104 protein-coding genes, 5 tRNA genes, 1 pseudogene and 1 riboswitch (2 of these 111 only partly in view) are annotated in these 112,611 nt (G+C 71.0%); of the genes and pseudogenes, 75 read left to right on the forward strand and 35 right to left on the reverse strand.

The window, feature by feature from the left end:
* From QFZ74_RS22090 to QFZ74_RS22115, 6 genes are all read left to right on the forward strand, one after another.
* Window positions 1-966, forward strand: the 3' portion of a protein-coding gene (locus tag QFZ74_RS22090) for an Ig-like domain-containing protein (RefSeq protein ID WP_373462426.1). 270 nt of this gene lie to the left of the window's left edge; the window shows 966 of its 1,236 coding nt (coding positions 271-1,236); its start codon lies beyond the left edge, outside the window; it ends in the stop codon at window positions 964-966.
* 77 nt (window positions 967-1,043) lie between these two features.
* Window positions 1,044-1,811 carry an enoyl-CoA hydratase/isomerase family protein gene (locus QFZ74_RS22095; RefSeq protein WP_307622542.1) on the forward strand — a complete coding sequence of 256 codons (768 nt, stop codon included), beginning with the start codon at window positions 1,044-1,046 and terminating at the stop codon, window positions 1,809-1,811.
* Window positions 1,812-2,126: 315 nt separating this feature from the next.
* Entirely contained in the window at window positions 2,127-2,630 is a 504-nt protein-coding gene (locus QFZ74_RS22100; RefSeq protein ID WP_307622543.1) for an ATP-binding protein, read from the forward strand.
* A gap of 305 nt (window positions 2,631-2,935) precedes the next feature.
* The gene (locus tag QFZ74_RS22105) at window positions 2,936-3,763 is read left to right on the forward strand and encodes a polysaccharide deacetylase family protein (RefSeq protein WP_307622544.1); all 828 of its coding nucleotides are present in this window, start codon (window positions 2,936-2,938) and stop codon (window positions 3,761-3,763) included.
* Complete coding sequence (locus QFZ74_RS22110; RefSeq protein WP_307622545.1) at window positions 3,763-4,974, forward strand: YncE family protein; 1,212 nt, start codon at window positions 3,763-3,765, stop codon at window positions 4,972-4,974. Before QFZ74_RS22105 ends, QFZ74_RS22110 begins: the two co-directional genes overlap by 1 nt.
* Window positions 4,975-5,051: 77 nt before the next feature.
* Window positions 5,052-5,657, forward strand: coding sequence for an ADP-ribosyltransferase (locus tag QFZ74_RS22115; RefSeq protein ID WP_307622546.1), 606 nt, complete (start codon window positions 5,052-5,054; stop codon window positions 5,655-5,657).
* On the opposite strand, the gene QFZ74_RS22120 is transcribed toward QFZ74_RS22115, so the two are convergent.
* Window positions 5,626-6,282: a GNAT family N-acetyltransferase gene (locus QFZ74_RS22120; RefSeq protein WP_307622547.1), complete on the reverse strand. Its 657-nt coding sequence runs from the start codon at window positions 6,280-6,282 to the stop codon at window positions 5,626-5,628. The genes QFZ74_RS22115 and QFZ74_RS22120 overlap by 32 nt on opposite strands.
* Before the next feature lie 186 nt (window positions 6,283-6,468).
* Between QFZ74_RS22120 and QFZ74_RS22125 the strand changes: the two genes are divergently transcribed.
* On the forward strand, window positions 6,469-6,681 hold the full coding sequence (locus QFZ74_RS22125; protein ID WP_307622548.1) for an EF-hand domain-containing protein: 213 nt from the start codon (window positions 6,469-6,471) through the stop codon (window positions 6,679-6,681).
* Window positions 6,682-6,845: 164 nt separating this feature from the next.
* Entirely contained in the window at window positions 6,846-7,508 is a 663-nt protein-coding gene (locus tag QFZ74_RS22130) for an NADPH-dependent F420 reductase (protein ID WP_307622549.1), read from the forward strand.
* 55 nt (window positions 7,509-7,563) lie between these two features.
* Here the strand turns inward: QFZ74_RS22130 and QFZ74_RS22135 are convergent, their stop codons facing one another.
* Window positions 7,564-8,121, reverse strand: coding sequence for a GH25 family lysozyme (locus QFZ74_RS22135; RefSeq protein ID WP_307622550.1), 558 nt, complete (start codon window positions 8,119-8,121; stop codon window positions 7,564-7,566).
* A 241-nt stretch (window positions 8,122-8,362) separates the two neighbouring features.
* Between QFZ74_RS22135 and QFZ74_RS22140 the strand changes: the two genes are divergently transcribed.
* A complete protein-coding gene (locus QFZ74_RS22140; protein WP_307622551.1) occupies window positions 8,363-9,361 on the forward strand; it encodes a mechanosensitive ion channel family protein in 999 nt (332 codons plus the stop codon).
* Between the two features lie 218 nt (window positions 9,362-9,579).
* A pseudogene (locus tag QFZ74_RS22145) lies at window positions 9,580-9,982 on the forward strand (cupin domain-containing protein).
* Window positions 9,983-10,010: 28 nt separating this feature from the next.
* Here QFZ74_RS22145 and QFZ74_RS22150 read toward each other — a convergent pair.
* The 3 genes from QFZ74_RS22150 to QFZ74_RS22160 all read right to left on the reverse strand — a co-directional run bounded on the left by QFZ74_RS22150 (window position 10,011) and on the right by QFZ74_RS22160 (window position 12,996).
* Window positions 10,011-10,862 carry an aldo/keto reductase gene (locus tag QFZ74_RS22150; RefSeq protein WP_307622552.1) on the reverse strand — a complete coding sequence of 284 codons (852 nt, stop codon included), beginning with the start codon at window positions 10,860-10,862 and terminating at the stop codon, window positions 10,011-10,013.
* Between the two features lie 58 nt (window positions 10,863-10,920).
* On the reverse strand, window positions 10,921-11,949 hold the full coding sequence (locus QFZ74_RS22155) for a zinc-binding dehydrogenase (protein ID WP_307622553.1): 1,029 nt from the start codon (window positions 11,947-11,949) through the stop codon (window positions 10,921-10,923).
* A 69-nt stretch (window positions 11,950-12,018) separates the two neighbouring features.
* On the reverse strand, window positions 12,019-12,996 hold the full coding sequence (locus QFZ74_RS22160) for an aldo/keto reductase (RefSeq protein WP_307622554.1): 978 nt from the start codon (window positions 12,994-12,996) through the stop codon (window positions 12,019-12,021).
* Between the two features lie 209 nt (window positions 12,997-13,205).
* Between QFZ74_RS22160 and QFZ74_RS22165 the strand changes: the two genes are divergently transcribed.
* Window positions 13,206-14,114: a helix-turn-helix transcriptional regulator gene (locus QFZ74_RS22165; RefSeq protein WP_307622555.1), complete on the forward strand. Its 909-nt coding sequence runs from the start codon at window positions 13,206-13,208 to the stop codon at window positions 14,112-14,114.
* A gap of 52 nt (window positions 14,115-14,166) precedes the next feature.
* Here the strand turns inward: QFZ74_RS22165 and QFZ74_RS22170 are convergent, their stop codons facing one another.
* The 6 genes from QFZ74_RS22170 to gcvT all read right to left on the reverse strand — a co-directional run bounded on the left by QFZ74_RS22170 (window position 14,167) and on the right by gcvT (window position 20,287).
* Complete coding sequence (locus tag QFZ74_RS22170; RefSeq protein ID WP_307622556.1) at window positions 14,167-15,075, reverse strand: nucleotidyl transferase AbiEii/AbiGii toxin family protein; 909 nt, start codon at window positions 15,073-15,075, stop codon at window positions 14,167-14,169.
* Complete coding sequence (locus tag QFZ74_RS22175; RefSeq protein ID WP_307622557.1) at window positions 15,075-15,689, reverse strand: type IV toxin-antitoxin system AbiEi family antitoxin domain-containing protein; 615 nt, start codon at window positions 15,687-15,689, stop codon at window positions 15,075-15,077. Before QFZ74_RS22175 ends, QFZ74_RS22170 begins: the two co-directional genes overlap by 1 nt.
* Window positions 15,690-15,834: 145 nt before the next feature.
* The gene (locus QFZ74_RS22180) at window positions 15,835-17,202 is read right to left on the reverse strand and encodes an L-serine ammonia-lyase (RefSeq protein WP_307622559.1); all 1,368 of its coding nucleotides are present in this window, start codon (window positions 17,200-17,202) and stop codon (window positions 15,835-15,837) included.
* A 91-nt stretch (window positions 17,203-17,293) separates the two neighbouring features.
* Window positions 17,294-18,556: a serine hydroxymethyltransferase gene (gene glyA, locus QFZ74_RS22185; RefSeq protein ID WP_307622560.1), complete on the reverse strand. Its 1,263-nt coding sequence runs from the start codon at window positions 18,554-18,556 to the stop codon at window positions 17,294-17,296.
* A gap of 14 nt (window positions 18,557-18,570) precedes the next feature.
* Entirely contained in the window at window positions 18,571-18,948 is a 378-nt protein-coding gene (gene gcvH / locus QFZ74_RS22190; protein ID WP_307622561.1) for a glycine cleavage system protein GcvH, read from the reverse strand.
* 166 nt (window positions 18,949-19,114) lie between these two features.
* Window positions 19,115-20,287 (reverse strand): glycine cleavage system aminomethyltransferase GcvT, encoded by a 1,173-nt coding sequence (gcvT, locus tag QFZ74_RS22195; protein WP_307622562.1) that lies wholly within the window; start codon window positions 20,285-20,287, stop codon window positions 19,115-19,117.
* Between the two features lie 153 nt (window positions 20,288-20,440).
* Window positions 20,441-20,541: riboswitch (glycine riboswitch) on the reverse strand.
* 185 nt (window positions 20,542-20,726) lie between these two features.
* Between gcvT and QFZ74_RS22200 the strand changes: the two genes are divergently transcribed.
* From QFZ74_RS22200 to QFZ74_RS22245, 10 genes are all read left to right on the forward strand, one after another.
* The gene (locus tag QFZ74_RS22200; RefSeq protein ID WP_307624242.1) at window positions 20,727-21,488 is read left to right on the forward strand and encodes an AAA family ATPase; all 762 of its coding nucleotides are present in this window, start codon (window positions 20,727-20,729) and stop codon (window positions 21,486-21,488) included.
* Window positions 21,489-21,619: 131 nt separating this feature from the next.
* Window positions 21,620-22,411, forward strand: coding sequence for an enhanced serine sensitivity protein SseB (locus QFZ74_RS22205; protein ID WP_307622563.1), 792 nt, complete (start codon window positions 21,620-21,622; stop codon window positions 22,409-22,411).
* Between the two features lie 119 nt (window positions 22,412-22,530).
* The gene (locus QFZ74_RS22210; protein ID WP_307624243.1) at window positions 22,531-23,328 is read left to right on the forward strand and encodes an enhanced serine sensitivity protein SseB C-terminal domain-containing protein; all 798 of its coding nucleotides are present in this window, start codon (window positions 22,531-22,533) and stop codon (window positions 23,326-23,328) included.
* Between the two features lie 317 nt (window positions 23,329-23,645).
* Complete coding sequence (locus tag QFZ74_RS22215) at window positions 23,646-24,653, forward strand: ABC transporter permease (protein ID WP_307622564.1); 1,008 nt, start codon at window positions 23,646-23,648, stop codon at window positions 24,651-24,653.
* A gap of 68 nt (window positions 24,654-24,721) precedes the next feature.
* Entirely contained in the window at window positions 24,722-26,512 is a 1,791-nt protein-coding gene (locus QFZ74_RS22220) for an ABC transporter substrate-binding protein (protein ID WP_307622565.1), read from the forward strand.
* A gap of 109 nt (window positions 26,513-26,621) precedes the next feature.
* Window positions 26,622-27,620: an ABC transporter permease gene (locus QFZ74_RS22225; RefSeq protein ID WP_307622566.1), complete on the forward strand. Its 999-nt coding sequence runs from the start codon at window positions 26,622-26,624 to the stop codon at window positions 27,618-27,620.
* On the forward strand, window positions 27,617-28,711 hold the full coding sequence (locus tag QFZ74_RS22230) for an ABC transporter ATP-binding protein (protein ID WP_307622567.1): 1,095 nt from the start codon (window positions 27,617-27,619) through the stop codon (window positions 28,709-28,711). The genes QFZ74_RS22225 and QFZ74_RS22230 overlap by 4 nt, the downstream gene beginning before the upstream one ends.
* A gap of 23 nt (window positions 28,712-28,734) precedes the next feature.
* Complete coding sequence (locus QFZ74_RS22235) at window positions 28,735-30,312, forward strand: ABC transporter ATP-binding protein (RefSeq protein WP_307622568.1); 1,578 nt, start codon at window positions 28,735-28,737, stop codon at window positions 30,310-30,312.
* Between the two features lie 116 nt (window positions 30,313-30,428).
* Window positions 30,429-31,082, forward strand: a complete 654-nt coding sequence (locus QFZ74_RS22240; protein ID WP_307622569.1) for a trimeric intracellular cation channel family protein — start codon at window positions 30,429-30,431, stop codon at window positions 31,080-31,082.
* Window positions 31,083-31,158: 76 nt separating this feature from the next.
* Window positions 31,159-32,019: a thioesterase family protein gene (locus tag QFZ74_RS22245; protein ID WP_307622570.1), complete on the forward strand. Its 861-nt coding sequence runs from the start codon at window positions 31,159-31,161 to the stop codon at window positions 32,017-32,019.
* Window positions 32,020-32,165: 146 nt separating this feature from the next.
* On the opposite strand, the gene QFZ74_RS22250 is transcribed toward QFZ74_RS22245, so the two are convergent.
* Window positions 32,166-32,804 (reverse strand): TetR family transcriptional regulator, encoded by a 639-nt coding sequence (locus QFZ74_RS22250; RefSeq protein ID WP_307622571.1) that lies wholly within the window; start codon window positions 32,802-32,804, stop codon window positions 32,166-32,168.
* Window positions 32,805-32,936: 132 nt separating this feature from the next.
* Here QFZ74_RS22250 and QFZ74_RS22255 point away from each other — a divergent pair, with 132 nt between their 5' ends.
* From QFZ74_RS22255 to QFZ74_RS22265, 3 genes are all read left to right on the forward strand, one after another.
* Window positions 32,937-33,116: a hypothetical protein gene (locus tag QFZ74_RS22255; protein WP_307622572.1), complete on the forward strand. Its 180-nt coding sequence runs from the start codon at window positions 32,937-32,939 to the stop codon at window positions 33,114-33,116.
* A 45-nt stretch (window positions 33,117-33,161) separates the two neighbouring features.
* Window positions 33,162-33,428 (forward strand): DUF4190 domain-containing protein, encoded by a 267-nt coding sequence (locus QFZ74_RS22260; RefSeq protein ID WP_307622573.1) that lies wholly within the window; start codon window positions 33,162-33,164, stop codon window positions 33,426-33,428.
* Window positions 33,429-33,511: 83 nt separating this feature from the next.
* Window positions 33,512-34,675 carry a cysteine desulfurase family protein gene (locus QFZ74_RS22265; protein ID WP_307622574.1) on the forward strand — a complete coding sequence of 388 codons (1,164 nt, stop codon included), beginning with the start codon at window positions 33,512-33,514 and terminating at the stop codon, window positions 34,673-34,675.
* 41 nt (window positions 34,676-34,716) lie between these two features.
* Here the strand turns inward: QFZ74_RS22265 and QFZ74_RS22270 are convergent, their stop codons facing one another.
* On the reverse strand, window positions 34,717-35,358 hold the full coding sequence (locus tag QFZ74_RS22270; protein ID WP_307622575.1) for an N-acetylmuramoyl-L-alanine amidase: 642 nt from the start codon (window positions 35,356-35,358) through the stop codon (window positions 34,717-34,719).
* Window positions 35,359-35,458: 100 nt separating this feature from the next.
* Here QFZ74_RS22270 and mnmA point away from each other — a divergent pair, with 100 nt between their 5' ends.
* Window positions 35,459-36,589 (forward strand): tRNA 2-thiouridine(34) synthase MnmA, encoded by a 1,131-nt coding sequence (gene mnmA / locus QFZ74_RS22275; RefSeq protein ID WP_307622576.1) that lies wholly within the window; start codon window positions 35,459-35,461, stop codon window positions 36,587-36,589.
* Between the two features lie 29 nt (window positions 36,590-36,618).
* Here mnmA and QFZ74_RS22280 read toward each other — a convergent pair whose 3' ends face one another.
* Both QFZ74_RS22280 and QFZ74_RS22285 read right to left on the reverse strand, forming a co-directional pair.
* The gene (locus tag QFZ74_RS22280; RefSeq protein WP_307622577.1) at window positions 36,619-37,398 is read right to left on the reverse strand and encodes an alpha/beta fold hydrolase; all 780 of its coding nucleotides are present in this window, start codon (window positions 37,396-37,398) and stop codon (window positions 36,619-36,621) included.
* A gap of 37 nt (window positions 37,399-37,435) precedes the next feature.
* Complete coding sequence (locus QFZ74_RS22285; RefSeq protein WP_307622578.1) at window positions 37,436-37,759, reverse strand: DUF427 domain-containing protein; 324 nt, start codon at window positions 37,757-37,759, stop codon at window positions 37,436-37,438.
* A gap of 51 nt (window positions 37,760-37,810) precedes the next feature.
* Between QFZ74_RS22285 and QFZ74_RS22290 the strand changes: the two genes are divergently transcribed.
* The 14 genes from QFZ74_RS22290 to QFZ74_RS22355 all read left to right on the forward strand — a co-directional run bounded on the left by QFZ74_RS22290 (window position 37,811) and on the right by QFZ74_RS22355 (window position 54,361).
* Complete coding sequence (locus QFZ74_RS22290; protein ID WP_307622579.1) at window positions 37,811-38,350, forward strand: TIGR00730 family Rossman fold protein; 540 nt, start codon at window positions 37,811-37,813, stop codon at window positions 38,348-38,350.
* An 18-nt stretch (window positions 38,351-38,368) separates the two neighbouring features.
* Window positions 38,369-39,067: an SDR family oxidoreductase gene (locus QFZ74_RS22295; RefSeq protein ID WP_307622580.1), complete on the forward strand. Its 699-nt coding sequence runs from the start codon at window positions 38,369-38,371 to the stop codon at window positions 39,065-39,067.
* Window positions 39,068-39,141: 74 nt separating this feature from the next.
* Entirely contained in the window at window positions 39,142-40,149 is a 1,008-nt protein-coding gene (locus tag QFZ74_RS22300) for a methionine synthase (RefSeq protein ID WP_307622581.1), read from the forward strand.
* A 15-nt stretch (window positions 40,150-40,164) separates the two neighbouring features.
* Window positions 40,165-42,357 carry an NAD-dependent DNA ligase LigA gene (ligA, locus tag QFZ74_RS22305; RefSeq protein ID WP_307622582.1) on the forward strand — a complete coding sequence of 731 codons (2,193 nt, stop codon included), beginning with the start codon at window positions 40,165-40,167 and terminating at the stop codon, window positions 42,355-42,357.
* Between the two features lie 268 nt (window positions 42,358-42,625).
* Window positions 42,626-44,890, forward strand: coding sequence for a bifunctional diguanylate cyclase/phosphodiesterase (locus QFZ74_RS22310; RefSeq protein ID WP_307622583.1), 2,265 nt, complete (start codon window positions 42,626-42,628; stop codon window positions 44,888-44,890).
* Between the two features lie 360 nt (window positions 44,891-45,250).
* The gene (gatC, locus tag QFZ74_RS22315) at window positions 45,251-45,547 is read left to right on the forward strand and encodes an Asp-tRNA(Asn)/Glu-tRNA(Gln) amidotransferase subunit GatC (protein WP_018531282.1); all 297 of its coding nucleotides are present in this window, start codon (window positions 45,251-45,253) and stop codon (window positions 45,545-45,547) included.
* 6 nt (window positions 45,548-45,553) lie between these two features.
* Window positions 45,554-47,047 carry an Asp-tRNA(Asn)/Glu-tRNA(Gln) amidotransferase subunit GatA gene (gene gatA / locus QFZ74_RS22320; protein WP_307622585.1) on the forward strand — a complete coding sequence of 498 codons (1,494 nt, stop codon included), beginning with the start codon at window positions 45,554-45,556 and terminating at the stop codon, window positions 47,045-47,047.
* Window positions 47,044-47,286, forward strand: a complete 243-nt coding sequence (locus QFZ74_RS22325; RefSeq protein WP_307622586.1) for a hypothetical protein — start codon at window positions 47,044-47,046, stop codon at window positions 47,284-47,286. Before gatA ends, QFZ74_RS22325 begins: the two co-directional genes overlap by 4 nt.
* Before the next feature lie 15 nt (window positions 47,287-47,301).
* Window positions 47,302-48,816 (forward strand): Asp-tRNA(Asn)/Glu-tRNA(Gln) amidotransferase subunit GatB, encoded by a 1,515-nt coding sequence (gene gatB / locus QFZ74_RS22330; protein ID WP_307622587.1) that lies wholly within the window; start codon window positions 47,302-47,304, stop codon window positions 48,814-48,816.
* A gap of 143 nt (window positions 48,817-48,959) precedes the next feature.
* On the forward strand, window positions 48,960-49,355 hold the full coding sequence (locus QFZ74_RS22335; protein ID WP_307624244.1) for a hypothetical protein: 396 nt from the start codon (window positions 48,960-48,962) through the stop codon (window positions 49,353-49,355).
* A 121-nt stretch (window positions 49,356-49,476) separates the two neighbouring features.
* Window positions 49,477-50,073, forward strand: coding sequence for a GNAT family N-acetyltransferase (locus QFZ74_RS22340; protein ID WP_307622588.1), 597 nt, complete (start codon window positions 49,477-49,479; stop codon window positions 50,071-50,073).
* A gap of 35 nt (window positions 50,074-50,108) precedes the next feature.
* On the forward strand, window positions 50,109-50,705 hold the full coding sequence (locus QFZ74_RS22345; RefSeq protein ID WP_307622589.1) for a hypothetical protein: 597 nt from the start codon (window positions 50,109-50,111) through the stop codon (window positions 50,703-50,705).
* 213 nt (window positions 50,706-50,918) lie between these two features.
* A complete protein-coding gene (locus QFZ74_RS22350; protein WP_307622590.1) occupies window positions 50,919-51,188 on the forward strand; it encodes a hypothetical protein in 270 nt (89 codons plus the stop codon).
* A gap of 131 nt (window positions 51,189-51,319) precedes the next feature.
* Window positions 51,320-54,361 carry an AAA family ATPase gene (locus QFZ74_RS22355; protein WP_307622591.1) on the forward strand — a complete coding sequence of 1,014 codons (3,042 nt, stop codon included), beginning with the start codon at window positions 51,320-51,322 and terminating at the stop codon, window positions 54,359-54,361.
* Between the two features lie 19 nt (window positions 54,362-54,380).
* On the opposite strand, the gene QFZ74_RS22360 is transcribed toward QFZ74_RS22355, so the two are convergent.
* Complete coding sequence (locus tag QFZ74_RS22360) at window positions 54,381-55,556, reverse strand: sorbosone dehydrogenase family protein (RefSeq protein ID WP_307622592.1); 1,176 nt, start codon at window positions 55,554-55,556, stop codon at window positions 54,381-54,383.
* Window positions 55,557-55,676: 120 nt separating this feature from the next.
* A complete protein-coding gene (locus tag QFZ74_RS22365; protein WP_307622593.1) occupies window positions 55,677-56,675 on the reverse strand; it encodes an aldo/keto reductase in 999 nt (332 codons plus the stop codon).
* A gap of 77 nt (window positions 56,676-56,752) precedes the next feature.
* Here QFZ74_RS22365 and QFZ74_RS22370 point away from each other — a divergent pair, with 77 nt between their 5' ends.
* The 6 genes from QFZ74_RS22370 to serA all read left to right on the forward strand — a co-directional run bounded on the left by QFZ74_RS22370 (window position 56,753) and on the right by serA (window position 66,832).
* A complete protein-coding gene (locus QFZ74_RS22370; protein ID WP_307622594.1) occupies window positions 56,753-57,724 on the forward strand; it encodes a 2-hydroxyacid dehydrogenase in 972 nt (323 codons plus the stop codon).
* 398 nt (window positions 57,725-58,122) lie between these two features.
* Complete coding sequence (locus QFZ74_RS22375; RefSeq protein WP_307622595.1) at window positions 58,123-61,197, forward strand: bifunctional diguanylate cyclase/phosphodiesterase; 3,075 nt, start codon at window positions 58,123-58,125, stop codon at window positions 61,195-61,197.
* A gap of 256 nt (window positions 61,198-61,453) precedes the next feature.
* Window positions 61,454-63,310, forward strand: a complete 1,857-nt coding sequence (locus QFZ74_RS22380; protein WP_307622596.1) for an acetolactate synthase large subunit — start codon at window positions 61,454-61,456, stop codon at window positions 63,308-63,310.
* Window positions 63,311-63,341: 31 nt separating this feature from the next.
* Complete coding sequence (gene ilvN / locus QFZ74_RS22385) at window positions 63,342-63,869, forward strand: acetolactate synthase small subunit (protein ID WP_307622597.1); 528 nt, start codon at window positions 63,342-63,344, stop codon at window positions 63,867-63,869.
* A 118-nt stretch (window positions 63,870-63,987) separates the two neighbouring features.
* On the forward strand, window positions 63,988-64,986 hold the full coding sequence (gene ilvC, locus QFZ74_RS22390) for a ketol-acid reductoisomerase (RefSeq protein ID WP_307622598.1): 999 nt from the start codon (window positions 63,988-63,990) through the stop codon (window positions 64,984-64,986).
* A 256-nt stretch (window positions 64,987-65,242) separates the two neighbouring features.
* On the forward strand, window positions 65,243-66,832 hold the full coding sequence (gene serA / locus QFZ74_RS22395; protein WP_307622599.1) for a phosphoglycerate dehydrogenase: 1,590 nt from the start codon (window positions 65,243-65,245) through the stop codon (window positions 66,830-66,832).
* 90 nt (window positions 66,833-66,922) lie between these two features.
* Here the strand turns inward: serA and QFZ74_RS22400 are convergent, their stop codons facing one another.
* On the reverse strand, window positions 66,923-68,140 hold the full coding sequence (locus tag QFZ74_RS22400) for a PucR family transcriptional regulator (RefSeq protein ID WP_373462427.1): 1,218 nt from the start codon (window positions 68,138-68,140) through the stop codon (window positions 66,923-66,925).
* Between the two features lie 142 nt (window positions 68,141-68,282).
* Between QFZ74_RS22400 and QFZ74_RS22405 the strand changes: the two genes are divergently transcribed.
* Both QFZ74_RS22405 and pruA read left to right on the forward strand, forming a co-directional pair.
* A complete protein-coding gene (locus QFZ74_RS22405) occupies window positions 68,283-69,263 on the forward strand; it encodes a proline dehydrogenase family protein (protein ID WP_307622601.1) in 981 nt (326 codons plus the stop codon).
* A gap of 55 nt (window positions 69,264-69,318) precedes the next feature.
* Entirely contained in the window at window positions 69,319-70,950 is a 1,632-nt protein-coding gene (gene pruA, locus QFZ74_RS22410; protein ID WP_307622602.1) for an L-glutamate gamma-semialdehyde dehydrogenase, read from the forward strand.
* A gap of 60 nt (window positions 70,951-71,010) precedes the next feature.
* On the opposite strand, the gene QFZ74_RS22415 is transcribed toward pruA, so the two are convergent.
* Complete coding sequence (locus tag QFZ74_RS22415; protein WP_307622603.1) at window positions 71,011-71,988, reverse strand: zinc-binding dehydrogenase; 978 nt, start codon at window positions 71,986-71,988, stop codon at window positions 71,011-71,013.
* Between the two features lie 115 nt (window positions 71,989-72,103).
* On the opposite strand from QFZ74_RS22415, the gene QFZ74_RS22420 reads away from it, so the two are divergent.
* Together QFZ74_RS22420 and QFZ74_RS22425 are read left to right on the forward strand one after the other, a co-directional pair.
* Window positions 72,104-72,463: a helix-turn-helix transcriptional regulator gene (locus QFZ74_RS22420; RefSeq protein ID WP_307622604.1), complete on the forward strand. Its 360-nt coding sequence runs from the start codon at window positions 72,104-72,106 to the stop codon at window positions 72,461-72,463.
* 215 nt (window positions 72,464-72,678) lie between these two features.
* Window positions 72,679-73,491 carry an alpha/beta fold hydrolase gene (locus QFZ74_RS22425; protein ID WP_307622606.1) on the forward strand — a complete coding sequence of 271 codons (813 nt, stop codon included), beginning with the start codon at window positions 72,679-72,681 and terminating at the stop codon, window positions 73,489-73,491.
* A 117-nt stretch (window positions 73,492-73,608) separates the two neighbouring features.
* On the opposite strand, the gene QFZ74_RS22430 is transcribed toward QFZ74_RS22425, so the two are convergent.
* A complete protein-coding gene (locus QFZ74_RS22430) occupies window positions 73,609-73,815 on the reverse strand; it encodes a DUF5988 family protein (protein ID WP_307622607.1) in 207 nt (68 codons plus the stop codon).
* Between the two features lie 74 nt (window positions 73,816-73,889).
* Complete coding sequence (locus tag QFZ74_RS22435) at window positions 73,890-74,918, reverse strand: NADP-dependent oxidoreductase (RefSeq protein ID WP_307622608.1); 1,029 nt, start codon at window positions 74,916-74,918, stop codon at window positions 73,890-73,892.
* Window positions 74,919-75,020: 102 nt separating this feature from the next.
* Between QFZ74_RS22435 and QFZ74_RS22440 the strand changes: the two genes are divergently transcribed.
* Together QFZ74_RS22440 and QFZ74_RS22445 are read left to right on the forward strand one after the other, a co-directional pair.
* Window positions 75,021-75,911 (forward strand): LysR family transcriptional regulator, encoded by an 891-nt coding sequence (locus tag QFZ74_RS22440; protein ID WP_307622609.1) that lies wholly within the window; start codon window positions 75,021-75,023, stop codon window positions 75,909-75,911.
* A gap of 294 nt (window positions 75,912-76,205) precedes the next feature.
* Window positions 76,206-76,337 (forward strand): hypothetical protein, encoded by a 132-nt coding sequence (locus tag QFZ74_RS22445; protein WP_283844273.1) that lies wholly within the window; start codon window positions 76,206-76,208, stop codon window positions 76,335-76,337.
* Window positions 76,338-76,398: 61 nt separating this feature from the next.
* On the opposite strand, the gene QFZ74_RS22450 is transcribed toward QFZ74_RS22445, so the two are convergent.
* Window positions 76,399-77,955: a metallophosphoesterase family protein gene (locus QFZ74_RS22450; RefSeq protein WP_307622610.1), complete on the reverse strand. Its 1,557-nt coding sequence runs from the start codon at window positions 77,953-77,955 to the stop codon at window positions 76,399-76,401.
* A gap of 175 nt (window positions 77,956-78,130) precedes the next feature.
* On the opposite strand from QFZ74_RS22450, the gene QFZ74_RS22455 reads away from it, so the two are divergent.
* The 5 genes from QFZ74_RS22455 to QFZ74_RS22475 all read left to right on the forward strand — a co-directional run bounded on the left by QFZ74_RS22455 (window position 78,131) and on the right by QFZ74_RS22475 (window position 85,387).
* Entirely contained in the window at window positions 78,131-79,174 is a 1,044-nt protein-coding gene (locus QFZ74_RS22455; protein ID WP_307622611.1) for a 3-isopropylmalate dehydrogenase, read from the forward strand.
* 251 nt (window positions 79,175-79,425) lie between these two features.
* Entirely contained in the window at window positions 79,426-80,514 is a 1,089-nt protein-coding gene (locus tag QFZ74_RS22460; protein ID WP_307622612.1) for a branched-chain amino acid aminotransferase, read from the forward strand.
* Window positions 80,515-80,734: 220 nt separating this feature from the next.
* Complete coding sequence (locus QFZ74_RS22465; protein WP_307622613.1) at window positions 80,735-82,036, forward strand: MFS transporter; 1,302 nt, start codon at window positions 80,735-80,737, stop codon at window positions 82,034-82,036.
* Between the two features lie 284 nt (window positions 82,037-82,320).
* Entirely contained in the window at window positions 82,321-83,931 is a 1,611-nt protein-coding gene (cimA, locus tag QFZ74_RS22470) for a citramalate synthase (RefSeq protein ID WP_307622614.1), read from the forward strand.
* Window positions 83,932-83,983: 52 nt separating this feature from the next.
* Window positions 83,984-85,387 carry a hypothetical protein gene (locus tag QFZ74_RS22475; RefSeq protein ID WP_307622615.1) on the forward strand — a complete coding sequence of 468 codons (1,404 nt, stop codon included), beginning with the start codon at window positions 83,984-83,986 and terminating at the stop codon, window positions 85,385-85,387.
* Window positions 85,388-85,504: 117 nt separating this feature from the next.
* Here the strand turns inward: QFZ74_RS22475 and QFZ74_RS22480 are convergent, their stop codons facing one another.
* Window positions 85,505-86,116, reverse strand: a complete 612-nt coding sequence (locus QFZ74_RS22480) for a YceI family protein (RefSeq protein ID WP_307622616.1) — start codon at window positions 86,114-86,116, stop codon at window positions 85,505-85,507.
* 369 nt (window positions 86,117-86,485) lie between these two features.
* Here QFZ74_RS22480 and QFZ74_RS22485 point away from each other — a divergent pair, with 369 nt between their 5' ends.
* Both QFZ74_RS22485 and QFZ74_RS22490 read left to right on the forward strand, forming a co-directional pair.
* Window positions 86,486-88,081 (forward strand): acyl-CoA carboxylase subunit beta, encoded by a 1,596-nt coding sequence (locus tag QFZ74_RS22485; RefSeq protein ID WP_307622617.1) that lies wholly within the window; start codon window positions 86,486-86,488, stop codon window positions 88,079-88,081.
* A gap of 58 nt (window positions 88,082-88,139) precedes the next feature.
* Window positions 88,140-88,337 carry an acyl-CoA carboxylase subunit epsilon gene (locus QFZ74_RS22490; protein ID WP_307622618.1) on the forward strand — a complete coding sequence of 66 codons (198 nt, stop codon included), beginning with the start codon at window positions 88,140-88,142 and terminating at the stop codon, window positions 88,335-88,337.
* A 204-nt stretch (window positions 88,338-88,541) separates the two neighbouring features.
* Here the strand turns inward: QFZ74_RS22490 and QFZ74_RS22495 are convergent, their stop codons facing one another.
* The 8 genes from QFZ74_RS22495 to QFZ74_RS22530 all read right to left on the reverse strand — a co-directional run bounded on the left by QFZ74_RS22495 (window position 88,542) and on the right by QFZ74_RS22530 (window position 98,867).
* The gene (locus tag QFZ74_RS22495; RefSeq protein ID WP_307622619.1) at window positions 88,542-89,123 is read right to left on the reverse strand and encodes an ATP/GTP-binding protein; all 582 of its coding nucleotides are present in this window, start codon (window positions 89,121-89,123) and stop codon (window positions 88,542-88,544) included.
* The gene (locus QFZ74_RS22500; RefSeq protein WP_307622620.1) at window positions 89,104-89,682 is read right to left on the reverse strand and encodes a DUF742 domain-containing protein; all 579 of its coding nucleotides are present in this window, start codon (window positions 89,680-89,682) and stop codon (window positions 89,104-89,106) included. Before QFZ74_RS22500 ends, QFZ74_RS22495 begins: the two co-directional genes overlap by 20 nt.
* A gap of 94 nt (window positions 89,683-89,776) precedes the next feature.
* Entirely contained in the window at window positions 89,777-90,190 is a 414-nt protein-coding gene (locus QFZ74_RS22505) for a roadblock/LC7 domain-containing protein (protein WP_005479603.1), read from the reverse strand.
* 10 nt (window positions 90,191-90,200) lie between these two features.
* Window positions 90,201-93,380: a nitrate- and nitrite sensing domain-containing protein gene (locus tag QFZ74_RS22510; RefSeq protein ID WP_307622621.1), complete on the reverse strand. Its 3,180-nt coding sequence runs from the start codon at window positions 93,378-93,380 to the stop codon at window positions 90,201-90,203.
* Between the two features lie 380 nt (window positions 93,381-93,760).
* Window positions 93,761-94,336 (reverse strand): ATP/GTP-binding protein, encoded by a 576-nt coding sequence (locus QFZ74_RS22515; protein WP_307622622.1) that lies wholly within the window; start codon window positions 94,334-94,336, stop codon window positions 93,761-93,763.
* The gene (locus QFZ74_RS22520) at window positions 94,317-94,715 is read right to left on the reverse strand and encodes a DUF742 domain-containing protein (protein WP_307622623.1); all 399 of its coding nucleotides are present in this window, start codon (window positions 94,713-94,715) and stop codon (window positions 94,317-94,319) included. Before QFZ74_RS22520 ends, QFZ74_RS22515 begins: the two co-directional genes overlap by 20 nt.
* 111 nt (window positions 94,716-94,826) lie before the next feature.
* On the reverse strand, window positions 94,827-95,240 hold the full coding sequence (locus tag QFZ74_RS22525; protein WP_307624245.1) for a roadblock/LC7 domain-containing protein: 414 nt from the start codon (window positions 95,238-95,240) through the stop codon (window positions 94,827-94,829).
* A 9-nt stretch (window positions 95,241-95,249) separates the two neighbouring features.
* Complete coding sequence (locus QFZ74_RS22530) at window positions 95,250-98,867, reverse strand: nitrate- and nitrite sensing domain-containing protein (protein WP_307622624.1); 3,618 nt, start codon at window positions 98,865-98,867, stop codon at window positions 95,250-95,252.
* A 573-nt stretch (window positions 98,868-99,440) separates the two neighbouring features.
* On the opposite strand from QFZ74_RS22530, the gene QFZ74_RS22535 reads away from it, so the two are divergent.
* The 9 genes from QFZ74_RS22535 to QFZ74_RS22575 all read left to right on the forward strand — a co-directional run bounded on the left by QFZ74_RS22535 (window position 99,441) and on the right by QFZ74_RS22575 (window position 103,484).
* Window positions 99,441-99,617, forward strand: coding sequence for a hypothetical protein (locus QFZ74_RS22535; RefSeq protein ID WP_307622625.1), 177 nt, complete (start codon window positions 99,441-99,443; stop codon window positions 99,615-99,617).
* 197 nt (window positions 99,618-99,814) lie between these two features.
* Window positions 99,815-100,600, forward strand: coding sequence for a fumarylacetoacetate hydrolase family protein (locus QFZ74_RS22540; RefSeq protein WP_307622626.1), 786 nt, complete (start codon window positions 99,815-99,817; stop codon window positions 100,598-100,600).
* The gene (gltX, locus tag QFZ74_RS22545; RefSeq protein ID WP_307622627.1) at window positions 100,593-102,068 is read left to right on the forward strand and encodes a glutamate--tRNA ligase; all 1,476 of its coding nucleotides are present in this window, start codon (window positions 100,593-100,595) and stop codon (window positions 102,066-102,068) included. The genes QFZ74_RS22540 and gltX overlap by 8 nt, the downstream gene beginning before the upstream one ends.
* A 116-nt stretch (window positions 102,069-102,184) precedes the next feature.
* Window positions 102,185-102,916, forward strand: a complete 732-nt coding sequence (locus QFZ74_RS22550; protein ID WP_307622628.1) for an HAD family hydrolase — start codon at window positions 102,185-102,187, stop codon at window positions 102,914-102,916.
* A 90-nt stretch (window positions 102,917-103,006) separates the two neighbouring features.
* Window positions 103,007-103,078 (forward strand) — tRNA-Gln (locus tag QFZ74_RS22555).
* Window positions 103,079-103,117: 39 nt separating this feature from the next.
* Window positions 103,118-103,190 (forward strand) — tRNA-Glu (locus QFZ74_RS22560).
* A 29-nt stretch (window positions 103,191-103,219) separates the two neighbouring features.
* Window positions 103,220-103,292 (forward strand) — tRNA-Glu (locus QFZ74_RS22565).
* A 19-nt stretch (window positions 103,293-103,311) separates the two neighbouring features.
* A tRNA-Gln gene (locus QFZ74_RS22570) sits at window positions 103,312-103,383 on the forward strand.
* Window positions 103,384-103,411: 28 nt separating this feature from the next.
* Window positions 103,412-103,484: transfer RNA gene (locus tag QFZ74_RS22575), tRNA-Glu, on the forward strand.
* Window positions 103,485-103,539: 55 nt separating this feature from the next.
* Here the strand turns inward: QFZ74_RS22575 and QFZ74_RS22580 are convergent.
* Complete coding sequence (locus QFZ74_RS22580; protein WP_307624246.1) at window positions 103,540-104,184, reverse strand: MerR family transcriptional regulator; 645 nt, start codon at window positions 104,182-104,184, stop codon at window positions 103,540-103,542.
* A gap of 133 nt (window positions 104,185-104,317) precedes the next feature.
* On the opposite strand from QFZ74_RS22580, the gene QFZ74_RS22585 reads away from it, so the two are divergent.
* Window positions 104,318-104,815: a DUF4188 domain-containing protein gene (locus tag QFZ74_RS22585; RefSeq protein WP_307622629.1), complete on the forward strand. Its 498-nt coding sequence runs from the start codon at window positions 104,318-104,320 to the stop codon at window positions 104,813-104,815.
* 73 nt (window positions 104,816-104,888) lie between these two features.
* Here the strand turns inward: QFZ74_RS22585 and ndgR are convergent, their stop codons facing one another.
* Window positions 104,889-105,605: an IclR family transcriptional regulator NdgR gene (gene ndgR, locus QFZ74_RS22590; protein ID WP_307622630.1), complete on the reverse strand. Its 717-nt coding sequence runs from the start codon at window positions 105,603-105,605 to the stop codon at window positions 104,889-104,891.
* Between the two features lie 182 nt (window positions 105,606-105,787).
* Between ndgR and leuC the strand changes: the two genes are divergently transcribed.
* The 4 genes from leuC to QFZ74_RS22610 all read left to right on the forward strand — a co-directional run bounded on the left by leuC (window position 105,788) and on the right by QFZ74_RS22610 (window position 109,108).
* Window positions 105,788-107,218, forward strand: a complete 1,431-nt coding sequence (leuC, locus tag QFZ74_RS22595; RefSeq protein WP_307622631.1) for a 3-isopropylmalate dehydratase large subunit — start codon at window positions 105,788-105,790, stop codon at window positions 107,216-107,218.
* 5 nt (window positions 107,219-107,223) lie between these two features.
* Window positions 107,224-107,817, forward strand: a complete 594-nt coding sequence (leuD, locus tag QFZ74_RS22600; RefSeq protein WP_307622632.1) for a 3-isopropylmalate dehydratase small subunit — start codon at window positions 107,224-107,226, stop codon at window positions 107,815-107,817.
* Between the two features lie 287 nt (window positions 107,818-108,104).
* Complete coding sequence (locus tag QFZ74_RS22605) at window positions 108,105-108,335, forward strand: hypothetical protein (RefSeq protein WP_307622633.1); 231 nt, start codon at window positions 108,105-108,107, stop codon at window positions 108,333-108,335.
* A 137-nt stretch (window positions 108,336-108,472) separates the two neighbouring features.
* Window positions 108,473-109,108, forward strand: a complete 636-nt coding sequence (locus QFZ74_RS22610; protein WP_307622634.1) for an HU family DNA-binding protein — start codon at window positions 108,473-108,475, stop codon at window positions 109,106-109,108.
* Between the two features lie 83 nt (window positions 109,109-109,191).
* On the opposite strand, the gene QFZ74_RS22615 is transcribed toward QFZ74_RS22610, so the two are convergent.
* A complete protein-coding gene (locus QFZ74_RS22615; protein WP_307622635.1) occupies window positions 109,192-109,395 on the reverse strand; it encodes a hypothetical protein in 204 nt (67 codons plus the stop codon).
* A 10-nt stretch (window positions 109,396-109,405) separates the two neighbouring features.
* Complete coding sequence (cofC, locus tag QFZ74_RS22620) at window positions 109,406-110,056, reverse strand: 2-phospho-L-lactate guanylyltransferase (protein ID WP_307622636.1); 651 nt, start codon at window positions 110,054-110,056, stop codon at window positions 109,406-109,408.
* 189 nt (window positions 110,057-110,245) lie between these two features.
* On the opposite strand from cofC, the gene QFZ74_RS22625 reads away from it, so the two are divergent.
* The 3 genes in view from QFZ74_RS22625 to QFZ74_RS22635 are tightly spaced (at most 59 nt apart) and all read left to right on the forward strand, a layout consistent with a single transcriptional unit that may run on beyond the window.
* Window positions 110,246-111,028, forward strand: a complete 783-nt coding sequence (locus QFZ74_RS22625) for a 1-acyl-sn-glycerol-3-phosphate acyltransferase (protein ID WP_307622637.1) — start codon at window positions 110,246-110,248, stop codon at window positions 111,026-111,028.
* Window positions 111,025-112,035 (forward strand): NAD(P)H-dependent glycerol-3-phosphate dehydrogenase, encoded by a 1,011-nt coding sequence (locus QFZ74_RS22630; RefSeq protein WP_307622638.1) that lies wholly within the window; start codon window positions 111,025-111,027, stop codon window positions 112,033-112,035. Before QFZ74_RS22625 ends, QFZ74_RS22630 begins: the two co-directional genes overlap by 4 nt.
* Before the next feature lie 59 nt (window positions 112,036-112,094).
* A protein-coding gene (locus QFZ74_RS22635; RefSeq protein ID WP_307622640.1) for a D-alanine--D-alanine ligase family protein crosses the window boundary here: on the forward strand, window positions 112,095-112,611 show its 5' portion. The gene runs 641 nt beyond the window's last position; only the first 517 of its 1,158 coding nucleotides appear in the window; its start codon is at window positions 112,095-112,097; its stop codon lies beyond the right edge, outside the window.

Below are 112,611 nucleotides of genomic sequence, written 5' to 3' on the forward strand. Positions count from 1 at the left end.
ACCGGCGTCGAGGTCAAGGACGACAACGGCGAGAAGGTCGACGGCGAGATCACCGACGGGGGGACCACCTGGACGCCCGCGTCCCATCTGGCCGCGTCCACCAAGTACACCGTGCACGCCGACGCCAAGGACTCCGCGGGCCGGTCGGCGGCCGAGGACTCCAGCTTCACCACCCTGACGCCGAAGAACACCTTCATCGGCAACTTCACCCCCGAGGACGGTTCCACCGTCGGCGTCGGCATGCCGTTCTCCCTCCGCTTCACCCGGGGCATCACGCACCCGGAGGACGTCGAGAAGGCGGTGAAGATCAAGACCGAGCCGGCCGTCGACGTCGAGGGCCACTGGTTCGGCAACGACCGCCTGGACTTCCGCCCCGAGAAGTACTGGGAGGCGGGCACGAAGGTCACGGTCACCCTGAACCTCGACGGAGTCGAGGGCCGCCCGGGGGTCTACGGCAAGCAGGCCAAGACCGTGAAGTTCACCATCGGCCGCAACCAGGTCTCGATCGTGGACGCCAAGAAGCACACCATGAAGGTCACCCAGGACGGCAAGGTCATCAGGACCATCCCGGTCACCACCGGCAAGCCCGGTTACGAGACCTGGAACGGCGAGATGGTCATGCGCGAGAAGCTCACCGTGACCCGCATGAACGGCGAGACGGTCGGCTACGGCGGCGAGTACGACATCAAGGACGTCCCGCACGCCATCCGCCTGACCGACTCCGGCACCTTCATCCACGGCAACTACTGGGGCGGCGGGGCGTTCGGCAACTTCAACGCCAGCCACGGCTGCGTGGGCCTGCGCGACGTGCGCGGCGGCTACAGCAGGTCCGTCCCGGCGGCCTGGTTCTTCAACCACTCGATGGTCGGCGACGTGGTGGTCGTCAAGCACTCCCACGACCGCACCGTGGACCCGGGCAACGGCCTCAACGGCTGGAACATGTCCTGGGAGAAGTGGAAGGCGTGAGCCTCGGTTGACGTACGGGCCCGGTGTGACCGACCACACCGGGCCCGTTGTCGTTAGTCCCCGTTAACCTGACGGGCATGACCGTACATCTCGAAGTAGCCGAGGGCGTCGGCACGCTGCGCCTGGACCGCCCGCCGATGAACGCGCTGGACATCGCCACGCAGGACCGGCTCAAGGAGCTCGCCGAGGAGGCCACGCGCCGCGACGACGTGCGCGCCGTGGTGGTCTACGGGGGCGAGAAGGTGTTCGCGGCCGGCGCGGACATCAAGGAGATGCAGGCCATGGACCACGCCGCGATGGTCCTGCGCGCCCGCGGCCTGCAGGACGCCTTCACCGCCGTGGCCCGCATCCCCAAGCCGGTCGTCGCCGCCGTCACCGGCTACGCGCTGGGCGGGGGCTGCGAGTTGGCGCTGTGCGCCGACTACCGCATCGCCGCCGACAACGCCAAGCTCGGCCAGCCGGAGATCCTGCTCGGCCTGATCCCGGGCGCCGGCGGCACCCAGCGGCTGCCTCGGCTGGTCGGCCCGTCCAAGGCCAAGGACCTCATCTTCACCGGCCGGATGGTGAAGGCCGACGAGGCGCTCTCCATCGGCCTGGTGGACCGCGTCGTCCCGGCCGGCGAGGTGTACGCCGAGGCGCACGCCTGGGCCGCGAAGCTCGCCCAGGGGCCGGCGATCGCCCTGCGCGCGGCCAAGGAGTCGATCGACACGGGCCTGGAGACGGACATCGACACCGGGCTCGCCGTCGAACGCAACTGGTTCGCGGGGCTGTTCGCCACCGAGGACCGGGAGCGCGGCATGCGCAGCTTCGTCGAGGAAGGGCCCGGCAAGGCCAAGTTCCTCTGATCCCGCAAGGAGCGTTTCGATGCTCGCCAAGTGGTTCCGGGTTCTGGCCCGGAACCGCTTGCAATTGACGCGATGTCTGACCCGCGTCCCCCGATGGGGCGGATTGTGGGAATCCTGGGGATCCCCTGAGTCTGTCGCGTCGAGGAGGCCCGTGGGTTGCCCGGAAGAGTTCCGTCTCCGCAGGTCAGAAGGCTGAAGCCGGGCCCTGAAATGACGTAGGCATATGCCGGTCGAATGTCCCGGAATAGGAGCTTCCGGGGGGCGTATTCCAGCGGAACGGCCCCGGAGGGCGCTCCGGGCGGCCATGATGGAGGCATGGCGGGGCTGGAGGGCATCGAACAGCCACGGGGACTCGGCCGTGCGACCGCGGCGCGCTGGTCTCCCGCGGTGGAGGACGAACGGGCGCTCAAGGCGTTCGAGTTGTGCGGCAATCCGACGGAGGCGGAAGTTCCGTTACCGTCCCGCCCCGAGTCCGCCGCCACCGCCCGCCGCCTCGCCCAGGTCGTCGTCCTGCGCCAGTGGCGGCTCAGCCCCAAGCTCACCGAGGACACCGTCCTCCTCGTCTCCGAGCTCGTCGGCAACGCCGTACGGCACACCGGAGCCCGCGTCTTCGGCCTCCGCATGCGCCGCCGCCCCGGCTGGATCCGCGTCGAGGTCCGCGACCCCTCCCGGGGGCTGCCCTGTCTGATGCCGGTTCAGGAGACGGACATCAGCGGGCGCGGACTGTTCCTGGTGGACAAGCTCTCCGACCGCTGGGGCGTCGACCTGCTGCCGAGAGGCAAGACGACCTGGTTCGAGATGCGGGTCACCGACCGCTAGGGGGTGTCTCGTCGATCATGCCGCAGACGCGGGGCCTGGCATGCCTGTCTGCGGCGCTGTCGTCGGTTGCCAACTCCCCGACGCTCGGCTCCGCTCGCGCGGGGGGACCCCCATCGCGTTGACGCCCTCCTCCGCCTTGCAGCTGCACGCACCAGACCCCGCTCGGGTCGGTCGAGAAGTACCGCACCTCACAGCCGGCCTGATCCAAACGACAGACCCTAGGCCGGCTACCCACCGCGGATGTCGCGACCCGACATAGCTCCTGATCGGCGCAATGGGCCGATTTCCGGCGTGCCGCCTCTTAAATGGGGGGCGTGACCACGACCAACCGCCGCGAGGTGCTCCGCGCGGGTGCCGCGCTCGTCGCCGGCGGCACGCTCGCCGCCGGTTGCTCCGCGGCCGACGCCTCCTCGCACGGCGCCACCGCCGCCCCGGCGGACTCCGCGTCCGGCCCCGCCGCCGATCCCGCACCGCACCGCGCCTCCGGCCCCCCGCCCCGCCCGGCCGCCCCCGCCCCGCGCGCCTTCCCCGGACAGCCCGGCCAGCTCACCCACGGCCCCCGCGACCGGCCCCGCCTCGCCCTCACCTTCCACGGCCAGGGCGATCCCGCCCTCGCCCGCGAGCTGCTGACCACCGTCGAGAAGCGCGGCGCCCGGATCACCGTGCTCGCCGTCGGCACCTGGCTCGACGAGCACCCCGACCTCGCCCACCGCATCCTCGACGGCGGCCACGACCTCGGCAACCACACCCAGCGGCACATCGCCGTCAACACCCTCGCCGAGGCCGACGCCCGCACCGAGATCACCGCCTGCGCGGACCGCCTCAAGCGCCTCACCGGCTCGATCGGCACCTGGTTCCGCCCGTCCCGGGCCCCCACCGCCTCCCCGCTCGTCGCCCGGCTCGCACACGCCGCGGGCTACCCGCACGTCCTGTCGTACGACGTCGACTCGCTCGACTACACCCGGCCCGGCGCCCCCGCCGTCACCCGCAAGGTGCTCGCCGAGGCCCGGGGCGGCTCGGTGGTGAGCCTGCACTTCGGTTATCCGGACACCGTCGCAGCCCTCCCCGCCGTCCTCAACGAACTCGACCGCCGCGGACTGCGCGCGGTCACCACCACGGAGCTGCTGAGCTGATGCACCCCCACCACGCCGTCCGTGCCCTGGCCTTCGGCGCCGCCCTGGCGGCCCTGAGCCTGCTCTCCGCCTGCGCCTCGGACGACTCGCAGCGCGCCGACGAGGCGCTGGCCAGCAGGTCGGCGGCCCAGTCCGCGCAGAGCCCGCGGCCCAAGCCGGAGCCCAGATCCGAGCAGACCGACGGCCTGCCCGGCATGCCGCCCGTGCTCGACCCCAAGGACGTCTACGCCGCCGACCGCCCGGGCAAGCTCTCCCCGGTCGTCAAGGACTTCCCGTCCCGGGTCTACGTCCCCAACACCAACTCCAACACCGTCACCGTGATCGACCCCAAGACGTACAAGGTCATCGAGACGATCCCGGTCGGCGCCCAGCCGCAGCACGTCGTCCCCTCCTGGGACCTGAAGACCCTGTGGGTCAACAACGACCGCGGCCACTCGCTCACGCCCATCGACCCGCGGACCGGCAAGGCGGGCAAGCCGGTCGCCGTGCACGACCCGTACAACCTCTACTTCACCCCCGACGGCAAGTACGCGGTCGTCATGGCCTCGCTCGACCGCGAACTCGTCTTCCGCGACGCGCACACCATGAAGCGCGTGAAGACCGTCCCGGTCAGCTGCTACGGCGTCAACCACGCCGACTTCTCCCTGGACGGGCGGTACTTCATCGTCTCCTGCGAGTTCAGCGGCGAACTGCTCAAGGTCGACACCGCGAAGATGAAGGTCGTCGGACAGGAGCGGCTCCCGCGCTCGGGCGCGATGCCGCAGGACGTCAAGGTCTCGCCGGACGGCAAGCGGTTCTACGTCGCCGACATGCAGGCGAGCGGGATGTGGATCCTCGACGGCGACAAGTTCTCCAAGCCGTCGTTCCTGCCCACCGGCGCCGGCGCTCACGGCCTGTACGTCAGCCGCGACTCCCGCGAGATGTACGTCTCCAACCGCGGCGAAGGCACCATCTCCGTCTTCGACTTCACCAAGAACCGGCTCACCAAGAAGTGGCGGCTGCCGGACGGCGGCAGCCCCGACATGGGCGGCGTCTCCTCGGACGGCAAGGTCCTGTGGCTGTCCGGCCGTTACAACTCCGAGGTGTACGCCATCGACACCCGCAGCGGCCGCCAGCTCGCCCGCATCAAGGTCGGCAGCGGCCCGCACGGCCTCGCCGTCTACCCCCAGCCCGGCCGCTACTCGCTCGGCCACACCGGCATCTTCCGCTGACGGGACGGAAGTTGGACACGCCGTCGGCCGGGTGACGATCCCCCACACCGCGCAGCCGAGACGCCATCGTGCTGCCCATGATCACCACTCGCGTTCGGCGGCGGGTCGCCGCCGCCGTCCTGTCCCTCGGTGCCGTCCTCTCGACCACGGCCGCCCTGCCCTCCGCCGCGCCGGCCCACGCCTCCGCCCAGGTGGCCCCCGCCTGCCCGCAGTTCGACGACCCGGTCAAGGCCGCAGCCGACCACCGCGTCGAGGTCGCCCGGATCACGCCGGCCCCGGTGTGGCGCAAGTCCTGCGGCACGCTGTACCGCAGCGACAGCCGCGGTCCGGCGGTCGTCTTCGAGCAGGGATTCCACCCGAGGGACGTTATCGACGGCCAGTACGACGTCGAGCAGTACGTCCTGGTCAACCAGCCCTCGCCGTACGTCTCGACGTCGTACGACCATGACCTGTACAAGACCTGGTACAAGTCCGGCTACAACTACTACGTCGACGCCCCCGGCGGCATCGACGTCAACAAGACCATCGGCGACACCCACAAGTGGGCCGACCAGGTCGAGGTCGCCTTCCCCGGCGGCATCGCGCGTCAGTACATCATCGGCGTCTGTCCGGTCGACAAGGCCACCAAGACCGAGGTCATGAACGACTGCGTCAGCAACCCGTACTACCACCCCTGGCACTGACCAGCAGCGCCTCGGAGCCCACGGGCCGGTAGCCGGCCGCCTGGAACGCCCGCAGACTGCGGGCGTTCCCCGCCGACACCTGGGCCCACACCGGCTCCCGCGCGAGCTGTCGCGCCGCCGTCACCAGGGCCCGGCCCAGCCCCCGGTGCCGTACCCCCTCGTCCACCTCGACGGCGACCTCCAGCCGACCCGCGACGCCGCAGCCCAGCACGAGCACGCCGCCGTCCGCCGTCCACACCCGGACCTCGTCGCGCCGCCGGTGCGCGCTGACCACGCGGGGATGAGCCGGATCGCCGATCTCCTTCAGGACCAACTCCGTCTCGCCCGGCAGCGGCGAGCCCACCAGGAGCACGTCGATCGTGTCGCACGGGCGGCCCGTGCGGTCCATCAGCGCGGCGAGGAACCGCGCGTTCATCGTCGCGGCCAGCGCGTCGCACTCGGTCGCCCGCAGCGTCTCGTGCACCCAGCGCGGGTCCTCGTCCGTGAAGACCACCGAGTGGGCGGTGAGCGCGAGCACGCCCGCGTCCCGCGGCGAGGGCTGCGCCAGCACGGTCGTACGTCCGTCCGCCGGAGGGAAGACGCCGCGCGCCGCCGCGTCGAGAATGTCCCGCAAGGTCTCCGCCACAACCCCGCCCCTTGAGTCCGCGCTTGAGTCTCCACCCACTGGAAGGCCCAGACTCCCAGACCCGGCATCGCCCCGAGGAGGAGTTCGGCTGGGTGGCCGCTGCACTCCAGGCGCACGCGGGCCGTTAATCTGACCAGCGAAAGAACGCCAACACGGCAGCGAAACACGAACAAAAGGGGCGGATCGGTGGCGGACATCGACGAGGCACGCAAGCAGTTCCAGCGGATCGATGCGGACGGCGACGGGTTCATCACCGCCGCCGAGTTCAAGACCGCCCTGGCGCAGGCGGGTGACTGGAACGTCACCGAGTCGGTCGCGGAGGCCCTCATCAAGGCCCGTGACATCAACAGCGACAAGGTTCTGTCGTTCGACGAGTTCTGGGCCTACCTGAGCAAGTGACCTCAGAGGAGAGGGGGCGTCCGCGCGGGCGCCCCCTTTTTTCCTGCCCTCTTTTTCCTGCCTTTTTTTCCCCTCACCCGTTCGGCCCGGAACAGCTCGCCCCGGTGCGGCGTTGATGGTGATCTGCACGAAGGGACACCGACCCGGGAGGCGTGAGGCGAGTCATGAAGATCGGCATCATCGGCGCGGGCAACATCGGCGGCAACCTCACCCGGCGGCTCAGCGCCCTCGGCCATGACGTGTCCGTGGCCAACTCCCGCGGCCCGCACACCCTCACCGCCCTGGGCGCGGAGACCGGCGCGACGCCCGTGCCCGTCGAGCAGGCCGCGCGCAACGCCGAGGTCGTCGTCGTCACGGTCCCCATGAAGGCGCTCCCCGACCTGCCGCAGGGCGTGCTGGACGAGGCGGCGGACGGTGTCGCGGTGATCGACACCTGCAACTACTACCCCAAGGAACGCGACGGCCGTATCCCGGGGATCGAGGACGAGGGCATCACCGAGAGCCGCTGGACCGAGCGGCAGATCGGCCACCCCGTGATCAAGGCCTTCAACGGCACCTTCGCCCAGGACATCGTGGACCGCCCCCGCCCGGCCGACGCCCCCGACCGCATGGCCCTGCCGGTCGCCGGGGACGACGAGGACGCCAAGCGCGTCGTCATGGAACTGATCGACGAACTCGGCTTTGACCCGGTCGACGCGGGCGGCATCGACGACTCCTGGCGTCAGCAGCCGGGCACCCCGGTGTACGGCCTGCGCGAGGGGCTCGAGCAGGTGAAGCAGGCCCTGACGGAGGCGACACCGGAGCGGCCGGCGGAGTTCCGCGGCTGACGCCCGGGCGGCCGGTGGAGTTCCGGCGCTGACGCCGGGGCCGGCCCGGCTCGCCTCACGCGTCCGTGGCCCACTTCCGCAGGGCGGCCTTGCTCTCGAAGGCGGCCACGTTCTTGTCGTGCGGCTCGCTGGTGTACTGGTGGAAGCGCCACTTGGCCTTGATGCGCGGGTGGCCGGCGCTGACGTAGTCGGCGATCCAGAGGCCGTCGCCGGCGTAGGACGTCGTGTCGACGTTCAGCCAGTAGTTCCGGTTGGTGTAGAGGACGACCTGGTGGTTCGGCCGCAGCTCCTTGACCTTGCGGATGAACAGGTCCTTCTCCGCGTTGCTGGCGTGCGTGCCGTCGCCGGTCGTCTCCCAGTCGACGGCGAGGATGTCGCCCGCCTTCTCCGGGGCGTGCTTGAGGAAGTACTCGGCCTGCGCGCCGATGTGGCCCGGCCACAGGAAGTGGTAGAAGCCGACGACCAGTTCGGCGTCACGGCCGGTCTTGGTCTGCGAGCTGAGCTTGGGGTTGACGTACGAACGTCCCTCCGTCGCCTTGATGAAGACGAAGGAGCTGCCGTCGGTGTCGTAGTTCGAGGACTGGAACGCGCTCACGTCGATGCCGTGCAGCATGCGGGGACTCCCTGAAGCGTCCGTGGGGTGACAGGAGTTGCGTGGCCGAGGGGTTGACTGTTGTATGCCCCACCTTGGCACGGGTGATCCCCCGACGTCCTTGAATCGTCCGGGTCGGCAGGGGCGTGCGGGGAGCACGCGCGGCGGCCGGGCCGTCCGCCGGACCCCGGCTGACCATGAGCTTCGCAAGCCGGGGTAGGCGGGGCGGGAACGCGCATCGCCCTCGGACATTGGAGCTCTCGTGCCGACAACGCACCTGCCCGTCCAGCCCGGTTCGGCCGCGCCCGTCACCCTGACCGCGTCCTGGCCGAGCTGGGTGGAGGACCACACCGCCGCGCTGGTGGAGACACCCCTGCGCATCGCCCTCATCGTCGTCGTGCTCGCGCTGGTCCGCTGGATCGCGAAGCGGGCCATCACCCGGGTCGTGCAGCACATCCTGGAACCCCCGCGGGGCGAGCGCGCGCAGCGGCGCTCCCACCAGGGCGCGCCCGTGCTGCACCGTGATCCGTCCAGCGCCCCGCGGCGCCGCGAGCAGCGGGCGCGCACCATCGGCTCGGTCCTCAGCAGCGCGGTGACGATCGTGCTGTTCCTGCTCGGTACCGCGATGATCCTCGACCAGGTCGGCATCGCGCTGGGGCCGCTGCTGGCCAGCGCCGGCGTGGTCGGCCTGGCGATCGGCTTCGGCGCCCAGAGCCTGGTCGCCGACTACCTCTCCGGGCTCCTCATCATGCTGGAGGACCAGTACGGCGTCGGTGACACCGTCGACCTCGGCGAGGCCGTGGGCGAGGTCGAGCACATCGGCCTGCGCCTGACCCACGTCCGCGACCTTAACGGCGGCCTGTGGCACATCCGCAACGGTGAGATCCTGCGCGTCCGCAACGACAGCCAGGACTGGGCGCGCGCCGTCCTGGACGTCGCCGTCGCCTACGACGCCGACCTGGACGCCGTCTACGACGTGCTGGAGTCCACCGGCCACGCCCTGCGTGAGGCCCCCGCCTTCGCCGGCCTGCTGCTCGAGGACCCGAGCGTGTGGGGCGTGCAGTCCCTGGACACCGACCGCGTGGTCGTCCGCATGGCCGTGCGCACCGCGCCCCTGCAGCAGTGGGCCGTGACCCGCGAGCTGCGCCGCCGGGTCAAGGAGGCCCTCGACGCCGCCGGCATCGACATCCCCTTCCCGCAGCGCACCGTCTGGCTCCGCGCGGAGGACGAGGCGGCGGTACCGGCCGCACGCCGGCGGTGACGTCCGCCCGCGTCGCACGGACCGGCCGTCAGCTGGTGGCGGACGGTTCCGTGGTGGCGGCTTCTTGGGTGGCGGCCCAGGAGGCGAGGAGGCGAGGAGGCGAGGAGGCGCAGGCCCTCTTCGGAGGGTGAGCCGGGTTCGGCGGGTGAGGATCGCCGACGAGCACGACGCCTGACACGGGCGTAGCCTCTCCCGACACTGCCGAGAAGGAAACTGCCATGGAACACATCACCGAGACGTCCACGATCAAGGCCCCGGCCGAACGCTTCACCGGCGACGTCTACCTCAACATGATCGAGACGCCCCGCCCGCCTCGCCTCCGCCCTGGTCCGCTTCACCCCCGGCGCCCGCACCAACTGGCACTCCCACGCCAACGGCCAGACCCTCTACGTCACCGACGGCGTGGGCCTGGTCGGCACCCGCGACGGCAACGTCGTACGTGTCAGCGCCGGCCAGACCGTCAAGTGCCCGGCCGGTGAGGAGCACTGGCACGGAGCCACCGACACCACCCTCATGGCCCACATCGCCATGGTCGTCGGCGACGGCGTCGGCGACGGCACCACCTGGCTCGAACCCGTCACCGCCGAGCAGTACGCCGACGCCCTGAACAGCACCAACTGATGTACAGCACCTGTCCTTCGATGGTGATTCAGGCGTCCAGGCGGCGCTTGGCGAGCCAGGTGACGATCTCCGGGTCGTGGTGGTCGAAGAACAGCGAGCTGCCGGTGTCGAGGGCGGCGATCCGGGCCATCTGCTCGTCGGTGAGCTGGAAGTCGAAGACGTCGAAGTTCTCCGCCATCCGCTCCGTGCGCACCGACTTCGGGATGGCGATGACGCCGCGCTGGGTCAGCCAGCGCAGCACGACCTGCGCCACCGACTTGCCGTACTCCTTGCCGATCTCAGCCAGCAGCGGGTTGCTGAACAGGTCGTTCTTGCCCTCGGCGAATCCGCCCCAGGACTGGATCTGTACGCCGTGCTCGCGCATGAGGTCCTGGTAGTCGGCGCGCTGGAAGAACGGGTGGGTCTCGATCTGGTTGACCGCGGGCACGATCTCGTTGTTGACGATCAGGTCGATCAGCCGGTCGGGGTAGAAGTTGGCGACACCGATCGCCCTGGCGCGGTCCTCGCGGTTGAGGGCTTCCATGGCGCGCCACTGGCCGTAGACGTCGCCGAAGGGCTGGTGCATCAGGTACAGGTCGAGGTGGTCCAGGCCCAGCTTGTTCAGGGACGTCTCGAAAGCGCGGCGCGTGTTCTCCTCGGCGGGGGCGTCCTGCACCCACAGCTTGGTGGTGACGAACAGATCCTCGCGGGCGATGCCGCTGGACTTGATCGCCCGGCCGACGGCCTCCTCGTTGCCGTAGGCGGCGGCGGTGTCCAGCAGGCGGTAGCCGACGGCAAGCGCCTCGGAGACGGCGCGCTCGGTGTCCTCGGCGGGGATCTGGTAGACGCCGAAGCCGAGCAGTGGCATCTCGACGCCGTTGTTCAGGGTGACGAACTGCATGGGTGGAAGTCCTTCGCGGCGGGTGGATGAGGGCAGGGGGAGGCGCAGGGCGTGGGGTTCAGGGGCGAATGAGGGCTTTGAGGACCTGGCGGTCGGCCATGGCCCGGTAGGCGTCCGGGGTCTGATCGAGGGAGAACGTCTGGTCGAAGACGCGACCTGGGGCGATCGTGCCGTCGAGGACGTCGGGCAGCAGCTGCTCGATGTAGGCGCGGGCCGGGCTGGCGCCGCCGGTCAGGGTGATGTTGCGCATGAACTCGGCCGGGCCGATCGGCCCCTGCTCGTACTGGGGGACGCCCAGGCGGCTGATGGTGCCGCCGTCCAGGACCGCGCCCAGGGCGGTGTCGAGGGCCTGGCGAGTGCCGACGGCCTCGATCACCTTCTCCACGCCGCCGGTCAGCTCGCGGATGCGGGCGACGCCTTCCTCGCCGCGCTCGGCGACGACGTCGGTGGCGCCGAACTCGCGGCCCAGGCCGGTGCGTGCCTCATGGCGGCCCGCGAGCACGATCCGCTCGGCGCCGAGCCGCTTGGCGGCGATCACCGCGCACAGGCCGACCGCGCCGTCCCCGACGACCAGCACCGCATCCCCGCGGCCGACGCCGGCGGTGACCGCGCCGTGGTGGCCGGTGGTCATCACGTCCGACAAGGCCAGCAGCGACGGAACCAGAGCGGAGTCGGCGGCCGCCGGCAACTTCACCAGGGTGCCGTCCGCGTACGGGACGCGGACGGCTTCGCCCTGCCCGCCGTCGACGCCGTCGAAGCCGTACCGGCCGCCGTTCCGGCACGAGATGTGCAGGCCCTTGGCACAGTAGTCGCAGGTGTCGTCGCTGTAGGTGAACGGGGCGACGACCAGGTCACCCGCCTTCAGACCGGTGACGTGCGCGCCGGTCTCCTCGACGACGCCGAGGAACTCGTGGCCCATGGGGCGCCCGGTGTCGGTCGCGGGCATCGACTGGTACGGCCACAGGTCACTGCCGCACACACACGCGGCCACCGTGCGCACCACGGCGTCGGTCGGCTTGACGATCTTCGGGTCGGGCCGGTCCTCGACGCGGATGTCTCCGGCTCCGTACATCACTGCTGCACGCATGACAGGGGTACTCCAAACAGGGAAAGGACTGCCGCACCGAGCGGCGGCGGGGGAAGGCGGGCGTAAGAATCAGCGTTCGAGCATCCGCGCCTGAGCCTCGGTGTGGGTGTCGCCCGCGGCGGGCTGCAGGCTGCTCAGCTTGTGGATCTGCTCGCGCGTCAGCGTGATCCCGTCGGCGGCGGTGTTCTCCTCCACGCGGCTGACCCGTTTGGTGCCGGGGATCGGTGCGATGTCGTCGCCCTGGGCGAGCAGCCAGGCCAGGGCCACCTGCGCGGGTGTGGCGCCGACCTCAGTGGCCAGTGCCTGCACCTCGTCGGCGATCGCGAGGTTGCGCTGGAAGTTCTCACCCGTGAAGCGCGGGTTGTCACGCCGGAAGTCGGATGCGTCGAACTGGTCGGTGGAGCGGACGGTGCCCGTCAGGAAGCCGCGTCCGAGGGGCGAGAACGGCACCAGGCCGATGTTCAGCTCCCGCAGGACAGGCAGGATGCGCTCCTCGATCCCGCGCGTCCACAGGGAGTACTCCGACTGCACCGCGGTGACCGGCTGGACGGCATGCGCACGGCGGATCGTGTCCGGTCCGGCCTCCGAGAGGCCGAAGGCGCGCACCTTGCCCTCGGCGATCAGCTCGGCGACGGCCCCGGCGGTCTCCTCGATCGGCGTGTTCGGATCCACCCGGTGCTGGTAGTACAGGTCGATGTGGTCGGTTCCCAGCCGTTTCAGGGAACCCTCGACCGCGGTACGGATGTTGGCCGGGCCGGAGTCCAGGTTCCAGGCGCCGTCTCCACCATGGGAGACCAGGCCGAACTTCGTGGCCAGCACGACCCGGTCCCGGTGCCCCTTCAGCGCCCGGCCCAGCAGCTCCTCGTTGGCGTAGGGGCCGTAGATCTCGGCCGTATCGATGAGTGTGACACCCAGGTCCAGAGCCCGGTGCACGGTCCTGACCGACTCCGCCTCGTCGGTGCCGGAGCCGGTGTAGCCGTGGGACATCCCCATCGCGCCGAGACCGATCCGGGAGACTTCCAGGTCACGCAGCTTGATGTACCGCATCGCTTCTCTCCACGTCGTGGCCTACCCCGGCACCCTCACTCTCGCCGGACCGTGCCTGTTGTGGCTCTGGCGGCCGGCCGGAGTACCGGCGTCCTGCTCATTCACCTTGGCCCGGATGGCGTCGGTGTGGCAGGGCGGGCTCTTCGGGGGTAACGACAGGGCCCCCCTCTCATCTGCCCAGCGGGTGCCCAGCGGGTGAGACTGGAGTCATGGCAACCGAGAGCGCGAACAGTGAGGGCGCCGAGCTGGGCCGCTACCTGCGTGCCCGCCGCACCCAGACCAGCCCCGAACACGTCGGCCTCACCGTGGGCGCCGGTATTCGCCGCACCCCCGGACTGCGCCGCGAGGAGCTGGCCACCCTCGCCGGCATCAGCATCGACTACTACGTGCGCCTGGAGCGCGGCAAGGAGACCCGCCCCAGCCCCGCCGTCCTGGACTCCCTCGCCCGCGCTCTGCACATGGACGACCAGGAGCACCAGCACCTGCGCGAGCTCGCCGCCCGGGCCGCCCGCTACACCCCCGAACCGCCACCCGCGCCCAGCCGCACCGTGCGCCCCCACCTCAAGCTGCTGCTCGAATCACTGCGCCCGAACCCGGCCTACGTCATCAGCCGCAGCATGGACATGCTCGCCTGGAACCCCGGCGGCCTCGCCCTGTACGCGGGCCTGGACGACTGGCCGGCAAAGCACCGCAACCTCGCCCGGTACCTGTTCCTGCATCCCGCAGCCCGCGATCTGTTCACCGATTGGGACCGGCAGATCACCGCCTGCGTCGCCCGCCTGCGCGCCATCGCCGGCACGGCTCCGGACGCCCCCGACCTGACCAACCTCGTCGGCGAACTCCTGCTCAGGAGCCCCGACTTCGCGGGCCTTTGGGAACGCTACGAGGTGACCGGACGCAAGCCCGTCCACAAGACCTTCCAGCACCCCCAGATCGGCACGGTCACCCTCACCTCGCAGTCACTGCACGTCGAAGGCACCCCCGGCCAGCGCATCGGCGTCTACACCGCCGAACCCGGCAGCCCCGACCACGACGCCCTGCTGCTCCTGGACATGGCCGCACCTCGACCGGCCCACGCTCCCGAGCCGGCCACCCCGAGAGCCGCCGGCCCGTCGTAAGACGTCAGAGCCTGCTTCCTAGCCTTGGCGCCCCGGAGGCCTGGCTGTCCGGTCAGGTCTGGTTCACGACCATGTAAGGGTCGCTGCATTCCATGTGAGTGTGACGGCGTCGCCGTTGAGAAGTTTGTCTCCGAAGACGGTGACCTGCCGGACGACGTCGATGAAGCGTTCGGGGTAGCCGGTTGCAGCGGCCTTGTCGGCGACGCCAGGCGGTATAGGAGGCCTGGCGGCGCTCGCCGAGGTCGGTGATGGTGGTGCTGAGGGGTTTCAGGGTGATGTCGCGGTGTGCGGCGGTGGCGGTCAGCGCCGTGGTGAGTTCTTGGCCGTCGAGGTCGTTGAGGGTGAGCAGACGGTAGAGGTCGCCGTAGTCGCGGTCGCGGGTGTTGAGATCGCCGAGTGAGATGGCGGTGGAGAGTTTTTCGGCGATGACGGTGGCGAGTGGGTAGCCGAGGATCTTGAAGCTCTCCGTTGTGAGCTGCTGCGGGTAGTCGACGATCTGGGGACCGGGGGTGACGGGGTCTCCGAAGCTGACATCCAGTTGGAGCTTGAGTCGCGCTCGGGCGATGGAGGCGGCCATGGACAGGCGCAGGCCGTGGTACTCGTCCTCCTCGCGGATGGGAACCGTCTTGAGCGTCGTGGGATCGAATACGACTCCGTCGTCGATCTCGGTGGCGGCGATGACTGCGATCCTGTGGATGATCTCGGTTTCGTCGCCTGGGAACGAGCGGCCGAGGATGTCGATGTCGCGGGTCGTTCGACGCGCGCCGAACTGGGCGAGCAGCAGGCCGCCCTTGAGGATGAAGTGTTCGCGGCCAAGGGGCGATGAGGCCAGGCGGTAGAGAAACCGTTCGAGGATGTACTCGACCATGACCTCGTCCGTGGACCGGCTGTTGCGGCGGGCCAAGTTGCGCAGGTCGTTGTAGACGCGGCCGGCGGTGGTGTCGCGAGTGGGGTTGGCCATTAGGCGAGCACCGCCTCTACGGCGGGGCGGACGACGGAGAGAGCGCCCAACTCGCGCGCGATTTGCTGGAGTTCGCTGACTCCGCCGCGTCCGCTCCGGCGCAGGTAGCGGCCGAGTGCGGACAGGGCGAGGGTCTCGCCGATGCGGCTGCGGTGTCGCATCGCGTCGACGACGCTGCGGGCCGCGTTGTACACGGGGATGGTCTCTCCCGGGGCTACTTCGAACCGCTCGGCGCCGAGGCTGAAGGTCTTCGAGGCGTACTGCGCCACCACGGTCGGAGGGTAGGCAATCGTGGGGCGCCGCGCACCGCGCGGCACGGCGATGTGGACTGCTGCGGGGATGTCGTCGATCAGCTCATGCAGGGCCAGGGCGGACTCGCCGCACACTACGGCGCGAGGGGCCCGCGCACACACGGCCAGCAGATCCCCGTGCGCGGTTTCCGGGGCGTCTGCCCGCCGGTACACCCCACGGGACAGTTCGTCTATCTCTCCTTCCGTGATCAAGTGCGCCAGATCGCGAGGGGAGAGCAGCGCTTGACGCGCCTGCGCCGTCGTGAACGTGGGGGAGAGGCCGGCCAGCCGCTGCTCCAAGCGCGAGTTTCCCGCAGCACTCATGTATCGAATAGTACCCCTCTAGCGCCCTCATGGGATCGATTTGATGCATGCCGGTGGCGACTCATGGTCAGGGTGGATCCGAACAGGGGTCGAGGGTGCCACGAAGGCCCTGACAGCGCCGAACACGCTGGCCAGGGCCTGTTCCCTAGCACTCGATGATGTTCACCGCGAGCCCGCCCCGGGCCGTCTCCTTGTACTTGACGCTCATGTCGGCGCCCGTCTCCTTCATGGTCTTGATGACCTTGTCCAGGGAGACCTTGTGGGAGCCGTCGCCGCGCATCGCCATCTTCGCCGCGGTGACCGCCTTCACCGCGGCCATGCCGTTACGCTCGATGCAGGGGATCTGCACCAGGCCGCCTACGGGATCGCAGGTGAGGCCGAGGTTGTGCTCCATGCCGATCTCGGCGGCGTTCTCGACCTGCTCGGGGGAGCCGCCGAGGACCTCGGCCAGCGCGCCCGCGGCCATGGAGCAGGCGGAGCCGACCTCGCCCTGGCAGCCGACCTCGGCGCCGGAGATGGAGGCGTTCTCCTTGAAGAGCATGCCGATGGCGCCCGCCGCCAGCAGAAACCTCACCACGCCGTCCTCGTCGGCGCCCGGGACGAAGTTGATGTAGTAGTGCAGGACGGCCGGGATGATGCCGGCCGCGCCGTTCGTCGGGGCGGTGACGACGCGGCCGCCCGCGGCGTTCTCCTCGTTGACCGCCATCGCGTAGAGCGTGATCCACTCCATCGCGTGGGCCAGCGGGTCACCGTCGGCGCGCAGCTGGCGGGCGGTGACGGCCGCGCGCCGGCGCACCTTGAGACCGCCCGGCAGGATGCCCTCGCGGGACATGCCGCGCGCGACGCACCCCTGCATCACGCCCCAGATGTCCAGCAGGCCCTCGCGTATCTCCTCCTCGGTGCGCCAGGCCCGCTCGTTCTCCAGCATCAGCGAGGAGATCGACAGGCCGGTCTCCTTCGTCAGGCGCAGCAGCTCGTCGCCCGTGCGGAAGGGGTGCTTCAGAACCGTGTCGTCCAGCACGATGCGGTCGGCGCCGACCGCGTCCTCGTCGACGACGAAGCCGCCGCCCACCGAGTAGTACGTCTTGGTGAGCAGCTCCGCCCCGGAGGCGTCGTACGCCCATATCGTCATGCCGTTCGCGTGGTACGGGAGCACCTCGCGACGGTGCAGGATCATGTCCGTGTCGTAGTCGAACGCGATCTCGTGGTCGCCGAGCAGCCGGAGCCGGCCCGTCGCCCGGATCTTCTCCACGCGCTCGTCGGCCGTCTCCACGTCCACGGTGCGCGGCGAGGAGCCTTCCAGGCCGAGCAGCACCGCCTTCGGGGTGCCGTGGCCGTGGCCGGTGGCGCCGAGCGAGCCGTACAGCTCGGAGCGGACGGAGGCGACGGACTCCAGCAGGCCCTCGTTGCGCAGCCGGCTGGCGAACATGCGGGCCGCGCGCATCGGGCCGACCGTGTGGGAGCTGGACGGGCCGATGCCGATCGAGAACAGGTCGAAGACCGAGATGGCCACGGAAACTCCTCAATACGGGTGGTGCATGGGGTGCGGGGTGTCGCGCCCACCTACGAGTGTGCGCGACACCCCGCGAAAAGGAACTACGGGACTACTGACCCAGACCGGGGTACAGCGGGTGCTTGTCGGCCAGGGCCGTGACCCGGGCCTTCAGAGCGTCCGCGTCGTACGACGGCTTCAGCGCCTCCGCGATCACGTCCGCGACCTCGGCGAAGTCCTCGGCGGTGAAGCCGCGGGTGGCCAGAGCCGGCGTACCGATGCGCAGGCCCGAGGTGACCATCGGCGGGCGCGGGTCGTTGGGGACCGCGTTGCGGTTGACCGTGATGCCGACCTCGTGAAGGCGGTCCTCGGCCTGCTGGCCGTCCAGCTCGGACTCGCGCAGGTCGACCAGGATCAGGTGCACGTCGGTGCCGCCCGACAGGACGTTCACGCCGGCCTCGCGGGCGTCCGGCGCGGTCAGCCGCTCGGCGAGGATGCGGGCGCCCTCGACCGTACGGCGCTGGCGCTCCTTGAAGTCCTCGCTCGCCGCGACCTTGAAGGAGACGGCCTTGGCCGCGATCACGTGCTCCAGGGGGCCGCCCTGGAAGCCCGGGAAGACGGACGAGTTCAGCTTCTTCGCGAAGTCCTTCTTCGCGAGGATGATGCCGCCGCGCGGACCGCCGAGCGTCTTGTGGGTCGTGGAGGTGACCACGTCGGCGTACTCGACCGGGTTCGGGTGCAGGCCCGCCGCGACCAGACCGGCGAAGTGCGCCATGTCCACCCACAGGTACGCCTCGACCTCGTCGGCGATCCGGCGGAACTCGGCGAAGTCCAGCTGGCGGGGGTACGCCGACCAGCCCGCGATGATCACCTTGGGGCGGTGCTCCTTGGCGAGCCGCTCGACCTCGGCCATGTCGACCAGGCCGGCCTCGTCCACGTGATACGCGACCACGTCGAACTGCTTGCCGGAGAAGTTCAGGCGCATCCCGTGGGTCAGGTGGCCGCCGTGGGCCAGGTCCAGACCGAGGATGGTGTCGCCGGGCTTGGCCAGCGCGAACAGGGCGGCCTGGTTGGCGGAGGCGCCCGAGTGCGGCTGTACGTTGGCGTACTCGGCGCCGAACAGCTCCTTGACCCGGTCGATGGCGATCTGCTCGGCGACGTCGACGTGCTCGCAGCCGCCGTAGTAGCGGCGGCCGGGGTAGCCCTCGGCGTACTTGTTGGTGAGGACCGAGCCCTGGGCCTCCATGACCGCGACCGGGGCGAAGTTCTCGGAGGCGATCATCTCCAGCGTGGACTGCTGGCGACGCAGCTCGGCGTCGACCGCGGCGGCCACGTCCGGGTCGAGCTCGTGCAGGGGCGTGTTCAGAAGCGACATGCGGTGATGACTCCTCAGCCAGCGATGAAGGCGTCGTACTCGTCGGCGGAGAGCAGCTCGGCCGGCTCGTCCGCGACGCGTACCTTGAACAGCCATCCGCCCTCGAACGGGGCGGAGTTCACCAGCGCCGGGTCGTCCACGACGTCCTCGTTGACCGCCGTGACCTCACCGCTGACGGGGGAGTAGAGGTCGCTGACCGACTTGGTCGACTCCAGCTCGCCGCAGGACTCGCCCGCGGTCACCGTGTCACCGACGTCCGGGAGCTGGACGAAGACGACATCGCCGAGCGCGTTGGCCGCGTGCTCCGTGATGCCGATCGTCGCCACGCCGCTCTCGGTGGCCGACAGCCACTCGTGCTCCTTGCTGTACCGCAGGTGCTGGGGGTTGCTCATGGGCTGAATTCTCCTGTATGCGGGGGAGTGCTGGTGACGGGGGTGCTGCTGAAACCGCAGGTGAGCAGGGGGGATGTGCCTGGCATCACAGCGGGAGGGGCCGGACGGGCCGGCGCGGCGGACCGGCGGGACACCGGGCGCGGGGCCGGCCGGCTCTCGTCAGTCTCTACTTCCGGCGCTTGTAGAAGGGCAGCGCCACGACCTCGTACGGCTCGTGGCTGCCCCGGATGTCCACGCCGACGCCCTCGGTGCCCGGCGCCGCGTGCGCCGCGTCGACGTACGCCATGGCGATGGGCTTGCCCAGCGTGGGGGAGGGGGCGCCCGAGGTGACCTCGCCGATCACCTCACCGCCGGCGACGACGGCGTACCCGGCGCGCGGGACGCGGCGGCCCTCGGCGATCAGGCCGACCAGGACGCGCGGCGGGCTGGACTCGGCGCGGGCGGCGGCCTCGGCGAGCGCCTCGCGGCCGACGAAGTCGCCCTCCTTCTCGAACTTCACCACCCGGCCGAGCCCGGCGTCGAACGGGGTCAGCGAGGTCGACAGCTCGTGCCCGTACAGCGGCATGCCCGCCTCCAGGCGCAGCGTGTCGCGACAGGACAGGCCGCAGGGGACCAGGCCGACGCCCTCGCCGGCCTTGGTCAGCGCCTGCCACAGCTCGACGGCGTGCTCGGGCGCGACGAACAGCTCGAAGCCGTCCTCGCCGGTGTAGCCGGTGCGCGCGATCAGGGCCGGGACGCCGGCGACGGTGCCGGGCAGACCGGCGTAGTACTTCAGGCCGTCGAGGTCGGCGTCGGTCAGGGACTTCAGGATGCCGGGGGACTCGGGGCCCTGGACGGCGATGAGCGCGTAGGCGTCGCGGTCGTCGCGGACCTCGGCGTCGAAGCCCGCGGCGCGCTCGGTCAGCGCGTCGAGGACGACCTGGGCGTTGGAGGCGTTGGCCACGACCATGTACTCGGTCTCGGCGAGCCGGTAGACGATCAGGTCGTCGAGGATGCCGCCGTCCGCCCGGCAGATCATGGTGTAGCGGGCGCGGCCGACGCCCACGGAGGCGATGTTGCCGACGAGGGCGTGATTCAGGAGCTCCGCCGCCTGCGGACCGGTGACGGTGATCTCGCCCATGTGGGAGAGGTCGAACAGACCGGCCTTCGTGCGCACGGCGTTGTGCTCGTCGCGCTCGGAGCCGTAGCGCAGGGGCATGTCCCAGCCGGCGAAGTCGGTCATCGTCGCGCCGAGCGAGCGGTGCAGGGCGTCGAGCGCGGTGTGCCGCGGCTGCGGGGACTGCGGGGACTGCGGGGACTGCGGGGACTCCGGAGACTGCGGGGAATCTGAACTGCTCATCGGTCGTACTCCCAGGGCGTGCGGGACGGGCGAGGTCGTTCCTCCCCATCTGTCATCGGAACCTGAGAGGTTCGCCCTGACCCACTCGGTGAGTGGGCACGACTTGCACCTTGGGTGGAGCCACTGTCGCAGCGGCCCGCTTTTCAGATGTGCCTCGCCCGCGCGGTAACGGTGCCTGAGAGATTCAAGGGAGGGACTTGCTCCTTCGGCGCCCCAGCGAGACGGACTGCTGGGAACTCTCCCGCGCGGATTCAAGCGGCCGGTATGCAGTTGGCGGGCACATCATTGCACGCCGGGCCGCGCCACGGCAGGTCCCGTCTGTGACCGGGTTGTGGCAGGACGCGCACCCCTCTGCGACGCGCCGTTCATTACCTTCTCTTTACACTCTGGGGGCAGAGGACCACCAGACCGCAAGGGGAGGACGAGCACCGTGAACAGGATGACGGCGTACGCCACGACGACCGGCCTCGCACTGCCGGAGCACCCGGCCGCCCCGGCCGCCCGCGGGCACCGCGGCGCGCGCCCGGTGCCGGTCGTCCGCGACCTGCGCGAGCGCGCCGGGCGCAGCCCGCACGGCCTGCTCTTCGGCCCCCGGGACCTGGTCGTGGTCACCGGCCTGCCCGGCAGCGGCAAGTCGACCTTGATGGCCCGGGCGGTGCGCGGCATCCGCGTCGACTCCCAGGACACCCGCGATTCCTGGGACGTCCGGATGCCCGGCTTCCTGCCCTACGCCGTCTACCGCCCGCTGGTCCGCCTCGCCCACTACGCCCGGCTGCGCCGCGCCCTGCGCTCCGGCGAGGGTGTCGTCGTGCACGACTGCGGCGCCCAGACCTGGGTACGCGCGTGGCTCGCCCGCGCGGCCCGCCGCCGCGGCGGCACCCTGCACCTGCTGCTCCTCGACGTTCCCCCGGACGCGGCGCGCGCGGGCCAGCGCGCTCGGGGCCGCCGCGTCTCCCGCTACGCGTTCCTGCGCCACCGCCGGACGGTAGGCCGCCTGCTGGCCGCGGTCGAGAAGGGCGTCCTGCCCGAGGGCTGCGGCTCGGCGGTGCTGCTGGACCGGGCCGCGGGCGACGTGCTGCGCAGGATCGCCTTTGTGCGGGAAGGCGGCCGGGACGATGAGGAGGCCGGCGGCCTGACGGACCGCGCGAGCCGGGCATGCCGGGCGGCCGGTCGGCCTCGTGCCGGCGGCCGATCGGGCTGATCGTCGGGCCGGGCGGCCCCGCGCGGGTCGAGCGGGCCGCCGAGTCGAACAGGCGAAGGAGCCCTCCAGGCAGCCACGCGGACCCGTTAGCCTTTCGGCACACCAGTGGTTCTCAGCAGGCGGTAGAGCAGATGGACTTCCCGGCGGACATTCCCGCGGACTTCCCGGCACAGGCACATCCCCATCCGCACGGCGGATGGCCCGGCAACGAACTGGAGGAGGTGCTGTCGGCCTCCCTCGGCGTACCGGCGGCGGGCGGCCGGATCCTCGAGGTGCTCGGCCGCAGCTTCCTCTGGGTGCCGCTGCCAGGCGGCGGCGGCCCGCACAGCGGTCCGCTCGACCTGCCCGCGCTGGACATCGACGGCCAGGCGTACGTCCCGGTCTTCAGCTCCGAGGAGCAGTTCCGCCAGGTGACCGGCTCGCACATGGCGTACACCATCGCGCCCGCCGTGGAGTTCGCGCGCGGCCTGCCCCCGCAGGTCGGCCTCGCCATCAACCCCGACGGCGTGGTCGGCATACCGCTGCCCCCGGACGCGGTGGCCGAGCTGTGCCGCGGAGGCCGCGGCGAGCTCGACGGACCCGCCGGCGGCGCCCGGGTCCGCCTCTTCGAGCCGGACTGGCAGGACGACCCGGTCGACTTCCTGGCCGCGGCCTCCGCCGAGTTCGGGGCGACCGGCGTCGTCACCACCGCCCGCCGCTGCCTCGCGGCGATCGAGGGCGCAGACCCGGTGATGTTCGTCGGCGTCGAACTCTCCCAGTGGGAGGGCGACTTGCGGGCCCTGCCACTGGAGGCCCTGGGGCGGGCGCTGGCCAACGTCCCGGTGCGGTGGCCGGTCAACCTGGTTCTGCTGGACGTCGCCCAGGACCCGGTGGGCGACTGGATGCGCGGCAGCGTACGGCCCTTCTACCAACGCGGTCACTGATCCGCCCCTCCGCCGACGCGCCGTCAGCCCCTGTCGGGGAGGCGACCGCTGTCGGCGGAGCCACTTAAGCTGATTCCCTATCCTGGGCGACTTCTCGAGGGGCGGTACAACAGGTGAGCGTGAGCCCGAGCGGCAGCGACACCGCGACCGGACAGGTCGAGCACATGCTGCGCCAGGTGACGCCGGGGCGTTACGACGCCTACGAGGCGCTCCTCGGCGCGCTCGCGACCCCCTCCTCCGGCCAGATCTGGATGCTGCTCTGGCACGGCCAGGCCGGCTCCCCCGACGCCCAGTACGGGAAGATGGAGGTCGACGGCCACGGCTACGTCCCCTGCGTCACCTCCGCCCAGGAACTGGCCGCCAGCGGCTGGAACCGGTCGTACGAGGTGGTCGACGGACTCGACGCCGCCCGCACGCTCTACCCCGACCACCACGGCCTGTGGCTCAACCCGCACGCCCCCGGCGGCGGCGTCGGCATCCCCTGGCTCGACCTGCGCCGCATCGCCACCGGACTGGACCGCCAGCCCGCAGGCCCCCTGCGCCTGTCCGAACCGGCCATCGAAATCCCGCAGTTCTACGCCCTGCTCACGCAGAACGCCCACCGCACGCCGGCGATCCGCTCGCTGCGCCGCGCCTGGGTGCAGCCGGCGCTCGGCGCGCCGTACCTCGCCATCGGCCTGGACGTGTACGACACCTCGCCGCCCTCGGTCGACTCGGTGCGCGCGATGATGCAGCAGTCCGTCGGCGCCGTCCCGGACGGGCTGCCGGTGTCGACCGTCGTCATGACCGACGAGTACGACCCGGTCGTCATGTGGCTGCGCTCGGACTCCCGCCCCTTCTACGACCGCGAGGCCCACGCCGCGCCGCCGGCCCCGGCCGCCGGTTACGGCTATCCGCCCGTCCCGGGCCGGTACTGATCCCTGCCGGAACAGTGTGTGGAAGAGGGGCTCCGAGGCCCCCTCTTCGCGCGTAGAGCGAGTTGGAAAATACATGCATGTCGTATTGATCCAATTGCTCCCCGTCCGGCCCGCGTTACCCATCGTCCGGATAACGGAACCCCTCAACCCGCATCACGGTTGCGCATCCATTCGCCGTCGGCTCTGGCAAGAGATCGCCCCCACGTTGAAGACTCGCGCACCAGGGGTCTTCCGACCTCTTCGAACGACGGACTGATCACGCCGCTGTCGCGGCAAGTGCGGCCCGGCCACCGCCGGTTGAGAGGGGTCCCTGCCAGATGACGGCACCACTGCATGAGCCGACCACGGAGGCGGCCCCGAGCGCGGCCGAGGAAGCGGCGGTCGCCGGGGCGGGCGCGAAGGCCGTACAGGGACGCTCCCTGGGCCGGATCGCCTGGGAGCGTCTGAAGCGGGACAAGCTCGCCCTCAGCGGCGGTGTGGTCGTGCTCGTCCTCATCGTGATCGCCCTGCTCGCCCCGGTGATCACCCACCTGGTCGGACAGGATCCGGACCTCTATCACGAGAACCTGATCGACCCGCTGTTCGGCACCCCCAAGGGGTCGCTGGGCGGCATCAGCGGCGAGCACCTGCTGGGCGTCGAGCCGGTCAACGGCCGCGACATCTTCGCCCGCATCCTCTTCGGTGCCCAGATCTCCCTGCTGGTGGGCTTCCTGTCCGCCGTCGTCGCCGTCGTCCTCGGCACCGTGCTGGGCATCCTGGCGGGCTTCTTCGGCGGCTGGATCGACTCCTTCGTCAGCCGCATGATGGACGGTCTGCTCGCCTTCCCGCAGCTGCTGTTCATCATCGCGCTGGTCTCCGTCATGCCCAACACCATGCTGGGGCTGACCGGTTCCAACGTGCGCGTGTTCGTGATGATCCTGGTCATCGGCTTCTTCGGCTGGCCGTACATCGGACGCGTCGTGCGCGGTCAGACGCTCTCGCTGCGTGAGCGCGAGTACGTCGAGGCCGCCCGGTCGCTGGGTGCCGGACGCTTCTACATCCTGTTCAAGGAACTGCTGCCCAACCTCGTGGCGCCGATCATCGTGTACACGACGATGATGATCCCCACCAACATCCTCACCGAGGCGGCGCTCAGCTTCCTGGGCGTGGGCGTCAAGCCGCCCACGTCCTCGTGGGGCCAGATGCTCTCGACGGCGATCGACTACTACGACTCGGACCCCATGTACATGGTGGTCCCGGGTCTGGCGATCTTCATCACCGTCCTCGCGTTCAACCTCTTCGGCGACGGCGTGCGTGACGCGCTGGACCCGAAGGGCTCCCGCTGAACCGCCGTATCCCAAGCGTCCCGTGGCACCAGCACGGGGACTCATCTCAAACCGGAGGATCCGAGATCGTGACTACCCAACGCACCTCAGGGCGGCGCAAGCAGGCGCTGGCCGCTGCTGCCACGGTCGCCGCGCTGCTGTCCACGGCGGCCTGCGGCGGCGGCGACGACGGCAAGGGCGGCTCGGCCGGCGCCGCCGGCTACGACGCCGCCAACAACAAGGTCGCCCAGGCCTCCCTGGCCAAGAAGGGCGGCACGCTGAGGTTCGGTGGCGCCCAGGAGGCCGACTCGTGGGACACCACGCGCGGTTACTACGGCTTCATGTGGAACTTCGCGCGCTTCTACAGCCGTCAGCTCGTCACGACCAAGACGGAGGCCGGTGCCAAGGGCGCCGAGCTGACCCCGGACCTCGCGACCGGTCTGGCCAAGATCTCCGACGACGGCAAGACCTACACGTACACCCTGCGTGACGGTCTGACGTGGGAGGATGGCAAGCCGATCACGTCGAAGGACGTCAAGTACGGCATCGAGCGCGTCTGGGCGCAGGACGTGCTGTCGGGCGGCCCGGTCTACGTGAAGGACGTCCTCGACCCCAAGGGCGAGTACAAGGGTCCGTACAAGGACAAGTCCAAGGACAAGCTGGGTCTGAAGGCGATCGAGACGCCGGACGACAAGACCGTCGTCTTCAAGCTCCCGAAGCCCAACGCGGACTTCGAGGAGATGCTGGCCATGGTGTCGGCCTCCCCGGTCCGCCAGGACAAGGACACCAAGTCCAAGTACGGTCTGCACCCGTTCTCCTCCGGCCCGTACAAGTTCAAGTCGTACAGCCCGGGCAAGGACATGACCCTGGTCCGCAACACCGCCTGGAAGCAGTCCTCGGACCCGATCCGCAAGGCGTACCCGGACAAGATCACGATCAAGTTCTTCACGAACGCCAACGACCTGGACCAGCGCCTGATCAACGGTGACCTGGACCTGGACATCAACCAGACCGGCATGTCGCCGCAGGGTCGCACCATCGCCCTCAAGCAGCACAAGGGCAACCTGGACAACCCGATCTCCGGCTTCATCCGTTACGCGACGTTCCCGCAGACGGTGAAGCCGTTCGACAACATCCACTGCCGCAACGCCGTGATCTACGGCGCCGACCACGTGTCGCTCCAGACCGCCCGTGGCGGCCCGCTCGCCGGCGGCGACATCGGCACCAACATGCTGCCCCCGGGTGTCGCGGGCGGCGAGGGCCAGAAGTACGACCCGTTCGAGCTCAACGGTGCCAACAAGAACGGCAACGTCGCCAAGGCCAAGCAGGAGCTGAAGGCCTGCGGCAAGCCGAAGGGCTTCAAGACCACCATCGCCGTCCGCAACAACAAGCCGGTCGAGGTGGCCACCGCCCAGTCGCTGCAGGCGTCGCTGAAGAAGGTCGGCATCGACACGCAGATCGACCAGTACGACGGTTCGCAGTCCACCGGCATCATCGGCAGCCCTTCGAACGTGAAGAAGAAGGGCTACGGCATCATCATCATGGGCTGGGGCGCCGACTTCCCGACCGTCCAGGGCTACGGCCTGCCGCTGTGGGACAGCAAGTACATCCTTCAGAGCGGTAACAACAACTTCGGCATGATCAAGGACAAGGCGATCGACGGCCTGTTCGACAAGTACATCAAGTCGACGGACGACGCCGAGAAGACCAAGCTCGCCACCGAGATCAACCACAAGGTCATGGAGGGCGGTTACTACCTGCCCTTCGTCTTCGAGAAGTTCATCAACTGGCGCGGGGACAACCTGGCGAACGTGTACACGACCGACGCCTACAGCGGTCAGTACGACTTCGTCAACCTCGGCCTGAAGTCCGCGAAGTAACCCCGGCACACCCGCCGTACGGCACGAAAGGCAGGTGAAGGCCGGCGACGCGTGAGCGCGGGCCACCGGAGGAATCCGGTGGCCCGCGGTCCGCGGCGGGCCGAGAGCTGTGCTCGCTTACCTCATCAGGCGGCTGTTCGCCGCCGCAGTGATGCTCGTGGTCATCGTCATGGTGGTCTTCGGCATCTTCTTCCTGGTCCCCAAGTGGGTGGGCGTCGACGTCGCCCTGAGCTTCGTGGGCAAGCAGGCCGACCCGGCCGCCGTCGAGGGCGTGCGGGAGAAGCTCGGACTGGGCGACCCGGTCTACCTCCAGATCTGGGAGTTCTTCAAGGGCATCTTCGTGGGGCGCACCTACGCGGGCGGCGGAGACGTCGTCCACTGCGCCGCACCCTGCTTCGGCTACTCGTTCCGCAGCGAGCAGGCCGTCTGGCCGGTGCTCACCGAACGCTTCCCGGTGACCCTGGCCCTCGCGCTCGGTGCCGCCGTGCTGTGGCTGGTCTTCGGTGTCGCCGCGGGCGTCCTCTCCGCGCTCAAGCGGGGCAGCCTGTGGGACCGCGGTGCCATGATCGTCGCCCTGGCGGGTGTCTCGCTCCCCATCTACTTCACCGGTCTGCTCAGCCTCGCGATCTTCGCGTTCGGCCTGAAGCTGATCGACGCGCAGTACGTGCCGTTCGACCAGAGCGTCGGCGGCTGGTTCGGCGGCATGATCCTCCCCTGGATCACCCTCGCCTTCCTGTACGCCGCGATGTACGCCCGGATCACCCGCGCCACCATGCTGGAGATCCTCGGCGAGGACTACATCCGCACCGCCCGCGCCAAGGGCCTGCGCGAGCAGACCGTCATCGGCAAGCACGCCATGCGCTCGACGATGACCCCCATCCTGACCATGCTCGGCATGGACCTCGGCGCCCTCATCGGCGGCGCGATCCTGACCGAGACCACGTTCAGCCTCCCCGGCCTCGGCCAGAAGGTGCTGGACGCCATCAAGAACCAGGACCTGCCCTTCATCCTGGGCGTCACCCTGATCACTTCCCTCGCGGTGCTGATCGCCAACCTCGTGGTGGACATCCTGTACGCCGTGATCGACCCCCGAGTGAGGCTCTCATGACCGAACTCAGCAAGAGCGGCGCCGTGAGCGAGCCCGTCAGCGGCTCGCCCGCCCCCTCCGCATTCCTCGAAGTACGCGACCTGAAGGTGCACTTCCCGACCGACGACGGTCTGGTCAAGTCCGTCGACGGGCTCAGCTTCAAGCTGGAGAAGGGCAAGACCCTCGGCATCGTGGGCGAGTCCGGCTCGGGCAAGTCCGTGACCTCGCTCGGCATCATGGGCCTGCACACCGCCGGCCAGTACGGCAAGCGCAAGGCGCGGATATCCGGCGAGATCTGGCTGGACGGCACCGAACTGCTGGGCGCCAGCCCGGACAAGGTGCGCAAGCTGCGCGGCCGTCAGATGTCGATGATCTTCCAGGACCCGCTGTCCGCGCTGCACCCGTACTACACGATCGGCCAGCAGATCGTGGAGGCGTACCGGATCCACCACGACGTCGACAAGAAGACCGCCCGCAAGCGGGCGATCGAGATGCTCGACCGCGTGGGCATCCCGCAGCCGGACAAGCGCGTCGACAGCTACCCGCACGAGTTCTCCGGCGGTATGCGCCAGCGCGCGATGATCGCGATGTCGCTGGTCAACAACCCCGAGCTGCTCATCGCGGACGAGCCGACGACCGCCCTCGACGTGACCGTCCAGGCGCAGATCCTCGACCTCATCCGGGATCTGCAGAAGGAGTTCGGCTCCGCGGTCATCATCATCACCCACGACCTGGGCGTCGTCGCCGAGCTCGCCGACGACATCCTGGTCATGTACGGCGGCCGCTGCGTCGAGCGGGGCCCGGCGGAGAAGGTGTTCTACGAGCCCCGGCACCCCTACACCTGGGGCCTGCTCGGCTCGATGCCGCGCCTCGACCGTGACCAGCAGGAGCGTCTGATCCCGGTCAAGGGATCGCCGCCCTCGCTGATCAACATCCCGTCCGGCTGCGCCTTCAACCCGCGCTGCCCCTACGCCGACCTCCCGAAGGACAACGTCACCCGCACGGTCCGCCCGGAGCTGACCGAGGTCGGCAGCCGGCACTGGGCCGCCTGCCACATGTCGCAGGAGCAGCGGGAGCGTATCTGGACCGAAGAGATTGCGCCGAAGCTGTGAGCGAGAACCCCAAGGACACGGCGGTGACGATTCCCGCACAGAGCGAGGGCGAGGGCGTCACCCTCACCCAGGACGCCGCCCCCGGCGAGATCCTGCTCAAGGTGACCGGGCTCCAGAAGCACTTCCCGATCCGCAAGGGCCTGCTCCAGCGGCAGGTCGGCGCGGTCCGCGCGGTCGACGGCATCGACTTCGAGGTCCGGGCCGGCGAGACCCTCGGCGTGGTGGGCGAGTCGGGCTGCGGCAAGTCGACGATGGGCCGGCTGATCACCCGGCTGCTCGAACCGACCGCCGGTACGGTCGAGTTCGAGGGCAAGAACATCACGCACCTCGGCGTGGGCAAGATGCGCCCGCTGCGCCGTGACGTGCAGATGATCTTCCAGGACCCGTACTCGTCGCTGAACCCGCGCCACACCATCGGCACGATCGTCGGCGCTCCCTTCCGGCTCCAGGGCGTGACGCCCGAGGGCGGCATCAAGAAGGAAGTGCAGCGGCTGCTTTCGGTCGTGGGTCTCAACCCCGAGCACTACAACCGCTATCCGCACGAGTTCTCCGGCGGTCAGCGCCAGCGCATCGGCATCGCCCGCGCGCTCGCGCTCAACCCGAAGCTGGTCGTGGCGGACGAGCCGGTCTCGGCCCTGGACGTGTCGATCCAGGCCCAGGTCGTGAACCTGCTGGACGACCTCCAGGAGGAACTCGGCCTGACATACGTGATCATCGCGCACGACCTCTCGGTCGTCCGGCACGTCTCGGACCGGATCGCGGTGATGTACCTCGGCAAGATCGTCGAGCTGGCCGACCGGGACGCGCTGTACAACGCGCCGATGCACCCGTACACCAAGGCGCTGATGTCGGCGGTGCCGATCCCGGACCCGAAGCGGAAGAACGCGAAGAGCGAGCGCATCCTGCTCAAGGGCGACGTGCCCTCGCCGATCTCCCCGCCGAGCGGCTGCCGCTTCCACACCCGCTGCTGGAAGGCGACGGAGATCTGCAGGACGACCGAGCCGCAGCTCATCGAGCTGCTGCCCGGCCAGCGGGTCGCCTGCCACCACCCGGAGAACTTCGCCGACCAGGCCCCGCAGGACACGGTGCTGCTCACCGTCGCGAAGGAGGCGTCGGAGCTCGTGCCGGACGCGGTCCTGGAGGAGTCGGCGGAGACGTCGGCGGCGGTCGCGGCGGAGGTCGCGGAGGCCCAGGAGGAGGCCGCGGAGGAGGCTGTGGCTTCGGAGGAGGCTGTGGCTTCCGACGAGGCTGCGGAGGAGGCCGTGGAGGAGTCGGCTGCCGTCGAGGCGGAGGCCGAGGACGGGACCGAGGCTGCGGAGGAGACTCCCGCTGAGGCTGAGGCTGAGGCTGAGGCTGAGGCTGAGGCTGAGGCTGAGGCTGAGGCTGAGGCCCGCGCCGAAGAGGACGAGGCCGACGCGGAGGTTCTCGTCGACGACGAAGGCCGGTGCGCGGCGTGCGGCAGCGAGCCGACGCGGGGCCGTCCGCGGCGGGCGTCCGCCGAGGCCGGACCCGCGGAGATCGCGGAGACCGACACCGCATCCAAATCCGACGGTGCGCCGGAGGCCGACGGCACCGGCCCCCAGGAGCCCACCGGTAAGTGACGCTGGACACCCGCGCAGAGCCAGGCCGACCGGGCCCTTCCCAGTCACGACAGGGAGACCACCCCGGCCACCTGGCTTTGTAAGGTTCACGCACCCTGACAGGTGAGAATGTCAGGGTGCTCCAGCAACTGTTCTCCCCCTCCGTCCAGCACACGATCGATCTCGTCGGCATCTTCGTCTTCGCGATCTCCGGTGCGCTGCTCGCCGTGCGCAAGAACTTCGACGTCTTCGGCATCGCCGTCCTCGCCGAGGTCACCGCGCTGGGCGGAGGGCTGTTCCGTGATCTGATCATCGGCGCCGTCCCCCCGGCTGCCTTCACGGACCTGGGGTACGGCATCACGCCGCTGCTCGCCGCGCTCCTCGTCTTCTTCCTGCATCCGCACGTCGAGCGCATCCAGGTCGCGGTCAACGTCTTCGACGCGGCCGGCCTCGGCCTGTTCTGCGTCGCCGGGACGACCAAGGCGTACGAGTACGGCCTCGGACTCCCCGCCTCCGCGACCCTCGGCCTCGCCACCGCCGTCGGCGGCGGTGTCCTGCGCGACGTACTCGCCAACGAGGTCCCGTCCCTGCTGCGCTGGGACCGCGACCTGTACGCGGTGCCGGCGATGGTCGGCGCCATCATGGTGGCGCTGTGCATCCGCTACGACGTCCTGACCCCGTTCACCAGCGGCCTCGCGGCCCTCACCGCCTTCGTCCTGCGCCTGCTCGCGATGCGCTTCCACTGGCGGGCGCCGCGCGCCTGGAACCGCAGGTCGACGGTGACGGAGTAGGAGCACGCCGGGTCGGTCTGAGCGGCCGGACTCAGCAAAGCTACCGCTCAGTAATTTCCTGCTGTACGGTGCACGCATGCCAGAAGCAGCTATCGCATCCGACGCGCGTGCCGTCATCGGCGACAGCGAGTTCGACCGGGACACGGCACTCACCCGCCGCGAGCCCGGCGTCTACGACATCGACCTCTCGGCCGGCTGGACGATCATCAGCGCGGTCAACGGCGGCTATCTGCTGGCCGTGGTCGGCCGGGCCCTCGCGGAGACGCTCCCGCATTCCGACCCGTTCACGATCTCCGCGCACTACCTGACGGCGTCCCAGCCGGGCCCCGCGGTCGTGCGCACCGAGACCGTGCGCACCGGCCGCTCCCTCTCCACCGGCCAGGCCTCCCTCTTCCAGTACGACGAGCAGGGCGCCGAGGTCGAGCGGATCCGCGTCCTCGCCTCCTACGGCGACCTCGACGCCCTCCCCGACGACGTCCGTACGACCGCGACGCCGCCGGCGATCCCGCCCATGGACCAGTGCTTCGGTCCCCAGGACGGCCCGAGCCCGGTCAAGGGCAGCTCCGCCATCACCGACCGGCTGATGCTCAAGCTGGACCCGTCCACCCTCGGCTGGGCGCTCGGTTCCCCGTCCGGCAAGGGCGAGATGCGCGCCTGGTTCGGGCTGGCGGACGGCCGTGAGGCCGACCCGCTCTCGCTGCTGCTCGCGGTGGACGCCCTGCCGCCGACCGCCTTCGAGATGGGCCTGACCGGCTGGGTGCCCACGGTCGAGCTGACCGTGCACGTACGCCACCGCCCGGCGCCGGGCCCGCTACGGGTGTCGATCACCACCCGCAACCTGGCCGGCGGCTTCCTGGAGGAGGACGCCGAGGTCTGGGACAGCGCCGACCGGCTGGTCGCGCAGTCCCGCCAGCTGGCCCGGGTCAGGCTCGGCTGAGCGACGCCCAACCGCCGCGACCCCGCCAGGGGTTCTGTACGACAGGGGCGGCGCACCCGATCCAACGGGTGCGCCGCCCCTGTGTGTTGTACGGCTGTGTTGTTGTGCGTTCGTGGTCGTACGTCTGTGCTGTGCGTCGTCGCCGGTCAGTCCAGCCAGTGCCGGCTTCCGATGTGGATCAGCCGTAGCTGGCGGGTCGCGGCGTGGGCGACGCGCTCCCACTCCTCGGCCGACGGCTCCGTCCCGTCCGGGGTCTCCAGCGCCTCCATGAAGAGCGACGCGGTGCTGAGCAGCTGGTCGACGTAGAGGTGGCCGAGCATCAGCAGGTCGTCGCCGGTCCAGTCCGCGACCGCCGGGCCGTTGCTCAGCTCATCGCTCAACTCCCGTGCGAACCGCGACAGTTGCGCGCGGATCGCGTCCCGTACGGGCTGGACTCCGCCGTGCCGTTCGCGGGCGATGAAACGGATGTGGGCGGGGTGGCTCCGCACGTGCTGGGCGATCAACCGCACGGCGTGCGGGATGCGTTCGTCGTCGGACATGGACACCGTGGTGCGCACCATCGGGTGCAGGCTGCCCAGCGCCTCCTCCACGAGGGCCACGCCGAGATCGGCGGTGGAGTGGAAGTGCCGGTAGAAGGCGGTGGGGGCGATGCCGGCGGCGCGGGTGACCTCGCGCAGGCCCAGGCTGCTCAGGCTCTGGTCCTCCAGCAGCTCGAGCGCCGCGTCGAGAAGCGCCCGTCGGGTCTTCTGCTTCTGGGCCTGGCGGATGCCCACGGTGTGACTCATGTCATCCAGTTAACAACTGTTCTCCGTAATTGAAAAGCCGTGAGCGCGCTAGACTCAGAGTCAGTGAACAGTTGTTACTACAACCGTTCACCGACACGCTTTGCGAGTATCTCGGAGGGGGGATCGCATCCCATGCTCTTCATCGTCGCCGCGCTCCTGCTGTTCGGAGTCGTCCTGGGCTCCGTCGCTCACGCGCCGCTGTCCGTCACCGCCGTCGCCGCGGCCGTCATCGCCGTCTGGCTCGGTGTCTTCGCGCTCCGCGAGCGCCACGCCCGGCAGCGGGCCCGCGCCCGCGCCGTGCCGGTCAAGTAGCCCTCGATTCACATCCATCGACCCGACCGCCGGGAGTTGACCACCATGCACCTCACCGCACCGGCCGACCGTCGCACCGCCCCGCGCGACGCCGACGGGATGGCCGTCGCGTCGTTCATCCTCGGGCTCCTCGGCCTGCTCGTCCTCAACCTGGTCCTCGGCCCCATCGCCGTCGTCCTGGCCGGCGTAGCCCTGTGGCGGGGGACCGCCCGCCGCGGCCGCGCCCTGCTCGGCCTCATCCTGGGCCTCGCCGACCTGGTGGTCCTGGCGGCGTTCGTCCAGGCCGACCAGACGGTGTCCTGGAGCTTCTAGTTCCGTGGCCTCAGGGGCGCCTGAGGCCAGTGGTGTGACCGTCGATCCGTGCCGTGGTGGGCCCCCGTAGAATCGGGCTCACCATGGCATACCTCGACCACGCCGCGACCACTCCGATGCTCCCGGAGGCGGCAGCGGCGCTGACCGCCCAGTTGAGCATCACCGGCAACGCGTCCTCGCTGCACGCCTCCGGCCGGCGGGCCCGCCGCATGGTCGAGGAGTCCCGTGAGACCCTCGCGGAAGCGCTGGGCGCCCGCCCCAGCGAGGTCGTCTTCACCTCCGGCGGAACCGAGGCCGACAACCTCGCGGTCAAGGGCCTGTACTGGTCCCGGCGCGCCGCCGACCCGGCCCGCACCCGCATCCTCGCCAGCCCCGTCGAGCACCACGCCGTCCTGGACGCCGTCCACTGGCTCGGCGAGCACGAGGGCGCCACCGTCGAGTACCTCCCCGTCGACCGGTACGGACGCGTCCACGCCGAGGCGCTGCGCGAGGCCATCGTCCGCAACCCGGACGACGTCGCCCTGGCCACGGTCATGTGGGCCAACAACGAGATCGGCACACTCATGCCGGTCCGTGAACTGGCCGACGTCGCCGCCGAGTTCGGCGTGCCGCTGCACGCCGACGCGGTCCAGGCCTTCGGCCAGGTGCCCGTCGACTTCGCCGCGTCCGGCCTCGCCGCGATGACCGTCTCCGGCCACAAGATCGGTGGGCCGTACGGCATCGGCGCCCTGCTCCTCGGCCGCGACCAGACCCCCGTGCCCGTACTGCACGGCGGCGGGCAGGAGCGCCACGTCCGCTCCGGCACGCTCGACGTCCCGGCCGTCGCCTCCTTCGCGGTGGCCGCCCGGCTGGCCGCCGAGCAGCGCGAGTGGTTCGCCCGTGAGATCGGCGCCCTGCGCGACACCCTGATCGACGCGGTCCGCACGGCCGTTCCGGACGCGATCCTCGGCGGCGACCCCGTGGACCGCCTCCCCGCCAACGCCCACTTCACCTTCCCCGGCTGCGAGGGGGACTCCCTGCTCCTCCTCCTCGACGCCCAGGGCATCGAGTGCTCCACCGGCTCCGCCTGCACCGCGGGCGTCGCCCAGCCGAGCCACGTCCTCCTCGCCACCGGCACCGACCCGGACCTGGCCCGCGGCACCCTGCGCTTCTCCCTCGGACACACCTCCACGAAGGCCGACGTCGACGCGGTGGCGCAGGCCATCGGCCCCGCGGTCGAGCGGGCGCGCGCGGCCGGGCTGACGTAACGGCGGCGGGCCGAGCGACAGGCGCCGGACCGGCCGGCGCGTCAGGCCCGCGGGGCCCGCGCGACCAGCCGCATGTACCGGTCCCAGTCCCAGTGCGGCCCCGGGTCCGTGTGATCGGTCCCCGGCACCTCCACGTGCCCGACGACGTGCTCCCGGTCGGCGGATATGCCGTACCGCCCGCATATCGCCGCCGTCAGCCGCGCGGACGCGGCGTACATCGCGTCCGTGAAGGACGACGCGTCCTCCACGAAACCCTCGTGCTCGATGCCGACGCTGCGCTCGTTGTACTCCCGGTTGCCCGCGTGGAACGCCACGTCCAGCTCGCGGATCAGCTGGGTGACCCGGCCGTCCTTGCGGACGATGTAGTGCGCGGCCGCCGCGTGCGCCGGGTCCTGGAACACCTTGACCGCGCTGTCGTAGCCGCCCTGGGTGACATGGATGACGACCCGGTCGATCGGATAGTCGTCGGGCCGGTCCGCCCGCCGGTAGTTCCCCGGGGACGCCGCCACCCAGCGCGCACCCCGGAAGTCGACCGCGCCCGCCACCCGCGGCTTCTCCACCCCCGGCAGCCGCCACCACAGATGGGACAGCTCGTCCCGGGCCAGCACCGCCGTCCCCACCGCGGCCGCCGCGCCGCCGATGATCAGCGCCCGGCGCCCGATCCGCCGGTCCGAGTCACTCATCGCATCCCCCCGTGTGTTCCGCCCCGCCTGCTGCGCCCCGTGTGATCGTCAACGGACGGGCGCGGCTCCCGGTTCCCGCGCCCCGTACCCTGAAAGGGTTATGACTGACACCCCGCAGCGCACTCGCCCCCTCCGCGTTCTCGCCGCCATGTCGGGCGGCGTGGACTCCGCCGTCGCCGCGGCCCGCGCGGCCGAGGCGGGCCACGACGTGACCGGCGTCCACCTAGCGCTCTCCGCGAACCCGCAGTCGTTCCGCACCGGCGCGCGGGGCTGCTGCACCATCGAGGACTCGCGCGACGCCCGCCGCGCCGCGGACGTCATCGGCATCCCGTTCTACGTCTGGGACCTCGCCGACCGCTTCCGCGAGGACGTCGTCGAGGACTTCATCGCCGAGTACGAGGCGGGCCGCACCCCCAACCCGTGCCTGCGCTGCAACGAGAAGATCAAGTTCGCCGCGCTCCTGGACAAGGCCCTCGCCCTCGGCTTCGACGCCGTCTGCACCGGCCACTACGCCCAGGTGATCGTGAACGAGGACGGCAGCCGCGAGCTGCACCGCGCCTCCGACATGGCGAAGGACCAGTCGTACGTCCTCGGCGTCCTGGACGAGAAGCAGCTCGCCCACGCGCTCTTCCCGCTCGGTGACACCGTCACCACCAAGGAGGAGATCCGGGCCGAGGCCGAGCGGCGCGGCCTCGCCGTGGCCAAGAAGCCCGACTCGCACGACATCTGCTTCATCGCCGACGGCGACACCCAGGGCTTCCTCGCCAACCGCCTCGGCAAGGCGGAGGGCGACATCGTCGACGAGTCCGGCGCCAAGATCGGCACCCACGAGGGCGCGTACGGATTCACCATCGGCCAGCGCAAGGGCCTGCGCATCGGCACCCCGGCCCCCGACGGCAAGCCGCGCTACGTCCTCGACATCTCCCCGGTGAACAACACGGTGACGGTCGGCCCGGCCGCCGCCCTCGACGTCACGGCCCTGACCGCGATCAAGCCCCGCTGGTGCGGCACCGCCCCCTCGGGCCCCGGCACGTACACGGCCCAGCTGCGCGCCCACGGCGGCGAGACCGAGGTGACCGCGGAACTCGTGGACGGCGAGCTGCGCGTCGCCTTCACCGAGCCGGTCCGCGGCGTCGCCCCCGGCCAGGCCATCGTCCTGTACGACGGCACGCGCGTGGTGGGCTCGGCGACGATCGCGACGACCACGCGCGCGGAAGCCGCGGCGGTCTGACGCGCGGACGCGCCAAAGCCTGTCCGGCTCTAGTCCGCGAAGAACTCCGTCAGCACCGGCGTGAGCACATCCGGGTCGACCATGCGGGTCTGGCCCTCCAGGAGGCGGTACGTCCCCTGGGGGGCCAGGTTCGCGACGTCGCGGGCGGCCGCGTGCAGCCACGGGGAGCTGGCGCCGCCCGCCATGGCCAGCACCGGCACCGCGATCACCACGACCCGTTCCCGGGGCAGCAGCCCGTCGCGCATCACGCCGGCGTCGTACGACAGGGTCGGCGCGAGCGACTCCATGTCGGCCCACAGGGGCGAGGAACGGGCGCGCTGAATCATTTCCTCGGCCATGCCGGTGAGCCGGAGGTATAGCTCCACCGCGTCCCCGCGCCGGTCCTCTCCGAGGGCCTCGGCCAGCCGCCGGACGTACTCGGCGCGCTCCCTGCCGCCGTCCTTGTGGTCGGAGAACGGTGCCTCGTACACCGCGACCTGACGGACGGGCAGCCCGCTCGCCGCCGCCTCCAGCGCCAGCGCTCCGCCCGCTCCGACGCCGTAGAGCGCCGCCTCACCGCCCGCCGCCTCGATCAGCACCGCCAGGTCCTCGACCTCGCGGTCCACGGCGTACGGCGCCGTGTCGCCGCTCTCGCCGCGGCCCCGGCGGTCGTAGGCGATGACCGTGAAGCGGTCCGCGAGCCGCGCGGCGAGCGGGGCCATCGTGGCCCCCGTCGCCATCGCGCCGCTCACCAGGATGACCGCCGGGCCCTCACCGGTGAGGTCGTGCACGATGAGGGTGCCGTCGCGGGAAATGATCTGCTTGTCCATGCCTGTGGAGACTGCCACCCGGTACGGACATATCGGGTTACGACACCTCCGCTTCGTAGAAGCACAGGTGGTCCTTGATCGGGGCGACGCCGTCCTTCGGGGCCGGGTAGGCCCAGGCGAGGTCCGGGGTGTCCGGCAGGGACCAGTAGGACGCCGTGCCCTTGAAGGGGCAGACGGTGTGGGTCCCGGACGGGGTCAGGAGGTCGAGGCGCACGTCCTCGGCCGGGATGTAGTACCGCACGGGAGCGCCGGTCTCGTGCAGCAGCAGGGGGCGGTGGGTGTCGGCGAGCACCTGGTCCCCGTGCTTCACACGCACGTGCTGCTCGCCCTGTTCGATCGTGATCGTGTGTCCTTGGGTCATATCGGAAAAGCGCCCGCGGGCCCCGGCTTCTTCCCGCGTACGGTGTCGCTCATGGATATCTGTGTCTTCCTCTCCGCCGCCGACCTCGACGACCGCTACACGCGCCCCGCGCGCGAGTTCGCGAAACTGATCGGAAAGGGCGGCCACACCCTGGTCTGGGGTGGCTCCGACGTCGGTCTGATGAAGGTCGTCGCCGACGGCATGCAGGAGGCGGGCGGCCGGCTGGTCGGCGTCTCGGTCAGCTTCCTGGCGGAAAAGTCGCGGCCCGGCGCCGACGAGATGGTCATCGCCGCCGACCTCGCCGAGCGCAAGCGGCTGCTGCTGGAGAAGGCCGACGCGGTGGTGGTCATGGTGGGCGGCACCGGCACGCTCGACGAGGCCACCGAGATCCTGGAGCTGAAGAAGCACGGCCACACCGACAAGCCCGTGGTGGTGCTCAACACGGCCGGCTTCTACGACGGCCTCAAGGAGCAGTTCCGCCGCATGGAGGACGAGGGCTTCCTGCCCCGTGCGCTCACTGACCTGGTGTTCTTCGCCGAGGAGCCGGTGGGCGCGCTGGCCTACCTGGAGGAGAGCCTGGGCACCGTGTGAGGATCCGCTGATGCGACCATGAGGCGCATGGCTACTCATGTGATCACCGGGGCGGGTTCCGGCATCGGCGCGGCCGTGGCCCGCCGCCTCCACGCGCGCGGGGACGACCTCGTCCTCCTCGCGCGCGACGCCGGCCGCGCGAAGGAACTGGCGGAGCAGTTCCCCGGCGCCCGTACCCTGGTCGGTGACCTCTCCGACCCGGACAAGCTCTCCTGGGCCTTCTCCCACCAGACGCTGCCCGACCAGGTGGACTCGCTGCTGCACTTCGCCGGGGTTGTCGAACTCGGCGAAGTGGGCGAGACGACCCCCAAGTCCTGGCGCAACCAGCTCAACGTCAACCTGATCGCCCCCGCCGAGCTGACCCGGCACTTCCTGCCCCAGCTCCGCGCCGCCCGCGGCCACGTGGTCTTCGCGAACTCCGGCGCCGGCCTGAACGCCCACGCCGGCTGGGGGGCGTACGCCGCCTCCAAGCACGGCCTCAAGGCCCTCGCCGACTCCCTGCGCCAGGAGGAGCATCCCAACGGGGTCCGCGTCACCTCGGTGTACCCCGGCCGCACCGCGAGCCCCATGCAGGCCAAGGTCCACCAGCAGGAGGGCAAGGACTACGACGCCTCCCAGTGGATCGACCCCGAGTCGGTCGCGACCACCGTCCTCACCGCCCTGGACCTGCCCCGGGACGCGGAGATCAACGACCTGACGGTGCGCCCGGGACGCTGACACCGCCCGCTCCCGAACCGGGCCGCGCGGACCGCTGTTGAGTCGACCCCCGCAGGGTTACGTAATCTTTGCGGGTGAGCGAAAACAGGCAGTTCAGGTTCGGTGCCGCCACCGGCGTCGGCTCCATGCCAGGTGACGACACCCGGGAGGCGGCCAAGACCGTCACCGGGACCTTCGAGGACTTCCCGTACCTGCCCGAACTCCCGGCCCGCGGGCCCGGCGCCGACATGATCGGGCGCACCGCCGGGATGCTCGTCGAGCTGTACGCGCGCGTGGAGCCGAGCGGATGGCGGATCGGCGACCGGCCGGGCCGCGACACCAAGCGGGCGCGGTCCTGGCTGGGGGAGGACCTCGACGCCCTGGAGGAGTACACCCAGGGCTACGAGGGCCCGCTGAAGGTGCAGGCCGTCGGTCCCTGGACGCTGGCGGCGAGCCTGGAGCTGAAGAACGGCCAGGCCGTCCTCTCCGATCCCGGCGCCTGCCGCGACCTGGCCGCCTCGCTCGGGGAGGGCCTGCGCCTGCACCTCGACGAGGTTCAGCGCCGCGTGCCCGGCGCCGAGCTCGCCCTCCAGCTCGACGAGCCCTCGCTCACCGCCGTGCTCCGCGGCCAGGTGCCGACCGCCAGCGGCTACCGCACCCACCGGGCCGTCGACCGCCAGGTCGTCGAGGCCACCCTCCGGGACACCCTCGGCGTGCACACGAGCGGCCCCCGCGTCGTCCACTCCTGCGCGCCGGACGTCCCGTTCGCCCTGCTCCGTCGGGCCGGCGCCGACGGCGTCTCCTTCGACTTCTCGCTCCTCACCGAACGTGACGACGACGCGCTCGGCGAGGCGGTGGAGGGCGGTACGCGGCTGTTCGCCGGTGTCGTGCCCGCCACGGACGGCCCATTGTCAGACCCTGCCGGTAGCGTCATGGGTGTCAGGACGCTGTGGCGCAGGCTGGGACTGCATCCGGGGCTTCTCGCGGACGCGGTCACCATCACGCCGTCGTGCGGACTCGCGGGCGCTTCCCCCGCGTACGCCCGCAAGGCCCAGGCCCAGTGCGTCCGGGCGGCGAGATCCCTCGCGGACAACCCTGAGTAACGGGAGGACGACACGGTGGCCGGCGACAAGCAAGCGGAGACGACGGTGCCCGCCGAGGCACGGGAGCAGCACGCGCAGCTCGCTGAGCAGATCGAGGAGCACCGCTTCCGGTACTACGTCAAGGACGCCCCCGTCATCAGCGACGCGGCGTTCGACAAGCTCCTGCGCGACCTGGAGGCGCTGGAGGAGGAACACCCCGAACTGCGTACGCCCGACTCGCCGACCCAGAAGGTCGCGGGGGCGTACGAGACGGAGTTCACGGCGGTCGAGCACCGCCAGCGCATGATGTCCCTCGACAACGCCTTCGACGACGAGGAACTCGCCGCCTGGGCCGACCGCGTCGCGCGTGAACTCGGTGACCAGGACTACCACTTCCTGTGCGAGCTCAAGGTCGACGGCCTCGCCGTCAACCTCACCTACGAGCACGGCCGCCTCACGCGCGCGGCCACCCGCGGCGACGGCCGCACCGGCGAGGACATCACGCCCAACGTCCGTACGATCGCCGACATCCCCGACCGGCTGCACGGCGACCGCGTGCCCGACCTCGTGGAGATCCGCGGCGAGGTCTACTTCCCGATGGAGAAGTTCCTCGAACTCAACGAGCGGCTGGTCGCGGCCGGCGACAAGCCCTTCGCCAACCCGCGCAACGCCGCGGCCGGTTCGCTGCGCCAGAAGGACCCGCGCGTCACCGCCACCCGCCCGCTGCACATGGTCGTCCACGGCATCGGCGCCCTGGAGGGCTTCGACGGACTCACCCGGCTCTCCGAGGCGTACGACCTGCTGAAGACCTGGGGCCTGCCCACCTCCACGCACAACCGCGTCGTCGACGGCCTCGACGGCGTACGGGAGTTCATCGCGTACTACGGCGAGAACCGCCACTCCGTGGAGCACGAGATCGACGGCGTGGTCGTCAAGCTCGACGAGATCCGGCTCCAGGGCCGCCTCGGCTCCACCGCCCGCGCCCCGCGCTGGGCCATCGCGTACAAGTACGCGCCGGAGGAGGTCAACACCAAGCTCATCGACATCAAGGTGGGCGTCGGTCGCACCGGGCGCGTCACGCCGTACGCCCAGGTCGAGCCGGTCACGGTCGCGGGCTCCGAGGTCGAGTTCGCCACGCTGCACAACCAGGACGTCGTCAAGGCCAAGGGCGTGCTCATCGGCGACACGGTGGTGCTGCGCAAGGCCGGTGACGTCATCCCGGAGATCCTCGGACCGGTGGTCGACCTGCGCGACGGCACCGAGCGGGAGTTCGTGATGCCGGCCGAGTGCCCCGAGTGCGGGACGCCGCTGCGGGCCATGAAGGAGGGCGACATCGACCTCCGCTGCCCCAACGCGCGTACCTGCCCGGCCCAGTTGAGGGAGCGCGTCTCCTACCTCGCCGGCCGCGAGTGCCTGGACATCGAGCACTTCGGCGACGTGGCCGCGGCCGCGCTCACCCGCCCCCTGGAGCCGGCCGACCCGCCGCTGGTCGACGAGGGCGACCTGTTCGACCTCACCGTGGAGAAGCTGCTCCCCATCAAGGCGTACGTCCTCGACCAGGACAGCGGGCTGCCCAAGCGCGACCCCAAGACCGGTGAGGAGAAGGTCGTCACGGTCTTCGCCAACCAGAAGGGCGAGCCGAAGAAGAACACCCTCGCGCTGCTGAAGAACATCGAGGCCGCCAAGGAGCGCCCTCTCGCCCGCTTCCTCAACGGCCTGTCCATCCGGCACGTCGGACCGGTCGCCGCCCAGGCGCTCGCCCGCGAGTTCCGCTCCATCGACCGCATCGAGCAGGCCACCGAGGAGGAGTTGGCGGCCACCGACGGCGTCGGCCCGATCATCGCCGCCGCCCTCAAGGAGTGGTTCGCCGAGGACTGGCACCGCGAGATCGTCCGCAAGTGGAAGGCCGCCGGAGTCCCGCTGGAGGACGAGGCCAGCGGCGAGGACGAAGGCCCGCGCCCCCTGGAGGGGTTGACCGTCGTCGTCACCGGAACCCTGGAGAAGTTCACCCGGGACGGCGCCAAGGACGCGCTGCAGAGCCGCGGTGCGAAGGTGACCGGATCCGTCTCCAAGAAGACGTCCTTCGTCGTCGTCGGTGACAACCCGGGGTCGAAGTACGACAAGGCCATGCAGCTGAAGGTGCCCGTCCTGAACGAGGACGGCTTCGCCGTCCTGCTGGAGCAGGGGCCCGAGGCGGCGGCCGAAGTCGCCCTGCCGACCGGGGAGTAGCGGTTGAAGGCCACCCGTTCGGTGCATATCAGATGCATACGGGTGGCCGGGGTGTATTCGGGCGACCGTCGGCGACCGCTGCCCGTGGAAGCCGTCCGCGGCCTACTGTTGAGAGGTGCGCCCGCCGTGCCCGGCCGCGGTCGGGGCATCCCCCTGTTCACTCAGGGCCGTTGAGGAACAGGGGGAAGGATTTTCCCGCGAGGCCGCTGATGGCCGCCGGGCATCGGGCCGCATGGCGTGGGCACCGCCTGCTGTGAGAGGGACGGGAATGGAACCGACGGAGAGCGCCGCCCCGGGCTCACGGCTGCGCCTGTGCCGCAGAGCGGCGGCATGGCGGGGGAGCCGTTGGACAGCGCGGGCGACGGCCCGCGCGCGCCGCGCACCGGGCGGCGTACGAGGGCGAACGGCCGTGCCGCGCGCCGCGATCGCCGCGCACGGCCCCGCACCGACGGCCCGTCAGGGCGCCCCCGCGCTGCCGGACTCCGGACTCGAACGCCGACTGGCCTGGCCCGCCCTGCCCGCGGGCGTCATCGCCGTCGCCGGATTCGCGCTGGGCGCCGGCTTCGTCAGCGCCCTCGGCGGGAACCGCGCCCTGTTCCCCTCCGGCGCCGTCGGCTGGGCCCTGGCCGTGCTCACCGGCATCATCGTCGGCCACCTCGTCATGCTCGGTCACGCCCGCTGGTGGGGCGGCACCGGCTCCGGCGCCGCCCTCACCCTCGCCGTCCTCCTGCTGTACGGCTGGGTGCCCGCCGGCATGGTCAGCCTCACCGTCGTCGTCCTGGTCGGCGTAGCCCGCCGCCACCGCTGGCGGCAGGGCATCCTGCACGGCGCGGTGGACATCCTCGGCACCGGCGCCGGAGCCCTGCTGCTCGGCGCCTTCGGCAACGTCCCCACCGTCGAGGCCCCCTGGCACCCGGACTTCTGGACGGCCGCCGCCATCCCCCAGGTCGTCCTGGTCGCGGCCGCCTACCTCGCGGTCACCCGCACCCTGCTGTGGTACCTGCACACCCCGCGCGGCGGCGGACTGCCCACCATCGCCCGCACCGCCCTGGTCAGACAGGGCCTCGTCGCCGTCGCGCTGCTCGGCATCGCCCCGCTGGTCTGCGTGGTCGCCGTCGCCCAGCCCGTGCTGCTCCCGCTGTTCTCCATCCCGCTGATGGCCCTCGACTCCACCCTGTGGATCGCCCGCGCCCGCGCCGAGGAGCAACTGCGCGACCCGCTCACCGGGCTGCCCAACCGGCAGTGGCTCCTGGAGCGCATCTGGACCGCCCTCGACGAGGCCGAACGCGTCGACGCCCGCGCCGCCCTCATGCTGATCGACCTCGACCGCTTCCGCTCGGTCAACGACACCCTCGGCCATCTCGCCGGCGACCGGCTGCTCCTCCAGATCGCCGACCGGCTGCGCCTCGCCCTGCCGCGCGGCGCGGAGGCGGCCCGGCTCGGCGGCGACGAGTTCGCCGTACTGCTGCCCATCGCCGACTCCACGACCTCCGCGATCCGCATCGCCCGCGGGCTCGTCACCGCGCTCAGCTCGCCGCTCGACCTCGACGGACTCACCCTCGTACTGGAGGCCAGCGCCGGTGTCGCCGTCTTCCCGGACCACGCGCTGGACGCCGAGGGCATGCTGCGCCGCGCGGACGTGGCGATGTACCAGGCGAAGCGGGACCGTACGGGCGTCGAGGTGTACGAGTCCAAGCGGGACTCCAACACCCCTGACCGGCTCGGCCTGCTGGGCGACCTGCGGCGCGCGCTCGACGCGCACGAGGTGCAGCTGCACTACCAGCCCAAGGTCCGCTTCGACGGACAGGTCGCGGGCCTGGAGGCGCTGGTCCGCTGGGTGCACCCCGAGCGTGGGAGGGTTCCGCCCGACGAGTTCATAGCGATAGCCGAGTCGTCGGGACTGATGCCTCATCTGACCGAGTACGTGCTGGAGACCGCGCTCGGCCAGGTCGCCGCGTGGCGCGCGCAGGGGCTGCGGGTGCCGGTCGCGGTCAACGTCTCCCCGCGCGACGTCCACACCCCGGGCTTCGCGGGCTCGGTGGCCGCGCGGCTGGCCCGGCACGGCGTCCCGGCCGGGGCCCTCCAGCTGGAGATCACCGAACACGTCCTCCTGGAGGACCCGACCCGCGCCGCCGACACCCTCGCCGCCCTGTCCGGGCACGGCGTGAAGATGTCCCTGGACGACTTCGGCACCGGCTACTCCTCCCTCGTCCACCTGCGCCGGCTGCCGGTCAGCGAGCTGAAGATCGACCGCTCGTTCGTGGCCCGGCTGGCCGTGGACACGGAGGACGCGGAGATCGTGCGCTGCACCGTCGACCTCGCGCACTCGCTCGGCCTGCTCGTCGTCGCCGAGGGCGTCGAGGACGACGAGACCTGGGAACGCCTGCGGGACCTGGGCTGCGACGCCGTACAGGGCTGGCTGGTCGCCGCGGCGATGCCCCCCGAGGAAACGACGGCATGGCTACGGGCCCGTGGCTCACGCGGCTGGCAACGCCCCCACGCGGCACTCCCGGCCGCGGCGTCCGACGACTGACCTGTGCCCGGCGCTGGGGGAGCTGTGCCCGGCGGCTGACGGGCCTGTGTCTGACGACCGGCGGCCCCGCGTCCGAGGCTGAGGGGGCCGTCTCCGGCGATCGATGGACACGCGTCCGAGGCTGGCGGACCGGCGTCCGGCGAACCGACGGCCTGTGTCCGAGGCTGCGGGCCATGTCCGACACCGAGGGACCGTGTCCGACGGGCTGACGGACCCCCTTCCCAGGAGGGACGGGCCCGGTCGCCGGGTCCGATTCGCGCCGCTTCGTCGGCCGCTGCTCGGCAAACCGTTGCACGGGCACCGGGCCCGGCCCCATAGGATTGGCCCAAACCGCACACACTCACCCCTGAGGATCGCTGCATGCCTGGCATCACGCGCGAGGAGGTCGCCCACCTCGCCCGGCTGGCGCGTCTGGAGCTGAAGCCCGAAGAACTCGACCACTTCGCCGGCCAGCTGGACGACATCATTGGCGCGGTCGCCCGCGTCAGCGAGGTCGCCGACCAAGACGTACCGCCGACCTCGCACCCCCTCCCGCTGACGAACGTCATGCGGGCCGACGAGGTCCGTCCGTCGCTCACCCCCGAGCAGGCGCTCTCCGGCGCCCCGGCCCAGGAGCAGCAGCGTTTCAAGGTGCCGCAGATCCTGGGGGAGGACTAAGAAGTCATGACGGACATCATCAAGCTCACCGCGGCCGAGACCGCCGAGAAGATCGCCTCCGGCGAGCTCACGGCCGTCGAGGTCACCGAGGCCCACCTGGCCCGGATCGACGCCGTCGACGAGAAGGTGCACGCCTTCCTGCACGTCGACCGCGAGGGCGCGCTCGCGCAGGCCCGCGCCGTCGACGCCAAGCGCGCCCGCGGCGAGAAGCTCGGCCCGCTGGCCGGCGTCCCGCTCGCGCTCAAGGACATCTTCACCACCGAGGGCATCCCGACGACCGTCGGCTCGAAGATGCTCGAGGGCTGGATCCCGCCGTACGACGCGACGCTCACCAAGCGCCTCAAGGACGCCGACGTCGTCATCCTCGGCAAGACCAACATGGACGAGTTCGCCATGGGGTCCTCCACCGAGAACAGCGCCTACGGGCCGACCGGCAACCCGTGGGATCTGACCAAGATCCCCGGTGGCTCCGGCGGTGGGTCGAGCGCCGCGCTCGCCTCCTTCCAGGCTCCCCTCGCCATCGGCACCGACACCGGCGGCTCCATCCGCCAGCCCGCCGCCGTCACCGGCACGGTCGGCGTCAAGCCGACGTACGGCGCGGTCTCCCGCTACGGCATGGTCGCGTTCTCGTCCTCCCTGGACCAGGGCGGCCCCTGCGCCCGTACGGTCCTGGACGCGGCGCTGCTGCACGAGGTCATCGCCGGCCACGACCCGATGGACTCCACCTCCATCGACGCCCCGGTCCCGCCGGTCGTCGAGGCCGCCCGCAACGGCAGCGTCGCGGGCATGCGGGTCGGCGTCGTCAAGCAGTTCCGCGGCGAGGGCTACCAGGCCGGCGTCATCCAGCGCTTCGACGAGTCCGTCGAGATGCTGAAGGAGCTGGGCGCCGAGATCGTCGAGCTGGACTGCCCGTCCTTCGACCTCGCCCTTTCGGCGTACTACCTGATCGCGCCGTCCGAGTGTTCCTCCAACCTCGCCCGCTTCGACGGCCTGCGCTACGGCATGCGGACCGGCGACGACGGCACGCACTCCGCCGAGGAGGTCACCTCCCTCACCCGTGAGGCCGGCTTCGGCGACGAGGTCAAGCGGCGCATCATGCTCGGCACGTACGCCCTGTCCAGCGGCTACTACGACGCCTACTACGGCTCGGCCCAGAAGGTGCGCACGCTCATCACGCGCGACTTCCAGAAGGCCTTCGAGCAGGTCGACGTCATCGTCTCGCCGACCACGCCGACCACCGCCTTCGCGATCGGCGAGCGCGCCGACGACCCGATGGCGATGTACCTGGCCGACCTGTGCACCATCCCGACCAACCTGGCGGGCAACGCGGCCATGTCCCTGCCCTGCGGTCTCGCCCCGGAGGACAACCTCCCGGTCGGTCTGCAGATCATCGCCCCGGCGATGCAGGACGACCGTCTGTACAAGGTCGGTGCCGCTGTCGAGGCCGCCTTCGTGGAACAGTGGGGTCACCCGCTGCTTGAGGAGGCTCCGTCGCTATGAGCAACGCACTGTCGAAGGCCAAGGGCTTCAAGAAGTCGAAGTCCGGGATGTACGTGTCCATGGCCACCACCGCGTTCGGCGCGGTCAACGTGGCCAAGCAGATCAAGAAGGCCCGTGCCGAGAAGGACACGCTCCGTCTGATCGACGCCACCGCGACCGCCGTCGCCATCGCCACCGGCCTCGCGATCCTCTACCGCGAGCTGAAGCGGCTCGGCGACGACGACGTCCTGCTGGGCTGAGAGGGAAGTTTCACCGTGACCATCACGACCGACCTGGTGTCGTACGAGGACGCGCTGTCCTCGTACGACCCCGTCATGGGCCTCGAGGTCCATGTCGAACTCGGCACCAAGACCAAGATGTTCTGCGGCTGCTCGACCGCCCTCGGCGCCGACGCCAACACGCAGACCTGCCCCACCTGCCTCGGCATGCCCGGCGCGCTCCCGGTCGTCAACGCGATCGGCGTCGAGTCGGCGATCAAGATCGGTCTCGCGCTGAACTGCGAGATCGCCGAGTGGTGCCGCTTCGCCCGGAAGAACTACTTCTATCCGGACATGCCGAAGAACTTCCAGACCTCCCAGTACGACGAGCCGATCGCCTTCAACGGCTACCTCGACGTACAGCTGGAGGACGGCGAGACCTTCCGCGTGGAGATCGAGCGCGCCCACATGGAGGAGGACACGGGCAAGTCGACGCACGTCGGCGGCGCCACGGGCCGCATCCACGGCGCGACCCACTCCCTGTTGGACTACAACCGCGCGGGCATCCCGCTCATCGAGATCGTCACCAAGCCGATCACCGGTGCCGGCGAGCGTGCCCCCGAGGTCGCGAAGGCGTACGTCCGTGAGCTGCGCGAACTCATCCGGGCGCTCGGCGTGTCCGAGGCCCGCATGGAGATGGGCCAGATGCGCTGCGACGTCAACCTGTCGCTGATGCCCAAGGGCGCCGAGAAGTTCGGCACCCGCAGCGAGACCAAGAACGTGAACTCGTTGCGGTCCGTCGAGCGCGCGACCCGCTTCGAGATCATGCGGCACGCCGCCGTACTGAACGACGGCGGCAGCATCGTCCAGGAGACCCGCCACTTCCACGAGGACACGGGTTCCACGACCTCGGGCCGCGTGAAGGAGGAGGCCGAGGACTACCGGTACTTCCCGGAGCCCGACCTGGTCCCGGTGGCCCCGCCGCGCGCGTGGGTCGAGGAGATCCGCGCCGCGCTGCCCGAGCTGCCGCTGGTCCGCCGCAACCGGCTCCGCGAGGAGTGGGGCGTCTCGGGGACCGAGATGCAGGCGATCCTCAACGCCGGTGCGCTGGACCCGATCGTCGCCACGATCGAGGCCGGCGCCGACGCCGCCTCCGCCCGCAAGTGGTGGATGGGCGAACTGGCGCGCAGCGCCAACGAGTCGGGCGTCGCGCTCGACGAGCTGGCCATCACGCCCGAGCAGGTCGCCCGGGTCACCGAGCTGGTCGTCAAGGGTGACCTGAACGACAAGCTGGCCCGTCAGGTCATCGAGGGCGTCCTCGCGGGCGAGGGCACCCCGGACGAGGTCGTCGACAAGCGCGGTCTGAAGGTCGTCTCCGACGACTCGGCGCTGGGCACGGCCGTCGACGAGGCCATCGCCGGCAACCCGGGCATCGCCGACAAGATCCGCGGTGGCAAGGTGGCCGCGGCCGGCGCCCTGGTCGGCGCGGTCATGAAGGCCACCCGCGGCCAGGCCGACGCGGCCCGCGTCAAGGAGCTGATCCTGGAGAAGCTGGGCGTCAGCGAGGGCTGAGCCAGCGGCTCCGGCTTGGAGTGGTAGCCCTGGGGGGATGCATCGTCGCCGATGCATCCCCCCAGGTGTGTGCGGAACGGCCGCCGCCCGGGATCCCCGCACCGGTGCGCCGAACCCACGTACTACGCTCGCCCGCCATGAGCATGAGAGGACGCGCTGACTCCGACGCACACCCCGGGACAGCCGAGGAGGCCGGTCCCGAGGAGGCCGAAGTGCCTGGTGCGGTCGAGGAGTTGGAGGGGTCTGAGGAGAGCGGGGCGAGCGAGGGGTCCGAGGAGTCCGAGGAACTCGTCGAGGACGCCCGGCGGGCCCGCTGGGCCGCGATCGGCACCGGAGCCCTGCTGTCCCTCGCGGGTCTCGCCGCGGCACTGCTGCGTCTCACCGGCTCGGCCCCCGCCCTGGTCCCCGCCGCCTACGCCCTCGGCGCCGCCGTCTGCGCGCTCGCCGCCGTCCTCGGCTCCCGCGGCCGGACCCGCCGGGCCCTGTGGCTGCTGATCGCGGGGGCGATGGTCATGGCCCTCGGCGACCAGTTCGACTGACGCGCCTCGCGCTCTCCGCCGTCTCCCTCCCGAGCTCCTCCGAAGGGCCCCTGACGTGCGGCTGTGCGTTTTATGAGACGCTTTATGGCGTCGTAAAGGAGTTCGATAAGGAGCACGTCATATGTACGCGAGATCCCTGGGTGTCGACGGCGCCGAACTGCGCCCCCTGGAGCCCTGGCACGCCGAGGAGTTCCTCGCGCACCTCGACCGCGGCCGGGAGTTCATCGGGCGGTTCATCGCCTTCGGGGCCCGGGAGACGGACGTACCCTCCGCACGGGCCGTGCTCACCGCGTACGCCGAGAAGCGCGCCGCCGACAGCGGCAGCATGCACGGGATCTGGCTGGACGGGAAACTCGTCGGCGGCGTGCTCTTCCGCACGTTCGACCTGGAGCGGGGCAACTGCGAGGTGGGCTGCTGGCTGGAGTCCGCCGCGACCGGACGCGGGCTCGTCACGCGCGCGGTCCGGGTGCTCATCGACTGGGCGGTGTACGAACGCGGAATCCACCGGGTGGAGTGGTACGCCGCGTCCGGCAACACGCCGAGCGTCAACGTCGCCCGCCGTCTCGGCATGCGGCGGGACGGAGTGCTCCGTGAGAGCCACGCCCACCAGGGCGTCCGGCACGACATCGAGGTGTGGTCGGTGCTCGCGCCGGACTGGCGAGCGGCACGCGCGCGTAGCGCGCGCATCGAGGGCGCGGCCGTCACCGGCGATCATTAAGAGAGCTCTCAGACAGCGTCCGTACGGTGCGGGGCATGGGTACGAAGACTGCTGACGTAACCGAGACCGGCATCGAGTCCAAGGACGCCGAGGCAACGAGCACCGAGAAGGAGACCACCCAGGCGCAGCGCGACGAGACGGTCGCGGAGACCACCCCGGCCGAGGCCGGAACCGACGAGGCGACGCGGGCCGAGGACGTCGCGGACACCGACGAGGCGCCCGAGGAGGCGGCGGTCCCGACCGGCGTCGGCCAGGGCGCCGGCGCCGTGGTCTCCGCGGGACTCGGCCTCGTCTCGCTCACCGGCGGCTGGATCGGCACCGTCGCCGCCGCGCGCCAGAACCTCATCGGCCAGCTGAAGACCGCGTCGACCGCGAACGTCGCCGCGCAGGTGAAGGCCGTGTACGGCGACGCCTGGCACGCCACCGCCCTGTGGGCCGGCGTTTTCGCCCTGGCCGCTCTGGTCACCGGCGTCGTCGTCCTGGTCCGGCCGGCGTTCGGCGCACCCGGCCGGCCGCAGGCGCCGTGGATCAAGTCGGTGGCCTGGGCGGGCGTCTCGCTCGGCGTCATCGGCCTGCTCCTGGCCGCCCTGAAGTACTCCGACGTCCTGCTCGGGCTGCCGATCCCCAGCTGACGCGATTTCCCGCAGCACCGCAGGCCATAAGGGGCCTTAGGCAACCCGTGAGCACCTTACGGGGCGCCTTGAGGCCCCTTAGGCGTGTCCGGGGCCCGCCTGACGCCCCAAGATGCGGAAGCCGCCCGATGTGGCACCCCCGCCTGGGAGACGAAGGTGAGGACGTCGCGCCAAGCGACGCTTCCACCGCTTCGCGTCTCGTGGGGGACTGTCATGACCGAGTACGAACCGCACCGCATCCAGGCCACCGAGCTGCGGCGCCGGGCCGAGGAGCACCGCCTGGCCCGTGAGGCCGTACGCCGCCGGGGCGAGGCCCGCCGCGAGGCAGCCGCGCGTGAAGCGGACGCCTCCGGGACCGCGGACGCCTCCGGGACCGCGGACGCCTCCGGGCCCGCGGCTGCCTCCGGGGCCGCGGCCGATCCCGAGCATCCGGCCGACCCGTCTCGTCCCCGTTCGCGCCGCCGGTCGCCCCGCACCGCGTGAGCGCGCGGGGCAGGGGCGGCGACGGCGACGGCGACGGCATCGGCGGCCGTGCGGCAGCGATCCGGTCCGGTAGTACGACAAGTCGACCCGGGCTGTGGAAAACGTCTGCCGCGTCTCCGGGCCCGCGTGCGATGCTCGGGCCTGTGCAGACCAGAGCCGTCAGTCCGGTGTTCGTCGGCCGTGCCCAGGAGTTGGGCACGTTGAACGACGCACTCGCCCGTGCCGCCGTGGGGGAGCCGCAGGCGCTGCTCGTCGGCGGGGAGGCGGGCGTCGGAAAGACGCGTCTGATCGAGGAGTTCGCCCTCGCGGCGAGGCGTCGGGGAGCTGTCGTCGCCCAGGGTGCGTGTGTGGAGATCGGCGCCGACGGGCTGCCGTTCGCGTCGTTCGCCAGCGCCCTGCGTGCCCTGCGCCGTGCGTTGCCCGGCGAGGTGTCCGCCGCTGCCGCCGGCCAGGAGGAGGAACTGGCCCGGCTGCTCCCCGAGTTGGGCGACGCCGTGCCCATCAGGGCGGCGGGCCGGCACGACGAGGAGGGCACGGCCCGCCTCTTCGAACTCACCGCCCGCCTGCTGGAACAGCTCGCCGCCGACCGCACGGTCGTCGTCGCCCTGGAGGACCTGCACTGGTCCGACGCCTCCACCCGCCACCTGCTGGCCTACCTGCTGCGCACCCTGCGCACCGGCCGGCTCGTCATCGTCGCCACCTACCGCTCCGACGACATCCACCGCCGCCACCCGCTGCGTCCCCTCCTCGCCGAACTCGACCGGCTGCGCACCGTCCGCCGCGTCGAACTCGCCCGCTTCGACCGCGAGGAGGTCGCCCGCCAGATGGCCGGCATCCTCGCCGCCGAACCGGACCCGGCCGAGGTCGACGAGATCTTCGAACGCTCCGACGGCAACGCCTTCTTCGTGGAGGAACTCGCCGTCGCCGCCCACGAGGGCTGCCGCACCGGCCTCAGCGACTCCCTGCGCGATCTGCTCCTCGTCCGCGTCGAGGCGCTGCCCGAGCCCGCCCAGCGGGTCGCCCGGATCGTCGCCGAGGGCGGCTCCAGTGTCGAGCACCGGCTTCTCGCCGCCGTCGCCCGGCTCCCCGAGGACGACCTCATCGAGGCGCTGCGGGCCGCCGCGAACGCCGGCATCCTCGCCGCCGCGCCCAGCGGCGACGGCTACCGCTTCCGCCACTCCCTGGTCCGCGAGGCCGTCTCCGACGACCTGCTGCCCGGCGAGCGCTCCCGCCTCAACCGCCACTACGCCGAAGCCCTGGAGGCCGAGCCGGCGCTCGTACCAGCCGACACGTACGTCATGCGCCTGGCCAGCCACTGGTACCGCGCCCACGACCCCGCCAAGGCACTGCCCGCCGTCCTGGACGCCTCCGTCGTCGCCCGCCAACGGCACGCCCACAGCGAGCAACTGCGGCTCCTGGAGCGGGCGATGGAGCTATGGGACGCCGCGCCCGAGGACGTACGGGCCGTACTGCGCCCCGCCGACTTCACCGAGGTCCACGCCCCTTGCGGTTGTGACCCCGCCACGACCCCGCTGCACTACCTCGACCTGATGGCGGAGGCCGTCCTCGCCGGAAGACTGTGTGGGGAGCGCGAACAGGCCCTGAGAATCACCAAGCGCGCGCTGCACCTGCTGGAGAGCGAGGACGACCCTCTGCGCGCCGCCTGGTTCTGGACCCAGCGCTCCACCCTGATCGAGGCGCTGGGCCGCGGCGACGGACGGCACGAACTGGCCACCGCCCGGCAACTGGTACGCGGCCTGCCCCCGTCGGAAGTGCACGCCGAGGTGCTGGGCAGCGCGGCCTGCTGGTCGATGCTGCACGAACCGGGCCCGCAGGCCCTCGCCGCCGCCGAGCGGGCCGTGGAGTACGCGCGCATGGTCGGCGCCCGCGAGATCGAGCTGAACGGGCGCATCACACTCGGCTGTCTCATGGTCGCCGCCGGCGATGTGGAGAAAGGCATCGCCGAGCTGAGCCACAGCAAGGAGCAGGCCATCCAGGAGGGCTTCACATATGTCGCGGGCCGCGCCTATGTGAACCTGCCCGCCGAGCTCGAACTGATCGGCCGCTCCCGGGAGGCCGTCCCCCTCCTGGAGGAAGGGATCCGCTTCGCGCGGAAGTTCGGCCTGGTGGGAACCGAGGCCTGGACGTGGGCCAACCTCTCCGAGTCGCTGTACTCCCTCGGGCGATGGGAAGAGGCCGCCCGGGCCGCGGAGAACGCCGGTCGACGTGGGGCGGGAAGTCGGCCCCGGGGCGTGGGCGCCATGCTTCTGGCCCATCTCGCCGTCAGGCGAGGCGAAATGGCCGAGTCGGCTCGCCAACTGGCGACCGCCCGGCACCACTTCGGCTCGCACGCGCCCCAGCCCCAGGACCGGCTGCCCGTGGCCCGTATCGCCGTCGACCTGGCCGCGGGCGAGGGCCGCATGCCGGACGCCCGCGCCGAACTCACCCGCGCCCTGGACGCCGGCCTTCCGCCGGGCACCCACCGCTTCGCCTGGCCCCTGCTCCTGGCCGCCGCGACCGCCGAGGCCGACGCCCGCGCCCTGCCCGCCGCGGCCGCGGGCCGCGCGGCCTTCCTCGACCGCCTCCTCGACACCGCCAAGAAACTCACCACCGACGCACCGGTCTGGCTCGCCCACGAGGCCTGGGTCCGCGCCGAACTCGACCGCGCCCAGGGGAAGGACACCCCGGACACCTGGTCGGAGGTGGTCACCGCCTTCGAGCGCCTGGAGCGGCCCCACGACCTCGCACGCGTCCGCCACCGCCTCGCCCAGTCCCTGGTGGCGCGGGGTGGCGACGACGCACGCGAACGGGCAAAGGAACTGCTCCGGCTCGCAGGTGCCGTCGCCGACCACCTCGGCGCCCGCCCGCTCGGCGACGCCGTCGCGCTGCTCGCCCAGCGCGCCCGGCTCACGCTGACCTCCGCCCCGGAGCCCGCCCTCGGCCCCGCCGAGGCCCTCGGCCTGACCAGCCGGGAACACGACGTGCTCCGCCTGGTCTCAGCGGGCCGCACCAACCGCCAGATAGCCGAGGAACTCTTCATCTCCCCGAAGACCGCGAGCGTCCACGTGTTGAACATCCTGGGCAAGCTCGGCGTCGCGGGGCGCGGAGAGGCGGCCGCGGTGGCGCACCGGCTGGGGCTCTTCCCACCCGCGCCGAGCACGCGCCACCCCTAGGAACGGGACCGAACGGCGTCTACTTCACCCGCAGTTCCAGAATCCGGTCGTCCCCGTCCTTCGGTGTGCCCCTGCCGTCCGTGTTGCTGGTGACCAGCCACAGCCTGTCGTCGCCCGCCGGGGCCACCGTGCGCAGGCGGCCGTACTTCCCGGTGAGGAAGGCCTGGGGATCGTCCACGGCTTCCGTGCCCGTGAGGGGGACGCGCCAGAGCCGATTGCCCTTCAGGCCCGCCATCCAGATGACGCCGTCGACATAGGCGATGCCGCTGGGGGAGGCCTCGTCCGTGTGCCACTGGGCGATCGGGCTGTGGAACTGGGGGTCGGACGAGCCGCCCTCGGCGTACGGCCAGCCATAGTTGTCGCCGGGCTTGATCGCGTTGAGCTCGTCCCAGGTGTCCTGGCCGAACTCGGAGGCGAACAGGCGCTGCTTGGTGTCCCAGGCGAGGCCCTGCACATTGCGGTGGCCGTAGGAGTACACGGGCGAGTCCGGGAACGGGTTGCCCGGGGCCGGTTCCCCCGCCGGGCTCAGGCGCAGGATCTTGCCGCCCAGCGACTTCGGATCCTGGGCGAGGCCGCCCTCGCCGCTCTCACCCGTGCCCGCGTAGAGCATCCCGTCCGGGCCGAAGGCGATGCGGCCGCCGTTGTGGATGCGGCCCTTGGGGATGCCCTTGAAGATCGTGTCGGGGGCGCCGAGCTGGTCGCCGGCGGGCTTGTCGGCGTCGTACCGCATGCGGACGATGCGGTTGTCCGAGGCGGAGGTGAAGTACGCGTAGATCATGTGGTCCGAGGCGTAGTCGGGGGAGAAGGCGATGCCCAGCAGGCCGCCCTCGCCGGCCGGGGACACCCCGGAGACCTTGCCCAGCTCGGTCTTCCCGCCCGTCCTCGCGTCGACCCGGGTGATCGTCGCGTCGTCACGCGAGGAGACCAGCAGGTTGCCGTCCGGCAGGGAGGCCAGGCCCCAGGGGCTGTTCAGGTCCTCGGTAACCGTTCGCAGCACCGTGACGGAGCCCTTGGCGGGCGCCGCCGATTCGGACGCGCTGCCGGAGGGGGAGGTGTCGGACGTCCCGCCGCCCGGCCCCTTCGTCGCCGTGTTCCCGGCCCCGGCCGGTGCTCCGTCGCCGGAGGAGCAGCCGGCCGTCAGCAGGAGGGTGGCCGCGGCCAGCACGGCCGTCACAGCTCGACGTTGCACGATCATGGTCCCTTCGACGCGGCGGTCCCCGTGGGGGGTCTCCCTCTCATACACCGCTCACGCCGCCCGGGTTCCCGATTCACCGCGCGCGAAATTCGCGTCTCCCCGCGGGACCTCGCGTGATGATCACTCCCAGGACCCCTGTACGGGCGGCAGCTGGGCCAGTGCCGTCAGGTCCTCCGCGGTCAGCCGCAGGCCGCTGGCCGCCGCGTTCTCCGTGACCCAACGTTCCTGCTTGGCACCCGGCACCGGGATCACCTGCCGCCCCTGCGCCAGTACCCAGGCCAGGGCCACCTGTGCCGCCGTGACGTGCGGGCCGTGCCGGCGGGCCACCCGGCGCAGGCCCGCGACGATGGGCTGGTTGGCGGCCATCATGTCGGCCGTGAAACGGGGGTGGCGGGCGCGGACGTCGTCCGGTTCGAAGCCCGCGCCGGGCCGCAGCCTGCCGGTCAGGAAACCGTTGCCGAGCGGCATCGCGGCCAGGAAGCCGACGCTCCGCTCCGCGCACCACGGCAGCAGCGCGTCCAGCGCCTCCCGCGACCACACCGACAACTCGGCCTGCACCGCGCTCACCGGGAAGACCTGCTGCACCCGCCTCAGCAGCCGCAGCGTGTTGTCGTACAGGCGCGTGCCCGCCCGGCGCCCGCCGCGCGCCCCGACCGCTGACAGGCCGAGCGCCCGCACCTTCCCGGCCCGCACCAGCTCCGCCATCGCGCCCCACGTCTCCTCGACCGGGACCTCGGGGTCGGTGCGGTGCAGCTGGTAGAGGTCGATGACGTCTGTCTGCAGGCGCCGCAGCGAGGCGTCGCACGCCCGCTTGACATACCCGGGGCGGCCGTTGGCCACGATGTGCTGCTCGCCCACCAGCAGCCCCACCTTCGTCGACACGAAGGCGTCCCGGCGCCGCTCCCTCAGCACGCGGCCCAGCAGCAGCTCGTTGGTGAACGGCCCGTACATGTCGGCCGTGTCCAGGAGCGTCGAGCCCAGGTCCAGCGCCCGGTGCACGGCCCTGAGCGACTCGTCCCCCCGCCGGTGGGATGCGGTGTAGGCCCAGCTCATCGGCATGCATCCCAGCCCGATGGCCCCTACCGCGAGCGCCCCCGCCCCGATCGTCCTGCGCTCCACCTGGTCGTGACCCTCCCTCTCCGGCCTCCTCCAACCTAACCTTTGCGCCCTGGTGCACCTGACATAGCCTCCTGACCATGAGCGCTGACGTCTGGCTTCCCATCCCGCCCGAGGAGATCGACGGCCTCCCCGAGGGGCTCAACTACCTTTTCTGGGACGGGGGTGAGGACGGACGGCAGGAGTTCCCCGGCGATCCCGCCGAGTGCGCCGTGTACGTGGTGCCGTACATGAAGCGCCAGCCCGTCAAGGTGCGCCCGCTGGAGCGGATGCCGAACCTCCGCCTCCTCCAGACGCTCACGGCCGGTGTCGACGACGTCTCCGCGCGGCTGTCGTCCCTGCCGTCCGGCGTGACGCTGTGCAACGCGCGCGGGGTCCACGAGGCGAGCACCGCCGAGCTCGCGCTCACCCTGACCCTCGCCTCGCTGCGGGGTGTCCCGCAGTTCGTCCGGGCACAGCAACGGGAGCAGTGGCAAGGCGAGTTCCGGCCCGCTCTCGCCGACAAGAACGTGCTCATCGTCGGCTACGGATCGATCGGTTCCGCCATCGAGGACCGGCTCGTTCCCTTCGAGGTCGCGCGGGTGGCGCGCGTCGCGCGCACCGGGCGCACCACCGAGCGCGGTCCCGTGCGCCCCCTCACCGACCTCCCCGCCCTGCTCCCCGAGGCGGACGTCGTGATCCTCTCCACGCCCCTGACCGAGAGCACGCGAGGCCTGGTCAACGCCGGTTTCCTCGGGCGGATGAAGGACGGGGCGCTGCTGGTCAACGTCGCCCGCGGCGCCGTCGTCGACACCAAGGCGCTGCTCGCGGAACTGGAGAGCGGACGCCTCACCGCCGCCCTGGACGTGACCGACCCCGAGCCGCTGCCCCCGGGCCACCCGCTGTGGCAGGCGCCCGGCGTGCTGATCAGCCCGCACGTGGGCGGGCCCACCTCCGCCTTCCTGCCGCGCGCCAAACGGTTGCTGACGGACCAGTTGACCCGTTTCGTGAACCAAGAGCCCCTGCGGAACGTGATCCTGACGACGGGCTCCACGGCTTCGACGGGCGCGTGACAGCGGGCAGACAAAGGCGTGTAATCCGGTTCGGGCACCCTTCGCGACTCCTCGGAAGCGGTGCGTGCGCACATATCCGCTGGTCGTCACTGAGCGTAGAGAACCTATGTCCCTGAGTGACGAGACTGGTGTATCGTCCCGACAGGGGCAGCGCCACGCACCATTCGGCGCCGGGGATGGACATTCACATTGTGAGGGGGGCGACGGGCGATGCACGGCCTATGGACGAACGATCCGACGCGGCGGAGCCGCCGACGGCGACCCTGGCGCACGGCGGAGCGCAGACGCTGTCGCCACACCAGCCATCAGCACCGCCGGCCCAGCGGACGCAGGCGGCACGCGCACCCGGCACACCGCTACCGGCGGGATCCGGGGGCGACACAGACCGGGAGGCCCCGGTGAACGCGCCGCCCACGGTGACGACCCCGCTCAACGGAACGCTGCGCACGCAGCCCCCGGCCGGGGCACCGCTCCCGAGGCCGCCCCTCCTGCGCGGCGGCTCCGGCGTGATCCACCAACTCGTGCTCGCCCTGGTGTGCGCGGCCTACGCCGTCGGTGCCGCGCTCCGCTGGGGTTCACCCGAAGTGGCGCTGATCATGGGCGACTTCGGACTGGCCGCCGCGGCCGGTACGGCCGCCGTCTCCTGCTACCTCTACGCCCGTACGTCCCGGGTCCGCTTTCGACCCGCCTGGCTGCTGTTCGCCCTCTCCTCGGCGATGGCCGCCATGGGCAACGCGGTCTGGGGGTGGTACGAGGTCGTCCTGGCCCAGGACGTACCGAGCCCCAGCTACGCCGACCTGTTCTTCCTGTGCTTCGCGCCGCCCGCCATCGTCGGCCTGCTGGTGCTGGCCAAACGGCCGGCGTCGAAGGCGGGCTGGATCTGCCTGGCCCTGGACGCCTGGCTGATCGGGGGCTCGCTCCTCACCCTGTCGTGGAGCCTGGCCCTCGCGCAGGCCGCCCGGTTCGACGGGCCGAGCGTGGCGCACGCCGCGCTGTCGCTGGCGTACCCGCTGCTGGACATCGCCCTGGTCAGCATGGTGCTCGCGCTGCACTTCCGGCGCTCGCCCGGCAACCGCACGGCGGTGAACACCGCGATCGGCGCGCTCGCCCTGACCGTGATGTGTGACGCCCTGTTCACCTCGCCGCTGCTGCACAGCAGTTACCACTCCGGGCAGCTGCTGGACGCGGGCTGGTTCGCGGGCTCGCTGCTCCTGGCGTACGCCCCCTGGGCCACTCCCCGGCACCAGGGCCGGCAGGAGGACGCCCGGACCGCGGCGGACGGCTCCACGCGCGTGGTCCACGACCTCGTGCCCGCACAGCAGGGCGGCGGCAGCCAGCCGGCGCCGTCCCCGACCGGGGGTGAGCACGGCCGGTACGGGGCCGGCCGCCCCCTGACCAGTTCCCTGGCCGCGCTCACCCCGTACCTGGCCGCGGCCGTGTGCACGCTGGGCATCCTGTACAACGGCCTCAACGGACGCAGCCCCGACCCGGTGGTGCTCATCACCGCGGGCGCCGTCGTGCTCGCCCTGGTCGTGCGCCAGGGCATCACGCTGGTCGACAACATCACCCTCGCCCAGGAACTGGCGCAGAAGGAGAACCACTTCCGCTCCCTGGTGCAGGGCTCCAGCGACGTCATCATGATCGCCGCACCCAACGGCATGCTCCGCTACGTCTCCCCGGCCGCCGCCGGCGTCTACGGGCGTCCCGCGGAGGACCTCGTGGGCTCCGAACTGGCCAATCTCATCCACCCGGAGGATCTGGGCTGCGTGGTGCACGAAGTGCGCCGCTTTCTCGCCGCCGATCCGCTCGAAGAACCCACTACGCGCATCGAATACCGCTTCCGGTCCGGCGGTGGGGGCACCTCCCGCCCTGGGGGCACCTCCCGGCCGGAGGCTGGGGGAGAAGCCGGGAGTGGGGGAGGCTGGCTCAACGTCGAGTCCACCGTCAACCGGCACCACGGCGGCCTCATCTTCAACAGCCGTGACGTCACCGAGCGGGTCCGCCTCCAGGCACAGCTCCAGCACAACGCCGAGCACGACCCGCTCACCGACCTGCCCAACCGCGCGCTGTTCACCAAGCGCGTGCAGCAGGCCGTCTCCGGCCGTCGCGCCTCGGACCGCGGCGCCGCCCTGCGCGGCACCGCCGTGCTCTTCATCGACCTGGACGGCTTCAAGGCCGTCAACGACACGATCGGGCACCAGGCCGGGGACGAACTGCTCGTCCAGGCCGCCCGCAGACTCCAGGAGGCGGTCCGGCACGGGGACACCGCCTCACGGCTGGGCGGCGACGAGTTCGCGGCCCTGATCGTCGGAGACGGCACCCGTGACCTCAGTGCCCGGGAGCGGCACATCCTGGAGCTCGCCGACCGCCTCAGGCTCACCCTCTCCCAGCCGTACGTCATCGACGGCAACGACGTCCGCGTCAACGCCTCCATCGGTGTCGCCTTCGCCGAACCCGGGCTCGGTGGCGGTGAGTTGCTGCGCAACGCCGACCTGGCCATGTACCGCGCCAAGTCGGCCGGCAAGGGCCGCGTCGAGCTGTACAAGCCGCAGATGCAGCAGGACGTCGTCCGCAAGGCCGAACTGGCCACGCGGCTGCGCGCCGCGCTGCACGACGGCGAGTTCACGCTGCTGCACCAGCCCGTGGTGTGCCTGGACGGCGGCCGGATCGAGTCGGTCACCGCCCAGGCGCGCTGGCGCTCCTCCCAGGGCGTGCTGTTCACCCCGGCCGAGTTCCTGCGGGTGGCGGAGGACAGCGACAAGACCGCGGAGCTGGACCGCTGGATCATCGAGGAGTCCGTGGCGCAGGCCGCCGAGCGGGCCGCGAGCGGACTCACCGTGCCGGTGGCCGTCCGCATGTCCGCCCGGCGGCTGCTGGACCGGTCGATGCCCTTCGGCTCGGTCGAGGCCCTGCTCACCCGGCACGGGCTGCCCTCCGGCTCCCTGGTCGTCGAGCTGTCCGACACCGACCCGCGCGTGAGCCTGGACGAACTGGAGCGGCGTCTGTCCGCGCTGCGGCGGCTCGGCGTACGGATCGCGCTCGACGGCTTCGGCAGCGGCTACGCGGCGATCACGGCGCTGAGAAGGCTCCCCGTCGACGTCCTGAAACTCGACCGCGGTCTGGTCGAGGGCGTCGTCGAGTCCGCCCGGCTGCACAAGATCACCAGAGGGCTGCTGCGTATCGCCACCGACCTCGGGCTCCAGTCCGTGGCCGAGGGCGTGGACCTGCCCGAGCAGGTGGTCGCCCTGCGCGCGATGGGCTGCACGCACGGACAGGGCATGGCGTTCGCGGCGCCGCTGGACGAGTACCGGCTGCGCAGGGCGCTCGGCCGCGGCCACTACCCGGTCCCGCACGGGCCGGCCGAACCCGCCTTCGCGGGCGGTTCGGGGGTGTACGCGAGCGGGGTGCCCGCCGTTTTCGGAGGCGGGAGCGCCTTGCGCTCACATAATGAGACGCCCGTCCCACCCACTTGACACGTGGTGCGTGCCGGGGGGAGGGTCAGTGCCATGCGCACCCGAATTCTCGTACTTGGAAAGCGCGTCGGCTGAGCTGGGCCCCACCGGACGACGTCCGGAATCCCCAGCGACCCTCACCGGCGCGCTCCCCTCGCTTGCCTTCCGGCACGAGGGGTTTTTTGTTGCACAGGCACGATGCGACGACCCGCCGCACCCCGTACGAACATCGCGAAAACCCCCAAGCAAAACCCTCAGCATCGAGAAGAGAATGCCGATGACCGAGCAGGCCACCGGGGCCCACCATCCGCAGCCGCGGCCGCCCCGTTCCGGAGGGCAGCAGCCCACGCCCGTCGAGCACGTCACGGGTGCGCAGTCCCTCATCCGTTCGCTCGAGGAGGTCGGCGCCGACACGGTATTCGGCATTCCCGGCGGTGCGATCCTGCCCGCCTACGACCCGCTGATGGACTCCCGGCGCGTGCGCCACGTCCTGGTCCGGCACGAGCAGGGCGCCGGCCACGCGGCCACCGGGTACGCGCAGGCCACCGGCAAGGTCGGTGTCTGCATGGCGACGTCGGGCCCGGGTGCGACGAACCTGGTCACGCCCATCGCCGACGCGCACATGGACTCGGTGCCGCTCGTGGCGATCACCGGGCAGGTCGCGTCCAAGGCGATCGGCACGGACGCCTTCCAGGAGGCGGACATCGTCGGCATCACCATGCCGATCACCAAGCACAACTTCCTGGTCACCGACGCCGAGGAGATCCCGCGGGTCATCGCGGAGGCCTTCCACATCGCCTCCACCGGCCGCCCCGGCCCGGTCCTCGTCGACATCGCCAAGGACGCCCTCCAGGCGCGGACCACCTTCACCTGGCCGCCCGTCATGGACCTGCCCGGCTACCGCCCGGTGACCAAGCCGCACGCCAAGCAGATCCGCGAGGCCGCGAAGCTCATCACCGCCGCCAAGCGGCCCGTCCTCTACGTCGGCGGCGGCGTCCTGAAGGCCCGGGCCACCGCCGAGCTCAAGGTCCTCGCCGAGCTCACCGGAGCGCCCGTCACCACCACCCTGATGGCGCTCGGCGCGTTCCCCGACAGCCACCCGCTGCACGTGGGAATGCCGGGCATGCACGGTGCGGTCACCGCCGTCACCGCGCTGCAGAAGGCCGACCTGATCGTCGCCCTCGGCGCCCGCTTCGACGACCGCGTCACCGGCAAGCTCGACAGCTTCGCCCCGTACGCCAAGATCGTCCACGCCGACATCGACCCGGCCGAGATCGGCAAGAACCGCGAGGCCGACGTGCCGATCGTCGGTGACGCCCGCGAGGTCATCGCAGACCTGATCCAGGCGGTGCAGAAGGAGCACAACGAGGGCCACCGAGGCGACTACAGCGCCTGGTGGAAGGACCTCTCCCGCTGGCGCGACACCTACCCGCTCGGCTACGACCAGCCCGCGGACGGCTCGCTGTCGCCGCAGGCCGTCATCGAGCGGATCGGTCAACTGGCGCCCGAGGGAACGATCTTCGCGGCGGGCGTCGGCCAGCACCAGATGTGGGCCGCGCACTTCGTCCAGTACGACACGCCTTCCACGTGGCTCAACTCCGGCGGCGCCGGAACCATGGGCTACGCGGTCCCGGCGGCCATGGGCGCCAAGGCCGGCATGCCCGACCGCGCGGTCTGGGCGATCGACGGCGACGGCTGCTTCCAGATGACCAACCAGGAACTCACCACCTGCGCCCTGAACAACATCCCGATCAAGGTCGCCATCATCAACAACGGCGCCCTCGGGATGGTCCGTCAGTGGCAGACCCTCTTCTACAACCAGCGCTACTCCAACACCGTGCTGCACTCCGGCCCCGAGGCCAGCGGCCTGGAGCCCAGCGCCGGCACCCGGGTCCCGGACTTCGTGAAGCTGTCGGAGGCCATGGGCTGTCACGCGATCCGCTGCGAGGCCCCCGAGGACCTCGACAAGGTCATCGCGGAGGCGAACTCCATCAACGACCGTCCGGTCGTCGTCGACTTCATCGTCCACGAGGACGCGATGGTGTGGCCGATGGTCGCCGCCGGCACCTCCAACGACGAGATCATGGCCGCCCGGGACGTCCGCCCCGACTTCGGCGACAACGCAGACGACTGACCTTCAACAGGCAAGGAAGAGCACAGAGATCATGTCCAAGCACACGCTCTCCGTCCTGGTGGAGAACACCCCGGGCATCCTCGCCCGCATCGCCGCCCTGTTCTCCCGCCGCGGCTTCAACATCGACTCGCTCGCGGTCGGTGTCACCGAGCACGCCGACATCTCCCGCATCACCATCGTGGTGAACGTCATCGAGGACCTGCCGCTGGAGCAGGTGACCAAGCAGCTCAACAAGCTCGTCAACGTACTGAAGATCGTCGAGCTGGAGCCCGCCCAGGCGGTTCAGCGCGAACTCGTTCTGGTGAAGGTGCGCGCCGACAACGAGACGCGCTCCCAGATCGTCGAGATCGTCAAGCTGTTCCGCGCCAAGACCGTCGACGTCTCGCCCGAGGCCGTGACCATCGAGGCCACCGGCAGCGGCGACAAGCTGTCCGCCATGCTCAAGATGCTGGAGCCGTTCGGCATCAAGGAGCTGGTCCAGTCCGGCACGATCGCGATCGGACGCGGCGCCCGTTCGATCACCGACCGCTCGCTGCGCGCCCTCGACCGGTCCGCTTAGGACCACGTCCGGGCGGCCGCGACACACCGGCCGCCCGGATACCGAGACCCCCAGACTTCCCTTCTCCCCACCGGCATACGGTGGGTCGCGACATCTGCACTCAAGGAGAGAACCCAAAGTGGCCGAGCTGTTCTACGACGCTGATGCCGACCTGTCCATCATCCAGGGCCGCAAGGTCGCGGTCATCGGTTACGGCAGCCAGGGCCACGCCCACGCCCTGTCGCTGCGCGACTCCGGTGTCGACGTCCGCGTCGGTCTGCCCGAGGGCTCCAAGTCCAAGGCCAAGGCCGAGGAGCAGGGCCTGCGCGTGGTCACCCCGGCGGAGGCCGCCGCCGGGGCCGACGTCATCATGATCCTGGTCCCGGACCCGATCCAGGCCCAGGTCTACGAGGAGTCCATCGCCCCGCACCTGAAGGACGGCGACGCGCTGTTCTTCGGCCACGGCTTCAACATCCGCTTCGGCTTCATCAAGCCCCCGGCCGGTGTCGACGTCTGCATGGTCGCCCCCAAGGGCCCGGGCCACCTGGTCCGCCGCCAGTACGAGGAGGGCCGCGGCGTTCCCTGCATCGCCGCCGTCGAGCAGGACGCCTCCGGCGAGGGCTTCGCGCTCGCGCTGTCGTACGCCAAGGCCATCGGCGGCACCCGCGCCGGCGTCATCAAGACGACCTTCACCGAGGAGACCGAGACCGACCTGTTCGGTGAGCAGGCCGTGCTCTGCGGCGGCGCCGCGGCCCTGGTCAAGGCGGGCTTCGAGACCCTGACGGAGGCCGGCTACCAGCCGGAGATCGCCTACTTCGAGTGCCTGCACGAGCTGAAGCTGATCGTGGACCTCATGTACGAGGGCGGCCTGGAGAAGATGCGCTGGTCCATCTCCGAGACCGCCGAGTGGGGCGACTACGTCACCGGCCCGCGCATCATCACCGACGCCACCAAGGCCGAGATGAAGCAGGTCCTCGCCGAGATCCAGGACGGCACCTTCGCCAAGAACTGGATGGACGAGTACCACGGCGGTCTGAAGAAGTACGACGAGTACAAGAAGCAGGACTCCGAGCACCTGCTGGAGACCACCGGCAAGGAGCTGCGCAAGCTGATGAGCTGGGTGAACGAGGAGGCCTGAGCCTCGGGGCGGCGGGGCCGGCCGACACGGCTCGGCCCCGCCGCCCGTCTCTCGTCCACGGCTTGTCCACTCCGTCCAGCCACGGACGGGTGATCCTTCCCCCGCGGCGCGCTCGGGCGCACGGCGCGCTACTACACTGCTGAACTACATACGCGTCAGGCCCACAGCGTCGTGCGTCTTCCGCTGCTTGCCCCCCTCCTCCGCCTGCGGCCGTCGGGACGGCCGTCCGCACGCTTAGGACTTGTGAGGACCTCACGTGAGCTCGAAACCCGTCGTACTCATCGCTGAAGAACTGTCGCCCGCCACCGTCGACGCGCTTGGACCGGATTTTGAGATCCGGCAGTGCAACGGAGCGGACCGAGCCGAGTTGCTTCCGGCCATCGCCGACGTGGACGCGATCCTGATCCGCTCCGCCACCAAGGTCGACGCCGAGGCGATCGCAGCCGCCAAGAACCTGAAGGTCGTCGCGCGGGCCGGCGTCGGCCTGGACAACGTCGACGTCTCCGCCGCCACCAAGGCCGGCGTCATGGTCGTCAACGCCCCGACCTCCAACATCGTGACCGCCGCCGAGCTGGCCTGCGGTCTCCTCCTCGCCACGGCCCGCAACATCCCGCAGGCCAACGCCGCGCTCAAGAACGGCGAGTGGAAGCGCAGCAAGTACACCGGCGTCGAGCTGGCCGAGAAGACCCTCGGCGTCGTCGGCCTCGGCCGTATCGGCGCGCTGGTCGCCCAGCGCATGTCCGCGTTCGGCATGAAGGTCGTCGCGTACGACCCCTACGTCCAGCCGGCGCGCGCGGCGCAGATGGGCGTCAAGGTGCTGTCGCTGGACGAGCTGCTCGCGGTCTCCGACTTCATCACCGTGCACCTGCCGAAGACGCCCGAGACCCTCGGCCTCATCGGCGAGGAGGCGCTGCACAAGGTCAAGCCGAGCGTGCGCATCGTCAACGCCGCGCGCGGCGGCATCGTCGACGAGGCGGCGCTGTACGCGGCGCTGAAGGAGGGCCGCGTCGCGGGCGCCGGCCTCGACGTGTACGCCAAGGAACCGTGCACGGACTCCCCGCTCTTCGAGCTGGACCAGGTCGTGTCCACCCCGCACCTCGGCGCCTCCACGGACGAGGCGCAGGAGAAGGCGGGCATCGCGGTCGCCCGCTCGGTCCGCCTCGCGCTCGCCGGTGAGCTGGTCCCGGACGCGGTGAACGTCCAGGGCGGCGTCATCGCCGAGGACGTCAAGCCGGGCCTGCCGCTCGCCGAGCGCCTCGGCCGGATCTTCACCGCCCTCGCGGGCGAGGTGGCCGTCCGCCTCGACGTCGAGGTGTACGGCGAGATCACCCAGCACGACGTGAAGGTCCTGGAGCTCTCCGCGCTCAAGGGCGTCTTCGAGGACGTCGTCGACGAGACGGTGTCGTACGTCAACGCCCCGCTGTTCGCGCAGGAGCGCGGCGTCGAGGTGCGGCTGACGACCAGCTCGGAGTCCGGCGACCACCGCAACGTCGTGACCGTCCGCGGCACGCTCGGCACCGGCGAGGAGGTGTCGGTCTCCGGCACGCTGGCCGGCCCGAAGCACGCCCAGAAGATCGTCGCCGTCGGCGACTACGACGTGGATCTCGCGCTCGCCGAGCACATGGTCGTCCTGCGCTACGAGGACCGCCCCGGCGTCGTCGGCACCGTCGGCCGCATCTTCGGCGAGGCGGGCATCAACATCGCCGGCATGCAGGTCGCCCGCGCCGACCTGGGCGGCGAGGCGCTGGCCGTCCTGACCGTCGACGACACGGTCGGCCCCACCGTCCTGGCCGAGGTCGCCGCGGAGATCGGCGCGACCTTCGCCCGCTCGGTGAACCTGGTCTGACCGCCTGCCAGTCCGAAACGCCGGACGGACCGAGAACTCCTCGGCCCGTCCGGCGTTCTCGTTGCGCGGTGCCTTCGGGAAGCGGCGCGTCTAGAGCCGCGCCCCCTTCAACGCCATGTGCAGCAGCAGACGGTCCTCGCCGTCGTCCAGGTCCAGGCCGGTGAGGTGTTCGACGCGGGACAGGCGGTAGTAGAGGGTCTGGCGGTGGATGCCCAGGGCGGCGGCGGCGCGGCCGGCCTGGCCGGCGTGGTCGAGGTAGGTCTCGGCGGTGCGGGCCAGTTCGTGGTGGGCCGTGGTCAGCAGGGGCGCGACCACGGGATCGAGGGCGGCCTCCGGGGGCAGGGCGGTCAGCAGGCGGTAGGGGCCGATGCGGGCCCACTCGGCGATCGGGCCGAGCACCGGTTCCGCCAGGACCGCGCGGGCCGTGCCGACCGCCTCCTGCCAGGAAGTCGCCAGCTCCGCAAGGCCGAGGCGCGCGGCGGCGACCCCCGCCGCGGTGAACCCGCCCTTGCCGCCCGCCCGCTCCAGGAGCCGGCCCGCCGCCGAGAGCGCGGGTGCCATCACGTCCGTCGAGCGGAGCCGCACCAGCAGCGCGAGGCACTGGGCGGTGGCACCCCAGGGGATGGTGCACAGGGCCGTCGCGCCCGGGAGGGTACGGACCGAGGGGGCGTCGTCCGGGTCGGCCGAGGGCCAGGGGGCCACGCAGATCACCGTGTGGGGGCCGTCCGCCCGGACGCCGAGAGCCGTACGGAGCTCCGCCACCGCCATGTCGCGCTGCCAGCCCCGCTCGGAGGTCAGCACCGCGCGCAGCTCCCGCGTGAGGTCGGCGCCGGCCTGCGCCTCGTCGGCGAGGAGCGCGCCGATGCGGGCGGCGACCGCCATGGCCGCGGTCAGCTGCTCGTCGCTCGGGCCCGGATCGCCGTCCAGGAGCCAGACGTAACCGAGGACGACACCCCGATGGCGTACCGGCAGGCAGATCCGTCCGCGCAGGACCCCCGCCGCCGGGGTGGGCGGGATGCGCACCGGCTGGGTGGCCCGCGTGATGCCGAAGCCCTCGAACCACGTCCGGACGGCCGCCGTGGAGCGCCGGGTCAGGATCGAGCGGGCGCGCACCGGGTCCAGCGCCGAGGTGTCCAGCTCGTCCTCGCTGTCGTACGTGCCGAAGGCGATCAGCTCGAAGTCGCGGTTCTCCAGGGTCGCGGGCGCGCCCAGCAGCTCCGAGATCTCGTCCACGAGCTCCTGGTAGTCACCCTTGTAAACGGCCGTCACGCGGGCATTCTGTCGCATTTCCCAGCCGTCTTCATACATCTGTCTGAGATCCGGTGAACGGATGCGTGACAGCTGTCGATGGCAGACGATCGGAGTGATCCTTAGGTTTCACGGTGGTTCTCCGTGCCGTGGCCGAATCGTCGGTTCGCGGCCTTCTGGTGCTTTGTTCTGGAGGTGCCCCGTGCTGGGTCCCGTGATTCTCGCCGCGTCGCGCAGCGACCGGATGCGACGCCTGATCTCGGCGGCCCCGGTGACCAAGCAGGTCGTTGACCGCTTCATCCCCGGCGAGACCGTCGACGACATCGTCCCCATCATCAAGGAGCTCACGGCCAAGGGCCTGGAGCTGACCATGGACGTCGTCGGCGAGGACATCACGACCCCCGAGCAGGCCGCCGCCGCCCGGGACGCCTACCTGGCGCTCGTCGAGCACCTCCAGGCGCTGGACCTCGGTCCCCAGGTCGAGATGTCCGTCAAGCTGTCCATGTTCGGACAGTCCCTCCCGTCGCCCACCACCGCCCTTGCCGGAGGGCCCTCCGGGCCCGCCCCTGTATTTCCAGGCGGTCACGAGCTCGCGCTCGCCAACGTCCGCCCGGTCGTCGAGGCCGCCGCCGCGATCGGTACGACCGTCACGCTGGACGCCGAGGACCACACCACCCTCGACTCGATGTTCGCCATCCACGAGGAGCTGCGGAAGGACTTCCCGCAGACCGGCTGCGTCATCCAGGCCTACCTCTTCCGCACCGAGGCCGACGCCCGCCGCCTCGCCGCGAGCGGCAGCCGCGTACGGCTCGTCAAGGGCGCCTACAAGGAGCCCGCCGAGGTCGCGTACCAGCAGAAGCACGAGATCGACAAGGCGTACGTCCGCATCCTGAGGACTCTGATGGAGGGGGAGGGGTATCCGATGATCGGGTCCCACGACCCGCGTCTCATCTCCATCGCACAGGAGCTCGCCCGGCGTGCGGGGCGCAAGCTGGACGAGTACGAGTTCCAGATGCTCTACGGGATCCGGAGCGACGAGCACCTGCGGCTCGCCGCCGAGGGACACCGCATGCGCGTCTACACCGCGTACGGCACCGACTGGTACGGCTACTTCATGCGCCGCCTCGCGGAGAAGCCGGCCAACCTGCGCTTCTTCGTGCGCAGCATGGTCACCACGGGCTGAACCCCGAACACCCGCTCAAGAAGCACCCGCTCAAGAAAAAGGAGCCAAGGATCTCATGGACGCTGTGACCCAGGTCCCCACCCCCGTCAACGAGCCGGTGCACGGCTACGCCCCCGGCTCGCCCGAGCGTGCCCGTCTCGAGGTCAAGCTCAAGGAGCTGGCCGAGAACCCGGTCGACCTGCCGATGACCATCGGCGGGGAGAAGCGGATGGGCGGCGGCGAGGCCTTCCAGGTCGTCCAGCCGCACAACCACAAGGCCGTCATCGGCACGCTGCGCAACGCCACCCAGCAGGACGCGCAGGACGCCATCGACGCGGCCCTCGCCGCCGCGCCCGCCTGGCGCGCGATGTCCTTCGACGACCGCGCGGCGATCATCCTGCGCGCCGCCGAGCTGCTGGCCGGCCCCTGGCGCGAGACGCTGGCCGCCTCCACCATGCTGGGCCAGTCGAAGACCGCGCAGCAGGCCGAGATCGACACCCCCTGCGAGCTCGTCGACTTCTGGCGCTTCAACGTCAAGTACGCGCGAGACCTGCTCGCCGAGCAGCCGCCGGCGAACTCCCCGGGTGTGTGGAACCGTCTGGACCACCGCCCGCTGGAAGGCTTCGTCTACGCGATCACGCCGTTCAACTTCACGGCCATCGCGGGCAACCTGCCCACCGCGCCCGCCCTCATGGGCAACGTCGTCGTCTGGAAGCCGTCCCCGACGCAGACCCACGCCGCCGTGCTGCTGATGCAGCTCCTTGAGGAGGCCGGGCTGCCCAAGGGCGTCATCAACCTGGTGACGGGCGACGGCATCGCCGTCTCCGAGGTGGCCCTCGAACACCCGATGCTGGCGGGCATCCACTTCACCGGCTCGACCAAGACCTTCCAGCACCTGTGGAAGACGGTCGGCAACAACATCGAGAAGTACCGCTCCTACCCGCGCATCGTCGGCGAGACGGGCGGCAAGGACTTCGTCGTCGCCCACCCGAGCGCCGACCGCGCCGTGCTGAAGACCGCGCTGACCCGCGGCTCCTTCGAGTTCCAGGGCCAGAAGTGCTCCGCGTCCTCGCGCGCCTACATCCCGGCCTCCATCTGGAACTCCGGTTTCAAGGAGGAGTTCGCGGCCGAGGTCGACGGCATCGCGATGGGTGACGTCACCGACCTGACGAACTTCATCGGCGCCGTCATCGACGAGCGCGCCTTCGCCAAGAACAAGGCCGCGATCGACCGCGCGAAGTCCGACCCGAGCTGCACGATCGTCGCCGGCGGCACGTACGACGACTCGGTCGGCTACTTCGTCCGCCCGACCGTCATCGAGTGCGCCGACGCGGAGAACGAGGTCTTCACGACCGAGTACTTCGGCCCGATCCTCGCCGTGCACGTCTACGAGGACGACAAGTACGACGAGATGCTGAAGCAGATGGAGTCCGTCTCGGCGTACGCGCTGACCGGCGCCGTCATCGCCAACGACCGCGACGCCGCCGCGCACACGATGGACAAGCTCCGCTACGCGGCCGGCAACTTCTACATCAACGACAAGTCGACCGGCGCCGTCGTCGGCCAGCAGCCCTTCGGCGGCGGCCGTGCCTCCGGCACCAACGACAAGGCCGGCGCCCCGCAGAACCTGATGCGCTGGACCCTGACCCGCGCCATCAAGGAGACGCTGGTCCCGCCGACCGAGTACGGCTACCCCCACATGGGCTGACCCGCCCGCTGAAAGGGGTGCCGCCGGGCCCGTGAGTCCGGCGGCACCCCTTTCACGTGTTCAGTCGGCGATGCGCAGGAGCAGCTTGCCGGTGGAGGTGCGTCCGCCCATGAGCGCGTGCGCGGCGGCCGCCTCCGACAGCGGGAACTCGGCGGTGACGGGCAGGGTGAGCGTGCCGTCGGTGACGGTCCGCAAGGCGCGCTCGACCAGCGAGCGCACCGCGCCGGGGTCGGCCGCGGCGAGGGCCAGGATGGAGAAGCCCGCGACGGACCGGCCGTGCGCGCGCAGTTCGGCCTGTCCGACCTGCCAGGGCTCCGCCCCGCTCGCGTTGCCGTAGGACACCAGGCGCCCGTAGACGGCCAGCGCGTCGAGGCCGCGTCGGAGGGTGTCGCCGCCCTCGGGGTCCAGGACCAGGTCGACGCCCCGGCCGCCGGTGGCGCGGCGGACGTCCTCGGTGAAGGCGCCGGCCGTGAACACCTCGTCGTAGCCGTACTTCAGGGCGTGCGCGGCCTTCGCCGGCGACGAGACGACGCCGTACACCGCGCCCGCGCCCGCCGCCCGGGCCAGCTGCCCGACCGCCGTGCCGATCCCGCCCGCGGCCGCGTGGACGAGTACGCTCTCCCCGGCCCGCAGCCGGCCCACCTCGTTGACCAGGGCGTACGCGGTCGGTACCACCGTGGGCAGCGCGGCCGCGGTGCGCAGGTCCAGGCCTTCGGGCACCGGGAAGACGGTGGCGGCCCCGGCCCGCACCACCTCCGCGTAGCCACCGTCGCCGATCAGCGCGACGACCTCCTGCCCCGGACGCAGGCCCTCCACCCCGGTTCCGATGGCCCTGATCCGGCCGGAGACCTCGAGTCCCGGAACGAAGGGGAGCGACTCCACCCGGTATCCCTCGGCACGCGCCTTGAGGTCCGCGAAGTTCACTCCCGCGTAGACGGCGTCGACGGTCACCTCACCCGGCCCCGGCTCGGGCACCTCGGTCTCCACGACCCTCAGCACCTCGGGGGCGCCGTACTCCTCGAACTCGACTGCACGCATCGGCGGAACGCACCCTTCGATCGACCCGTTCAGGAACCGGCTCACGAATGTTCAACGGAAAGCGAACACTCGGAGTGTAAGATGACCGTCGAACACTCAGCAAGAGGCGGATCGCATGTCAGACCAGACAGGGGGCGGCAGCCACCGCGCCGCGCCGATGCACACGGACCCCGAGGACGTCCCCCTCCTCACGGCCCTGTCCGCGCTCGCCGACCCCGTACGCATCCAGCTCGTCCGCGAGCTGGCGGCCTCCGACGACTGGACCCGTAACTGCGGCAGCTTCGACGTGCCCGTGGGCAAGGCCGCGCTCAGCCACCACTTCACCGTCCTGCGCGGCGCGGGTCTGGTGGAGCAGCGCGACCGGGGTCCGAGGCGCGTCAACCGGCTGCGCCGCGAGGAGTTCGACGCGCGGTTCCCCGGGCTGCTCGCCCTGCTGCTCCGGGCCGACGACGGGCGGGAGGAGCCGGGGCCCTGACGGCCGAAGCGCTCGTGGGGCGCCGCCCACCGACGGCTCGATCGGCGCGCGCCGTCACCCCCCGGTGGCCCTGGTCGAGCCCGGCAAGCCCGACGTCACCGTGGCCGAACCGGTGACGCTCCCCGCCAGGCGCGGCGGCCTGTAGGCCACACCTCTGCTGGACCCCACGGCCTGCCGTGGGGTCCTTCCCCTGTCCGGCCGGGCAGACTGCCCTCATGGCCGACGTGGTGACGGTGACGTCCGACGACGGTGCGCGTCTGTGGGCGGCGCGCTCGGGGCCGCCCGGGGCGCCGCTCGTGCTGTGCCACGGCGGGCCCGGGCTGTGGGACATGTTCACGGACGTGGCCGCGCTGCTGCCGATTCCGGTCGTCCGCTGGGACCAGCGCGGCTGCGGGCGGTCGGAGAGGTGCGCGGGGCCCTGGACGATCGAGCGGTCCGTCGCCGATCTCGACGCCGTTCGACAGCACTTCGGGCTGGAGCGGATGACCCTGCTCGGCCACTCCTGGGGCGCGTACCTGGCGCTGCGCTACGCGCTGGCGCGTCCGGACCGGGTGAGCACGCTGGTGTACGTGTCCGGCACGGGGATCGGCCCCGACGCCGACTGGTACCCCGCCTTCGTGGAGAACCTCCGTGCCCGGCTCGGCGATCACCCGGGGTCCCCGGGCGGTGAGCGGGAGCGTGCGGTGGTGCGGTGGTCCGCCGAGTTCGAGGACCGGGAGCGGGCCCTCGATCATGCCGGGCGGATGGCCGATCCGTGGTTCGGGATCAACTGCCCGTGCCACCATGCGCTGGACGCGGAGCGCGGGCGCGCCTGCGGCGGCCCCGAGCTGCACGCCGCCTGCCGCGGCCTCCCCGTCCCCGTGCTGATCGTCGACGGCGGCCGGGACCTGCGCCCGCGCACCGCCGTCGACTCCCTGGAGCGCGCGCTGCCCCACGTACGCCGGGTGGTCCTGCCGGAGGCCGGGCATCTGCCGTGGGCCGAGGACCCGGACGGCTTCCGCGAGGCCGTGGCGGCGGCGGTGCGATGAGCCGCCGCGGCTCGCCGAGCCGGGTGTGATGCCGGTGCTGATGCTGCGACCGCACAGGGTTCGCCGTATGGCGGGGGCTTCCCGAGAACCACCCCGCGACCGTACGCGGTCACAGTCCTAGCCGGGCATCTCCGTCCGCTCCCACCACTCGTAGACGGGCAGCCGGCCCGCGGCCGTGTCCGCGTGCCGTGAGGTCGGCCGGAAGTGTTCGTAGCCGTTCCGGAGCTCGATCTTCACGTCGTTCTGCGGGGGCGGCATCGGGACGATTCGTTCCGGCAGATCGTTCGGGCCGCCCTCGAGCAGCACTTTGGCCGTGTCGTTCATGACGTCACGGTTCCCCCGCCGCGGTCCGACGTCGCGCGCGGAGGTGAGGATCAGCCGGGTGGGCGATCCGCCGGTCAGGCCGCCCGCACCAGGGTCTTCCCCGTATTGCCGCCGCGCAGCATCAGCAGGAACGCCTCCACGATCCGTTCGAAGCCGTCCACCACCGTCTCGTCGGACACCAGCGTCCCGCTCAGCAGATGCGGTACGGCGAACTCGTACAACTCCTCCTGCACGTCCCGGTAGTCGCGCACCAGGAAGCCCTCGATGCGCAGGCTCTTCTCCACCACGTCGGCGTGGTCGAACAGAACGGGCGGGGCGGACGGGGTGTTGTACTGGGCGATCGTGCCGACCCGCACCACCCGCCCGCGATGACGCAACGCACCTACCGCCGCGCCCAGTTGGTCGCCGCCCACGTTGTCCACGGCGATGTCGACGCCGTCGGGGGCGGCGGCCGCGAGGAGTTCGGCGGCCGGACCGGCGTGGTAGTCGAAGGCCACGTCGTAACCGGCTTTCTCCGTCAGGTACTTCACCTTCTCCGGCGAGCCCGCGCTGCCGATCAGGCGGCCCGCGCCCAGCAGCCGGGCGAAGCGGCCGGTCGCCGTGCCGACGCCGCCCGCCGCACCGGAGACGAACAGGTCCTCGCCCGCGCGGAGCCGGGCCACGCGGGTGAGGCCGACGTACGCGGTCAGGCCCGTACCGCCGAGGACGCCCAGGTGCGCGGACAGGGGGACGCCTTCGATCTCCGGGAGCCGCCGGGCCTCCTCGGGGTGGACGAGCGCGTGGGTGCGCCAGCCCTTGCGGTGCAGGACGACCGTGCCCTCGGGGAGGGACGCATCGCGCGAGGCGATCACGCGACCGAGGGTGCGGCCCTCCAGCGGGGCATTCAACTCGAAGTCGCCGTCCATCATTTCGCGGTGGTACGGGTCCACGGACCAGTAGAGGTTCTCGACCAGGGCCGTGCCCGCCGCCGGCTCCGGGACGCGGGACTGCACGAAACGGAAGTGGCCGGCGGTCGGGAAGCCGGTCGGGCGGGCGGTCTGCTGCACGGTCAGCGCGGTGCCGGTCGTGCGGGACGGAGAGGGCGTCAGCGTCGTGGCGGTCATGGGACGGGACCGTAGGCAGGAATGCGCGTGCCGGGCAGAGGGTTGGGCTCATGGAACGCAGCGATCCATGAAGCTCGCTCATAGCAGCAGGTGGGAGCCCGAGTGCCGACAGCCGACCTCGCTCCGCAAGAGCTCAGGACCCTGGTCGCCGTGGCCGACGAGGGCGGCTTCTCGGCCGCCGCCGTCCGGCTCGGCGCCACCCAGTCCGCCGTCTCCCACGTGGTGCGCGGCATCGAAGGGAAGCTGGGCGTCGTGCTGTTCGAGCGCGGCCGGTACGGCGCCCGGCCCACCGCGGCCGGCGAGCGGGCCGTGACGCACGCGCGGCGGGTGCTGCGGATGCTGGCGGCCCTGGTCGACGACACCCGCGGCGCGGAAGCGGGCGAGGCCGCCGGCCCGTTGCGCATCGCGGCCTTCCGCAGCGCCGCCCTGCATCTGCTGCCGCCCGCCCTGGAGCGGCTGGCCGCACGGCACCCGGGTATCGAGTCGACCGTGACCGTCGTACGGGAGCTGGGCGCCGGGACCGCGGGGGAGGTGGCCGAGGGGCGCGCCGACCTCGGGATCGCGACCTTCGCCGCCGACGGCTCGTCGATCCCGGCCGGGCTGGTCGGCGACGTACTGCTTCAGGAGCCGTACTCCCTGGTGCACCCGGCCGGACACCCCGCGCCCCGGACCCTGTGGCTCGTCGACTGGGCGGAGAACTGCTCCTCCTACACCCGCGACTGGTGGGCCGCCCAGGACTGGATCCCGGCGGCGACCGTGCGCGCCGAGGACGACGGAGCCGTGCTGTCGATGGTGGGCAGCGGGCTCGGCATGGCGATCATGCCCGCGCTCTCGCTCACCGGCTTCCCGCCCACCGTCGAGATCACCGGCCTCGGACCGCGGCGCCCGACCCGCTCCGTCGGATACGTCACCACGCCCGAACTCGCCACGACGGCGGCCGTGCGGGCGCTGATCCGGGAGTTGCGGTCCTTGCGTCCGCGCGCGGCGGGGTGAGACGCGTGCGGCCGGGCATACCCGTACGGCACGTCACCTCCGAACGGCAAAAGCCGAGTTCACAGAGGTGTGACACCCGTCGCCGTCTCAGATAGTAGGAAGCCCGAGTAGTTATGCAGACAGACGGGGCCGCCTCCCGTAGCTTGGGAGGAGCCGAACGTCTCGCTCGATCAAGCGAATGGCGGTCGTGAGCCGGGCCCTGTGCAGGCAACCCCTGCGGCCATCGCTCCCCGCCCCTTCCGGCCTCTCGTCATCCCGTTGCCTTACGCCGCGTTTGCCGAAGGAGCGATTGCCATGGCCGAGACGACCGTCCGCCGCCGCGTCCGCCACGTGACCCGCGCCAGCGAGTCCGACCGCAAGAACGCCGCCGCCGCCCTCCAGCGCGCCCTCGACCGCCGTGACAACGGAGGCGAGACCGGCCACTGAGCCGCGGCCGGCCCTCCGGCACCGTTCCGGGAGCCGCACCCGGTCGGGGTGCGGCGCGGTCTCACCGGCCGCGCCGCACCTCGAAGTGGTCGATCCGCTCGCCCGTCTCCGTCAGCGCCGAGACGGCGAGCCTCGGGGACGGCCCCGCCTGCGCCGCCACGGACAGCAGGGAGAAGCCGGTGTAGCGCACCCGCGACCACTCCACCGTCTCCGGCGCGCGGCCGTGCGAGCGGGTCCAGTGGAAGGTCTTCACCTCGTCGTGCCGGGTGAGGTGCCCCTCGTAGCTGTCCTTGACGCCCGAGGCAAAGGAGTAGAGCTCCCGGCCGCCGCCGCCCGCTGTGACGTACACGATCCCGTCCCGCGTCGGATCCGTCGACGCGCCGATCGGGACCGGCCTGCCGACCGCGCCGCCCCGCACGGCGTCGGTCCGCTCGTACACGTGGTTGTGTCCGTTGATCACCAGGTCCACCTGGTGCTTCTCGAACAGTGGGAGCCACTCGGCGCGGACACCGCCGTCCGAGGCGTGCTGGGAGGTCGAGTACGCGCAGTGGTGGAAGAAGACGACCACGAAGTCGACGCCCTTCGCCGCGCGCAGCTCCCGCAGCGTGCGGTCCAGCCACCGCGTCTGCCGGCCGCCCGAGCGCCCGAGGTTGGCGGGGATCTCGTACGACACGTCGTTCGCGTCCAGCGCCACGAAGCCGACGTTGCCGTACCGGAAGCTGTACGCGCCCGGCGTCCCGTGCGGGTCGAAGCCGTTGCCGGGGAGCGAGAAGCGGGCGAGCTGGCCGCCGTAGCCGTCCGGTGAGTACCAGGCCTCCATGTCGTGGTTGCCGGTGGTCACCATCCACGGCACCGAGCGCGCCACCGGCTCGTTCTGCCTGAGGAAGCGGTCCCAGGTGCGCGGGTCGTAGACGTCGGACCTCTCGCCGTGGCCGCCGGTGTCGGCGTAGCAGATGTCGCCCGCGTGGAGGTGGAACGCCGGCTTTTGGCCCAGCAGGACATGGTCGTTGGCGGCCGCCGCCCGGCTCACGCCCTGGTCGCCGAAGGCGGTGAACACGAACCGCTCCGGGCTCGCGGGCGCCGTGCGGAAGGAGGCGATGGCCGAGCGGTTCTCCGGGGCGGCCGGGTCCCGGCCGTCGTGGCCGACGCCGTAGTAATACGTCGTGCCCGGGTGCAGCCGGTCCAGGGCCGCGTGCACGTAGTACTGCTCGACCGCCGGCCGTATGCCCGGTGCCCCCGGCGTGTGCAGGTCGCGCACCTCGGCCGGGACGCGGCGGCCCAGGTCGTCGGGCCGCAGCCCGATCCGCACGTACGGCCGCCGCACCACGGCCGGTACCTGCCACGAGATCCGCATCTGCGTCTTCGGGTCGGCGCCGAAGGCGAGGTGGCGGCCGAACGGGATCACCGCGGCGCCCTGGGCCCGGGAGGCGGACGGCGCGGGCAGCCCCGCCGTCCGGGCCGGCTGCGCGCAGCCGGTCAGCAGGGTGCCGCCCGCCACCGCGCCCGCGGTGACCAGGGTGCGGCGCCGGGTGAGCCGGGCGCGCAGGTACTCGTACTGCTCGGCCATGCTCATCCGGCGGGCGAGCTGTGGGGGGATGCCGACGTCAGGAGTCTCCATGAGCGAGAACTTCCCTGCGCCGCCCAACACCCTTGCTGCGTACGGATGAACGCCGGCCGAAGGGCCGGAGTCGCCCCGTGCCGCCGGCACCGCAACCGCGCCCCGCCGCCACCCCGTCCGTCCGCATGCCGGACGGGGCGTGTCAATTCATGGGACGAGGGGTAGTGTCCCCGGCATGTCGCGCAGCATCGATCTCGCAGTGATCCCCGGAGACGGCATCGGCCAGGAAGTCGTGGCCGAGGGCCTCAAGGTCCTGGCCGCCGCCCTTCCGCAGGACGTGAAGCTGGAGACCAAGGAGTACGACTTCGGCGCCCGGCGCTACCACGCCACCGGTGAGACCCTCACCGACGCCGATCTCGACGACCTCAGGAAGCACGACGCCATCCTGCTCGGCGCCATCGGCGACCCGTCGGTCCCGTCCGGCGTCCTCGAGCGCGGCTTCCTGCTGAGGCTCCGCTTCGCCTTCGACCACCACGTCAACCTGCGCCCGTCGAAGCTGCTCCCCGGCGTCGCCACCCCGCTCGCCGGCCAGCCCGAGATCGACTTCGTCGTCGTCCGCGAGGGCACCGAGGGCCCGTACACCGGCAACGGCGGCACGATCCGCAAGGGCACGCCCCACGAGGTCGCCACCGAGGTCTCCGTCAACACGGCCTTCGGTGTCGAGCGCGTGGTCCGCGACGCCTTCGCCCGCGCCCAGGCCCGCCCGCGCAAGAAGCTCACGCTGGTCCACAAGAACAACGTGCTGACCTTCGCCGGACACCTGTGGACGGACGTCTTCGACAAGGTGGCCGAGGAGTACCCGGAGGTCACCACCGAGTACGTGCACGTCGACGCGGCAACCATCTACCTCGTCACCCAGCCCGAGCGGTTCGACGTGATCGTCACCGACAACCTCTTCGGCGACATCATCACCGACCTCGCCGCGGCCGTCTCCGGCGGCATCGGTGTCGCCGCCTCCGGCAACATCAACCCGGCCCGCGAGTTCCCGTCGATGTTCGAGCCCGTCCACGGCTCGGCCCCCGACATCGCCGGCCAGGGCAAGGCCGACCCCACCGCCACGGTCCTCTCCGTCGCCCTGCTCCTGCGCCACCTCGGGTACGAGTCCGAGGCGGACCGCATCGAGGAGGCCGTGTCGGCCGACCTCGCGCAGCGCGGCACGCTTCCCGAGCGGAGCACCGCCGAGATCGGCGACGCGCTCGCCGTACGGGTAGGCGGCTGACCGGCGGCGCCACGACACTCTCCCGAAGCCGCCGGGCCGCGTTCCGCACCCGGCGGCTTCTCCTGTGCCGGTCCGGGTGCCACCATCAATCTCCGGGCCGTTTTCACCCCGATTCCTTCCCACCGTCGTCCCCGCGCGATAATCGAACGCGGAGCCGCGGTATGAGGGAAGCTGGGACGCCCTGGCACTGGCTATGCGCCGTGCAGGCGTGAGCGCGGCCCGTCACTACAACCGGTGAAGGACAAGCACTCATGACGACGCCCACGATCGAGCTCAAGCCGTCCGCCACCCCGCTCTCCGCAGCGGAGCGCCAGGCGATCCTGGCCGACCCCGGGTTCGGCCGCCACTTCACCGATCACATGGTGACGATCAAGTGGACCGAGGGCCGGGGCTGGCACGACGGACAGCTCGTTCCGTACGCGCCGATCCCGCTCGACCCGGCCACCAACGTCCTGCACTACGCGCAGGAGATCTTCGAGGGCCTGAAGGCCTACCGCCGCCCCGACGGCTCCGTCGCCACCTTCCGCCCGGAAAAGAACGCCGAGCGCTTCCAGCGCTCCGCCCACCGCCTCGCGATGCCCGAGCTGCCGGTCGAGACGTTCATCGAGGCCTGCGACCTCCTGGTCCGCCAGGACAAGGACTGGGTCCCCGCGCACGGCGGCGAGGAGTCCCTCTACCTGCGCCCGTTCATGATCGCGACCGAGGTCGGCCTGGGCGTGCGCCCGGCCAACGAGTACCTCTTCGTCGTCATCGCCTCCCCGGCCGGCGCCTACTTCCAGGGCGGCGTGAGGCCGGTCTCCATCTGGGCCTCCGAGGACCACGTCCGCGCCGTCCCCGGCGGCATGGGCGACGCGAAGACGGGCGGCAACTACGCGGCCTCCCTGCTCGCCCAGGCCGAGGCCGCCGCCCAGGGCTGCGACCAGGTCTGCTACCTCGACGCGGTCGAGCACAAGTGGGTCGAGGAACTCGGCGGCATGAACCTGTACTTCGTGTACGGCGACAAGATCGTCACGCCTACCCTGACCGGTTCCATCCTGGAGGGCGTCACCCGTGACTCGCTGCTGACGGTCGCCCGCGACCTCGGCTACGAGTCCGAGGAGGGCCGCGTCTCCCTCGACCAGTGGCAGCGCGACTCCGAGAACGGCACCCTCACCGAGGTGTTCGCCTGCGGCACCGCCGCCGTCATCACCCCGGTCGGCACGGTCAAGCGCGCCGGCGCCGAGTGGAAGCAGTCCGACGGGCAGCCCGGCGAGGTCACCCTCAGGCTGCGCGAGGCGCTCCTGGACATCCAGCGCGGCACCGCCGAGGACAAGCACGGCTGGATGCACCCGCTGGGCTGAGCTGCCCGCCCGCCCGTACGCACTCGTCGGGGCCGCCCCGGACCACCCCGGTCCGCGGCGGCCCCGCCGCCGTTTCGAGCCCTGTTAGCGCCCCGCGCTGTCCGCCCTGTGCCCCTCTGCCCCGAACAAGGCGTTTGCCCAGGCCAGTTGGTCACTTGACGTGAAGGAATCCCCACAGGGCCGAGGAGTCCCCGACGCCGTCACCGGGCAAGAACGGCGCATGGACAGACAACACTGGAAGAAGATCTGGGTCGGCTCGGCGGGCAACATGGTCGAGTGGTTCGACTGGTTCGTGTACGCGACCTTCGCCACGTACTTCGCCGGAGCGTTCTTCCCGAGCGGCAACCCCACGGCCCAGTTGATGAACACGGCGGGCATCTTCGCGGTCGGGTTCTTCATGCGTCCCGTCGGCGGCTGGCTGCTCGGCCGGGTCGGCGACCGCAAGGGCCGCAAGGCGGCGCTGACACTGACCGTGACGCTGATGTCGGCGTCCGCGATCCTCATCGCCGTCGCGCCGACCTACGCCGTCGCCGGGTACGGCGGCGCGTTCGTGCTGCTCGTCGCGCGCCTCCTCCAGGGTCTGTCGGTCGGCGGCGAGTACGCGGCCAGCGCCACCTACCTCACCGAGGCCTCCGACCCGCGCCGGCGCGGCTTCGCCTCCAGCTTCCAGTACGTGTCCATGACCGCGGGTCAACTCGTCGGCCTCGCCCTGCAGATCCTCCTCCAGCGCACCATGTCCGACGAGGCGCTGCACAGTTACGGCTGGCGCATCCCCTTCGTGGTCGGCGCGCTCGGCGCGGCGATCGTCTTCTACCTGCGGCGCACCATGCTGGAGAGCGAGGTGTACGAGGAGGACACCAGCGGCGCCGAGGAGCGCGGCACGCTGCGCGCGCTGTGGCAGTACAAGCGCGAGGCGTTCCTGGTCATCGCGCTGACCATGGGCGGCACGGTCGCCTACTACACGTACACCACCTATCTGACGAAGTACCTGTCGAACTCGGCGGGCCTGCCCAAGGAGACCGCCACCCTCGTCTCCTTCACCGCGCTGTTCGTCTTCGCCTGCCTCCAGCCGCTCGCGGGCCGGCTCTCCGACCGGATCGGGCGGCGGCCGCTGCTGATCACCTTCGCGGTCGGCTCCACCGTCCTCACCGTGCCGATCATGGCCATGTTGAAGCACGCGGGCAGCTTCTGGCCCGCCCTCGGCCTGTCCCTGCTCGCCCTGGTCGTGGTCACCGGCTACACCTCGATCAACGCCTGTGTGAAGGCGGAGCTGTTCCCCACGGGCGTGCGCGCGCTGGGCGTCGCGCTGCCCTACGCGATCGCCAACGCCCTGTTCGGCGGCACGGCGGAGTACGTCGCCCTGTGGTTCAAGGACGCGGGCGTGGAGTCGGGCTTCTCCTGGTACGTCGCGGGCTGCGCCGCCGTCTCCCTCGTGGTGTACGTGACGATGCGCGAGACCAGGGACCTGGACCTGGCGCGCGTGGAGCCCCGCGAGGAGTCCACGCTGACGACCGCATCCTGAGACGCCCACCGGGCCGGGGGCGGTGCTGTGCCAGACTGCCCCCGTGCTCTCGTTCGCCATGATGATTGGCAGCAGGCGCGCCGGTCCGCAGTGACCATCACGTACGACCAGGTACGGGTGGCCATCGTCGTCCTCGACCCGCGCGCAGACCTCTCGCACCCGCGAGGGGTTTTTCGTTTTCCGGCCCACCATCAGCCGGGGAGCGGAGCGCGAGGGAGGATTGGGGGACGGTGGAGCCGGTCATTCCGGTAAGACCGAGAATCCAGTACAGGAGCCTTCAGACCATGACCGAGACGGCTACCAGCGGCCTCGACGACTCGTTCCACGTCTTCGACACCACGCTGCGCGACGGCGCCCAGCGCGAGGGCATCAACCTCACCGTCGCGGACAAACTCGCCATCGCCCGGCACCTGGACGACTTCGGCGTGGGCTTCATCGAGGGCGGCTGGCCCGGCGCGAACCCGCGGGACACCGAGTTCTTCGCCCGCGCGCAGGCGGAGCTCGACTTCAGGCACGCCCAGTTGGTCGCGTTCGGCGCCACCCGCCGGCCCGGCGCGAAGGCCGCGGACGACCCGCAGGTCAGGGCGCTGCTGAACTCCGGCGCCCCGGTCATCACCCTGGTCGCCAAGTCCCACGACCGGCACGTCGAACTCGCCCTGCGCACCACGCTGGACGAGAACCTGGAGATGGTCCGGGACACCGTCGCCTTCCTGACCGGCGAGGGCTGCCGCGTCTTCGTCGACTGCGAGCACTTCTTCGACGGCTACCGCGCCAACCCCGAGTACGCCAAGGCGGTCGTCCGCACCGCCGCGGAAGCGGGCGCCGACGTGGTCGTCCTGTGCGACACCAACGGCGGCATGCTCCCCGCCCAGATCCAGGCCGTCGTCTCGACCGTCCTCGCCGACACCGGCGCCCGCCTCGGCGTCCACGCCCAGGACGACACCGGCTGCGCGGTCGCCAACACCCTCGCCGCGGTGGACGCGGGCGCGACCCACGTCCAGTGCACGGCCAACGGCTACGGCGAACGCGTCGGCAACGCCAACCTCTTCCCGGTCGTCGCCGCCCTGGAACTGAAGTACGGCAAGAAGGTCCTCCCGGAGGGCCGCCTCCGCGAGATGACGCGGATCTCCCACGCCATCGCCGAGGTCGTCAACCTCACTCCCTCCACCCACCAGCCCTACGTCGGCGTCTCGGCCTTCGCGCACAAGGCCGGCCTGCACGCCTCGGCCATCAAGGTCGACCCCGACCTGTACCAGCACATCGACCCCGAGCAGGTCGGCAACACCATGCGGATGCTGGTCTCCGACATGGCGGGCCGCGCCTCCATCGAGCTCAAGGGCAAGGAGCTCGGCATCGACCTCGGCGGCGACCGCGAACTGGTCGGCCGGGTGGTCGAGCGCGTCAAGGAACGCGAACTGAACGGCTACAGCTACGAGGCGGCCGACGCGAGCTTCGAACTGCTGCTGCGCGCCGAGGCCGAGGGCGGCCCGCGCACGTACTTCGAGGTCGAGTCCTGGCGTGCCATCGCCGAGGACCGCCCCGACGGCAGCCACGCCAACGAGGCCACCGTCAAGCTCTGGGCCAAGGGCGAGCGCATCGTCGCCACAGCCGAGGGCAACGGCCCGGTCAACGCCCTGGACCGGGCGCTGCGGGTGGCCCTGGAGAAGATCTACCCGCAGCTGGCCGGCCTCGACCTGGTCGACTACAAGGTCCGCATCCTGGAGGGCCGGCACGGCACCAACTCCACGACCCGCGTCCTGATCTCCACCTCGGACGGCACCGGCGAGTGGTCCACGGTGGGCGTCGCCGACAACGTCATCGCCGCCTCCTGGCAGGCCCTGGAGGACGCCTACACCTACGGGCTGCTGCGGGCCGGAGTGCAGCCGGCCTCCTAGAGAGTTCCTAGGTCATGCCCGGTTTTCGGAGGGCTTCGGGTAGCGTCGAGATATGAAGGCCGTGCTACGGATCAAACGCCTCCCGGCACTGCTGCTGGCAGCCCTGGTGCTCATCGCCGGGGCGGTGCTGACACCGGGCGCGGTGGCGGCTGCCGCGCCGGTGAGCGCACCGCGCGCCGCGGCGGCGACCAGCGTCTCGGCCATCGCCGAGGCCCTCCGCAAGAACCCGGTGTACGTCGACCCGGCGGCCTCGGGCCAGCTGTCGAAGGCGGACGCCGACGCGCTGAGCAAGCAGATCAAGGACGCCGACAAGCCGCTGTTCGTCGCCGTCCTGCCTGCCGGCTACCCGACGAAGAACCTCTTCTCCGACCTGCGCACGGCCACCGGCGTCACCGGTCTGTACGCCATCCGCCTCGGCGACCGCTTCGACGCCCGCGCCGACCACTCGGTGATGTCCGGCGCGGCCGTGCGGAACCTGACCAGCAGCGTCCAGGGCGAGAACGCCAAGACCCAGCTGACCGACTTCACCGGCCGCGCCCTGACCAACATGGGCGGCCATGCCCCCGCGGCCTGGGGCGGCTCCGGTGACGGCGGCGTGTCCGGTACCGCTCTGATCGTCGCGGGCGCGGTGATCGTGCTCGGTGGCGTGGGCGCGTACACGCTGGTCCGGCGCGGCCGCCGACGGCGTGAGGACGAGCAGCGGGCCGCCCTGGAGCGGCTGCGGGTGGTGGTCGACGAGGACATCACCGCCTTCGGCGAGGAACTGGACCGCCTGGACTTCCATCCCGCCGAGCCGGGCGCGGACGACGCGATGCGCGCGGACTACGAACGCTCGCTGAACGCCTACGAGAAGGCGAAGGCCGCCATGGCCGAGGCGCGCAGGCCCGAGGACGTGCGCGCCGTCACCGAGGCGCTGGAGGAGGGCCGGTTCTCCCTCGCGCAGCTCGATGCCCGGCGCAAGGGCCGGCCGCTCCCGGAGCGCCGCCCGCCGTGCTTCTTCGACCCCCGTCACGGCCCCTCGGTCGCCGACGCGTCCTGGACCCCGCCCGGCGGGGCCACCCGTGAGGTTCCCGTCTGCGCGGCCGACCGGACCCGGCTGGCCGACGGCCTCGACCCCGCCGTCCGCGAGGTCGACACCGACTACGGCCGCCGCCCGTACTGGGACGCGGGCCCGGCCTACGGGCCCTGGGCCGGCGGCTACTTCGGCGGCGGCATCCTCCCCGGCCTGCTGGTCGGCACGCTGCTGGGCAGCATGATGGCGACCCCGTCGTATGCGGCCGACTACGGCACCGGGTACGGCGACTTCGGCGGCGGAGGTTACGAGGGCGGCGACATGTCCGGTGCGGACTTCGACACCGGCGACTTCGGCGGCGGCTTCGGCGACGGCGGCGGCTTCGGGGACGGCGGGGGAGGGGACTTCGGCGGCGGCGGGGACTTCGGCGGCGGCGGCTTCTGAGCCGGACGGCCCGGCCGGCCAGGCCGCGGACAGCCGAGCGCCCGTCCTCCGGTACGGGGAGTGGAGGACGGGCGCGCTCGTAGGGCGGGAGCGGGGAACGGCGGTACTCCGCCCGGCTCACGCGTTCTTGATCGCCGAGACGTCGAAGTTCAGCTTGATCTTGTCGGACACCAGGACGCCGCCGGTCTCCAGCGCGGCGTTCCAGGTCAGGCCCCAGTCGGAGCGCAGGATCTGCGCCTTGCCCTCGAAGCCGATGCGCTCGTTGCCGAACGGGTCCTTGGCGGAGCCGTTGAACTCGAGGTCGATGGTGAGCGGCTTGGTCACGCCCATGATCGTGAGGTCGCCGGTGACTCGGAAGTCGTCGCCGCCGAGCGCCTCCACCTTGGTGGAGCGGAACTCCATGGCCGGGAACTCGTCCGTCTTGAAGAAGTCTGCGGACTTCAGGTGCCCGTCGCGGTCGGCGTTGCCCGTGTCGATGCTGTCCATCTTCACGTCGACGGAGACCGAGGACTTCGCCGGGTCGCCCCCGGCCAGGTGGACCGACCCGGAGAAGTCGAGGAAGGCGCCCTTGACGTTGGTGACCATGGCGTGGCGGGCGGTGAAGCCGAGCGTCGTGTGCGACGGGTCGATCGTGTAGTCGCCGTTCAGGGCGGCCAGCTCGGGGTTCACCGCGGCGCGCGCGGCGGCGGGGGTGGTCTCGTCGGTGGTCTTGCGGCCGAAGATGCCCATGACTGCTGCTCCTTGGTGGGAATCCCGTTGAAGTTGAATATTCAACGAGGTTGATGGAGACGACCATAGACCCATTCGGTTCAACTTTCAACATCCTCGACGGGTGTGTCTCGAACGGCTGCGATCTGAGCGCGCCGGCCGCCTCCGTTCGAGGGCTCCATGTCACTCCGGGGATGGCATGCGCCAGGGGTGAATGTGAGGCGTCTTACGAGGGCCGTCTTTGTGACACCCCTACAAGCGTCAAGCCCTCTGAGCAGTCGGAACGGCTGCATATCGGCGAGGTTCTGTTCAGGGGTACCAGGAAAACGGGCCGGAGACTGTACGGAGTCGACGGCTCGCTTTCCTCGGTGTCCTTCGTATGGTCGCTACATGACCGTTTTGGAAGATGCCACGGGTGAGTCGACCAGCGAGCCGGCGGACGCGCGCGGGCGCGTCGCCGAGCTCCATGAGATCCGTGCGCGGGCGCTGGCGGGACCCAGCGAGAAGGCGACCGAGGCGCAGCACGCCAAGGGCAAGCTGACCGCCCGGGAGCGCATCGAGCTGCTGCTGGACCCCGGCTCCTTCCAGGAGGTCGAGCAGCTCCGCCGGCACAGGGCGACCGGATTCGGCCTGGAGACGAAGAAGCCCTACACCGACGGTGTCATCACCGGCTGGGGCACGGTCGAGGGCCGTACGGTCTTCGTGTACGCCCACGACTTCCGGATCTTCGGCGGCGCGCTGGGCGAGGCCCACGCCACCAAGATCCACAAGATCATGGACATGGCCATCGCGGCCGGTGCGCCCCTGGTCTCCCTCAACGACGGCGCCGGTGCCCGTATCCAGGAGGGCGTCTCCGCCCTCGCCGGCTACGGCGGCATCTTCCAGCGCAACACCAAGGCGTCCGGCGTCATCCCGCAGATCAGCGTGATGCTCGGCCCGTGCGCGGGCGGCGCGGCGTACAGCCCCGCCCTCACGGACTTCGTGTTCATGGTCCGCGACACCTCGCAGATGTTCATCACCGGCCCGGACGTCGTCAAGGCGGTCACCGGCGAGGAGATCACCCAGAACGGCCTCGGCGGCGCGGACGTGCACGCCGAGACGAGCGGCGTCTGCCACTTCGCGTACGACGACGAGGAGACCTGCATCGGGGAGGTCCGCTACCTCCTGTCGATGCTCCCGCAGAACAACCGGGAGAACCCGCCGCGCGTCGAGTCCTCGGACCCGGTCGACCGCCGCGGTGACGCGCTGCTCGACCTGGTCCCGGCGGACGGCAACCGGCCGTACGACATGGCGAAGGTCATCGAGGAGATCGTCGACGACGGCGAGTACCTGGAGGTCCACGAGCGCTGGGCGCGCAACATCATCTGCGCCCTGGCCCGCCTCGACGGCCAGGTCGTCGGCATCATCGCCAACCAGCCGCAGGTGCTGGCCGGTGTGCTGGACATCGAGGCCAGTGAAAAAGCTGCACGCTTTGTCCAGATGTGCGACGCTTTCAACATTCCGATCGTCACCTTCCTGGATGTGCCGGGCTTCCTCCCCGGCGTCGACCAGGAGCACGGCGGGATCATCCGGCACGGCGCGAAGCTGCTCTACGCCTACTGCAACGCGACCGTGCCGAGGATCTCGCTGATCCTCCGCAAGGCGTACGGAGGCGCGTACATCGTCATGGACAGCCAGTCCATCGGCGCCGACCTCACCTACGCCTGGCCCACCAACGAGATCGCCGTGATGGGCGCCGAAGGCGCGGCCAACGTCATCTTCCGCCGTCAGATCGCCGACGCCGAGGACCCCGAGGCCATGCGGCAGAAGATGGTCAAGGAGTACAAGGCCGAGCTGATGCACCCGTACTACGCGGCGGAGCGCGGTCTGGTCGACGACGTCATCGACCCTGCCGAGACCCGCGAGGTGCTCGTCAAGTCGCTGGCGATGCTGCACTCCAAGCACGCCGACCTGCCCTCCCGCAAGCACGGCAACCCCCCGCAGTAACCCCCGCGGACCCTGCGCGGCATCCCCGCGCACCCCTCTCTCACGGAGACCCACATCCATGAACACCCCTGACATCCGCGTCGAGAAGGGCCACGCCGACCCCGAGGAAGTCGCCGCCATCACGGCCGTCCTCCTCGCCCGCGCGGCCGCTCAGCCCGCCGCCACCACCCAGACCCACCGCGGCCGTGCGAAGGCCGGCTGGCGCCGCCTGGAGCGCGAGCCCGGCTTCCGGGCGCCGCACAGCTGGCACGCGTAGGCTGCGCCGCTCAGCAGAAGGAAAGGGGTCCCTCGTCACGAGGGGCCCCTTTCCTGTGCGGGGGAGTGCATCAAGCTCGGGTCCGGTGCAGCCACTGGGAAGCGGGGCCCCTGTCCGTGTGCCTGGCCGCCGCGGCTTCTCTTACCAGCAAGAAGGGCGGGGCCTCCACGAGTGGAGGCCCCGCCCTTCGTTGTGCGTGCGCTTTTACCGGAGCCGTGCCATCAAGGCGTGCTCGACCAAGGTGATCAGCGCCGACTTGGCGTCCGCGCGGTGGCGGGCGTCCGTCGTGATGATCGGGGTGTCCGGGCCGATCTGGAGAGCCTCGCGGACCTCGTCCGGCTGGTACGGCTGGCTGCCGTCGAAGCCGTTGAGGGCGATGACGAAGGGAAGACCGCTGTTCTCGAAGTAGTCGACCGCGGGGAAGCAGTCGGCGAGACGGCGGGTGTCGACCAGGACGATGGCGCCGATGGCGCCGCGGACCAGGTCGTCCCACATGAACCAGAAGCGGTCCTGACCGGGCGTACCGAAGAGGTACAGGATCAGGTCCTGGTCCAGGGTGATGCGGCCGAAGTCCATGGCGACCGTGGTGGTCTTCTTGTCCCCGGTGTGGGTGAGGTCATCGATGCCGGCCGAAGCGGACGTCATGACGGCCTCTGTGCGCAGCGGGTTGATCTCCGAGACGGCGCCGACGAACGTGGTCTTGCCCACGCCGAAGCCGCCCGCCACCACGATCTTCGCGGAAGTGGTGGAGCGGGAAGGACCGCCGCTAGAGCTTGCGAAGTCCACTGAGCACCCTTTCGAGCAGTGTCACGTCTGGCTGGCCACCGGCGTTCTCGTCGCCGCCGGGCTGATGGATGGCGACCAGGCCCGCCTCCGCCAAGTCGGCGACGAGGATCCTGGCCACGCCGAGAGGGATCGTGAGGAGGGCCGAGACTTCGGCCACCGACTTGATCTCACGGCAGAGGTTGCAGATCCGCTGATGCTCGGGCAGTTGGCCCTGCATCTGGTGCGGCTGCGCGGTGGTGTGCACCAGTGCCTCGATGGCGAGCTGGTACCGCGGGCGGGTCCGGCCGCCGGTCATGGCGTACGGACGGACCAGGGGGTTGTTCGATGCCCCGGCGGACGCCGGCTCGGGGCGACGCTGCGGCGGCTGCACCGGCTGGATACGCGGCGCCAGCGGCTGATCGTACGGCGAAGGGCCTGGACCCTGCGGCGCGTACGGCTGCTGGTGGCTCGGAGCGGAGGGGAAGTTGTACGGGTTCGCCGAACCATCGCCCGGGCCCTGGCCCTGGGCAGGTCCGTACGACCAGTTGCCCGAAGACGAATTGCCTGGGGGTGTTGCCACTTTCTCCTCCTCCGACTGCGCCGGGCACCCATCCATGGGGCGCCGCGTCCCGAAACCTTACGGGCACGGGACACGAACACGCATCGTCTGGTTGTTAGTTGAGAAGGCTTCCCTGGAGCTCCGCACGGAGATCCGGGGTAAGGACCGTGCCCGCGCGGTCCACCAGAAGGGCCATCTCGTACCCAATGAGTCCGATGTCCGCTTCCGGGTGGGCCAGGACCGCGAGCGACGAACCGTCAGATACGGACATGATGAAGAGGAATCCTCGCTCCATCTCCACAACTGTCTGGTTCACGCTGCCGCCCTCGAAGATCCGAGAGGCGCCTGCGGTCAGAGACGTCAGACCGGATGCGACGGCCGCGAGCTGATCGGCGCGGTCGCGCGGGAAGCCTTCGGACATCGCCAGAAGGAGTCCGTCGGCGGAGACCACCACGGTGTGGGACACCCCCGGGGTGTTGTCCACGAAGTTGGTGATCAACCAGTTCAGGTTCTGTGCCGCCTGGCTCATCGGGCTCACACTAACGCTCCTGGTTGTAGGTGCTGTCAGGACCGAAGCCCTGGCCGTTCGTTTCACTGCCTGCGCTGCGTCCACGCTGGACGCCCCGGCGCAGGTTGCTCAGTCGGCCCCGGACATCCTCCGGGGCGCGGGAGACCTGGGGGCCTCCCTGGGGGGTGCTCTCGGCGGTGCCCTCGACCAGGTTGGCCTTGGGTACCCGCCGCGGCAGACCGGAGGAGGTGACCCCGCCCGCCTTCGGCTTGCGCAGCTGCGAAGCCTGCTGCCAGCGCTCGTCGTTGGCCGAACGCCAGCTGTCTTCACCGGTGTTGGTGTTGTCCGCCGCGGGGGCCGGCGTCTCCTGCCGCGTGTGCCCCATGCCGCTCGCGCCGTTGCCGTTCGGGCCGCCCGCGAGGGGGCCACGGCGGGGCAGACCGGCGTCGGTCAGCGGGGAGGCAGCGGGGGAGGGCCGTCCCGGACGGTCGAAGCCTACGCCGTTCGACGCGCTCACGTCACCGGCCTGCGGCGATTCCGCTTCCGGAGCGTACTGGGACGGGTACCCGTTCTGGTAACCGCCGTCCTGCTGCGGCCAGTCGTCCTGGAAGGACTGCTCGTTGTAGCCCTGGGACTGCTGCTCGCCGTAACCGGGCTCGGCGTAGCCGCCGTTCGCGGAGAAGGCGTCGTTCTGCTGCTGCATGCCGCCGTTCGGCGCGAAGTACTGCTCGTCGTACGAGGGCTGCTGCTGGCCGTAGCCGGCCTGGTGCTGCTCCGGGAAGTCAGCCGGGGCGGCGTAGTCCTGCCGCCCGTCGAACTCGCCGCCGTACGCGGGAGATTCGGGGGCGTGCTGCTGGCCGGGCTGGAGCTCGTGCGGCTCCTGGCCGTGCGTCTGGGCCTCCAGGGCCGCACGGCGCTCCTCGCGCATGAGGGAACGGCCGACCGGGTCCAGCTCGCGGATGTCGTCCGGAACCTCGTAGCGGCTGTCGTCGAAGCCGAGCTCGGCCGCGGTGCGCAGCGGCTGCGGCTGCGGGTTGAAGCTCTCGCCCCGGAAGTCCTGCTCCGGGATGATCTGCGAGACCGTGAACTCCTCGCGGGCCTGCTGGTCGCCGCCACCACCGTGGGTGATCGCGTCGGGCAGCATGACCAGGGAGGTCGTACCCGCCTGCTCGCCCGAGGGGCGGAGCTGGACGCGGATGCCGTGCCGGTCGGAGAGGCGGCCGACCACGAACAGGCCCATGCGCTGCGAGATCGCGGCGTCGACGCTCGGCGGGTTGGCGAGCTTGTGGTTGATCTCGGCAAAGTCCTCGGCCGTGAGGCCGATGCCCTTGTCGTGGATCTCGACCATGACGCGGCCGTCGGGGAGACGGGTCGCGGTGACGCGGACCTTGGTCTGCGGGGAGGAGAACGTGGTGGCGTTCTCCAGCAGCTCGGCGAGCAGGTGCACGAGGTCGGTCACGGCGCGGCCGTGGATCTCGGCCTCCGGAACGCCGGAGAGCTCGATGCGCTCGTACTGCTCCACCTCGGAGGAGGCGGCGCGCAGGACGTCGACCAGCGGGACCGGCTGGTCCCAGCGGCGGCCCGGCTCCTCGCCGGCGAGGACGAGGAGGTTCTCGCCGTTGCGGCGCATACGGGTCGCGAGGTGGTCCAGCTTGAAGAGGTTCTCCAGCTGGTCCGGGTCGGCCTCGTTGTTCTCCAGGTCGGTGATCAGGGTCAGCTGACCCTCGATGAGCGACTGGTTGCGGCGCGACAGGTTGGTGAAGATCGCGTTGATGTTGCCCCGGAGCAGAGCCTGCTCGGCGGCGAGCCGCACGGCCTCGCGGTGGATCTGGTCGAAGGCGCGGGCGACCTCGCCGATCTCGTCCGTGGTGGTGATCGGGATGGGCGTCACACGGGTGTCGACGCGACCCGGGTCCGTGCGGGAGAGCTGGTCGACCAGCATCGGCAGACGCTGCTCGGCGACGTCGAAGGCGGCGTGGCGCAGCTTGCGCATCGCGCGGCTCATCTGGCGCGCCACCATGCCGGCCAAGGCGAACGCGGCGAGCAGGGCGAGGAGGACCACACCACCGGTGATGAAGGCGGACGTACGGGCGTCGTCGGCGATGCCCGAGGCCTCCTTCACCGCGTTGTCGGCCAGGTCGGACTCGATCTTGCGGTACGCGTCGAACTTGAGGGTGTTGACCGCCCACCAGTTCTCCGGGGTGATGCCCTTCTGGGCGAGCGCCTGGCGGGTGAGGGGGCTGGTGTCCGGCATCCTCGCCACGGCGCCGATCAACGTCTCCGGCTTGGCCGGCGGCGGGACGTAGGCCGGGTTCTTCAGCTTGGCCTCGCGGGCCATCGCCGCGCCCTTGTCCTTGACGGCCTGCTCGGCGTCCTCGAGCTTCTGGGTGTCCTCGTCGGTGCCACCGCCGAGGTACTCCTCGACGGCGATGCGCTCCAGGTAGGCGTACGAGGCGAGCGAGGTGCGCTGCGTGGTCAGGTTCGGGGCGTCGGGACCCGGCTTGATCAGCAGGTGCATACCGATCGAGCGCTCGAGCGACAGGGCCGCCTTGGTGAGCGACATCGCGTAGACGGTACGGCCGTAAGAAGTGATGTTGCCGGTGCCCAGACCGAGTTCGTTGGCGAACTCCATCAGGGGGTGGGCGACCTTGACGTAGCCCTCTTCGGTCTGTACGCCGTTGAGCTTGGTGGTGTACGCGGCCGCGCGCAGGTTCTGGAGCGTGGGCTCCACCTCGCCGAACAGCCGCAGCCGGCGCTGGAGGCCGGGCGTCTCGGGCGCGTTCTGCGCGGCCTGGTGGAAGGCCTCGGCGGCCTGGTCCGTCTTCTTGCGGACCGCGGTGACCGTGGCCTGGTCCTTCTTCAGCAGCAGCGGGGCCGCGCTGGTGTCACGTTCGATGTAGAGCGCGTTGGCGTAGGTCTCGGCGGCGCGGACCAGGAGCGCGGTGTTCTCCGCGTCGCGGGCCTCGTTCCAGGTGTCGATCGAGCTCTTCACCTGGAAGCCGCCCATGACGAGGCCGACCAGCACGGGAATGAGCAGGATCGCGTTCAGCCGCGTCGGCACTCGCCAGTTGCTCGGGGAGAAGCGGCCGCCACTGGGGGCGGGATCGGCCGCTGGCTCAGGACCGGGCACAGGGGCGGGCGCCGCAGCGCGCGGCGGCGGGGTGAAGTTGCCCCGCGCCGACGGCTCGGGACCGTTCTTGCTTCGCCTCACTCGACCAACAACCTCTCGGCGGCGGGCACCTACGTCGTGCCGCAGACTCTCAGCGCCCGGTGTGTCTTCGACCACTCTTCAGTACGGCCTTGACTAATGGGCAGTTCAGGCATTCCAGCACGTCGACCAGCCCTCTTCCAAACAGCCGGAATCAGGGAAAGCGGGGACGTCAAGCCGCCGATAAATCGGTCATAAAGAGCGAGCCCCGTCAAATGGCGGGACCTTTGTGAGCGCAGCGACATCGGTTGTGCGCGACGCGTGGTGATACCACCGGATTCCTCTGCCGAAACGTTATGAACGCCGGAGCCGACCGTGTCAAAGGCCACAGTCGGATCCGGCGACGTTACGACAACTGCCGTATGTCACTCCTGACTTGAGTGCTACTTCAGGCGTGCCATGAGGGCGTGCTCGACGAGTGTGATCAGCGCGCTCTTGGCGTCCGAGCGGTGCCGGGCGTCCGTCGTGACGATCGGGGCGTCCGGTCCGATCTGGAGCGCCTCACGCACCTCTTCGGGTGCATAGGGCTGATGTCCTTCGAAGCCGTTGAGGGCGACGACGAAGGGAAGACCGCTGTTCTCGAAGTAGTCGACCGCGGGAAAGCAGTCGGCCAGCCGCCGGGTGTCGACCAGCACCACGGCGCCGATGGCGCCGCGGACCAGGTCGTCCCACATGAACCAGAAACGGTCCTGACCGGGCGTACCGAAGAGGTACAGGATCAGGTCCTGGTCCAGGGTGATACGGCCGAAGTCCATGGCGACCGTGGTGGTCGTCTTGCCCCCGGTGTGCGTGAGGTCGTCGATGCCCGCGCTGGCGGACGTCATCACGGCCTCCGTGCGCAGCGGGTTGATCTCCGAGACGGCGCCGACGAACGTGGTCTTGCCCACGCCGAAGCCGCCCGCCACCACGATCTTCGCGGAGGTGGTCGCCCGGCCTCCGTCAGAGCTTGCGAAGTCCACTGAGCACCCTTTCGAGCAGTGTCACGTCCGGTGCACCGCCGTTGTTCTCGTCGCCGCCCGGCTGGTGGACGGCGACCAGGCCGGCCTCGGCGAGGTCGGCCACCAGGATCCGGGCCACGCCCAGGGGCATGGCGAGCAGGGCCGACACCTCGGCCACCGACTTCACCTCTTGGCATAGGTGGCAGATGCGCTGGTGCTCGGGAAGCAGCCCCATGAGCGCAGCGGGGTCCGCGGTGGTGCTGATCAAGGCCTCGATGGCGAGCTGATAGCGAGGCCGGGTCCGGCCTCCCGTCATCGCGTACGGGCGTACCAACGGCTCGTCGCCCTCGTCCCCGTACGGCTGCGCGTACGGATCATGGGAGGCGGTGGGCGGTGTCATGAATCCTCCGGGCGGGACAGCAAGTTGGTCAGTCGTGCCGTCTGACGGGGCCGGTGGGGGGATTGTGTCGGCCGGACGGTGATTTGGTGAGACGGGTGGATCCGGGGTCGGTCAGTGGAGCAGACTTCCCTGCAGTTCGGCGCGCAGGTCGGGCGTGAGGACCGCCCCCGCGCGGTCCACGAGGAGCGCCATCTCGTAGCCGACGAGGCCGATGTCGCACTCCGGGTGGGCCAGAACGGCCAGGGACGAGCCGTCCGAGACGGACATGAGGAAGAGAAATCCCCGCTCCATCTCGACCACCGTCTGCGCCACGCTGCCGCCCTCGAAGATCCGGGACGCCCCGGCCGTGAGCGAGGTGAGTCCCGACGCGACGGCCGCCAGCTGATCGGCGCGATCCCGTGGGAATCCCTCCGACATCGCCAGCAGAAGGCCGTCGGCCGACACCACGATGGTGTGGGACACCCCTGGGGTGTTGTCCACGAAGTTGGTGATCAACCAGTTGAGATTCTGTGCCGCTTGACTCATCTGGCTCAACTAACGCTCCTGCTGGTGAGTGGGGCTCGGGAAGCTGCCGGTCTGGCCGCTGCTGGCCTGACGACCTTGCGAGATACCCCGACGGAGATTGGTCAGCCGACCGCGTACGTCGTCGGGCGCACGCGAGACCTGCGGACCGGTTTGGTGCTGCGGCTGCTGCTGGGCGGTACCGGCGACGAGGTTCGCCCCGGGTGCCCGGCGCGGCAGGCCGGATGTGGTGACGCCGCCCGCTGCGGGCTGGCGTACGCGCTCGGCCTGACGGACGAGGTCGTCGTTGGGCGAGCTGCGCCAGGCGGCGGCGGAGGGGCGCTGCTGCCTGGCGGAGGAAGCGGATTCGGGACCGGCGGCCTGCGGCGCCTGCGCCGGACCGCCCGCCTGCTGCTGACCGTGGAACCAGTTGGTCTCCAGGGTGTCGTACAGCGGCGTACGGCCGTCGCCGCCATCCGCCGACGGCAGTGCCTCGGGCACCTGACGGGCCTGCCGCTGCTGCGGGGCCTGAGGCGCCTGCGGGCGCTCGAACTGACCCGTGTGCTGCGGGGAGTTGGCGTTGGCGGCGTTGTCGCGGCGGCCGGGCGCTGAGTGCCGCCCGGCGGCGGGTGCCTCGTAGCCCTGCGCCGGGAACTGCCCGGTGGAGCCGGCGTCGTACGACTGCGGAGCGGCGACCTGGCCCGTGGACGGCCCCGACTGCCGGCCGCCCGGCGCACCGAAGATGTCCGAGCGGACGAACGAGCCCGTGTCCTGCTGACCACCCGAGTTCGGGTGGGGGAACTGGCCCGTGTCCTGCTGCGGGAACTGGCCGGTGTCCTGCTGGCCGCCCATGCCCGGGTGGGGGTACTGGCCCGCGTTCTGGGCGCCGCCCTGGCCGTGGAAGTCCTGGTCGTGGCCGCGCGGAGCGTCCATCGGGGCGCGGGACAGCGACGGCTGGGCGTTGCCGTCGCTCCAGCTCGGCGTGCGCTGCTCGCTGCCGCCCGGCAGTTCGGGCCGTGCGCCGCCGCGCGCCGGCAGCTGCGGCTGACGGCCCCGGTCGGCGCCGTTGTCACGCTGCTGCATGGGGGAGGGGCCGCGGCCGCCGCCCCCGAAGGCGTCCTGCTGCGGACCGCCCGGCTGGGCGGCCTGGAGACCCTGCGGGGCACCCGGCGCCTGGGCGCCGAAGCTGCCGCCGAAGGCGTCCTGCTGCGGTCGGCCCTGCTGGGGCACCGACGGAGCCTGCGGTCCGCGCGAGCCGGGCCCGCCGGGACGGCCGCCCTGGCCCGCGCCCGGCAGCTCGGCCCGCGGACCCGCACCGGAGCCGACCTGACCGCGAGGCGAGGCGCCGGCACCGAGACGTCCGCCGGACGGGCCGCCGGCGGCACCGAAGGCACCGCCGCCCTGACCGCCGTTACGGCGCGCTGCCGCCGCACCCGCGGCGGCCTGCGCCGCGGCCGGACCGCCGACCGCGGGGGCGCCGCCCTTGCCGCCCGGAGCGGGCTTCTTGCCGCCCTGGGCGACGTCGACGGGCAGCATGACCAGCGCGGTCGTACCACCGGAGTCGGACGGGCGCAGCTGGATGCGGATGCCGTGGCGCTGCGACAGACGGCCGACCACGAACAGACCCATGCGCCGGGAGACCGAGACGTCCACGGTGGGCGGCGCGGCGAGCCGCTCGTTGATGGCGGCGAGGTCCTCGGGGGACAGACCGATACCGGTGTCGTGGATCTCGATCAGCACCCGGCCGTCGGGCAGGGCGTGACCGGTGACCTTGACCTTGGTCTGCGGCGAGGAGAAGGAGGTCGCGTTCTCCAGCAGCTCGGCGAGCAGGTGCACGAGGTCGTTGACGACGCGGCCGGCGACTTCGGTGGTCGGGACCGCGGCGAGCTCGATGCGCTCGTACTGCTCCACCTCGGAGGCGGCGGCGCGGAGCACGTCGACCAGCGGGACCGGGCGGGTCCAGCGGCGGCCGGGCTCCTCACCGGCGAGGACGAGGAGGTTCTCACCGTTACGGCGCATGCGCGTCGCGAGGTGGTCGAGCTTGAAGAGCGAGGACAGCTGGTCCGGGTCGGCCTCGCGGGACTCCAGCTCGGAGATGAGCGAGAGCTGACGCTGGATCAGACCCTGGGAGCGGCGCGAGAGGTTGGTGAACATCGCGTTGACGTTGCCCCGCAGCAGGGCCTGCTCGGCCGCCAGACGGACCGCCTCGCGGTGCACGTCGTCGAAGGCCGCGGCCACCTGGCCGATCTCGTCCCGGGAGTGCACACCGACCGACTCCACGGACGTGTCGACGTCCTGCGGGTCGGACTCGGACAGCTGCTTGACCAGCTCGGGCAGACGGTCCTGGGCGACGCGGGTGGCGGTGTCCTGGAGCCGGCGCAGCGAGCGGATCATGGAGCGGGCCACGACGAACGCGCCGACCAGCGAGACACCGAGCACCAGCAGGATCAGCGCACCGGAGATGATCGCTTCCTCCTCGGAGGAGGAGCGCAGCTCGCGTGCCTTCTGTTCCATGTCCTCGAGCAGCCCGTGCTCGATCTTCTTCATCTCCAGGATCTTGACCGAGCTGTCGTCGATCCAGTCGCGGTACGAGCGCTTCGGAAGCCCGCTCAGGCCGTTCGGGCTGCCGAGTGCCCGCTGGGCGTACTTGTCTGCGGACTCGATGGTGGGGCTGCCCTCGTCGATGGGCCGGAGTATCTCCTCGGCGCCCTCGTCGGCGTAGATCTTCCGGAAGATGGAGATCTCGGAGTCCTCGCTCTGGAGCGCGGACTGGGCGTAGAGGCGGTCGTTCTCGGAGATGTCGCCCGTGGTCGTCTTGTTGGCGGGCAGGGCCGCGGCGATGACGGCGCGCTGGACGGAGGCGTACTCCTTGGCGCTGGAGAAGGCCGCCAGGGCGCGGGTGCGCTGGATCATCTCCGGGTTGCTGGACGCCTCGGCCATGTCCTGCGAGAGGTCGATCAGCTGGGTGATCAGCCGGTGGTACGCCTCGACGGTCCGGGTCGAGTTGTCCTTCGACTGGTAGGCGTCGTGACGGATCCGGGAGAGGCTGTTCAGCTGCTCGGTCAGGCCGACGAGGCTGTCGCGGACGCCCAGCAGCTGACCGTTCTTGCTCGCCGCGTCGATCCGCTCGGCGGCGTCCTCGAAGTTCTTGTCCGCCCGGTCCGTCTTCTCCTGGACGCCCTTGACGGTGTAGTCGGTCGCCTTCAGGCCATGGGCCAGCGGGCCGGCGGACTCATCGCGCTCCTCCTGGAGCGCGGCGGCCAGCTCGGTCGCCTGCTTGGTCATGTCCGTCAGCAGCTTCATGTTGTCGAGCTGCTGGATGTTGTCCATGGAGTCGCTGATGCGCAGCGCGCCCAGCGACGTGGCCGCGACCACGGGGAGCGCGAGCAGCGACACCAGGCGCGTGGAGATGCGCCAGTTGCGCAGCGCCAGGCGCGAGCCGGACTCGGCCGGCCCCGTCGACGACGGCTTCACGGTCGGTGTGGGGCTGGGCTTCGCTGACGGCGTGCCGGGGCGCCCGGAGCGCTCACCGCCGCCGCCGGAGGACAGGCCCGGCTTCTGGGCGTGCTGGGGCGAGGATCCGCGGTCGGTCCCACCACGCGCCTCCGACTCCGCCGGAGCGCTGCCATCCCTCTTGAAACGTCCCTGCACTAGCGTCGCAACCTCTGGACCAGGCGCCCCTCCGGGTGAACGGAAGGACACGGTGTCGGCGTCGTGGAGAGCGCCCTGAATACGCTCCCCGGGTGGTCGTCAGCAACCGGCGCCGGCTCCCCCGTCTCCCGCCACTTCGGCGCTGCTGCGCCCCGTGTACGCCGGTTCGGTCCTGCGGCGGTCCAGGGGATTCCAGCACAGTGCCGGATCTCCCAACAAGGCCCGTGAGTAAGGCCGGGGCGGTGGTGACCGCACGTGAGTGCGGGATCACGAAGCGTGGAAAATGATCTCGCACATAACGGACTTATTCCTGCGAGTCGCCACGGGATGAGGGCTGTCCCAGTCGCCATGATCAGGAGCGGAATGTTGGCTTCAGTTGGTCAATGTCCGTTTCGTGGGGCCGGGTTGCCCGTCAGAATTGACCGAATTGTGATCGGGGCCGTGAGCAAACTCACACGGTGATCATGGGTAATTCACGGCTTCGGCGCTGAATCGCATGTTTAGCCTGACGCTTTACAAGAGGCATGCCTCTGCCAAGGCCGACAGGACAGGGTTCGTACCACCGTGAAGACGATGATGTTCCGCAACATAGCCAACCCGCGTCGTACGACTCTGGCGCACCTCGAGGACGCGGAGGCGCTGCAGATCCCGGAACTGCCGGAGCACGCCGTCGACCTCCCGGCCAACACCGCCAACCCCCGGCGCACCATCCTCATGGAGATCCCGGTCGCGGCCGTCGCCGCGGAGTAGGACCCGCGGGGACCGCGGCCGCGCGCCGCGGTCCCGCCGGCCGCAAGGGCGCCCTCTTCGGAGCGGCGCCCTTCGTCGTACGCCGTAATCCGCTCGCCGTACGCCGTAATCCGCGAGGTCGCGGGCCCCTGCCGCGTTAGCCTGGAGCGTCAGACTCCAGCCGGCTCGGTCTTCTCAGGTAAGGGGCGCAGGATCCCGTGCGCATCGCCAGGTTCTCCATCGACGGGAACGTCGCCTTCGGCGCGGTCGAGGGTGACAAGCAGGACGAACTCGTCCTCGACATCATCAAGGGCATCCCGTTCGCGGAATACGAGCTCTCCGGCACGAAGGTGCCGCTGAGCAAGGTCAGGCTGCTTCCGCCCGTGCTGCCGAACAAGGTCGTGGCCTTCGGCCGCAACTACGCGGAGCACGCCAGGGAGATGGGCAACGCGGAGCCCGAGGCCCCGTTCGCCTTCTTCAAGCCGTCGACCTCGGTCGTCGGCTCCGGCGACGAGATCCAGTACCCGCCGTTCACCCAGCAGCTCGACTACGAGGGCGAGCTCGCGGTGGTCATCGGCCGTATGTGCCGCGAGGTCCCGCGCGAGCGTGTCCAGGACGTCATCCTCGGCTACACCTGCGCCAACGACATCACCGCGCGCGACGTACAGAAGCGCGAGGCCCAGTGGGCCCGCGCCAAGGGCTTCGACTCGTCCTGTCCGCTCGGCCCCTGGGTGGAGACGGACATCGACCTCGCCACCGCGTCCGACCTGACCATCCAGACCACCGTCAACGGTGAGCAGCGGCAGCTCGGCAGCACGAGCCAGATGATCCATCCCATCGCGGACCTGATCGTCAACATCTCCGAGGCCATGACGCTGCTGCCCGGCGACGTCATCCTCACCGGCACCCCTGCAGGGGTCGGCCCCCTGAGTGTCGGCGACGAGGTCGCCGTCACCATCGAAGGCATCGGCACTCTCACCAACAAGGTTGTAAAGCGTGGCTAGCGCACCCGTACGCGTCCGTTTCTGCCCGTCCCCCACCGGTAACCCGCACGTGGGCCTGGTCCGCACCGCCCTGTTCAACTGGGCGTTCGCGCGGCACCACCAGGGCACCCTGGTCTTCCGCATCGAGGACACCGACGCGGCCCGCGACTCCGAGGAGTCGTACAACCAGCTGCTCGACGCGATGCGCTGGCTGGGCTTCGACTGGGACGAGGGCCCCGAGGTCGGCGGCCCGCACGCGCCGTACCGGCAGTCGCAGCGCATGGACCTCTACAAGGACGTCGCGCAGAAGCTCCTGGACGCCGGCCACGCCTACCACTGCTACTGCTCCCAGGAGGAGCTGGACAGCCGCCGCGAGGCCGCCCGCGCCGCCGGCAAGCCCTCCGGCTACGACGGCCACTGCCGCGAGCTGAGCGCCGCGCAGGTCGAGGAGTACAAGGCCCAGGGTCGCGAGCCGATCGTCCGCTTCCGCATGCCGGACGAGACGATCACCTTCGACGACCTGGTCCGCGGCGAGCTGACGTTCACCCCGGAGAACGTGCCGGACTACGGCATCGTCCGCGCCAACGGCGCCCCGCTCTACACGCTGGTGAACCCGGTCGACGACGCCCTGATGGACATCACCCACGTCCTGCGCGGCGAGGACCTGCTCTCCTCCACCCCCCGCCAGATCGCCCTGTACAAGGCGCTCATGGAGCTGGGCATCGCGAAGCGGATCCCGGCCTTCGGCCACCTGCCGTACGTGATGGGCGAGGGCAACAAGAAGCTGTCGAAGCGCGACCCGCAGTCGTCGCTGAACCTCTACCGCGAGCGCGGCTTCCTGCCCGAGGGGCTGCTCAACTACCTGTCCCTGCTGGGCTGGTCGCTCTCGGCGGACCAGGACATCTTCTCGGTCGAGGAGATGGTCGCGGCCTTCGAGATCTCCGACGTGAACCCCAACCCGGCGCGCTTCGACCTGAAGAAGTGCGAGGCGATCAACGCCGACCACATCCGCATGCTCGACGTGAAGGACTTCACGGAGCGCTGCCGGCCGTGGCTGCAGGCCCCGTTCGCCCCCTGGGCGCCGGAGGACTTCGACGAGGCCAAGTGGCAGGCGGTCGCCCCGCACGCCCAGACCCGTCTCAAGGTCCTGTCCGAGATCACGGACAACGTCGACTTCCTGTTCCTCCCGGAGCCGGTCCTCGACGAGCCCAGCTGGACGAAGGCGATGAAGGAGGGCTCGGACGCCCTGCTGCGCACGGCCCGCGAGAAGCTGGAGTCGGCCGACTGGACCTCTCCGGACTCCCTGAAGGAGGCCGTCCTGGCCGCCGGCGAGGCCCACGGCCTGAAGCTCGGCAAGGCCCAGGCCCCGGTCCGCGTGGCCGTCACCGGCCGCACGGTCGGCCTCCCGCTCTTCGAGTCCCTGGAGATCCTGGGCAAGGAGAAGACCCTGTCCCGCATCGACGCGGCCCTGGCCAAGCTGGCGGCGTGACGCGAGACGCCTGAGGGGCGGCACCCGGCTGGTTCCGGGTGCCGCCCCTCACGCATGTCCGCCCCGGCCCCGCCGTTTCCCGGACGCGCTCCGTGGCCCCGCGCTACCGTCGGGTCATGAGCATCCGCGCCGTGGTCTGGGACGTCGACGACACGCTGTTCGACTACACGTCCGCGGACCGGGCCGGGATGCGGGCGCATCTGGCGGCCGAGGGGCTGCTGGACGGGGACGGGTCCGTGGAGCGGGCGCTCGCGCGCTGGAGGGCGGCGACCAGTCGGAACTGGCGGCGCTTCGAGGCGGGGGAGGCCGGCTTCGAGGAGCAGCGCCGGGACCGGGTCCGCGAGTTCCTGGACGCCCCGCTGACCGACGCCGAGGCCGAGGGCTGGTTCCGGCGCTACGTCGCCCACTACGAGGCCGCCTGGAGCCTGTTCCCGGACGTCCTGCCCGCCCTGGACGTCCTCGCCGCCGGTCACCGGCACGCGGTGCTGTCGAACTCCAGCATCACCGTCCAGGAGCACAAGCTGCGCACCCTCGGCCTCCGCGACCGCTTCGAGGTCGTGCTCTGCGCCGCCGAGCTCGGCATGGCCAAGCCGGAGGCCGGTGCCTTCCTGGCGGTGTGCGCGGCGCTGGACCTGCCCCCGCACGAGGTGGCGTACGTCGGGGACCACCCGGAGATCGACGGGCGGGGCGCCGCCGAGGCCGGGCTGCTGTCCGTCTTGATCGACCGGCGTGGGGCGGCCGCGGTCGGCGCCGGGGCGGCCCCGCCGCACCGGATCACGGCCCTCTCCGAACTCCCCGCGATCCTCGGCGCGCATACCCGTTTTGGAGCCCCGTCCACCTTCGGGTAATGTTCTTCCTGCGCCGCCGGGGAGCGGGCCGAAAGGCCGGGAACCGGGAGCGTAGCTAGAACAAAATCCCCTCCGGGGCTTGCGTTCCAGTGGCCTATGGTGTAATTGGCAGCACGACTGATTCTGGTTCAGTTAGTCTTGGTTCGAGTCCAGGTAGGCCAGCTCGCAGAGCTCATCTGCACCGCGGAGCACATCCGCAAAGCCCCCGTTGTGTAGCGGCCTAGCACGCTGCCCTCTCAAGGCAGTAGCGCCGGTTCGAATCCGGTCGGGGGTACTGATCTCGATCAACTCGGGATCGCTAGGGCCCCCGTTGTGTAGCGGCCTAGCACGCCGCCCTCTCAAGGCGGTAGCGCCGGTTCGAATCCGGTCGGGGGTACTGCTGGTCTAAACCGCATTGGTCTATGGTGTAATTGGCAGCACGACTGATTCTGGTTCAGTTAGTCTTGGTTCGAGTCCAGGTAGACCAGCTCGGATCTGCGGAAACGCTTGATCCTCGCCCCCGTTGTGTAGCGGCCTAGCACGCCGCCCTCTCAAGGCGGTAGCGCCGGTTCGAATCCGGTCGGGGGTACGCGGTTCGAAGGCCCTCCACTTCGGTGGAGGGCCTTCGGCGTGTGCGGGGGCCGTCACTTCCCCGTGAACCGGCGCCGCGACTCCTCCGCCTCGGCCAGCCGCCGCAGGCTCAGCAGCACCGGCTCGTACAGCACGGTCAGCGCCACCGCCGCCTCCACCTGCTCGTCCGCCGAACCGCCGTACCGCTCCAGCAGATCCAGGTCGGAGCCGGCGAGAGCGCCCATCGCCCGGCCGTACGGCTCCAAGTCCTCGACGGCGCACGGGTATCCGAGCCGGGTGAGCGCCGCGATCGCGCCCACCAGCATCCCGTACGCGGGCGCCTGGACCAGGTCCGTGCCGTGGCCCCAGCCCAGGCGCCGCACCAGTTCGTCGGCGCGCCGGGCGGCCTCGCCCGTCGCCGGGTCGTCCGCGGCGGGCGCCGGGCCGTGGGGGAGCGCGTAGACGGCCGTGCCCAGGCGCTCGTGGTGGGCGAGGCCCTCGTCCTGGAGGGCCGCGAGCACCTCGCGGGCCGAGGAGACCGTGATCCCGCCGACCTGGATGAGTGCCCGCACCAGACGCAGCCGGCGCAGATGCTCCTCGTCGTACTCGGCCTGGGTCGCCGTGATCCGGCGACCGGCCGGGAGCAGGCCCTCGCGCAGGTAGTACTTGATCGTGGCCGTGGAGACCCCGCCGCGCTCGCTCAGCTCCGCCAGTCGCATGTCCGCCTCGCCTTCGTGCTTCCTCTTGCGCCCCTCTTTGGAGAGTGCCACTATCCAAGCATGGATAGTCCAGCTATCCAACGCGCCACGGCCAGGGAGACAGGCAGAACAGCGACAGGGAATGGGGGACGTCATGAGCGAGCCGATCGAGGGGCGCATGACCGCCGCGGCGGAGGACGAGATCGTCGTCTTCCTCATCGGGATGCGCATCAACAGCTTCGCCGCGCTGCGGAGTTGGGTGCCGGTGTCCCGGGCGATGCCGCCGATGATCGCGGAGTTGGCGCGCGAGAAGGGCAGCGGACTGCTGGGATTCCAGCTTCTGCTGGGCTTTCCGCGGGTGTTGTACGTCGTGCAGTACTGGGAGTCCAAGGAGAAGCTCCTCGCCTACGCGTCGGCGCAGGGCAAGGAGCACCGGCCGGCGTGGGCCGCGTTCAACCGGCGGCTGCGCGAGGGGAGGGGCAAGGTCGGCCTCTGGCACGAGACGTACGTCGTGCCGGCCGGGTCCTACGAGTCCGTGTACGTGAACATGCCCGCGTTCGGGCTGGGCGCGGCCACGGGCGTCGTGCCGGTCGCGGGTCGGGGCGAGCGGGCTGCCGAGCGGCTCGGGCAGCGGGCGCCGTCCGCGGAGTGAGCGGAACTCGTCGGGGGAGGACCTGCCGCGGCGTTGAGGCGGGCCCTCCCCGGTGGGTTCCGGAGGAGACGGGTCAGTTCGAGCGGCGCAGGGCCTCGGAGAGGCGGGCGGCGGCGTCGATGACCGCCTGGGCGTGCATCCGGCCCGGGTGGCGCGTCAGGCGCTCGATGGGGCCGGAGACGGAGACCGCGGCCACCACGCGGTTCGACGGGCCGCGTACGGGCGCGGAGACGGACGCGACGCCCGGCTCGCGCTCACCGATCGACTGGGCCCAGCCGCGGCGCCGTACGCCCGACAGGGCCGTCGCCGTGAAGCGGGCGCCCTGCAGCCCCCGGTGCAGGCGCTCCGGCTCCTCCCAGGCCATGAGGATCTGTGCCGAGGAGCCGGCCTTCATCGTGAGCGTGGAGCCGACCGGGACCGTGTCCCGCAGTCCGGACAGACGCTCCGCCGCGGCGACGCAGATGCGCATGTCGCCCTGGCGACGGTAGAGCTGCGCGCTCTCGCCGGTCAGGTCCCGGAGGTGGGTGAGCACCGGGCCCGCGGTGGCCAGCAGGCGGTCCTCGCCCGCCGCCGCGGCCAGCTCGGTCAGGCGCGGACCGAGAATGAACCGGCCCTGCATGTCCCGCGCCACCATGCGGTGGTGCTCCAAGGCCACGGCCAGGCGGTGGGCCGTGGGTCGTGCCAGTCCGGTGGCCCCGACCAGACCCGCGAGGGTGGCCGGACCGGACTCCAGAGCGCTCAGGACGAGGGCCGCCTTGTCCAGAACGCCGACGCCGCTACTGTTGTCCATGCAACGATACTCATGTCTCACTCTGTGAAACGCAAGTTCAGTTTTCCGTGGAACGCGCCACTCTGGAAATCCACAGCGGACCCGTCGCGGACGGGACCGGCGTCAATGCCCGAGACCAGCGGCGAGCAGGCCGAGGGGCCACGAGCCCCGGCGGCGGGCGAGCCAGGAAAAAGGGGAAAGCGTTGGGTAGGACACTCGCGGAGAAGGTCTGGGACGACCATGTCGTCCGGCGTGCCGAGGGCGAACCGGACCTCCTCTTCATCGATCTGCACCTGCTGCACGAGGTCACCAGCCCGCAGGCCTTCGACGGGCTGCGCAAGAGCGGCCGCTCCGTGCGCCGTCTCGACCTCACCCTTGCCACCGAGGATCACAACACCCCGACCCTCGACATCGACAAGCCCATCGCGGACCCGGTCTCCCGCGTCCAGTTGGAGACGCTGCGCAAGAACTGCGCCGAGTTCGGCGTCCGGCTCCACTCGCTGGGCGACGTCGAGCAGGGCGTGGTCCATGTCGTCGGCCCGCAGCTCGGCCTGACCCAGCCCGGAATGACGGTCGTCTGCGGCGACTCGCACACCTCCACGCACGGGGCGTTCGGCGGCCTGGCGTTCGGCATCGGCACCTCGCAGGTGGAACACGTCCTGGCCACCCAGACGCTGCCGATGGCCCGCCCCAGGACGATGGCCATCACCGTCGAGGGTGAGCTGCCCGACGGCGTCACCGCAAAGGACCTGATCCTGGCGATCATCGCGCGGATCGGCACCGGCGGCGGCCAGGGGTACGTCCTGGAGTACCGGGGCTCCGCCATCGAGAATCTCTCGATGGAGGCCCGGATGACCATCTGCAACATGTCGATCGAGGCCGGCGCCCGCGCGGGCATGATCGCACCGGACGAGACCACGTTCGCCTACCTCAAGGGTCGCCCGCACGCCCCCGAGGGCGAGGACTGGGACGCCGCCGTGGCGTACTGGAAGACGCTGCGGACCGACGACGACGCGGTCTTCGACGCCGAGGTCGTCATCGACGCCGACGCGCTCGCGCCGTTCGTCACCTGGGGCACCAACCCCGGCCAGGGCGCGCCGCTTTCGTCCGCCGTCCCCGATCCGGCTTCGTACGAAGACGCGTCGGAGCGCTTCGCCGCCGAAAAGGCCCTGGAATACATGGGGTTGACCGCCGGGCAGCCGCTGCGCGACATCAAGGTGGACACCGTCTTCGTAGGTTCGTGCACCAACGGACGCATCGAGGACCTGCGCTCCGCGGCCGCGATCCTCCAGGGCCGCAAAGTCGCCGACGGCGTACGGATGCTGGTCGTCCCGGGCTCCGCGCGCGTGGGCCTCCAGGCCGTCTCCGAGGGGCTGGACGTCGTCTTCAAGCAGGCCGGCGCCGAGTGGCGGCACGCGGGCTGCTCGATGTGCCTGGGCATGAACCCCGACCAGCTGGCCCCGGGGGAGCGCTCCGCGTCCACCTCCAACCGCAACTTCGAGGGCCGGCAGGGCAAGGGCGGGCGTACGCACCTGGTGTCGCCGCAGGTCGCGGCTGCCACCGCGGTCCTCGGCCACCTCGCGTCCCCCGCCGACCTGTCCGCCGCCGACACCCGTACGCCCGCTGGAGTCTGAGACACATGGAAGCCTTCACCAAGCACACCGGCCGGGCCGTCCCGCTGCGGCGCTCCAACGTCGACACCGACCAGATCATCCCTGCTCACTGGCTCAAGAAGGTGACCCGGGACGGTTTCGAGGACGGGCTGTTCGAGGCCTGGCGCAAGGACCCGGAGTTCGTGCTCAACCGGCCCGAGCGGCAGGGCGCCACCGTCCTGGTTGCCGGGAGCGACTTCGGCACCGGCTCCTCGCGCGAGCACGCCGTCTGGGCCCTGCAGAACTACGGCTTCAAGACCGTGATCTCCTCCCGTTTCGCCGACATCTTCCGCGGCAACTCGCTGAAGAACGGCCTGCTCACGGTGGTGCTGGAGCAGGACACGGTGAACGCGCTGTGGGAGCTCGTCGAGAAGGACCCGCAGGCCGAGATCACGGTCGACCTCCAGGCGCGTGAGGTGCGCGCCGAGGGCGTCACGGCCCCCTTCGAGCTGGACGAGAACTCCCGCTGGCGGCTGCTGAACGGGCTCGACGACATCTCCATCACCCTCCAGAACGAGGCCGACATCGCCGCCTACGAGGCGAAGCGCCCCGCGTACAAGCCGCGCACGCTCAAGGTCTGAGCCAACGGCCCCCCGACGGCCCGGTCCACCAGGCCGGGCCGTCGACTTTCGGCCACCGCAACGCCCCATCTGTACCCCCGATCGCCACGATTGGGGGTACAGCCATGTCGGGGCCCAAGTGGTGCCGGCCGGCTCGGCGAGATGGGTCAACTTCCCATGTTGAAAGGGCGATTGACGGGGTAGGCGGGTCACGCGGGAGCGGCTCGCGAGCGTCCACGCAACGCCGCCGAAGACCGCAGTTGCCCCCTGCGCAGGCGACAACTCGCCCCAGATGGCACAATCTGTGCATGGAACACGACGGCCAACTCCAGCTCTATGCGGCGGTCGCGGACCAACTGAAGGAAGCGCACGCCAGAGTGCGCGCACTGCAAGTCCCGGAGGGCGTACGGATGGCGCTGACCCGGAAGCTGCTGGTCATTACGGCCGTGGCCAAGCACGATCTCGCCGACGCGGCAAGGCGTCTCGAACGGTTCACCGCAGACCTCGACGAGGGTCGATTCCCACAAGAGGAACGCTGAACAAGTCCGAGGCGGCCGAGTCTGTTGCGGCACAAGGGTGATTAGCCCGTTTCGTGTTTGATTTGCGGTATATATCTGCCTAACGTGCGAAAAAGCTTGAACACATTCGTTCTGGCGATGTCTCCGAAGGGGAAGACGTGAACAAGGCGCAGCTCGTAGAAGCGATTGCCGACAAGATGGGGGGCCGCCAGCAGGCCGCCGACGCTGTCGACGCGGTCCTGGACGCCATCGTCCGCTCGGTCGTCGCGGGCGACCGGGTCTCGGTCACCGGCTTCGGATCTTTCGAGAAGGTGGACCGCCCCGCCCGCTACGCCCGTAATCCCCAGACGGGCGAGCGGGTTCGGGTCAAGAAGACCTCGGTGCCCCGCTTCCGCGCCGGCCAGGGCTTCAAGGACCTGGTGAGCGGCACCAAGAAGCTCCCCCGAGGCGGCGAGGTCGCCGTCAAGAAGGCGCCCAAGGGCAGCCTGACCGGGGGCGCCGCCGCGACGGTCAAGAAGGCCGCCGCGAAGAAGGCCGCGGGCAAGAAGGCCGCGGCGAAGAAGACGACCGCGAAGAAGGCCCCGGCCAAGAAGACCACGGCCGCCGCGAAGAAGACGACCGCGAAGAAGGCCCCCGCGAAGAAGGCCACCGCCAAGACCACGGCCGCGAAGAAGACCACGGCCAAGAAGGCGGCGGCCAAGAAGGCCCCGGCGAAGAAGGTCACGGCCAAGAAGGCCCCGGCCAAGAAGTCGACGGCGCGCAAGACCACCGCCAAGAAGGCCACCGCCCGCTAGGCGTAAGGGCACACAGGGCACACACGCGCCGGGCCGGGCTCCCTCGGGAGCCCGGCCCGCGGCGTTTCACGGCCTGTGCGCGGTCAGAAGGTCTGCAGCGTGATCAGCGTGATCCGCCGGGCCTCTCCGGCCCCCTCCGTCTCGATCCGCACCCGCTGCCCCGGCCGCAGCAGCCTGAGCCCGCCCGCGTCGAACGCCGGGGCGTCGAAGGGCACCGGGGTGCCGTCGTCCAGGAGCACCTGCCCGCTGCGGGTTTCGGGGTCGTACGTGTATGCGGTCGCCTGCATGTCAGGCAGCCTACTGCCTGCCCTGCGGGCCCGGGATCAGCAGCCGGGCGGCCGCGGCCGCCGTGTGCGGGCCCACGCCCAGCGCCAGCGCCGTCCGCAGATCCGCGCCGGTGTCCACGTCCTGCCGTACCGAATCCACCTCGTCGAGCCCGAGTTCCACGGCCCCCGACGCGCGATGACGGACCCGGGAATCGATACCGAATGCGGGCCGCAATTCCCGCCCCGGAGTCACCGCCAGTACCGTTGTTCCTATTTCCGCGGCATCCGGAAGAAATGCGCGCGGGAATTCCGCCGCGGCATCCAGAACCCGGGACAATTCCGCGGGACGCAGTGCCGGGAGATCGGCGTTCAGGGTCGCCACCGGGGATTGCGGACGGGCGACGCGGACGACGCCCGCGGCGTGCGCGAGGGCCGCGTTGAGGCCTCCGCCCGGTTCGCCGGAGACGATGCGGGCGCCCAGCGCCGCCAGTTCACGGCCGGCCAGGGCGTCGTCCGTGACGACCGCCACATCCCGCACCGCGGGGCAGGTCAGCGCCGCCGCCACCGTGTCCTGGGCGAACGCGAGGGCCAGCACCGGGCGGAGTCCGTCACCCGCGGTGCCGGAGAGCCTGCTCTTGGCCCGAGCCAGGGGCTTCACGGGGATGACCAAGGTCCACTGCACCGACGTACCATCCCTCCCTTGTCGCGCTCATTGTCACCCCGCGCCGCGGCCGGCGGCGTCATGGGGAGGGACTGCGAAGCTTCCTGGAAGGGCGATGGCAGGAGGCGGGCGGGCGTACCGTGTTCTCGACAGACAGGCGGCCTGGGGCGACACTTGTGCGGCCCCCAGGCCCTAGAGGAAGGTGTCCGCGTGCCCCGCCGCAGAATCGGCTTCTGGTACCGCTTCGCCGCGGTGATCTGCAAACCACCCCTTGTGGTTCTGCTCAAGCGGGACTGGCGTGGAATGGAGAACATGCCGGCCGACGGCGGGTTCATCACGGTGGTGAACCACAATTCCCATGTGGATCCCTTCGCGTACGCCCACTATCAGTACAACACCGGCCGGGTTCCCCGATTCCTGGCCAAGAGCGGGCTTTTCAGGAAGGGCTTCGTCGGCGCCGCGATGCGCGGCACCGGGCAGATCCCCGTCTACCGCGAGAGCACCGACGCGCTGAGCGCCTTCCGCGCCGCGATCGACGCCGTGGACCGCGGCGAGTGCGTCGCCTTCTACCCCGAGGGCACCCTCACCCGCGACCCGGACGGCTGGCCCATGACCGCCAAGACCGGTGCCGCGCGCGTGGCCCTGCAGACCAAGTGCCCGGTGATTCCCGTCGCCCAGTGGGGCTGCAACGAACTCCTGCCGCCGTACGCGAAGAAGCCCGACCTGTGGCCGCGCAAGACGCACCACGTGCTCGCCGGCCCGCCGGTGGACCTTTCGCGCTTCTACGACCGGGAGATGACCGCGGAACTCCTCAAGGAGGTCACCGAGGTCCTCATGGCCGCCATCACGCGCCACCTGGAGGAGATCCGCGGCGAGAAGGCGCCCGCGACGCCCTACGACCCGCGCCGCGAGCGGATCGAGCAGCGGCGCCGGACGCAGGCGCAGGCCGTGCGGGAGACGCAGACGGTCCGGGAAGGGGACGGCGGCAAGTGAGCAAGTCTGTCAAGGCGACGGTCTTCAGCGCCGGTTCGTGGGGTACGGCGTTCGGCATGGTGCTGGCCGACGCCGGGTGCGAGGTCACCCTGTGGGCCCGCCGTCCGGAGGTCGCCGAGGCGATCAACTCGACGCGGATGAACCCCGACTACTTCCCCGGCATCGAACTCCCGGAGAACCTGCGGGCCACCACCGACCCCGCCGAGGCCGCCGCCGGCGCCGACTTCACCGTCCTGTCGGTGCCGTCGCAGACGCTGCGCGCCAACCTCGCGGATTGGGTGCCGCTGCTGGCGCCGGACACGGTCCTCGTCTCCCTGATGAAGGGAGTCGAACTCGGCACCACCATGCGGATGAGCGAGGTCATCGAGGACGTCGCCAAGGTCGGCCAGGACCGCATCGCCGTGGTCACCGGGCCCAACCTGGCCCGCGAGATCGCCGCGCGGATGCCCGCCGCCGCCGTGGTCGCCTGCACCGACGAGGCCGTCGCCCAGCGGCTCCAGGCCGCCTGCCACACGCCGTACTTCCGCCCATACACCAACACCGACGTCGTCGGCTGCGAACTCGGCGGCGCCGTCAAGAACGTGATCGGGCTCGCGGTCGGCATCGCCGACGGCATGGGGCTCGGCGACAACGCCAAGGGCTCGCTCATCACGCGCGGGCTCGCGGAGACCACCCGGCTCGGAGTCGCGCTCGGCGCCGACCCGCTGACCTTCTCCGGACTCGCGGGTCTGGGCGACCTGGTGGCCACCTGCTCCTCGCCGCTCTCCCGCAACCACACCTTCGGCACCAACCTCGGCAAGGGCATGACCCTGCAGGAGACCATCGCGGTCACCAGGCAGACCGCCGAGGGCGTCAAGTCCTGCGAGTCCGTGCTGGATCTGGCCCGCCGGCACGGCGTCGACATGCCGATCACGGAGACGGTCGTCGGCATCGTCCACGAGGGCAAGCCGCCGGTGGTCGCCCTCAAGGAGCTGATGTCGCGCAGCGCGAAGCCCGAGCGACGCTGAGCGACGCCCGCCGCCGGACGCTGTCTTGGGGCTCTACCAGCGGGTACTCTCATCGCGATATGAGCACCGAGAACCTCCCCCAGAGCCCTGAGCAGCCGTCTCGCAAGCCGCGCGTGGCCGTCGTGTTCGGCGGCCGCAGCTCCGAACACGGGATCTCCGTGGTCACCGCCGGCGCCGTCCTGAACGCCATCGACCGGGAGACGTACGACGTCCTGCCGATCGGCATCACCCGGGACGGCCGTTGGGCCCTCACCGCCGACGAGCCCGCGCGCATGGCCATCAGCGACCGCCGTACGCCCGACGTCGAGCAGCTCGCCGAGTCCGGCGCGGGCGCCGTGGTGCTCCCGCTCGACCCGGGCAACCGCGAGGTCGTCGTCAGCGAGCCCGGCTCCGTGCCCAAGGCCCTCGGCGAGGTCGACGTGGTCTTCCCGGTGCTGCACGGCCCGTACGGCGAGGACGGCACCCTCCAGGGCCTCCTGGAACTCTCCGGCGTCCCGTACGTGGGCGCGGGTGTGCTCGCCTCGGCCGTCGGCCAGGACAAGGAGTACATGAAGCGGGTGTTCACCTCCTTCGGGC

Source organism: Streptomyces sp. V3I7, assembly GCF_030817495.1.
Classification (GTDB): domain Bacteria; phylum Actinomycetota; class Actinomycetes; order Streptomycetales; family Streptomycetaceae; genus Streptomyces.

Bases quoted from the DNA above. Each gene is read 5' to 3' on its own strand.
- QFZ74_RS22095 (WP_307622542.1), top strand. From the start codon at position 1,044: ATGACCGTACATCTCGAAGTAGCCGAGGGCGTCGGCACGCTGCGCCTG.
- QFZ74_RS22100 (WP_307622543.1), top strand. From the start codon at position 2,127: ATGGCGGGGCTGGAGGGCATCGAACAGCCACGGGGACTCGGCCGTGCG.
- QFZ74_RS22105 (WP_307622544.1), top strand. From the start codon at position 2,936: ATGGGGGGCGTGACCACGACCAACCGCCGCGAGGTGCTCCGCGCGGGT.
- QFZ74_RS22110 (WP_307622545.1), top strand. From the start codon at position 3,763: ATGCACCCCCACCACGCCGTCCGTGCCCTGGCCTTCGGCGCCGCCCTG.
- QFZ74_RS22115 (WP_307622546.1), top strand. From the start codon at position 5,052: ATGATCACCACTCGCGTTCGGCGGCGGGTCGCCGCCGCCGTCCTGTCC.
- QFZ74_RS22130 (WP_307622549.1), top strand. From the start codon at position 6,846: ATGAAGATCGGCATCATCGGCGCGGGCAACATCGGCGGCAACCTCACC.
- QFZ74_RS22135 (WP_307622550.1), bottom strand. From the start codon at position 8,121: ATGCTGCACGGCATCGACGTGAGCGCGTTCCAGTCCTCGAACTACGAC.
- QFZ74_RS22150 (WP_307622552.1), bottom strand. From the start codon at position 10,862: ATGCAGTTCGTCACCCTGAACAACGGCGTCGAGATGCCACTGCTCGGC.
- QFZ74_RS22155 (WP_307622553.1), bottom strand. From the start codon at position 11,949: ATGCGTGCAGCAGTGATGTACGGAGCCGGAGACATCCGCGTCGAGGAC.
- QFZ74_RS22160 (WP_307622554.1), bottom strand. From the start codon at position 12,996: ATGCGGTACATCAAGCTGCGTGACCTGGAAGTCTCCCGGATCGGTCTC.
- QFZ74_RS22165 (WP_307622555.1), top strand. From the start codon at position 13,206: ATGGCAACCGAGAGCGCGAACAGTGAGGGCGCCGAGCTGGGCCGCTAC.
- QFZ74_RS22170 (WP_307622556.1), bottom strand. From the start codon at position 15,075: ATGGCCAACCCCACTCGCGACACCACCGCCGGCCGCGTCTACAACGAC.
- QFZ74_RS22175 (WP_307622557.1), bottom strand. From the start codon at position 15,689: ATGAGTGCTGCGGGAAACTCGCGCTTGGAGCAGCGGCTGGCCGGCCTC.
- glyA (WP_307622560.1), bottom strand. From the start codon at position 18,556: ATGTCGCTTCTGAACACGCCCCTGCACGAGCTCGACCCGGACGTGGCC.
- gcvH (WP_307622561.1), bottom strand. From the start codon at position 18,948: ATGAGCAACCCCCAGCACCTGCGGTACAGCAAGGAGCACGAGTGGCTG.
- gcvT (WP_307622562.1), bottom strand. From the start codon at position 20,287: ATGAGCAGTTCAGATTCCCCGCAGTCTCCGGAGTCCCCGCAGTCCCCG.
- QFZ74_RS22200 (WP_307624242.1), top strand. From the start codon at position 20,727: ATGACGGCGTACGCCACGACGACCGGCCTCGCACTGCCGGAGCACCCG.
- QFZ74_RS22205 (WP_307622563.1), top strand. From the start codon at position 21,620: ATGGACTTCCCGGCGGACATTCCCGCGGACTTCCCGGCACAGGCACAT.
- QFZ74_RS22215 (WP_307622564.1), top strand. From the start codon at position 23,646: ATGACGGCACCACTGCATGAGCCGACCACGGAGGCGGCCCCGAGCGCG.
- QFZ74_RS22230 (WP_307622567.1), top strand. From the start codon at position 27,617: ATGACCGAACTCAGCAAGAGCGGCGCCGTGAGCGAGCCCGTCAGCGGC.
- QFZ74_RS22245 (WP_307622570.1), top strand. From the start codon at position 31,159: ATGCCAGAAGCAGCTATCGCATCCGACGCGCGTGCCGTCATCGGCGAC.
- QFZ74_RS22250 (WP_307622571.1), bottom strand. From the start codon at position 32,804: ATGAGTCACACCGTGGGCATCCGCCAGGCCCAGAAGCAGAAGACCCGA.
- QFZ74_RS22255 (WP_307622572.1), top strand. From the start codon at position 32,937: ATGCTCTTCATCGTCGCCGCGCTCCTGCTGTTCGGAGTCGTCCTGGGC.
- QFZ74_RS22260 (WP_307622573.1), top strand. From the start codon at position 33,162: ATGCACCTCACCGCACCGGCCGACCGTCGCACCGCCCCGCGCGACGCC.
- QFZ74_RS22265 (WP_307622574.1), top strand. From the start codon at position 33,512: ATGGCATACCTCGACCACGCCGCGACCACTCCGATGCTCCCGGAGGCG.
- QFZ74_RS22270 (WP_307622575.1), bottom strand. From the start codon at position 35,358: ATGAGTGACTCGGACCGGCGGATCGGGCGCCGGGCGCTGATCATCGGC.
- mnmA (WP_307622576.1), top strand. From the start codon at position 35,459: ATGACTGACACCCCGCAGCGCACTCGCCCCCTCCGCGTTCTCGCCGCC.
- QFZ74_RS22280 (WP_307622577.1), bottom strand. From the start codon at position 37,398: ATGGACAAGCAGATCATTTCCCGCGACGGCACCCTCATCGTGCACGAC.
- QFZ74_RS22285 (WP_307622578.1), bottom strand. From the start codon at position 37,759: ATGACCCAAGGACACACGATCACGATCGAACAGGGCGAGCAGCACGTG.
- QFZ74_RS22290 (WP_307622579.1), top strand. From the start codon at position 37,811: ATGGATATCTGTGTCTTCCTCTCCGCCGCCGACCTCGACGACCGCTAC.
- QFZ74_RS22295 (WP_307622580.1), top strand. From the start codon at position 38,369: ATGAGGCGCATGGCTACTCATGTGATCACCGGGGCGGGTTCCGGCATC.
- QFZ74_RS22310 (WP_307622583.1), top strand. From the start codon at position 42,626: ATGGAACCGACGGAGAGCGCCGCCCCGGGCTCACGGCTGCGCCTGTGC.
- gatC (WP_018531282.1), top strand. From the start codon at position 45,251: ATGCCTGGCATCACGCGCGAGGAGGTCGCCCACCTCGCCCGGCTGGCG.
- gatA (WP_307622585.1), top strand. From the start codon at position 45,554: ATGACGGACATCATCAAGCTCACCGCGGCCGAGACCGCCGAGAAGATC.
- QFZ74_RS22325 (WP_307622586.1), top strand. From the start codon at position 47,044: ATGAGCAACGCACTGTCGAAGGCCAAGGGCTTCAAGAAGTCGAAGTCC.
- QFZ74_RS22335 (WP_307624244.1), top strand. From the start codon at position 48,960: ATGAGAGGACGCGCTGACTCCGACGCACACCCCGGGACAGCCGAGGAG.
- QFZ74_RS22340 (WP_307622588.1), top strand. From the start codon at position 49,477: ATGTACGCGAGATCCCTGGGTGTCGACGGCGCCGAACTGCGCCCCCTG.
- QFZ74_RS22345 (WP_307622589.1), top strand. From the start codon at position 50,109: ATGGGTACGAAGACTGCTGACGTAACCGAGACCGGCATCGAGTCCAAG.
- QFZ74_RS22350 (WP_307622590.1), top strand. From the start codon at position 50,919: ATGACCGAGTACGAACCGCACCGCATCCAGGCCACCGAGCTGCGGCGC.
- QFZ74_RS22355 (WP_307622591.1), top strand. From the start codon at position 51,320: ATGCTCGGGCCTGTGCAGACCAGAGCCGTCAGTCCGGTGTTCGTCGGC.
- QFZ74_RS22360 (WP_307622592.1), bottom strand. From the start codon at position 55,556: ATGATCGTGCAACGTCGAGCTGTGACGGCCGTGCTGGCCGCGGCCACC.
- QFZ74_RS22370 (WP_307622594.1), top strand. From the start codon at position 56,753: ATGAGCGCTGACGTCTGGCTTCCCATCCCGCCCGAGGAGATCGACGGC.
- QFZ74_RS22380 (WP_307622596.1), top strand. From the start codon at position 61,454: ATGACCGAGCAGGCCACCGGGGCCCACCATCCGCAGCCGCGGCCGCCC.
- ilvN (WP_307622597.1), top strand. From the start codon at position 63,342: ATGTCCAAGCACACGCTCTCCGTCCTGGTGGAGAACACCCCGGGCATC.
- QFZ74_RS22400 (WP_373462427.1), bottom strand. From the start codon at position 68,140: ATGTATGAAGACGGCTGGGAAATGCGACAGAATGCCCGCGTGACGGCC.
- pruA (WP_307622602.1), top strand. From the start codon at position 69,319: ATGGACGCTGTGACCCAGGTCCCCACCCCCGTCAACGAGCCGGTGCAC.
- QFZ74_RS22415 (WP_307622603.1), bottom strand. From the start codon at position 71,988: ATGCGTGCAGTCGAGTTCGAGGAGTACGGCGCCCCCGAGGTGCTGAGG.
- QFZ74_RS22420 (WP_307622604.1), top strand. From the start codon at position 72,104: ATGTCAGACCAGACAGGGGGCGGCAGCCACCGCGCCGCGCCGATGCAC.
- QFZ74_RS22425 (WP_307622606.1), top strand. From the start codon at position 72,679: ATGGCCGACGTGGTGACGGTGACGTCCGACGACGGTGCGCGTCTGTGG.
- QFZ74_RS22430 (WP_307622607.1), bottom strand. From the start codon at position 73,815: ATGAACGACACGGCCAAAGTGCTGCTCGAGGGCGGCCCGAACGATCTG.
- QFZ74_RS22435 (WP_307622608.1), bottom strand. From the start codon at position 74,918: ATGACCGCCACGACGCTGACGCCCTCTCCGTCCCGCACGACCGGCACC.
- QFZ74_RS22445 (WP_283844273.1), top strand. From the start codon at position 76,206: ATGGCCGAGACGACCGTCCGCCGCCGCGTCCGCCACGTGACCCGCGCC.
- QFZ74_RS22450 (WP_307622610.1), bottom strand. From the start codon at position 77,955: ATGGAGACTCCTGACGTCGGCATCCCCCCACAGCTCGCCCGCCGGATG.
- QFZ74_RS22455 (WP_307622611.1), top strand. From the start codon at position 78,131: ATGTCGCGCAGCATCGATCTCGCAGTGATCCCCGGAGACGGCATCGGC.
- QFZ74_RS22460 (WP_307622612.1), top strand. From the start codon at position 79,426: ATGACGACGCCCACGATCGAGCTCAAGCCGTCCGCCACCCCGCTCTCC.
- QFZ74_RS22465 (WP_307622613.1), top strand. From the start codon at position 80,735: ATGGACAGACAACACTGGAAGAAGATCTGGGTCGGCTCGGCGGGCAAC.
- cimA (WP_307622614.1), top strand. From the start codon at position 82,321: ATGACCGAGACGGCTACCAGCGGCCTCGACGACTCGTTCCACGTCTTC.
- QFZ74_RS22475 (WP_307622615.1), top strand. From the start codon at position 83,984: ATGAAGGCCGTGCTACGGATCAAACGCCTCCCGGCACTGCTGCTGGCA.
- QFZ74_RS22480 (WP_307622616.1), bottom strand. From the start codon at position 86,116: ATGGGCATCTTCGGCCGCAAGACCACCGACGAGACCACCCCCGCCGCC.
- QFZ74_RS22485 (WP_307622617.1), top strand. From the start codon at position 86,486: ATGACCGTTTTGGAAGATGCCACGGGTGAGTCGACCAGCGAGCCGGCG.
- QFZ74_RS22490 (WP_307622618.1), top strand. From the start codon at position 88,140: ATGAACACCCCTGACATCCGCGTCGAGAAGGGCCACGCCGACCCCGAG.
- QFZ74_RS22505 (WP_005479603.1), bottom strand. From the start codon at position 90,190: ATGAGCCAGGCGGCACAGAACCTGAACTGGTTGATCACCAACTTCGTG.
- QFZ74_RS22520 (WP_307622623.1), bottom strand. From the start codon at position 94,715: ATGACACCGCCCACCGCCTCCCATGATCCGTACGCGCAGCCGTACGGG.
- QFZ74_RS22525 (WP_307624245.1), bottom strand. From the start codon at position 95,240: ATGAGTCAAGCGGCACAGAATCTCAACTGGTTGATCACCAACTTCGTG.
- QFZ74_RS22535 (WP_307622625.1), top strand. From the start codon at position 99,441: ATGATGTTCCGCAACATAGCCAACCCGCGTCGTACGACTCTGGCGCAC.
- QFZ74_RS22550 (WP_307622628.1), top strand. From the start codon at position 102,185: ATGAGCATCCGCGCCGTGGTCTGGGACGTCGACGACACGCTGTTCGAC.
- QFZ74_RS22580 (WP_307624246.1), bottom strand. From the start codon at position 104,184: ATGCGACTGGCGGAGCTGAGCGAGCGCGGCGGGGTCTCCACGGCCACG.
- QFZ74_RS22585 (WP_307622629.1), top strand. From the start codon at position 104,318: ATGAGCGAGCCGATCGAGGGGCGCATGACCGCCGCGGCGGAGGACGAG.
- ndgR (WP_307622630.1), bottom strand. From the start codon at position 105,605: ATGGACAACAGTAGCGGCGTCGGCGTTCTGGACAAGGCGGCCCTCGTC.
- leuD (WP_307622632.1), top strand. From the start codon at position 107,224: ATGGAAGCCTTCACCAAGCACACCGGCCGGGCCGTCCCGCTGCGGCGC.
- QFZ74_RS22605 (WP_307622633.1), top strand. From the start codon at position 108,105: ATGGAACACGACGGCCAACTCCAGCTCTATGCGGCGGTCGCGGACCAA.
- QFZ74_RS22615 (WP_307622635.1), bottom strand. From the start codon at position 109,395: ATGCAGGCGACCGCATACACGTACGACCCCGAAACCCGCAGCGGGCAG.